The 115,343-nt window shown below is 57.9% G+C and carries 79 protein-coding genes and 6 pseudogenes (2 of these 85 running past the window's edge); 48 read left to right on the top strand and 37 right to left on the bottom strand.

The window, feature by feature from the left end:
* From ACP7CZ_RS02590 to ACP7CZ_RS02560, 7 genes and pseudogenes are all read right to left on the bottom strand, one after another.
* A protein-coding gene (locus ACP7CZ_RS02590) for an ATP-binding domain-containing protein (RefSeq protein ID WP_153334720.1) crosses the window boundary here: on the bottom strand, nucleotides 1–2,352 show its 5' portion. Its footprint begins 414 nt before the window's first position; the window shows 2,352 of its 2,766 coding nt (coding positions 1–2,352); the start codon lies at nucleotides 2,350–2,352; its stop codon lies off the left edge, out of view.
* A gap of 22 nt (nucleotides 2,353–2,374) precedes the next feature.
* Nucleotides 2,375–6,031 carry a BREX-1 system adenine-specific DNA-methyltransferase PglX gene (gene pglX, locus ACP7CZ_RS02585; RefSeq protein ID WP_153334719.1) on the bottom strand — a complete coding sequence of 1,219 codons (3,657 nt, stop codon included), beginning with the start codon at nucleotides 6,029–6,031 and terminating at the stop codon, nucleotides 2,375–2,377.
* 85 nt (nucleotides 6,032–6,116) lie between these two features.
* Nucleotides 6,117–9,788, bottom strand: a complete 3,672-nt coding sequence (brxC, locus tag ACP7CZ_RS02580) for a BREX system P-loop protein BrxC (protein ID WP_153334718.1) — start codon at nucleotides 9,786–9,788, stop codon at nucleotides 6,117–6,119.
* Between the two features lie 18 nt (nucleotides 9,789–9,806).
* A complete protein-coding gene (locus tag ACP7CZ_RS02575; RefSeq protein ID WP_153334716.1) occupies nucleotides 9,807–10,382 on the bottom strand; it encodes a DUF1788 domain-containing protein in 576 nt (191 codons plus the stop codon).
* A gap of 22 nt (nucleotides 10,383–10,404) precedes the next feature.
* On the bottom strand, nucleotides 10,405–11,016 hold the full coding sequence (locus tag ACP7CZ_RS02570; protein ID WP_153334714.1) for a DUF1819 family protein: 612 nt from the start codon (nucleotides 11,014–11,016) through the stop codon (nucleotides 10,405–10,407).
* 2 nt (nucleotides 11,017–11,018) lie between these two features.
* The gene (locus tag ACP7CZ_RS02565; RefSeq protein ID WP_153334712.1) at nucleotides 11,019–11,888 is read right to left on the bottom strand and encodes a helix-turn-helix transcriptional regulator; all 870 of its coding nucleotides are present in this window, start codon (nucleotides 11,886–11,888) and stop codon (nucleotides 11,019–11,021) included.
* Nucleotides 11,889–12,111: 223 nt separating this feature from the next.
* Nucleotides 12,112–12,390 (bottom strand): annotated as a pseudogene (locus tag ACP7CZ_RS02560) (hydrolase or metal-binding protein); the annotation flags it as partial.
* Between the two features lie 631 nt (nucleotides 12,391–13,021).
* On the opposite strand from ACP7CZ_RS02560, the gene ACP7CZ_RS02555 reads away from it, so the two are divergent.
* From ACP7CZ_RS02555 to ACP7CZ_RS02525, 7 genes are all read left to right on the top strand, one after another.
* Entirely contained in the window at nucleotides 13,022–14,248 is a 1,227-nt protein-coding gene (locus ACP7CZ_RS02555; RefSeq protein WP_047303174.1) for a DUF6361 family protein, read from the top strand.
* Nucleotides 14,242–16,032 (top strand): phospholipase D family protein, encoded by a 1,791-nt coding sequence (locus tag ACP7CZ_RS02550; protein ID WP_153334710.1) that lies wholly within the window; start codon nucleotides 14,242–14,244, stop codon nucleotides 16,030–16,032. The genes ACP7CZ_RS02555 and ACP7CZ_RS02550 overlap by 7 nt, the downstream gene beginning before the upstream one ends.
* Nucleotides 16,029–19,226, top strand: coding sequence for a DEAD/DEAH box helicase (locus tag ACP7CZ_RS02545; RefSeq protein WP_178128581.1), 3,198 nt, complete (start codon nucleotides 16,029–16,031; stop codon nucleotides 19,224–19,226). The genes ACP7CZ_RS02550 and ACP7CZ_RS02545 overlap by 4 nt, the downstream gene beginning before the upstream one ends.
* Before the next feature lie 702 nt (nucleotides 19,227–19,928).
* Nucleotides 19,929–23,408 carry an exodeoxyribonuclease V subunit gamma gene (gene recC, locus ACP7CZ_RS02540; protein ID WP_106120188.1) on the top strand — a complete coding sequence of 1,160 codons (3,480 nt, stop codon included), beginning with the start codon at nucleotides 19,929–19,931 and terminating at the stop codon, nucleotides 23,406–23,408.
* Complete coding sequence (recB, locus tag ACP7CZ_RS02535) at nucleotides 23,405–27,100, top strand: exodeoxyribonuclease V subunit beta (protein ID WP_284185321.1); 3,696 nt, start codon at nucleotides 23,405–23,407, stop codon at nucleotides 27,098–27,100. Before recC ends, recB begins: the two co-directional genes overlap by 4 nt.
* Nucleotides 27,097–29,214, top strand: a complete 2,118-nt coding sequence (gene recD / locus ACP7CZ_RS02530; RefSeq protein ID WP_153334704.1) for an exodeoxyribonuclease V subunit alpha — start codon at nucleotides 27,097–27,099, stop codon at nucleotides 29,212–29,214. The genes recB and recD overlap by 4 nt, the downstream gene beginning before the upstream one ends.
* On the top strand, nucleotides 29,211–33,467 hold the full coding sequence (locus ACP7CZ_RS02525) for a sacsin N-terminal ATP-binding-like domain-containing protein (protein ID WP_153334703.1): 4,257 nt from the start codon (nucleotides 29,211–29,213) through the stop codon (nucleotides 33,465–33,467). The genes recD and ACP7CZ_RS02525 overlap by 4 nt, the downstream gene beginning before the upstream one ends.
* A gap of 36 nt (nucleotides 33,468–33,503) precedes the next feature.
* On the opposite strand, the gene ACP7CZ_RS02520 is transcribed toward ACP7CZ_RS02525, so the two are convergent.
* Together ACP7CZ_RS02520 and ACP7CZ_RS02515 are read right to left on the bottom strand one after the other, a co-directional pair.
* Entirely contained in the window at nucleotides 33,504–33,668 is a 165-nt protein-coding gene (locus ACP7CZ_RS02520; protein ID WP_170059734.1) for a hypothetical protein, read from the bottom strand.
* Between the two features lie 71 nt (nucleotides 33,669–33,739).
* Nucleotides 33,740–34,735 (bottom strand): helix-turn-helix transcriptional regulator, encoded by a 996-nt coding sequence (locus tag ACP7CZ_RS02515; RefSeq protein WP_284185322.1) that lies wholly within the window; start codon nucleotides 34,733–34,735, stop codon nucleotides 33,740–33,742.
* Between the two features lie 105 nt (nucleotides 34,736–34,840).
* Between ACP7CZ_RS02515 and ACP7CZ_RS02510 the strand changes: the two genes are divergently transcribed.
* Nucleotides 34,841–35,275 (top strand): hypothetical protein, encoded by a 435-nt coding sequence (locus ACP7CZ_RS02510; RefSeq protein ID WP_106120184.1) that lies wholly within the window; start codon nucleotides 34,841–34,843, stop codon nucleotides 35,273–35,275.
* Nucleotides 35,276–35,277: 2 nt separating this feature from the next.
* Here the strand turns inward: ACP7CZ_RS02510 and ACP7CZ_RS02505 are convergent, their stop codons facing one another.
* Nucleotides 35,278–35,583: a hypothetical protein gene (locus tag ACP7CZ_RS02505; RefSeq protein ID WP_153334701.1), complete on the bottom strand. Its 306-nt coding sequence runs from the start codon at nucleotides 35,581–35,583 to the stop codon at nucleotides 35,278–35,280.
* An 8-nt stretch (nucleotides 35,584–35,591) separates the two neighbouring features.
* A complete protein-coding gene (locus ACP7CZ_RS02500; protein WP_178128580.1) occupies nucleotides 35,592–36,617 on the bottom strand; it encodes a hypothetical protein in 1,026 nt (341 codons plus the stop codon).
* A 125-nt stretch (nucleotides 36,618–36,742) separates the two neighbouring features.
* Here ACP7CZ_RS02500 and ACP7CZ_RS02495 point away from each other — a divergent pair.
* Nucleotides 36,743–36,982 (top strand): annotated as a pseudogene (locus ACP7CZ_RS02495) (transporter substrate-binding domain-containing protein); the annotation flags it as partial.
* A 210-nt stretch (nucleotides 36,983–37,192) separates the two neighbouring features.
* Nucleotides 37,193–37,870 carry a hypothetical protein gene (locus ACP7CZ_RS02490; protein ID WP_106120183.1) on the top strand — a complete coding sequence of 226 codons (678 nt, stop codon included), beginning with the start codon at nucleotides 37,193–37,195 and terminating at the stop codon, nucleotides 37,868–37,870.
* Nucleotides 37,871–37,953: 83 nt separating this feature from the next.
* Here the strand turns inward: ACP7CZ_RS02490 and ACP7CZ_RS02485 are convergent, their stop codons facing one another.
* Nucleotides 37,954–38,829, bottom strand: coding sequence for a WYL domain-containing protein (locus tag ACP7CZ_RS02485; protein WP_106120182.1), 876 nt, complete (start codon nucleotides 38,827–38,829; stop codon nucleotides 37,954–37,956).
* Between the two features lie 119 nt (nucleotides 38,830–38,948).
* Between ACP7CZ_RS02485 and ACP7CZ_RS02480 the strand changes: the two genes are divergently transcribed.
* The 5 genes and pseudogenes from ACP7CZ_RS02480 to ACP7CZ_RS02460 all read left to right on the top strand — a co-directional run.
* Nucleotides 38,949–39,203 carry a hypothetical protein gene (locus ACP7CZ_RS02480; protein WP_047306885.1) on the top strand — a complete coding sequence of 85 codons (255 nt, stop codon included), beginning with the start codon at nucleotides 38,949–38,951 and terminating at the stop codon, nucleotides 39,201–39,203.
* A gap of 11 nt (nucleotides 39,204–39,214) precedes the next feature.
* Nucleotides 39,215–40,267, top strand: a complete 1,053-nt coding sequence (locus tag ACP7CZ_RS02475; protein ID WP_153334699.1) for an ADP-ribosylglycohydrolase family protein — start codon at nucleotides 39,215–39,217, stop codon at nucleotides 40,265–40,267.
* Nucleotides 40,268–40,766: 499 nt separating this feature from the next.
* Nucleotides 40,767–42,977: a hypothetical protein gene (locus ACP7CZ_RS02470; protein ID WP_426173644.1), complete on the top strand. Its 2,211-nt coding sequence runs from the start codon at nucleotides 40,767–40,769 to the stop codon at nucleotides 42,975–42,977.
* Nucleotides 42,978–43,030: 53 nt separating this feature from the next.
* Nucleotides 43,031–44,683 carry a LeoA/HP0731 family dynamin-like GTPase gene (locus tag ACP7CZ_RS02465; RefSeq protein ID WP_426173642.1) on the top strand — a complete coding sequence of 551 codons (1,653 nt, stop codon included), beginning with the start codon at nucleotides 43,031–43,033 and terminating at the stop codon, nucleotides 44,681–44,683.
* Nucleotides 44,684–44,692: 9 nt separating this feature from the next.
* Nucleotides 44,693–44,936: pseudogene (locus tag ACP7CZ_RS02460) on the top strand (group II intron reverse transcriptase/maturase); the annotation flags it as partial.
* Between the two features lie 249 nt (nucleotides 44,937–45,185).
* Here ACP7CZ_RS02460 and radC read toward each other — a convergent pair.
* The 5 genes from radC to ACP7CZ_RS02435 all read right to left on the bottom strand — a co-directional run bounded on the left by radC (nucleotide 45,186) and on the right by ACP7CZ_RS02435 (nucleotide 49,219).
* Entirely contained in the window at nucleotides 45,186–45,683 is a 498-nt protein-coding gene (radC, locus tag ACP7CZ_RS02455; RefSeq protein WP_153334693.1) for a RadC family protein, read from the bottom strand.
* Nucleotides 45,684–45,730: 47 nt separating this feature from the next.
* On the bottom strand, nucleotides 45,731–46,657 hold the full coding sequence (locus ACP7CZ_RS02450) for a hydrolase or metal-binding protein (RefSeq protein ID WP_153334691.1): 927 nt from the start codon (nucleotides 46,655–46,657) through the stop codon (nucleotides 45,731–45,733).
* Between the two features lie 106 nt (nucleotides 46,658–46,763).
* On the bottom strand, nucleotides 46,764–47,768 hold the full coding sequence (locus ACP7CZ_RS02445) for a YqaJ viral recombinase family protein (protein ID WP_153334689.1): 1,005 nt from the start codon (nucleotides 47,766–47,768) through the stop codon (nucleotides 46,764–46,766).
* A gap of 81 nt (nucleotides 47,769–47,849) precedes the next feature.
* Complete coding sequence (locus ACP7CZ_RS02440; RefSeq protein ID WP_153334687.1) at nucleotides 47,850–48,818, bottom strand: DUF932 domain-containing protein; 969 nt, start codon at nucleotides 48,816–48,818, stop codon at nucleotides 47,850–47,852.
* A 71-nt stretch (nucleotides 48,819–48,889) separates the two neighbouring features.
* Nucleotides 48,890–49,219, bottom strand: a complete 330-nt coding sequence (locus ACP7CZ_RS02435; RefSeq protein WP_153334685.1) for a hypothetical protein — start codon at nucleotides 49,217–49,219, stop codon at nucleotides 48,890–48,892.
* Between the two features lie 376 nt (nucleotides 49,220–49,595).
* Between ACP7CZ_RS02435 and ACP7CZ_RS02430 the strand changes: the two genes are divergently transcribed.
* From ACP7CZ_RS02430 to ACP7CZ_RS02420, 3 genes are all read left to right on the top strand, one after another.
* Entirely contained in the window at nucleotides 49,596–49,862 is a 267-nt protein-coding gene (locus tag ACP7CZ_RS02430) for a helix-turn-helix transcriptional regulator (protein ID WP_256674442.1), read from the top strand.
* A gap of 28 nt (nucleotides 49,863–49,890) precedes the next feature.
* Nucleotides 49,891–51,402 carry a YfjI family protein gene (locus tag ACP7CZ_RS02425; protein ID WP_153334683.1) on the top strand — a complete coding sequence of 504 codons (1,512 nt, stop codon included), beginning with the start codon at nucleotides 49,891–49,893 and terminating at the stop codon, nucleotides 51,400–51,402.
* Nucleotides 51,403–51,671: 269 nt separating this feature from the next.
* Entirely contained in the window at nucleotides 51,672–52,772 is a 1,101-nt protein-coding gene (locus ACP7CZ_RS02420) for a YagK/YfjJ domain-containing protein (RefSeq protein ID WP_153334682.1), read from the top strand.
* Between the two features lie 16 nt (nucleotides 52,773–52,788).
* Here ACP7CZ_RS02420 and ACP7CZ_RS02415 read toward each other — a convergent pair whose 3' ends face one another.
* The 3 genes and pseudogenes from ACP7CZ_RS02415 to ACP7CZ_RS02405 all read right to left on the bottom strand — a co-directional run.
* On the bottom strand, nucleotides 52,789–53,823 hold the full coding sequence (locus tag ACP7CZ_RS02415; protein ID WP_153334679.1) for a hypothetical protein: 1,035 nt from the start codon (nucleotides 53,821–53,823) through the stop codon (nucleotides 52,789–52,791).
* A 60-nt stretch (nucleotides 53,824–53,883) separates the two neighbouring features.
* Nucleotides 53,884–55,215, bottom strand: coding sequence for a site-specific integrase (locus tag ACP7CZ_RS02410; RefSeq protein WP_284185325.1), 1,332 nt, complete (start codon nucleotides 55,213–55,215; stop codon nucleotides 53,884–53,886).
* A 307-nt stretch (nucleotides 55,216–55,522) separates the two neighbouring features.
* A pseudogene (locus ACP7CZ_RS02405) lies at nucleotides 55,523–56,304 on the bottom strand (tyrosine-type recombinase/integrase); the annotation flags it as partial.
* Nucleotides 56,305–57,115: 811 nt separating this feature from the next.
* Here ACP7CZ_RS02405 and ACP7CZ_RS02400 point away from each other — a divergent pair.
* A complete protein-coding gene (locus tag ACP7CZ_RS02400) occupies nucleotides 57,116–59,218 on the top strand; it encodes an acyltransferase family protein (RefSeq protein WP_089042170.1) in 2,103 nt (700 codons plus the stop codon).
* 333 nt (nucleotides 59,219–59,551) lie between these two features.
* Here ACP7CZ_RS02400 and ACP7CZ_RS02395 read toward each other — a convergent pair.
* Nucleotides 59,552–60,451, bottom strand: a pseudogene (locus ACP7CZ_RS02395) (tyrosine-type recombinase/integrase); the annotation flags it as partial.
* 290 nt (nucleotides 60,452–60,741) lie between these two features.
* Between ACP7CZ_RS02395 and ACP7CZ_RS02390 the strand changes: the two are divergent.
* Both ACP7CZ_RS02390 and ACP7CZ_RS02385 read left to right on the top strand, forming a co-directional pair.
* Nucleotides 60,742–62,886, top strand: a complete 2,145-nt coding sequence (locus ACP7CZ_RS02390; protein WP_172415495.1) for an acyltransferase family protein — start codon at nucleotides 60,742–60,744, stop codon at nucleotides 62,884–62,886.
* Nucleotides 62,887–63,633: 747 nt separating this feature from the next.
* Complete coding sequence (locus tag ACP7CZ_RS02385) at nucleotides 63,634–64,032, top strand: VOC family protein (protein WP_072446255.1); 399 nt, start codon at nucleotides 63,634–63,636, stop codon at nucleotides 64,030–64,032.
* Between the two features lie 70 nt (nucleotides 64,033–64,102).
* On the opposite strand, the gene ACP7CZ_RS02380 is transcribed toward ACP7CZ_RS02385, so the two are convergent.
* Entirely contained in the window at nucleotides 64,103–65,434 is a 1,332-nt protein-coding gene (locus ACP7CZ_RS02380) for an LLM class flavin-dependent oxidoreductase (protein WP_294164653.1), read from the bottom strand.
* 1 nt (nucleotide 65,435) lies between these two features.
* Nucleotides 65,436–67,628 carry a TonB-dependent receptor gene (locus tag ACP7CZ_RS02375; RefSeq protein WP_294164655.1) on the bottom strand — a complete coding sequence of 731 codons (2,193 nt, stop codon included), beginning with the start codon at nucleotides 67,626–67,628 and terminating at the stop codon, nucleotides 65,436–65,438.
* 201 nt (nucleotides 67,629–67,829) lie between these two features.
* On the opposite strand from ACP7CZ_RS02375, the gene ACP7CZ_RS02370 reads away from it, so the two are divergent.
* The 18 genes from ACP7CZ_RS02370 (at nucleotide 67,830) to ACP7CZ_RS02285 (ending at nucleotide 86,773) form a co-directional block, all read left to right on the top strand.
* Complete coding sequence (locus ACP7CZ_RS02370; RefSeq protein ID WP_294164657.1) at nucleotides 67,830–68,870, top strand: LacI family DNA-binding transcriptional regulator; 1,041 nt, start codon at nucleotides 67,830–67,832, stop codon at nucleotides 68,868–68,870.
* A gap of 257 nt (nucleotides 68,871–69,127) precedes the next feature.
* Entirely contained in the window at nucleotides 69,128–70,795 is a 1,668-nt protein-coding gene (locus ACP7CZ_RS02365) for a GspE/PulE family protein (RefSeq protein WP_252950993.1), read from the top strand.
* Nucleotides 70,792–71,988 (top strand): type II secretion system inner membrane protein GspF, encoded by a 1,197-nt coding sequence (gene gspF, locus ACP7CZ_RS02360; RefSeq protein WP_181125080.1) that lies wholly within the window; start codon nucleotides 70,792–70,794, stop codon nucleotides 71,986–71,988. The genes ACP7CZ_RS02365 and gspF overlap by 4 nt, the downstream gene beginning before the upstream one ends.
* A 20-nt stretch (nucleotides 71,989–72,008) precedes the next feature.
* Nucleotides 72,009–72,419 carry a type II secretion system major pseudopilin GspG gene (gene gspG / locus ACP7CZ_RS02355; RefSeq protein WP_087715863.1) on the top strand — a complete coding sequence of 137 codons (411 nt, stop codon included), beginning with the start codon at nucleotides 72,009–72,011 and terminating at the stop codon, nucleotides 72,417–72,419.
* 7 nt (nucleotides 72,420–72,426) lie between these two features.
* Nucleotides 72,427–72,852 (top strand): type II secretion system protein, encoded by a 426-nt coding sequence (locus ACP7CZ_RS02350; RefSeq protein WP_236282620.1) that lies wholly within the window; start codon nucleotides 72,427–72,429, stop codon nucleotides 72,850–72,852.
* Entirely contained in the window at nucleotides 72,849–73,181 is a 333-nt protein-coding gene (locus ACP7CZ_RS02345; RefSeq protein ID WP_294164661.1) for a type II secretion system protein, read from the top strand. The genes ACP7CZ_RS02350 and ACP7CZ_RS02345 overlap by 4 nt, the downstream gene beginning before the upstream one ends.
* On the top strand, nucleotides 73,178–73,786 hold the full coding sequence (locus tag ACP7CZ_RS02340; protein WP_034128222.1) for a prepilin-type N-terminal cleavage/methylation domain-containing protein: 609 nt from the start codon (nucleotides 73,178–73,180) through the stop codon (nucleotides 73,784–73,786). The genes ACP7CZ_RS02345 and ACP7CZ_RS02340 overlap by 4 nt, the downstream gene beginning before the upstream one ends.
* Nucleotides 73,783–74,484: a general secretion pathway protein GspK gene (locus ACP7CZ_RS02335; protein ID WP_236282622.1), complete on the top strand. Its 702-nt coding sequence runs from the start codon at nucleotides 73,783–73,785 to the stop codon at nucleotides 74,482–74,484. Before ACP7CZ_RS02340 ends, ACP7CZ_RS02335 begins: the two co-directional genes overlap by 4 nt.
* The gene (locus tag ACP7CZ_RS02330; protein WP_294164667.1) at nucleotides 74,481–75,473 is read left to right on the top strand and encodes a PilN domain-containing protein; all 993 of its coding nucleotides are present in this window, start codon (nucleotides 74,481–74,483) and stop codon (nucleotides 75,471–75,473) included. Before ACP7CZ_RS02335 ends, ACP7CZ_RS02330 begins: the two co-directional genes overlap by 4 nt.
* Nucleotides 75,448–76,050: a type II secretion system protein GspM gene (gspM, locus tag ACP7CZ_RS02325; protein ID WP_032902001.1), complete on the top strand. Its 603-nt coding sequence runs from the start codon at nucleotides 75,448–75,450 to the stop codon at nucleotides 76,048–76,050. The genes ACP7CZ_RS02330 and gspM overlap by 26 nt, the downstream gene beginning before the upstream one ends.
* Nucleotides 76,047–76,547: a general secretion pathway protein GspN gene (locus tag ACP7CZ_RS02320; RefSeq protein WP_054917530.1), complete on the top strand. Its 501-nt coding sequence runs from the start codon at nucleotides 76,047–76,049 to the stop codon at nucleotides 76,545–76,547. The genes gspM and ACP7CZ_RS02320 overlap by 4 nt, the downstream gene beginning before the upstream one ends.
* 5 nt (nucleotides 76,548–76,552) lie before the next feature.
* Nucleotides 76,553–78,679, top strand: coding sequence for a type II secretion system secretin GspD (gspD, locus tag ACP7CZ_RS02315; RefSeq protein ID WP_294362737.1), 2,127 nt, complete (start codon nucleotides 76,553–76,555; stop codon nucleotides 78,677–78,679).
* Nucleotides 78,680–79,652: 973 nt separating this feature from the next.
* Nucleotides 79,653–82,046, top strand: coding sequence for a TonB-dependent receptor plug domain-containing protein (locus ACP7CZ_RS02310; protein WP_197900659.1), 2,394 nt, complete (start codon nucleotides 79,653–79,655; stop codon nucleotides 82,044–82,046).
* Nucleotides 82,047–82,065: 19 nt separating this feature from the next.
* A complete protein-coding gene (locus ACP7CZ_RS02305; RefSeq protein WP_197883705.1) occupies nucleotides 82,066–83,037 on the top strand; it encodes an amino acid ABC transporter permease in 972 nt (323 codons plus the stop codon).
* A complete protein-coding gene (locus ACP7CZ_RS02300) occupies nucleotides 83,030–83,803 on the top strand; it encodes an amino acid ABC transporter ATP-binding protein (RefSeq protein ID WP_057975008.1) in 774 nt (257 codons plus the stop codon). Before ACP7CZ_RS02305 ends, ACP7CZ_RS02300 begins: the two co-directional genes overlap by 8 nt.
* Before the next feature lie 18 nt (nucleotides 83,804–83,821).
* Nucleotides 83,822–84,745 carry an ABC transporter substrate-binding protein gene (locus ACP7CZ_RS02295; RefSeq protein ID WP_054917520.1) on the top strand — a complete coding sequence of 308 codons (924 nt, stop codon included), beginning with the start codon at nucleotides 83,822–83,824 and terminating at the stop codon, nucleotides 84,743–84,745.
* A 10-nt stretch (nucleotides 84,746–84,755) separates the two neighbouring features.
* Nucleotides 84,756–86,339: a flavin monoamine oxidase family protein gene (locus tag ACP7CZ_RS02290; protein ID WP_294164679.1), complete on the top strand. Its 1,584-nt coding sequence runs from the start codon at nucleotides 84,756–84,758 to the stop codon at nucleotides 86,337–86,339.
* An 11-nt stretch (nucleotides 86,340–86,350) separates the two neighbouring features.
* Nucleotides 86,351–86,773 carry a RidA family protein gene (locus ACP7CZ_RS02285; protein ID WP_032896335.1) on the top strand — a complete coding sequence of 141 codons (423 nt, stop codon included), beginning with the start codon at nucleotides 86,351–86,353 and terminating at the stop codon, nucleotides 86,771–86,773.
* Nucleotides 86,774–86,944: 171 nt separating this feature from the next.
* Here ACP7CZ_RS02285 and ACP7CZ_RS02280 read toward each other — a convergent pair whose 3' ends face one another.
* From ACP7CZ_RS02280 to ACP7CZ_RS02235, 10 genes are all read right to left on the bottom strand, one after another.
* Entirely contained in the window at nucleotides 86,945–87,781 is an 837-nt protein-coding gene (locus ACP7CZ_RS02280) for a 5'-nucleotidase, lipoprotein e(P4) family (RefSeq protein WP_294164685.1), read from the bottom strand.
* A 59-nt stretch (nucleotides 87,782–87,840) separates the two neighbouring features.
* Entirely contained in the window at nucleotides 87,841–90,351 is a 2,511-nt protein-coding gene (locus ACP7CZ_RS02275; RefSeq protein ID WP_054898359.1) for a fimbria/pilus outer membrane usher protein, read from the bottom strand.
* An 85-nt stretch (nucleotides 90,352–90,436) separates the two neighbouring features.
* Nucleotides 90,437–91,177: a fimbrial biogenesis chaperone gene (locus tag ACP7CZ_RS02270; RefSeq protein WP_014719105.1), complete on the bottom strand. Its 741-nt coding sequence runs from the start codon at nucleotides 91,175–91,177 to the stop codon at nucleotides 90,437–90,439.
* Nucleotides 91,178–91,252: 75 nt separating this feature from the next.
* Entirely contained in the window at nucleotides 91,253–91,855 is a 603-nt protein-coding gene (locus ACP7CZ_RS02265; protein ID WP_014719104.1) for a fimbrial protein, read from the bottom strand.
* A gap of 198 nt (nucleotides 91,856–92,053) precedes the next feature.
* Complete coding sequence (locus ACP7CZ_RS02260; protein WP_054898360.1) at nucleotides 92,054–92,701, bottom strand: response regulator; 648 nt, start codon at nucleotides 92,699–92,701, stop codon at nucleotides 92,054–92,056.
* 23 nt (nucleotides 92,702–92,724) lie between these two features.
* Entirely contained in the window at nucleotides 92,725–95,898 is a 3,174-nt protein-coding gene (locus ACP7CZ_RS02255) for a hybrid sensor histidine kinase/response regulator (RefSeq protein WP_198790598.1), read from the bottom strand.
* A gap of 70 nt (nucleotides 95,899–95,968) precedes the next feature.
* Nucleotides 95,969–97,162, bottom strand: coding sequence for an EAL domain-containing response regulator (locus ACP7CZ_RS02250; RefSeq protein WP_003192443.1), 1,194 nt, complete (start codon nucleotides 97,160–97,162; stop codon nucleotides 95,969–95,971).
* Nucleotides 97,149–99,947, bottom strand: a complete 2,799-nt coding sequence (locus tag ACP7CZ_RS02245) for an ATP-binding protein (protein WP_054898362.1) — start codon at nucleotides 99,945–99,947, stop codon at nucleotides 97,149–97,151. Before ACP7CZ_RS02245 ends, ACP7CZ_RS02250 begins: the two co-directional genes overlap by 14 nt.
* 57 nt (nucleotides 99,948–100,004) lie before the next feature.
* Nucleotides 100,005–100,988, bottom strand: coding sequence for a fimbrial protein (locus tag ACP7CZ_RS02240; protein ID WP_054898363.1), 984 nt, complete (start codon nucleotides 100,986–100,988; stop codon nucleotides 100,005–100,007).
* Nucleotides 100,989–101,011: 23 nt separating this feature from the next.
* A complete protein-coding gene (locus ACP7CZ_RS02235) occupies nucleotides 101,012–101,701 on the bottom strand; it encodes a fimbrial biogenesis chaperone (protein WP_014719099.1) in 690 nt (229 codons plus the stop codon).
* Nucleotides 101,702–101,899: 198 nt separating this feature from the next.
* Here ACP7CZ_RS02235 and ACP7CZ_RS02230 point away from each other — a divergent pair, with 198 nt between their 5' ends.
* The gene (locus ACP7CZ_RS02230; RefSeq protein WP_014719098.1) at nucleotides 101,900–102,421 is read left to right on the top strand and encodes a hypothetical protein; all 522 of its coding nucleotides are present in this window, start codon (nucleotides 101,900–101,902) and stop codon (nucleotides 102,419–102,421) included.
* A 15-nt stretch (nucleotides 102,422–102,436) separates the two neighbouring features.
* Here the strand turns inward: ACP7CZ_RS02230 and ACP7CZ_RS02225 are convergent, their stop codons facing one another.
* Both ACP7CZ_RS02225 and ACP7CZ_RS02220 read right to left on the bottom strand, forming a co-directional pair.
* A complete protein-coding gene (locus ACP7CZ_RS02225; RefSeq protein ID WP_054898364.1) occupies nucleotides 102,437–103,642 on the bottom strand; it encodes a DUF1835 domain-containing protein in 1,206 nt (401 codons plus the stop codon).
* A gap of 355 nt (nucleotides 103,643–103,997) precedes the next feature.
* On the bottom strand, nucleotides 103,998–105,074 hold the full coding sequence (locus ACP7CZ_RS02220; RefSeq protein ID WP_054898365.1) for an aldo/keto reductase: 1,077 nt from the start codon (nucleotides 105,072–105,074) through the stop codon (nucleotides 103,998–104,000).
* 215 nt (nucleotides 105,075–105,289) lie between these two features.
* Between ACP7CZ_RS02220 and ACP7CZ_RS02215 the strand changes: the two genes are divergently transcribed.
* The 5 genes from ACP7CZ_RS02215 (at nucleotide 105,290) to ACP7CZ_RS02195 (ending at nucleotide 109,618) form a co-directional block, all read left to right on the top strand.
* Nucleotides 105,290–105,922 (top strand): glutathione S-transferase family protein, encoded by a 633-nt coding sequence (locus ACP7CZ_RS02215; protein ID WP_034128205.1) that lies wholly within the window; start codon nucleotides 105,290–105,292, stop codon nucleotides 105,920–105,922.
* A gap of 171 nt (nucleotides 105,923–106,093) precedes the next feature.
* Nucleotides 106,094–107,014 (top strand): LysR family transcriptional regulator, encoded by a 921-nt coding sequence (locus tag ACP7CZ_RS02210; protein ID WP_057975001.1) that lies wholly within the window; start codon nucleotides 106,094–106,096, stop codon nucleotides 107,012–107,014.
* Nucleotides 107,014–107,898, top strand: a complete 885-nt coding sequence (locus ACP7CZ_RS02205; RefSeq protein ID WP_197900666.1) for a LysR family transcriptional regulator — start codon at nucleotides 107,014–107,016, stop codon at nucleotides 107,896–107,898. Before ACP7CZ_RS02210 ends, ACP7CZ_RS02205 begins: the two co-directional genes overlap by 1 nt.
* 79 nt (nucleotides 107,899–107,977) lie before the next feature.
* Nucleotides 107,978–108,910 carry a pyridoxamine 5'-phosphate oxidase family protein gene (locus ACP7CZ_RS02200; protein WP_089042181.1) on the top strand — a complete coding sequence of 311 codons (933 nt, stop codon included), beginning with the start codon at nucleotides 107,978–107,980 and terminating at the stop codon, nucleotides 108,908–108,910.
* A 303-nt stretch (nucleotides 108,911–109,213) separates the two neighbouring features.
* A complete protein-coding gene (locus ACP7CZ_RS02195; RefSeq protein WP_054897401.1) occupies nucleotides 109,214–109,618 on the top strand; it encodes a RidA family protein in 405 nt (134 codons plus the stop codon).
* 111 nt (nucleotides 109,619–109,729) lie between these two features.
* On the opposite strand, the gene ACP7CZ_RS02190 is transcribed toward ACP7CZ_RS02195, so the two are convergent.
* Nucleotides 109,730–111,217 carry an aldehyde dehydrogenase family protein gene (locus ACP7CZ_RS02190; protein ID WP_294164702.1) on the bottom strand — a complete coding sequence of 496 codons (1,488 nt, stop codon included), beginning with the start codon at nucleotides 111,215–111,217 and terminating at the stop codon, nucleotides 109,730–109,732.
* A 235-nt stretch (nucleotides 111,218–111,452) separates the two neighbouring features.
* Between ACP7CZ_RS02190 and ACP7CZ_RS02185 the strand changes: the two genes are divergently transcribed.
* Complete coding sequence (locus tag ACP7CZ_RS02185; protein WP_034128200.1) at nucleotides 111,453–112,622, top strand: p-hydroxyphenylacetate 3-hydroxylase oxygenase component; 1,170 nt, start codon at nucleotides 111,453–111,455, stop codon at nucleotides 112,620–112,622.
* A gap of 56 nt (nucleotides 112,623–112,678) precedes the next feature.
* Nucleotides 112,679–113,152, top strand: a pseudogene (locus ACP7CZ_RS02180) (flavin reductase family protein); the annotation flags it as partial.
* Nucleotides 113,153–113,184: 32 nt separating this feature from the next.
* Here ACP7CZ_RS02180 and ACP7CZ_RS02175 read toward each other — a convergent pair.
* Entirely contained in the window at nucleotides 113,185–114,507 is a 1,323-nt protein-coding gene (locus tag ACP7CZ_RS02175) for a hypothetical protein (protein ID WP_294164703.1), read from the bottom strand.
* A gap of 217 nt (nucleotides 114,508–114,724) precedes the next feature.
* Here ACP7CZ_RS02175 and ACP7CZ_RS02170 point away from each other — a divergent pair, with 217 nt between their 5' ends.
* Nucleotides 114,725–115,343 carry the start of an APC family permease gene (locus tag ACP7CZ_RS02170; protein ID WP_054897404.1) on the top strand. It continues 881 nt past the right edge of the window, so 619 of the gene's 1,500 nt are visible here — the first part of the coding sequence; its start codon is at nucleotides 114,725–114,727; its stop codon lies off the right edge, out of view.

The following is a 115,343-nucleotide window of genomic DNA, read 5'->3' as shown; positions in this document are numbered from 1 at the left end:
CTGTCGCCAGTCGCTAAGGCTCCAGTCTGAATCGGCAAGTCGTTCGCTTAGCTCAAGAAACAGCGGGCGCAATGCCATTTCGCTGAAACCTGACGGCATAACCATCGAGGCTTCCTGTTCTGTAGGCTGACGAGATGAGTCATAAAACAGACCGTGCTTGAGCGGGAAGGTACCAATTCCGAAGTCATGGGCGCGGCTCACGACTGCATTACTCAGGGGGCTGAGAAAGGGCATCTGTCGGACAGTGAAGGTCTCGTCAGCACCAACGGAGGCGGTATACAGCCAGCGGAAATAGTCCGAGTTATTGGGCTTTTCACTGGAGGCGCTGCGTGAGGCATTAACCCAGACACTCGGCCAGTGACGTCCCTGAGCGCGATGAACGGTTAATGCGTGGGCTGGACGGATCAGCGCGGCAGACGAATATCCTTGTGTTTGCAAAATCTGATACTCAAACCTGTCGTACTCCGCCCTTGCTGGCTTGTAAAGGGGATCACTCTTTTCCGGTAGTTGTTTCTTACGCAGCTCAAGCACTGGTTTGGCAAGCTGCCTAGCCAATACTTGAAGCGCGAGATACTGGTCGCCAGTTATGTCAGGTCGTTCAGCTTCAAAGTAATCGACAAAATAACGGAACTCCACCTCTCCAAAGCTTGGAATTCGGCATCTGGCGCGCTGGAAATGAAGGCTGATTTTCTCTTCGCGCCCACGAAGTTGAATCAGGTAGGTTTCCATTGTGTCTTCAACAAAGTCTACAAGACCGATTTCGCCGGAGCTGACCCAGCGAATCGTACTTTGACTGAATGCATCAGGCTCGGACGCCAAGATCGGCGTACGGTTGTGAAAGTCAATCCGGTCACCCGCCGCTAATTTGGTCGGACTGAGATGCCCCAGAATCTTTGTTTTCACTGCGCCATTGACCTTGGCGGCTTGTTCGTGAGTGCCACAAACCAGGATGGATTCAGCGCGGACATTGGATATGTCCGGCACCCAGCTCCTTGAATTGACGTTTTCAAGAATATCAAGACGCTTGCCTGACAGGCGTGGCAGCTTATTGAAGCGGTCTTTGTCTAAGCTATTCACGAGATGCGCCTGCAGCTTGCTCAGCGCGTCTTTTCCGTCATCTAGAATCTGTTCGGTCAACAGGTAGCTGACAACACTGAGCCCTAACTGCTCCAGCATGTTGCCGTTGATCAGGGAACGCTGCAGTGATCCTCTAGACATCTGATAGGGATCGCCGATAACCACAAAAGGCGCTTTTTGCTTTGCAATAACCGAGAGAAAGTCATGAATCAGTCGACCTGAGCCATAACGCCGCTCCCCCACATCAAACTCTTCGTCACTCAGCAAATGGGCATCCACCAATACAGGGATTTTTCCATGTAAAAGGTGATCCTCTCTTATCTCGTGAATCCCTACTTTGCGACCGTCTTTGATCTCAAAACGATTGGGTTGCTGGCTGTACAGCCAAGTATAGATAGAGACGGGCTGAGCTAAAGGGTGTTGATAGGTCGAAGAAATCCGTGCACTTGGGGTCAATAGAAGCAATTCGATACCGGCTTCTTCCAAGGCGCCTACTATGTGCTGAAAGATGAAGCGTTTGCCAGTTGAGGCCATGCCGGCGAGACGAAATACGCCACTGTTAGATTTCAGCCAGGTCGAAAACTCGCCTAGTGCCTGACTCTGCTGCTGAGTCAATCTGCTTTCGTCAGGTCCTGAAGCCGCCTGGCCACTCAATTGCCTAAGCTTGGGGGCGCCTGCCGGTACAAAAGGATCAATACCAAGCTGAGCAGTGAGGCGTTCCACGTTTTCGCGCGAGAGAAAGATCTCCCTGCTGACAATGGCGTCCAAATCGCGAACGATCCGTCCCATATCGCTTATATGGAACCAAGGCTTTATCGAACCGGGTAAGTGGCGATGATCGAATTCAATCGGCCCCTGAAAGGCTACCAGAGCTGCGACATGCCGCCAGTTGCAGGCCGCATTAAGGTCAGTAAAATTGCGACCCAAAAAATCAAGCATGACTCCTTTGTTGATACGCAACTGGCGCAGCGGGTTGACGCTGGCGCCGCCCTTTACTTGGACATTGCTACCTGCTTCCTCATCCTCAATCAGCCAAGGGCCCTCTTCAGAAAACTGTAATTTTCCTCGGAACTCCTTAAAGTCGAGGATGATCACCGCATTTGACTTGATCACCATGGCATCCAGTTCACGGCTGCCCACATAGAAATTGCCCAGCAGGTACCAGTCCTGACCAGAAGCCGAACAATGTGCGTCGAGTAAATCAAACAGCTCGTTGAAGGCCCGATTCTCGTGCGTATGCTCGAAGGGTCTGCCTCGGAATGCTTTCAGTGCCATCGGTAATGCTCCATGCGGATGGTCAGTCGCCCTTGTCGCCCGTTACAGCCTTAACCTCAGCTAACAAATCTCCAAACTTGCCGTAGTTCACCTTCACACCCTCATCCAGATCCAGGCTAATTCGCTGGTCGGCGTGGTGGCGAAGTTTTTCGTCGAAGGTGGCGAGTTCGGCTTGTTGGTTGTGCAGGATGGTAAGTTGTTTTTCCAGCGCCTTTTTCTCGGCGGTGCTGGTACTGGCTTCGATGTCCTGCTCAAGCTTGGTGGCGTAAGTGTTGAGCTTGGCGGTCAGCGGGATGACGTATTCGGTCCGCATGCGTGCCAGGGTGCCTTCGTTATAGCGGTGCAGGTAGACCAGGCACTCGAAGGCTTTGTGCTTGCCGGAACTGAACAACCAGTAGATGGGGCGTTTTTTGTACGTCTTTAGATGGTCCTTGAAGAACTGGGAGCTAAGGTAGCGACGGATGGTGTCCAGCGCCGACTCACCGCGCTTTGGCTTGATAGCGTACAGGCACAGGCTTTCTGCTACGAAGTCGAGGTTTGCCTGCAGATGCTCCTTGCCCCAGACGGTGTGGACAAAATCACGGAAGCGGTTTGTGGCGTCGTCGGCGAACCATTCCTGATCGGTTAGCGGCAGAATGCCGTCGCTGTCTGCGAGGTAGGTTTTGTAAGCGCCTTCGGCGACCAGTTCGGCAAAGCCTTGGTTGCCAGAATGGGCGTAGACCAAGCCTTCACGGTCAAGGGAGTAGCGCCCCACCATGCAGCCGATGGCGTAGCTAATTAGCTCCGCAAAGGTATCGGACTGAAGTCGTGCTTCAAGCTCTTTACCATCGAGATCCTCTCCATATCGATAATGAGGATTGCAATTCAAAGTAATCTCACTGATAGGAACAGATACTTCGGCTTCATCTTCTGTGCCATACACTTTCATGAAGATGTTATTGTTGGTCTCTTCGAGATATTTTGTTTCAATAACTAGATCATTCCAGCGTACTCGCACTGCGCGATACGCTTCGTTTAGATTGCTTTTGAGGTTTGACTGAGAAAGTAAAGTTGGGGTGCAGAAATCCCAAGATATCTCAAAAGAATTCCAATCCAAGATTGAAATATTAACCAATTGTTTAACTACGTCGTCAGATTCTGTGCGATCTGGCTTTATGTAGGGTAACTTCTCAATGTCGCCGCTGATTATGCTTAGTGTTGGTGAAAGTATTTTTGTATAAGTTTGAACAAGGCTTGAGTTCATGTAGCCTAGGCAGCTATGGAAATTAACCTCGGCCGGAAATCCTTTCAGTCCGACTGAACTGAAAACAAAGCCGAAGTCATCAAGCCTGACGCTTATCTTAGATGAAGAGATTTTTGACCAAGTCAACCCTCTTTTAAAATAAAGGTCTCGAGATGGAAGGTGATTTCCAATATTAAGGAGGTTTTCGTATGCGCCACTTCCTAGTTTTATGATCTTTTCGTTATTGCCGTACCAGCGCCTAAATTCCCCTCCTTTATCAAGCGGAAAGTAGATAAAGTCAGACTGCAATGCAGCTTCAAGTGTTTTCAGTTTGAACCCAATATCGCTTTTATTTACTTCAAACCAATACCTTACATAAGTCTCATCATCTCCAGTAGATGTTCCCTGTTTAGGCATCAGAACATCTTTGAGCGAAGGGTTTTCAGAGAATACCTTACGGGTCTTATCACTTGCCCAGTATGCAATCGGCCCGCCTGGAATTTTATTAAAATCATCCTGCTGCGTGCTATCAAACCGATTTTTACGTTCCAGCAGAGCTTGCTGTTTCGAGTCTTCATTGCCTTCAATCAAACGAAAGAAAACAGGCTGAAAGTTCGCTACATGCTGCGCACCAATTACCCAGGCAGTCGTTTGCACCACTTCGCCCGAGATCTGTCCAAAGGCCCGTGCACCGAGGTGGGCCATGGTGATAAATGTCTTGGACTCTAACAGCCAAATGCGCAGTTTTTCGTAGCTGGACAGGAACATCCATGACTGCATATTGACCTGCGCGTTGAAGCCATGTGGCTTCAACAGGCTGAAGGCATGCTCCATGAAAATGGCGAACATATCCGACTTACTGTTGGGGTAGGTCTTGCCAGCGAAGGCCTTGAGATCGGCATTCATGCCCTTGCTACCCATATACGGTGGATTCGCCACCACCGCATCGAACCGCTGCGCCAATACCCAAGCCTGTTGAACATAGGGAATCAGCTGCTGCGCCGCGGGCTTTTGCATCAAATCGCCATCTTTCGCCAGCTGCCGCAGTTGCTCCAGTAGCTCGCCCAGCGGTTCGGAATCTGCCGCGGGCACGTCGATCAGAGACCCGAAGGTCTTGGCTTGGGTGAAGCGACTCAGGGTTGTTTTCATCAGCCGGAAGCGGCTATCGGCTTGGGCAGCGCTGAGGTCGCTCTGTTCGTGTTCGAACAGGCTCTGTGACTGGCCATGCTGCCAGTCGCTGCTCAGATTGAGGGCCTGCCACAGGGCGGTTACGTCGAGGTAACGGCTTTCCTGCAGGGGTAGCACGTTGAGTTTCACCTCGCGACCGAAGATGCGCCGATCATCCTCGCGAGCCAGCATCATCAGAGCAAAGCCGGCGAGCTGGCCAGCACGGTCGTCGATGTCCAGGCCGAACAGGTTGTGTTCGAGGATAAGCTGCGGAATGTCGCGGCTGCGGTGACCGCGCTCGGTGTAGATCTCTTTCAGCACCTTGTAGGCCTCGACCAGGATATGGCCGGAGCCACAGGCGGGGTCGAGAACCTTGATTGTCAGCGGGTCGATGCTGTCCGGGGTTATGGCGGTCAGATGGTCCTTCACTTCGGGCGTCTGCTCAGCCGGATCAATATAGTAGGGCATTTTTTCTTTCAGTTGCGAGTCCGGGTAGGTCTGCAGCCACTGACGGCCCACGGAGTTTTGCACCAAGTACTGGACGATCCAGTTGGGGGTGAACAACTGGGTGGCGGCAGGAATGTCCTCGCTCTTCACCACCTTGCCGATTACCTGATCCTTCTTCTCGGAGATGTAGAACTGGTAGAGCCAGCCGATGATCTCCACGTCCTGCCAGTCTTCCTCGGGAATGGCCTTGACCAGTTCGCGGATCAGCGAGTCGGTCTTGGTCAGGTTGTCCGGCAGGAGTAGCTCCAGGGCGTCGTCTACCGCCTCGAACAGGAAGGGCATGGCCTGGTGCATGGCATGGCACTGGGCCAGTAACAGCTCGCGGTACAGTTCTTCGTCCTTGGTGCCGTCCAGCTTCAGCTCGGCAATTCGCTGCTTGTCCAGGCCTTCCAGTTCGATATCCAGGCAGTCGTCGAGAATCTGAAAACTACCCGGTTGATCCGGGTGGCTGAGCACGCGACGACCGTGATCGAGGTAGCCCTTGAGCTCCATGTAGCGGATGGCGCAGATGCGGTTGAACCAACTGTAGGCGGCCTGTTCCATGGCCTGGGTAAAGCCTATCTGTTCGACCTTTTTCACCAGCGCGGCACGGGGTCGAATTATGCTTGCCGGGAACGGACGATCACCGATAAGCGCCAGATCGCCTTTTTGCTCCAGCGGTTCGATGCCCATGCTGGGGATGCTGGATTCGCGGATGCCAAAGAGCGCTGCGCGCTTGGTCATTGCGGCAATGAAGGCGGTGCGTGCCTTGGGGGCGTAGCGTTTGATGTTGTTGGTGTTCATATGGGCTTTCCCTAATCTTCTTGAGCTGACATTGACGCTTTACTGCGGCCTGGAAGTGGTCTCATTTCCTACTGGTTGCGCTGGGTCAGCGAATACGAACGCGTTTGTTTTGCTTGACCGCACTTTCCAGCTCAACTTTGAGGGCGTCGATAAAGCGGTCGATATCGCTCTGGCTTTCTAGATACAAGCCGTTCCCTAGTTTGTTGAACACACTGGTCGCTGCCAGCTCGACCACCGGTTTGGGCGGCGCTACAGGTTTGGAGGTTGGCACCAGGGCCGGCGCTCGGTCTTCCTTGACGCCGTTAGCTGTGTTGGCTGCCTGTGCGGCCTTGGCCTGCGCTTCCTGAACCTTCTGCAGGCGTTCAACCTCGGCCTGAATGGCGCGCTCCAGATCGAACACGCCGTCGTTCAAGCGCTCGTCAGCGGTCTGGGTTTGCAGCATGTAGATGTTGGCGATGCTGGTTTCGGTCTCTAGGTCCGCCTTGACCAGTTGCAAGGGACGCAGTAAGCGGTTACTCAGCTCAGCGGTTTCGATACCGCTTTTGGCAATCTCGGACTGTAATTGGGCGATTTTCTCGTCGACACGGGCCAGGGCATGTTGACGCTTTTCAGCCAAGATGGCGGCGTTAATGGTTTCTACTGTTTCAACCAGTGTGGCGACCTGGTGCAGCTGACCGTAGGGCGTGGTGTTCTGCTCAATGGCTTTCAGCTCGGCCAGCGCTTTGCGGGCTTTCTCGTCTTTATCCAGCGCTGGTTTGTTCTTGTCGAAACGACGCAATGCCAGCTGCAGTTGCTGCCAGGTATGCAACTGGTTGGTGAAGAACTCGTGTAGATCCCGGTAGTCCTCTTCCAGATCCAGCAAGTCATCCTTGTTGTCGACCACGGCCTTGAAAAAGTCGACGCTATCAGTGTTGCGCAGCAGGCGCTGCAGGCTGAACAAGGCCTGTTCTATGGACTCTTTGCCAGGGAAGCGCCCGGCGCTAACCGTTGTTTTGTATTTTTCCAGGTTGGTGCGCCAGCTGCCGAAGTGCACGCAGTAATATTCAAACAACTCCTTCTCGCCTGCTGGGCCAAGGGCGTTGAACAGCTCCTGGGTCAGATTACGTGCTTGCTTGAGCAGTCCTTCGTCGGTCTGGCGCTTCTTTTGCACCGAGACTTCACGGCGCTTACGGCTGTTGGTGAGGTACTCGAAGGCGTCCGGCAGCGGCATGCTGGGGCCCGCGGCGTGGAACGAAATACGGCTGGAGGCGGCCAGGCGACCGAGGACCAGCAGGATCTCTCCGTCCGGCCAGCCATAGGGGCGCTTACTGAAACGCTCGATGATGTCTGCGACCAGCAAGCGTTCGTTGCCGGAGGCGCGCAGCGAGATGAATTGTTCAACTTCCTTGATGGCCTGCGGATTGCCTTCATCACCCTCAAGGGTCAGGCCGAGTTGGCCGATGTCGTTAGTGTGCAGAATGGCGTGGAGTTCACGCTCGGGCTCCTGCTGTAATACTCGCAAGTAGCCTAATTTGGTGAAGGTGTTTTCAAGGAGGTACTGGCACGCCTCGTCGAACTTGCTAACAATATTGTTGCTTTTGAGCTTCAGGTGCTGTCCTTGTGCATAGACCTCTGCGCGCTCGGCCAGCTCTTCAAGTAGCAAGCGTAGGCGCTTTTTACGCTCTTGGTTTTCGCGACCGCGTTCGGCGAGGATCTTGCTCAGCTCAGGCTGGCTGCCGTCGTCGTTGAGGCGGATGAACTTGTTGGTCTTCAGCCAAGTGCGCAGCTCGGTGAAGAAATCCTTGCTATCGGGTAATTTGAACAGTGCCATGCCGGCAGGAGCTTCGTTGCTTTTATTGATGCAGCCGGCTTCGCCATAGAGGGTGTAGTCGAGATCCAGTGGCGAGATCACTTCGGTACGGAGGTCGTGCTCGTAACGGCCTTCCAGGCTGTGGCCGTCGAGGTAGCGACCGATGCTGTAGTCGGTCTTGTTGACGCTGTAGCGGAACTTGTTCTTGTCCTTGAGCAGGTCTTTGTAGATCAGGTCCGACAGTGCCTTGTTCTCTTCTGAACCGGCGATCTCTGTGGCCTTGATCTTGCGGGTGATGTCGCGTTCCTCGTTTGTGAGGAAGACAAATTCGTCACCGTTACGGGTGATCAGGCTTTCCTTTTCAAGGCGCTGGAGGGTTTCTTCGATGCGGCGACGTAGCGCTAGTTTGTCTTCGTCGACCTGTTCAATGGAGAGTGTGACGAGGTTGTCGAGGGTGCCCTTGATCAAGTCGACATAGCGGATCATGAACAGGGTGCGCAGGATCTGTACGTCCAAGGCGTCGAGGACGCTGCTTTCGCCCGCTTGGTCGATGGTGCGCTTGACGGCTGTATCGAGGAAGCCTTCGACGGCGCGGTAGAAGCTGTACATGGGAATCAGCGCGCCGAGCGGTTTCTCCGCAATGGCCATGGCTGCCATCTGGAAGGCATCGAGCATGGAACGCTCGCCGTAGGCCAGGTGCGCTCCGGTGGCACCGACCTTGCGGATTTCCTCGAAGACCTTTTGCACCAGCTGGAAGTGGTAGGGCGCAAAGGGGTAGTTGCTGATGAAGCTTTCCGGACCATCGAAGTTCTTCAGGGTCGGGCCGGAGCGGTCGAAGGTGATCTGGTTGCGCAGGATGTCGCCTTTCTGTTCCCAGAGGGCGCGCAGCTCGGCTTCAGCTTCCGGTGTTTTACGCAGCAGACGCTTCTGGATGACCTCGTCAGTGTTGGAACTGGACAGCGAAAGTCGGGTTTTGAAGCGCCCGGCAATTTTCGAGAAATCGTTGGCCTTGGAGGCGGATAGCTCACCCAGCACCGCATCCATATCGGCCTGAGAGGTGACGATGATCCAAGCGCGGCCTTTGCAGATGGTGCCTAGGTTTTCGGTGATGGTCTGCAGGGTCAGCATCAGCTTGGTGTCGCTGCCGATGAACTGGCCGACTTCGTCCACCAGGAATAGCACGCGGTGTTTGGCTGGCTGAGTGTCGAGGTACTCCCGCACCCAGTTGCAGAAGTTTTCGACCGAGACGCTGAACGTTTGTTCGGAGTCTTCGAACCATTTGTGCGCGGCCTCAGCAGATAAGTCGAGGGCTGCGGCTACCGCTTGCTCAATGTCATCCTGGTAGAACTGATAGCCATCACGCTCCTCAGTCCAGTCCATCCCGGTGGAATCATTAAAGGCTTGCTTGAATCGCTCGTAGACGCCGCGCTGGGCCAGATGACGCTCCATGTGGGCGATGTGAGGATGGTCGCCACTGAAACCTTGATGTTCGTTGAACACCCGTAGGAAGACATTGAGGATCGGGTTGCCAGCATCGTTGGAGCTGGCTTTGCTGTCGATGTTAAACAAAATGACATCGGCACTGTTGGCAGCGGCCTTGTCGATGTCGGCACGGATGGTGGCATCACGCAGTTTGCTCGCATCAAAGAACGAAACAGCCTTGCGGGCGTTGCCCTGGTCGTCGCGCGCTTCGATGTTGGCCAGCAGGTATGACAAGGTCTTGAGGAAGTGCGACTTACCCGAGCCGAAGAAACCGCTGATCCATACGCCCACGCGGTTGGCGATGGAGGGATCGTTCAAGTCAGTACTGTAGGACTCGAAGAAGCTGCGGAAGTGTTTTTCCAGCTCGTTGGTGACAACGTACTCATCCAGCTCTTGGTGCACGGTTGCGTCGTCGGACTGATCCGCCTTAACCACGCCGTTGATCGGGCGATCGAGTTCCTTGAAGAAAATATCTTTAATGCTCATGGCAATCGTCCTTATTGATCAGGGAACCAGCTTGAAGGCGCGGTAGTAGTTGTTGCTGGGAATGCGGTCGAACAAGGCGAGAGACTGCCCTGAGTAGTGACCGGGGTAAAAAAGAACCAGAGGCTTGTGGCCAAGCAACGCGTGAAGCTTGTTGAGAAGGTTGTGGGCGCGAAGAACCGGCCAAACTGAGCCGACACCACTGATTAGCACCACGTCGTGTTGATCGGCGTCGCTATGCTCCATCAGGAAGGGCGCGAATTTGTCCATATGCAGCGGTCCGGACAGAGCCTTGAGCAGCGCGAGGTCACCTTTGGTTTGCTGCATCTTAATGGCTTTTTCAGTGAAGCTGCGTTGATCCAGATACTCGCGCATAGCCTGCAGCAGATTGATATGAGCCACTTTGAGCTGACTGTGCTTCTTGGCAAGGAAGCCCTGCAGAAAACTGAGGTATTCGCGCACCTGCAGCTCATCCTCGGGGGCGTAGTCGAAGATCCAGAAACCGAGCTCATTGCCCAATCCTTGGCTCTTCAAGAACTCTTCGGTGAGGATCTTATCTGGGATCTGGTTTAGCCGATCCTGCAGTTGCTGATTCATGCGAACACTCCTTATTCCACGCCTACTGTCCGGTGGCATTGGATACTTCCAAACAGGCTTTTATGCGATAGCGGTAGCTGTCATCCAGCAATACGCGGACCTCTGACCGAATCATCAGTTTTTGTAGTTTCATGTTGCGGGTGCTTTTCAACAGGCCGACCTCGGCCAGCATGCGATAGACGACCTGCGCCATCTTTTTACGGCTGGACTCCGTCCAGGTGGTGATGGTCGAATCTCGATGGTTGCGTTCATCCAGAAACTCATTCCAGTGGTAGGGTTCGAGCACGCCGGCGCGGGTGACGAAAGCGTCTTTGAGGACGGTCTCGATGAATTCGACGAGGAGCAGGTTGCGTTCCAAGGCCGAGCAGAAAACCACTTGGGTGGCGAGTTCATCATCTCCATCTCGAATTGCCCTCCAGAAAGGGGCATCCAGTCGCTCCAGTCGCTTGCGGATGGCGTGAGCCACACGCTTGGCCGAGGCTGGTGCGCGTTTCTGCAGCCGGTTCTGTTGCTGTATGGCCTCATGCCATTGCTCAGGGCTGGCGTCCTGCAACAGCAGGTCTGCAACGATGCGTGATTCACGCACCTGCAACGAGCCGCCGATTAAGTCAGAGCCGTAATGGAAGCTATGCATGCCTATTCCCCATCACTGCTAAAAAGGAAGGGAGTTAGCTTGGCGCGATCAGCTGGAAGCAATTGCAATGGATGCTCGCGTACTCGCTCGGCTTCCTCTGCGGTGATGGCCGCCTGATAGCGTTGAAGGGTGTAGTGGGCAAGTGCTGTGCTAACAGTCAGCTGTAGGCGTCCTTCTGGCATGCCGAAATCGCGTTCTACTAAAGACTTTTGGGCATCACTGAGTAGCTCATTAGGGATCAGTGTCAGGTTGACTTGATCGTGCCAGCTACTGTCTGTACTTGATAATGGGGCGTGAGCGTCGCACGATTTTGGCGTGCGACAGATACGTGAGAGCAAAAAGTCGCGGAAGGCTTGGCGCTTATGGCACCAAGCGCGAACGTGCCAGCGAAAACCGGTATAAACGAGCGTGTGAGGTGAAATCACGCGTTCATGAATTTGCGGGTTGGACATGGAGGCGTAGAGTATTTTCAGGCTGCCGGCATTGCGGCAGGCTCTGATTAACTCGCGAACCACTTCAGGGCGGGCTGCACGGTCTGGAAGTTGGACAGTAGTGACGCTGGGGTGGGCTTCCAAAATTTCAGACACGGGCTGATCAGATTGATCGCCGATGAGTGCCATGTACTCATTGATGTGCCCAGCGCTCAGTACGGGCTGAAAGCCAGCCGTCGGGACATAGCCTTTAACTGCAGGGCTGTGAATTAGCGAGCCTGGATTGAATTCGCTGTTATAGCGATTGATGTCGGAAGAAGCTTGCTGGCGGCTGATGCCAAACCATGTCATCAACTGAGTGGTGACCAGGCGACCCTCCCAATAGCTGATTAGCTCTATCGCGCGTAGCCTGAGGAGGGCTTCGTGTTTGGGGAGCGGCATTGGCATTCCTGAATGTGAGCTGGTCCAGATGATGCCTGATACGAGGCGCTAGTGTAAATTTATTTACTGTAAAGTTTTTTGCGTTTTGATTGATTTCGCGTGGATTGCTGATAGCGTCGGCGTCCGATGCGTGAAAATAGCGTCGATCGATTTTTAACGGTCGAAACTCGTAGGCTCTATTTACAAGTTCACTTGGCCGGGCCGCATTGCCAGTAGCTTGAACAGAAATAAAGCGCACAACACTCATGGATGCTGCTGTGGTGTGGATGCTGTTGAAGCCTGTATTGCGAAGGGCGAAACTGCCCAGTGGGTCACAGTCGCCGATTACCACATTCAGTCCCCCGTAGGGTTTGCAGGTATTGCCTTTGGCCAGCGAAGGGTAGGGGAGTGACTTGATGCCTTCCTCGCACTGGTGTTTGCAAGTTTCGCTATTGCCCACGTAGAGCGGTCGTCCCGTTGCATGTTCAGACAGGCTGTACTCAGCACGGAGGTACAGGTCCGGCCCCGCCCAGCTGTGGATCAGCTATACAACCATGGCTCCAGTTCAGTCAGATTTTTCACGATGATCTGCTGAGCTACTTGGGGACTCCATTTTTTTAAGGTCGATCTGATAAATGCTGCAATACATATTTCACCTGCGCCCTGCGGGTCGGAATCAGCACTTGGCCGTTCCGGGCGATCAATAGCTAATTATCCTTTCGCCCACTGACCAAAGATTATCGAATCAATTCACGCAATAGCTAGACTGACGCGGCGGGTGAGGCGGGTATGAACAACCATTTAAGCGTCTGGGTACAAATGTCTGCTTTGTGCGGGCCAGAACTACGTACTTTGCTGCGGTTGAGCGAATGCGGAAGAGGCACAGCGGCTACTCCTGATACTGAAGAGACACGATCATGGGCTATGGGGGGCGCAATGTATCGCGGTCTTCATCAGGATCGAAGCAGCAGCGTATTTTCCAGGAACAGGCTATCACCGGAAGGGAGGTCAGATCGCTCGCGACTCATTCTGTCCTAGCCAGGAGTCACTCTTTTATTTATTGAATGATCGGTGCTAATGGCTAATTGCTATGCACTAGAGCCTGCTGCATGCTGGCGCAGGATTTTTAGCAAGGATGTCGTCAGTGGGACGCCATGGGAAAGGTCATCGGTATGCTGAATAAAAGTGAAATGGGTTGGGTGGATTTTTCATCCGAGGACAGGGATCGGGTCAGGGATGTGATCAAGCAGCTTTCGGAGCCTGGAACCCTTGATGAACTCGGAATCGGTGCCTTGCGCGATGGTTTTGCCGACCTTATGTTTCCTGGATTTTCGACCATTCAAACCCGCGCTAAATACCTAATAACCATTCCACGGATCATTCGCGATTATCTGGCGCTCAAGCCAGCGCAACAACGCAGGCAGTCACTGCAGCAGTATCTTGAACAACAGGAAAATCAGCTTGCCAGGGCTCTGACCCTGCAACACCAGAATGAGGGTGTGACCGGCATCATCGGCTCAACGATGAAGGAAGGCGAGTCGGTTGCGCGATTGCCATCGTCTGTTTATTGGGTGGCATTACGTACTTGGGGCATCATCAATACCCAAGCTTCGCTTAATCAATTCTTGAGGTCAGTCAAACCGCCCGAAAGCAGCTTGGGAAGCAGCCTACCAGATGAGGGCGACGATGCCGATGGCGTCTCGACTGATAGCAGGGTTCACCTTGACCGATACGATCCGCAATGGATCGAGGATGTTCACATCACCTTGACCGAGTCCGAGGCGGTGTTTCTCAGCGAAAAACTTCAAAACGGTCCGATCAATAGTCTGCCATCGCAGTTTGAGCTCAGCGGCCTGTTGAAAGAGGTTTTAGATGAGGATCTGGCGGGCTTCGCTCAACTTGCCGGGTGGGTAGCGGCAAAGTCCGATTTGGCTCAGAGCACCCGCGACACGGTAAAGATGGCTCATGCATTTAGTGAGCTGATCTACGGTGCCCATCTTCGCTTCAACATTCTGGTTGCGAGGAATAATCAGCGCGAGGATTTGCTCGATCAGTACGAGTCGCACTGGCTCGACTGGCGTAAGGTTCGTCAGGCTGGACCTGAACAGGTTATGCAATGGCTGGCAGCCACTAACATCACGCTGCAAGGCCGGGTGGGGGCATTCTTGATGGAATGGAGCGAGCGCATTGCCAACAACGCATCGGTAGTCGTGCTTGATGCTCTGGTCGAAAAACAGGCTTTGGGAAACAAAAAAGAGCGATCAATTCTGAAAAAGCGTTTGCCTGATAACTACCGTTGGATCGGCATGAGCCGTCTTGATTTCCGGTGGTCTCAAGTGCGCACCATCCTGGGCGATATTCAGGAGGGTTTGCCATGTTAAATCCGAGCGTCGATCGTCTTGACTACGGCGAAAAACTGCAGGCCCCAGAAGGGTTTCAGCTGAGCTACGCGGTGGCAACCAGTTACTCACTGGAGCTCGATACCTTGCTGTGCCTACCCCTGGCACTGTCCTTGAACGGCACGCTGGAGGGAAATCCGCATGGCGGCAAGCTGGCTGCGCTTGAGGGCATCCGCCAACTTAAAGGTCGACTGAAAGTCTTTTTTCAGCAAGGCAATATCAAGGTTCCCAGTACGTTTACCCCACTGTTTACGCTCCTCGAACCATGTTTGGTGCCTATGGTTCCAAGCGGCGGCTTCAGCTCCTTCCACCCCAAGATATGGCTGCTGCGGTTCACCAATGACACCCGGCAGGTGCGCTACCGGCTACTGGTGCTGTCTCGTAATCTGACGTTTGACCGCAGTTGGGATCTGGCGGTCGCGCTTGAGGGGGAGGTGGCCAAGGAAAGCAGTCGGGAGAATGAAGGTCTGTTGGAGCTTTTGCAGGAGCTCGCACCTTTCGCTAGGCATAAAGACAAAGCGTTGGATTTCGCCCCGGCCTTCTCTCTATTCAAGAAAGAACTGCCTCGTGTCGTTTGGCAAAAACCCAATGGTTTTCGAGAGCTAAAAACCTTGTTGGGTAAGGCACAGCAAGTTCCGCTGGACTTGGGTAGCTCCACGAACACTGTGCTGGTGATATCGCCTTTTCTGCATGCGGAGGCACTCGACATGCTCAAAGAGCGTGGCGAGCGCCATTGGTTATTCAGTCGTGCTGAAGAGTTGGAACGACTTGGGGCTGAGAAACTGGCGGGTTGGGAGTGTTTTGCCCTTAACCAGCGGGTTGTCAATGGCGAAGATCACTTGGATAACGGTAAAACGCAAAACCTGCATGCAAAGCTGGTTTTGGTCCAGAACGGCGCTACCAGTCACTGGCACGTGGGCTCCGCCAATGCTACCAAGGCAGCGCTTGGTGGTCTCAGGCAAGCACCGCCTCGTAACACTGAATTCATGTTGCGCCTTTCAAGCTCGGGTATCGCCCAGTCGGCCGAACAATTGAAATTGGAGTTGATCGGTAGCGAGGAAAATCCGACGGGAGTTTTCATTCCTCACTCGTTCCAGAATGAAGAGCAGCAAGCGCAGAGCTCGGACGAGGAGGGGCTGCGCAAACTTTTGCACACCTTGATTAAGGACGATTGGAGTGTCAGGGCAAAGGTCAATGCCGACTTCACCTACAGGTGTGAAGTTCACTGTTCAGCGCCGCTCCTTGCAGGCTCCGAATCGGTCCAGGTGCGGTTTCTGGACGTGACTGGCTACCAGGACCTGAAGGCGACGTTGGTGTGGGATCGACTCAGCCTCTTGCAGGTCAGTGCCTTTCTGGTCGTGAAAGTGCGTGTTGGCGACAAGGTTATCGAGCGGGTAATCAAAGCCTCACTCATCATTGACGGTGGCGACGGTCGAGAGCAGAAAATTGTCAGCGATTTGATCGACAGTCCGCATAAGCTGTTGGCGTACATACGAATGGTGCTGCAGCCTGATCATGAAAAAACTGAATGGTTCGCCCGCGACCCTGGCGTTTCAGCACTAGATGGCTCTGACGAATTGTTGAGCCATCTGATGTGTGGGCCCATCTACGAGTCGCTACTGCTGTGTGCAGCCCGGCAGCCCGAAAGGCTGCAGCGAATAGAGGCGGTACTCAGTCATCTGCGATCTGTGGAAGGTCGTATACCCGATGACTTCAACCGGTTATGGGACAACTACAAAGCATTTCTAGGGACGGAAAAAGCGTGAATACAAGCATAACGACGCATGAGCGCGCATGCCTGGAGTTGAGGTCCACGCTCAATGGGCTCAAGGATTTCCAGCAGGCTACGGTGCAACGGATAACTTCTTTATTCAATGACCCCAGCCATAGTCACCGGATTTTAGTGGCCGATGAGGTGGGACTGGGTAAAACCATCGTTGCCAAGGGAGTCATCGCATCTTTGTTACTGGATTGGCATGAGCCCTGGCCGTTTCGCGTCACGTACATCTGTTCCAACCTAGCGTTGGCGACTGAAAACCGCTCAAAACTTGCGGTTTTCAAAGACCCGAGCATGGCGAAACTGGTGCGCGAGCCCTCTTTCTCGAGGCTGGCAGAAGTTGCGTTGCTTCCTCAACCGGATCTTGGTGACGGAGCCTTGCTGGAAGTTTGTACGCTCACGCCCAGTACTTCTTTTTCGATGACTTACGGCGCGGGCAACAAACGCGAACGATTGGTTATTTTTGCAGCCCTCCTTCAACATGAAGATATCGCCCCACTGCAGGGCAAATTGTCTGATCTGTTTCGCGATCGGGTGCAGGACGTCGAGGGTTGGGAGTACGGGCTTCAGGAAATTCAGGGCCGCGGACTTAATACAAAGATCATCGAGGACTTTCATCACAAGCTAATGGAAGTTGCTCCGGGTGAGGCCCGGTCAAACATGGAGGTGCTGACGAAGGTCGCCCAGACTGGCGTAAATCGAGACAGCCCCGAAGAACACAACCTGTTGCGTCGGCTACGCGTGCTTTTTGCTGGATCTTGCGCGGCACACCTGCAGGCGGACTTGTTCATCCTCGACGAGTTTCAGCGGTTTGAAAGTTTGCTCGACCAGTCTGAGGGCAACGAGCACTCGATGATTGCCCAGCAGGTGTTCCGCAAGAACCGCCGCAGCAAGATCATCTTACTCTCGGCGACACCGTTCAAGGCTCTGAGCACCATCCCCGATGACGAAAACGACGACGGACACCTTGCCAAGCTGGAGCAAATACTGAGTTTTCTGAACCTGACCCCGCTCACGGCCTATGAACCTGTGCGCAAAATGCTGAAGTCGGAATTGCAGCGCCTGCGTCAGACCGGTGTGAAAGTTGATGATCTGGATGAGCGCCCTCGCCAGCAGGTTGAAAGCCTACTGCGCCCGCTTATTGTCCGTACCGAACGAAGCCAGATAGCCGTCGACGTAAACCGCCTGATCGATGCGCCCCCTTTCGACTGCAGCGCTGAAGTGCGTACCGAGGACATCAACGCTTACATAGAGCTGGATCGACTGGGGAGATTGCTTGAGAAGGACCGCAACATGAGTTTCTCTCGGCAGATGATGGATTTCTACAAGTCAGCCGCATGGCCGCTGTCGTTTAGCACAGGCTACAAACTGCAAGATGTATTGCAGAGCAAGTTCGAGAGTGATCCCGAAGTGCGCAAGTGGGTAAAACGCAGCAAGAGCTTTTGGCTGCCTCGGGATCAGGTCAACGACTATAAGTTGAATGTCGCACGGGATGCTCCCAATCCTCGGGTGCGGTCGTTGACTACTCATTTGTTTGGTGACGGTAAGAAAAGTGGACCGGAAATGCTGCTGTGGGTACCACCCAGCATGCCCCACTATCCGCTGGCAGGTGTCTTTGTCGGCCACGAAGCATTCAGCAAGACGCTGTTATTTTCTGCCTGGGCCATGGTCCCGCGGATGCTCAGTGGTTTGTTGAGTTATGAGTCCGAGAGGCGGGTGTTAGGTCGACGCCAGCCTGAGGCTGATTATTTTCCGCGCAAGACAAGGAGTAAGGCGCGAGATGACTCCGCCAGCCATCATGATCTGAATCGTCTGATCCGGCTGGAGGCTGGCGATCTTGCGTACTGGTCGCTGGTTTATCCGAGCAAAGCGTTGATCGATGTCCCGCTGAAGCGAAGTGATGCATCGCTCAAAGATTTGCTTGCCGAGAGAATCAAACACTTTGCCGGATTGCTCAAACCGCTTGCGGCGGGGCATAGCGGAAGTCGCAATCAGAATCACTGGTATGTGCTGGGACCAATGTTGCTCGACCGCATGCACAACGACAATTGGTACGAGGACTGGATCGCGAGTATCAGCGACGGATCTGATTTTCACGAAAACGCTCTAGGGCGAGTGGACGATATCTCTCAGCGGCTGGACAGCATTAAAGAGCTCGGTGAAATGCCTGCCGATTTGCCAGAGTATCTCGCCTGGTTGTCTGTTGGTTCACCCGCTATATGTGCTTATCGCGCACTGTCTCTGACCTATAGCGAAGATGATCCAACGGTGAATTCCGGGCATGCCAGCTCCATCGCTTTGGCGTTCGTCAGCTTGTTCAATGGGGTCAGCGGTAGCGCCGTCATCAAGCGCATCAGCAAACGACAGCACTGGCGAGGCATTGTCAAATACTGCGCTGAAGGGGGGCTGCAAGCGATGCTGGAGGAGTATTTCTACATGCTCTCCTCATCGAGCGGTGTCGATGACGCGGTGAAAGCCATCGATAATTCGCTGCGCACCAAGCCGTCCAGCGTGAAAGTCTGGAAAGCCGGTCCGATCGATGACAGCACTCACTTGCGTTGTCACTATGCAGTGCAACTCGGTACGCAGAAGGCCAGTGATGAAGCAGGTCAGGAACGGGTCGTCAGTATCCGTGAGAGCTTCAACTCGCCGTTTCGTCCGTTTGTTCTCGCCTCGACATCGATTGGTCAAGAAGGACTAGATTTCCATTGGTATTGTAGTGATGTCGTGCATTGGAACCTGCCAAGTAATCCCATCGACCTGGAACAGCGTGAAGGACGAGTGAATCGCTACCAATCATTGGTCGTGAGACGGCGGGTGGTCCAGGCGCTCTCCAGAGAGATCGACTCCTCCCAGCGCTGGGCAGTACTCTTTGAGACCGCTGCAAAAATGCCCTGGAAAACCGACCTAGTACCTTACTGGCACTATCCCGAAGGCGATGCTCAGATTCGTCGTCTGGTTCCAGTCATGGCGATGAGTCAGGAGCAACAACGCTATCCGCAGATGCTGAAAATCTTATCTCTGTATCGCCTGGCATTCGGCCAGCCTGGTCAGAGTGAGCTGCTTGAGCATCTCAAGACCCTCAACCTGTGCACCGACGATCTGGAGAAGCTGAAGCGGCGGCTCATGATTCAGCTGGCCCCTATTCTTTATCAAGATGAAAGTCAGGACGCTCCGGCATAACATTTGGCGGGGTTGTGGTGGCCTTCATTTGATCACGACCGACAGTGGTCAACCGTCAACAAAACGCACACAACAATGGATCTCCGCCCGCCGTATGCTGCTTTTTTCCCTGTCTGCACGAGGAACCTGCTGCAAAACTTGACCTGTATATCCGCCCAATATTCCCCTGTAGTGTTTAACGACATATCGTCTGCGTGTTCGGAATTTTGGCCCCGATCGCTGGAGCCTAAATCAAGGAGGATTTGATGTTTTCTATGTCATGCAGATCATCGCCAGGCGGGCGAAAGGGGGTATGGAGTTCAGTGATCATGCCGTTCAGCGCTGTACCCAGCGGGGAGTTCGTGCGCTTCAGGATGAGTGGTTTCGCAAATTTGGTGTGCGAATCTGGAAGTACGGCGCCGAGATTTAACTGTTTGATCTTGTTGGACTTGATGGCCTGCTACAAAGCGTGTGCAGACAGGACCGACAACTCGCCGAAAAATCCCGCAACAGTTATGCGGTTGTGAGTGCCGATCGTGTCATTACGGTCGGTCATCGAAACACCTCTTTTTGGCTCGAAAAACCGGTCTGCGCTCAGCAGCTGCGCTTGGCCTGGTTCCGATTTTGAAGGCGTTCAGGGCGAATCTGGCCCTAGTGTACTAACAGCTTTTCCGATGCCGGCACCCAGGTGTTGGCGACAGTCTAAGAATGTGGGAGTGGTTTATGCAGGACGCTGACGAGTTGAAGCCAGGCTTCATGATTATCCACAGCAATCGTCTTGATGATTTGCGAGCCTTGGCTGTGAATTGGATGCAGCGTTATCCGCTGGCACCACTGGAAAACGAAGTTGTGCTGGTCCATAGCAATGGTATTTCTCAGTGGCTCAAGCTGGCCCTGGCCGATGACCCTCAAGCAGGCGGTTGCGGCATTGCAGCTGCGCTGGATGTGCAGTTGCCGGCACGTTTTCTGTGGCAAGCCTATCGATCAGTGCTGGGTAAGGACTCAACACCTGAAACCTCGCCACTGGACAAGACTCCCCTGAGCTGGCGGCTGATGCGCTTGCTGCCGCAGCTGATGAGCAAGCCTAATTTCCAGAGCCTGCAGCGGTTTCTGGAGCAGGACGACGATCTGCGCAAGCGTCATCAGTTAGCCGAGCGTCTGGCCGATTTGTTCGATCAGTACCAGGTGTACCGTGCGGACTGGCTGGAAGACTGGGCTGAAGTCCGCGACCAGCTCAAGCAGATTAATGGCATACCCAACCCGCTGGATGCCGATAATCTCTGGCAGGCTGACCTGTGGCGCGAGCTGTTGCTGGATGTCGGCGAAGGCGCGCTTGAGCGCAGCCGAGCAGGTGTCCATAAGCGCTTTGTTACCCGCTTGCAGTCGGTGGAGCAGGCTCCGCAGGGCCTGCCGCGGCGGATCGTGGTGTTTGGTATTTCGTCGATGCCGGCTCAGGTGCTCGAAGCTCTGGCGATGCTCTCGCGTTTCAGTCAGGTACTGCTCTGCGTGCATAACCCCTGTCGTCACCACTGGATCGATATTGTCGCCGACAAGGATCTGCTGCTGCACAGCTACAAACGTCAGCAGCATAAGGTCGTTAGCCCGGCACTGGGCGCGGATTCGCTGCATCAAAATGGTCAGCCGTTGCTGGCCGCCTGGGGCAAGCAGGGTCGCGACTATATCAATCTTCTCGACAGCTACGATGCCCCCTCCAGCTACCGGCATCTGTTTGACGACGTGAACGGCGGACGAATCGACCTGTTCAGCGAAGAGGAGGCACCGACGCTGCTATCGCAGTTGCAGGACGACATTCTGGAACTGCGCCCACTGGCTGAAACTCGCGAACACTGGGCGCCGGTACTGTCGGACAAGGATCGCTCGGTACGTTTCCATGTGGCGCACAGCCCCCAGCGAGAAGTGGAAATCCTCCATGACCAGCTGCTGGCCCGTTTCAGTGCAGACTCGGGGCTCAGCCCGCGTGATGTGATTGTCATGGTCCCGGACATCAATGCGTATGCGCCGCACATCGAGGCAGTCTTCGGGCAAGTGCCTTACCACGACCCGCGTTACATCCCGTTTACTCTCGCCGACCAAGGGCAGCGTGGTCGCGAGCCGCTGTTAATCGCGCTGGAGCACTTGCTCAAGCTGCCGCAGAGCCGTTTTGCGGTAAGCGATATTCTTGACCTGCTTGATGTACCCGCGCTTCGTGCCCGCTTTGGCGTCACCGAGGCCGATCTGCCTACGCTGCATCGCTGGATTGAAGGATCCGGTATCCGCTGGGGACTCGATGGGGCGCAGCGTGAAAGCCTGGACATGCCAGCCGGGCTTGAACAAAACACCTGGCGCTTCGGCTTGCGCCGCATGCTGCTGGGATATGCCGCGGGCAAAGGCCCGGCGCTGGACGGCATCGAGCCTTACGACGAAGTCTCCGGCCTCGAAGCCGCGCTGGCAGGCCCGTTGCTGACCCTGCTCGATCACATGGAAATCGCCCGTCTGGACTTGCAGCAACCCACAGTGCCGAAGGTTTGGGTTGAGCGTTTACAGTCGCTGCTCAAGGTGTTTTTCCGGCCCGTTGGCGAGGCCGATGAATTGCTCGTCAACCAACTGCTGAAGATTCTCGATGACTGGCTGAAAACCTGCAACCAGGCTGAGTTTGATGAGGCGGTGCCGCTGAGTGTTGTCCACGAAACCTGGCTTGGCGGCATAGATCAGGGCGGCCTGTCGCAACGCTTCCTGGCGGGCGCGGTGAATTTTTGTACCTTGATGCCGATGCGTGCGATCCCCTTCAAGGTGGTGTGCTTGCTTGGCATGAATGATGGCGACTACCCTCGCCAGCAGTCCCACGTCGACTTCGACCTGATGCGTCATGACTACCGTCCCGGTGACCGTTCCCGCCGTGAGGATGACCGCTACCTGCTGCTTGAGGCGCTACTGTCGGCCAGGGATCAGCTGTATGTCAGTTGGGTGGGGCGCAATATCCGCGACAACAGTGAGCGGGTGCCATCGGTTTTGATCGGGCAACTGCGCGATCACCTGTCGACCGGTTGGCGACTGAGCGGTAGCGAGGAGAATCCGAAGGCACTGATTGACGCTCTGACCCTGGAACACCCGCTGCAGCCCTTTAGCCCTTCGTACTTTGCGAATTTGTCGGGGCCGGACGGTCTGTTCACCTATTCCCATGAGTGGCGCAACGTCCATACGGTTGCCGAGGCAGTGCAGGCGCCGATCGAGCTGACACCGCTCCAGCAAGACACGCCTTTGAACCTGCGCCAACTGGCGGGTTTTCTGCGCGATCCGGTGGCTGCGTTCTTTCAACAGCGCCTCAAGGTACATTTCGACAGTGATGAAATGGTCAGCCGCGATGAGGAGCCTTTTGAGCTGGACGCGCTGGAGAATTGGCAGCATCAGGAAACCTTGAGCCAATCACTCAAACGCTGGGTCGAGGAGTCCTATCAGCCTGAGCATATGGACGCCCAGCTGGAACAGCATGTGCAGCGTTTGCAACGGGAGGGCAAATTGCCCTTGGCGGCATTCGGCTCACTGAGTGCGGCCAAGCTTGCTGGACCGCTTCCTGATCTGATGGCGCGTTACCACGCGGCCATTCAGGAATGGAGCGAGGTAGAGCCAGGCCAGATCGAGCTCAGGTGCGAGCCGACGGATTCGACGCCAGGCTTCGTCGACTGGCTGGGCGGGCTGCGCCGTAACGCCGGGAAGGACTTGGCCTACGTGCAACTGGTCAGCAATAAACTGCTCACCGACGACGGTTTTCGTTGGCATAACCTTGTCCGTCTCTGGGTACGGCACATTGCTTTGCAGCTGGGTACCGAGCCGTGCACGACGATTTTGGTTTGTCTCAACGGCAATGTGCTGTTCCCGCCATTGAGCAAGGCCACTGCGCGAGACCATCTGCAGCACTTGCTGCAATACTGGGTCGAGGGCATGTGCGAACCGCTGCCGGTTGGCTGCAAGACTGCTTTCGCCTGGTTGTCGGGCAGTGGGGGCGCGGCTCTGGACCAGGCCAGGGAAACATTCGAGGGCGGCTATATGGTGACCGGAGAGGTCGCCAGTTCGGCCGCCTTGCGCCGCGCTTATCCCGACTTTGATGCATTGTCTGGTGATGGACGATTTACGTTGTTGGCCGAACAACTGTATGGCCCTCTGTTTAACCATCTTTCATCTGCTGGCGCAGGGAGCGACCTATGAATCCCGTGAATCTGGAGTCTCTGAATTTTCCGTTACACGGCAGCCGTCTGATCGAGGCTAGCGCCGGGACCGGCAAGACATTCACTATTGCGTTGCTGTATGTGCGGCTGGTGCTTGGGCACGGCGGCGCGAATGCATTCAAAGAGCCGCTCAATCCTCCGCAGATTCTGGTCGTGACTTTTACCGACGCCGCCACTCAGGAATTGCGGGATCGTATCCGCCTGCGTTTGAGTGAAGCCGCGCATTGTTTCGCCGAGCCCCTCGGTAGTCACGATTCGTTATTGGAGCAACTACGCGCTGATTATCCGGCTGAGCAGTGGCCCAATTGCGCCCGTCGCCTACAACTGGCCGGCGAGTGGATGGATGAGGCGGCGGTCTCGACCATCCATGGCTGGTGTTATCGGATGTTGCGTGAGCATGCCTTCGACAGCGGCAGCCTGTTCACCCAGACGCTGGAAACCGATCAGAGCGAATTGCTGGCCGAGGTGGTGAGGGATTACTGGCGGCGGCATTTTTATGGGCTATCGCTGGATCAGGCTGAGGTGATCGCCGACTATTTCAGCGGGCCTCAAGAGTTGGGTCAGCTGCTCTCGTCCTTGCTGGCGCGACGTACTGCGAGCTTCATGCATGGCGGCGCAGTATTGCCTGCCCCCGGAACCCTGGCGGCCTTGCTCAAGGCGCCTGCTGACTGGAAGGTCAGCCTCTCTGCATTGGAGCAGCTCGCACGAACGGCATGGCGCGATGACCGGCAGCAGATTGAACAATTGCTGCACGGCATGCGCAGCAAGCTGCATGGCAATACCTATCGGGGCGTCAAGGATGATCAGGTATTTGCCGGGTGGCTTGAGGCCTTGGCGAACTGGAGCCAGGGCCAGACCGCACCTGGCAATCTGAGCAAGTTTGGTCAGGAGCGTTTCAAGCTCACCGGTGGCGCACAGGCCCCATCGCATCCAGCGTTCGCAGCCATCGACGCCTTGGCGGACCATCAAGCAAGCAAGCAGGACATTCGGGCCCAGTTGCTACTTCATGCGCTGGCTGAAATCAGCGAGCGTTTCGATACCGAAAAACTGCGCCGCGCCGAAATCGGCTTCGATGATCTGCTCAATCGGCTCGATGCGGCGCTGCAGAGGCAGTCGGGTGAGCGACTGGCAAAAACTGTTCGTGAGCAGTATCCGGTTGCCTTGATCGATGAATTTCAAGACACCGACCCTGTGCAGTACCGGATTTTCGAGAGCATCTACCGCATCGCCGACAACTCGCCGGACAGCGGCCTGTTCATGATCGGTGACCCCAAGCAGGCGATCTATGCCTTCCGTGGCGCGGATATCTACACCTACCTGAGCGCCCGTGAAGCCACCAGTGGACGGCATTACACCCTGGGTAAAAACTTCCGCTCCACCGAAGCCATGGTCACGGCCGCCAACCGCTGTTTCGAGTTTGCCGAAGGACATCCGCGAGCGGCCTTTCGGTTTGCCCGGGAAGGCTTTGCCAACCCAGTGCCGTTTTCCGCCGTGCTTGCCAAGGGTCGCGAGGCGCGTCTGGAAATAGGCGGTGGGGCCACTGCCGCGATGACGTTGTGGATACTACCCGGCGCTGACGGCATGATCAGCACCGGGGCGTACCGGCGAGGCATGGCAGAAGCAGCGGCTTCGGCTATTCAATCCTGGCTGGTGCCGGGTGGTGCCCAGCAAGCAGGTCTGCGGCAGGCCGATGGCAGCTTCGTTGCCCTGAGACCGGCCGACATCGCGATTCTGGTGCGCAATCGAACCGAAGCCGAGGCCATCCGCAAGTCGCTGTCCCAGCGCAAGCTGGCCAGCGTCTATCTGTCTGATCGCGACTCGGTGTTTGACAGTCCAGAAGCCCAGGACCTGCTTTATCTGCTGCGTGCCTGCGCTGAGCCTTCAGTGGATCGGCTGCTCAGGGCGGCGCTGGCGACGCGCAGCATTGGCTTAAGCTGGCTGACGCTGGAGCAGCTCAACCATGACGAACTTTACTGGGAGCAACAGGTTTTACGCTTCCGGGATTACCGTCATCTCTGGCAGCAGCAAGGTGTGCTTCCGATGCTGCGCAAACTGATGGCAGACTTTCAGATACCCGCGCGTTTGTTGCTGCAGACCGACGGCGAACGCAGCCTGACCAACTTGCTGCATCTGGCCGAATGGCTGCAGCGTAGCGCCACTGAGCTGGACGGCGAAAATGCATTGATTCGTCACTTGGCCGAGCAGCTGCAAGCTGCCAGTGAAGAAGAAATACTGCGTCTGGAAAGCGATGCCGATCTGATTAAAGTCATCACCGTCCACAAATCCAAGGGGCTGGAGTATCCACTGGTTCTGCTGCCATTCATTTGCAACGCGACTGAACTCAATGGTCGCAGCAAGTCGCCGCCGATGTTCCATGGCGACGATGACGGCGAGTTGTGCATCGAATTGGGCAAGTCCGAGGCAGCCAGGGTGGCGTATGAAAAAGCCAACGACGAGCGTCTGGGCGAGGAAATGCGTCTGCTCTATGTGGCATTGACCCGTGCCCGTTACGCCACCTGGCTGGGTATCGCAGCAGTGGGTCGCTCCAATGGCAAGGCGACCGATCTGGATAAAGGCGGCCTGGGTTATCTGCTGGCTGGCGGTGACAAGATTGTTGCCGGGCAACTTGAGTCGCTTTTGTCCGACCTGCGCGGGGACTGCGAACACATCGTCTGTGAACCAGCACCCGAGGCCACAGATGATTGTTATACACCACCACTAAAAGCCGAGCTCAGCCAGGCATTGATCCCCCTGCATAAGCCCGCCTCAAACTGGTGGATCGCCAGCTACTCGGCACTGTCCATCGCCGACGGCAACCAATTGATGGGCGCCGAAGCCGGTCAACGGCTTGAGCCTGCCACGGCCCTGGAGGCGAACCTCACCGAGGAAGGCCTTGCTGTGGATGAAATAGTCGCGACGCTTTCTGCGGGTCCGGGCATTCACGGTTTTCCCCGTGGCGCAGGCCCCGGTACTTTCCTGCATGGGTTGTTCGAGTGGGCGGGTAACGAAGGCTTCGCGAAAGCTCAGGCCATGCCCGAGTCGATCGACAGCACAGTTGGCCGCCGTTGCAACCTGCGAAGCTGGGAAACCTGGATCGAACCACTGGCGGCTTGGCTCAAATCCTATCTGAGTACACCGCTGCGTTTTGACGGCAGCTCGGTCAGCCTGAGTGGCTTGAGCACCTATCAGGTGGAGATGGAGTTCTGGTTTTCCAGTCAGTCGGTAAATGTCCAGCAGCTCGACAAATTGGTGCGCCAATATACCTTGAATGGCGAACCGCGACCGGTACTCAATCCCGGCCAGCTGAACGGTATGTTCAAAGGCTTTATCGACCTGACGTTCGAACATCAGGGGCGCTACTACGTGGCCGACTACAAGTCCAACTGGCTGGGCCGCAATGACGACAGTTATGACGCTGCAGCGATGGCCGAAACCATGCTCAGCAAGCGCTACGACCTGCAGTTCTGCCTCTATCTGCTGGCCCTGCATCGGCAATTGAAGTTGCGCCTACGTGACTATGACTACGACCGGCACATGGGCGGTGCTGTGTATCTATTCGTGCGCGGGCACCATTCCGCCAGCCAGGGTGTGCATTTCGAAAGACCGCCTCGCCAACTCATCGAACAAATGGACAGACTTTTCATGGGCCAGCACACGGAGGTGGCAGTATGATCCTGACACTCAAACAACTCAGTGACAGTCAGCGCAGCAGCGACGCACCTGCGATTGCCCTGTCTCAGGCTTCTAGCCAGGATTTGCTGCAGCAGTTGGAGCTTTGGGTGACCCGCGGTTGGCTGCGCGCCCTGGATCGTTCAATGGCCGCGTTCGTCCTGGAGCAGGACCCCCAAGCGCCGCCAAGTGTCCTGTTGGCGATTGCGATGACCAGCCATCAATTGGGCCGAGGGCATTCCTGTCTCGATCTGACGGCAACCCTCAGCGCGCCGGACTTCGTCCTTTCGCTGCCGCCTGAAGGCGATGAGGGCGGACAGCTACCATCGCAGTGGTTGCACTGCGTGGATGCGGTCACCTGGCGTCAGGCGTTGGCTGCCAGTGGTCTGGTCGAGGATCGCGACACCCTACGACGTTACCCGGAGCGCCCCTTGGTGCTCGCCGGGCAACGCTTGTACCTGCGACGCTTTTGGAACTACGAGCAGAAAATTGCCAAAGCGCTCAGCGCTCGACTGACTCAGCCGTCGATCACCCCCGATCATTTGTCCAAACGGCTCGATGAATTGTTTCCAGAATCGGCCAAGGACGGTGGTCAGCGGATCACCGATTGGCAAAAGCTGGCCTGTGCGTTGGCTGCTCGTGGGCATTTCAGCGTGATCACCGGCGGGCCTGGCACCGGCAAGACCACGTCGGTGGTGCGCCTGCTGGGGCTGCTGCAGACCCCGGCCGTCGAGGCTGGCAAACCCTTGCGCATTCGCTTGGCCGCGCCGACTGGCAAAGCGGCTGCACGCTTGTCGGAGTCCATCGGCAAGGCGGTCAGCGAACTGCAAGTGACGGACGACGTTCGCCAGGCCATCCCCACCGATGTTTCGACGCTGCATCGCTTGCTGGGCAGTCGTCCCGACTCGCGCAACTTTATCCACCATCAGGACAATCTTCTCGCGCTGGATGTGTTGGTGGTCGATGAAGCATCGATGATCGATCTGGAAATGATGGCCTGCCTGCTCGATGCCTTGCCGCTGCAGGCACGCTTGATCATGCTCGGCGACAAGGACCAGTTGGCCTCTGTCGATGCTGGCGCCGTGCTGGGTGACCTGTGTCGCGACGCCGAGGCTGGGCGTTACTCTGCGGCGACCAGCGCCTGGCTCACTGAACACACCCACGAAGCAGTTGAAGCGACGGGCCTGCAACTTGGCGAGGGCCTGGGCGACCCGTTGGCGCAGCAGACAGTGATGCTGCGTTACTCGCGACGTTTCGATGCCAACAGAGGCATCGGACGCCTGGCAAAGCTGGTAAACGAAAAGAATGCTGGCGAGGCTCGACAACTGCTCGAACATCCGCCGGAACAACTGTTCAGCTTGAAACTGCGAGGCGAACAAGACAGCAAACTTACCCGTCTGATTATCGATGGTCATCCCGAGGCTGACGGCAAGCCCCCGGGTTATCGCTATTACCTGGAGCAACTGCAACAGCTGCGGCCGGCAACTGGCACTGTCTGGAACAGCGATGGCTGGGTGCAATGGGCGAGAAATGTTCTCAAAGCCTTCGATGAGTTCCGGCTGCTTTGCGCCTTGCGCCGTGGCCCTTGGGGCGTAGAAGGATTGAACCTGCGCGTGGCCGGCGAGCTGAAACATCGCAAACTGATCGACACCGACCATGGCTGGTACGAAGGCCGACCAGTGCTGGTCACCCGCAATGACTACAGCCTGGGATTGATGAATGGCGACATCGGCATAGCGCTCTACCTTCCTGTGCCCGATGACAGTCAACCCGGACGCATGAGCCTGCGGGTGGCGTTCCCCCGCAATGACGGCACTGGCGATGTACGCTTTGTCTTGCCCAGCCGGCTGGTTGAAGTCGAAACGGTCTACGCCATGACCGTGCATAAATCCCAGGGCTCGGAATTCAACCACACCGCGTTGCTGCTCCCTGATGCGCTAAACCCGGTGCTGACCAAGGAGCTGCTCTACACCGGCATTACCCGCGCGAAAAACTGGTTCAGCCTGATTGAGGCCGGCCCTGGGGTGTTTGAGGGCGCGGTGAGCCGCAATGTACAGCGTTTGAGTGGGCTGGCATTGCAGTTAAAGGCTGAGTTGTCCAAAGAGGCTCAACGATGATCGGTATCAAGGGATTACCCCGCAACCTTGCACAGGTGCGGGCCCTGTTGCACGCGCATCTCGAAGAACATCGGCACCTGCCGGAAAGTACTCGGCTGCGGGACCTGGGCTCGGAAAAAGCGGTGGTGCAGGATTATTCGGGACGGGTTGTCTTCGAGCTGCTGCAAAACGCCCTTGATCGCGCTACTGGCCATATTTTGCTTCGCTGGGATCGACAACGACAGATTCTCGAAGTCGCCAACGATGGACGCGCGATCACGACCCAGAGCGTGGACGGGCGTCGCTCCGATATTCAGGCGTTGCTGAGTATGCATTCGAGCAGCAAATCAGCTGGCGAAAGCATTGGCAATAAAGGTGTCGGCTTTCGTTCGGTATTTGGTGCCGGCAGTCAGGTCGAGGTCTGGAGTCGTGCTGAAGATGGCCATTGGTGGGGCATGCATCTGCAACATCCGGCGCGCTTCGCGGTGGCCGTTGACGGCTGGATCAGCCAGGACGCGGCCAGCTTTTACGCGCCGCTGATGCTCTCGGCCCAGCCAGAACTCGATTCAGAGCATGTCACACTGATTCGCTTGCAGGACATCAGAAAACCTGAGGTCGTTGCCAGCATTGAGGCATCCATGGCGGAGTTGAGCCGTGGACCGCTGGCCTTCCTGCAGGAGCGCTCCGCACTTGGCTTGCGCATTACCTTGAGTGTCGCAGGGGAGCAGGACGTCACCCATGTTATCGACGCCAAGAATTACCTGGCGATGGCGCAGCGGCACATGGCATTCCCCGTCGAAGTGCGTGCCAGTACCGGGTTGGATCTGGACGTCGCTGATGTGCGGGTGATTGCGTCCAATGACCCGAGCAACTCGCGCTACTGGTCCTATTTGCCCACCGAACAGCCTGCCGGGTTTGGCGTTCAGATTCACGGCGACTTCTACTTAAGCAATTCGCGCCGTCACCTGACGCTGCGAAAACTGGAAGGCACCGGGCAAGCGACTGACCCGGCTGGGTGGAATGCGACTTTGGTGCGTCTGGCCGCTGAGTGCATCGTTGAGCTCTGGCAAACGCCGGACGTTTGCCTGGCTGAAACATTCTGGGAATACGCCACGCCGCGTGCCTGTACTTGCCCGCACCTGAAACGCGAAGTCGCCACACTGTTCTGGCAGGCGCGCGGAGCGGTATTTGAAAGCATGGTGAAGAAGAGTTTTTCGACTGGCCGGACATGGCCTCTGGTGCGCTACCGACAGCTGTTCGAGGCGCTTGAAGCCTGGGCGGATTACGCTTATCGCAACCTGAAGCTCGGTTATCTTTCATCGCACCGTGAATATCTGCTAGCGCGGATTCAGGCCAGTGGCGCCAAGGTCCTGCCGATTGTCAGCGAGGGGTTGGAGGAGAATGCGCCTGTCCTGCGCGCGCAGCCGCTGGTTCAAATTGCCAGGGGGCAGCATCGTGGTGCCGAAGGCGACCGCATCTACTACCGCCGCTCAGGGCTTGAAAATCAAACCGAGCTGGCTCAAGTGATCATGCGTCAGAAGTCCTTTATCACGACCTTCACGCCTGCCTTGGATATGTCACTCGCGCAACAAGGACTGATCAACTTTGATCGACCAGAAATACTCGCGCAACTGCGTCCTGGGGACAACGAAGACGATCATGTCGAGCTGGTCTGCGCCGCGCTGGCCTTGGCCGGTCATGAGGGCACTGGCGGCGTTGGCTCGTTTTTGCGTCGGGCGAAGGAGCGTGGTGTCGGCGCGGCCTGGCGTTTTGTTAGCAAGGAAACTGCCGCCAGTGCTGGTGCAAGCCTGGCCAGCCTGATGGTGAAAGGGATGGATGGCCATTGGCATGCCGCACAGACGTGTGCACGAGTCAAAGGACCGTGGCCGCAACTGGATGAGCTCTGGCTGGCTGAAGTTGTGGACGGTATTGTGCCGTCGCCCACCATCGATGATCTGTGTCTGCTATTGGGGATTGGCCCTATTCCATTGTCCGACCCTGAAACGATCGCATTGCCCGATGAGTTGCCGGTCGAAACGATGACCGAGCTTGTTGCGCGCTGGCCATTGCTTTCCGGCTTTCTCGCCCGAGAGGAAGGCCGGCATCTGTTGGCTGCCCTGGAGCGGTGCCGCTGGCTGCACAGCGGCGGCACGGTGATTATCCGTGACGGGCTGCATGGCCAGGGTCCCTATGCGCCATTGGACATCTGGCGCCAGCGGAGCAGTGGGGGGTTCAGAACCTTGTTGTTGCCGCGTTTGGAAGTAGAACGAGGCAATGACGCGACCTGGTACGCCCAGCTTGGGATTGCCAATGCACTGGAGACCAATGGCGCCGAGCGGGTGCGCCGCGCTTTTGAGCGCCTGCGGCACATTGATCCGCGCACATTGGACTCGGCGGCGCTGCGTGATTTGCGCGAGCTGTATCGCAGTCTGATGGATTTGACCCTCAAGCACGAAAGCCTGACACCGCCCTTGCTCTATCGAGTCGTCGGCGAAGCGGGGCGCCAACAAGGACTGGCGTGGGGCAGCGCAGGGGACCGCATCTGGCACGATAGTGGGGAAAATCCCACCGCATTGCTCTCGTTCAACGACATCAAATTGTGGGTGGTCAGAAAACTGAGCAAAGAGAACGCCTGCCGCTACGGTTTGGAGCATTTCGAACCGAAAACCGCAAAAATCAGCTGCCACGGTGACAGTAATGATCCGCTGGCGGTGAAGCTGCGTAGCCAGTTGCATTTGGCTATGCCGGATCTGATGGCCGCTGCCAGCGCGGCGCACAACGATTTCAATGCCAGCAAGGCGTTGGAGGTTTTCGCCAGATTGATCATCCGCCACTATGACGATGTCTGGATCGAATGGTCGTTTGACGGCAAGCTCGGCTGCCTGGGCAAAGACTCGGTAGGTGATGTCTTTGAACACGTCACGCAGCAGGGGGCGCATGAGCTCTGGTTCGATGGGCCGGATGTGCCCTTGGTCGAATGCGCGCATCCCTTGAGCCAACTGCTGACAGAAAAGCGGGCATTCGGTGCGTTGTTCAAGGATGGGCTGCATGCGTGGAGCAATGCTGCGGATTCTGTCGGTGAAGACGGGCGAGTGTCGGGAGCCGTTCAGCGCTTTCGTCGTGAGTATGGAATTTCCGATCAGGAGGTAGCGGAGTTCCGGTTGCGTATTGACGCCCTTGTGTTGACTGCCGAAGAGCGGTTGCTGTGGGTGGCGTCGGTTCGTGAAGTACTGCAAAGCTTCGCGTCGGGCCTGAGCTGCGAGCCATTTCCAGGTATGGTGATCAGACCGGAGATTTTTTTGAATGCCCGGAATGTCGCAGAAGATGAGGTGACAGAGGCATTGGCCGGGATCAGCAAGCTTCGTCCGCTTGTCGACTTCGCAGGCACGCATGCATCGGCGTTGGCGCTGGCCGACACCTTGCCTGCTCTGGCAGCTGCGATTGAAGCGACTCCTCGTGAACGCTGGATTGAAGCGTTGCTGGAAGGGTTGCAGAAGGAAGTCAGGGTTGAGCATGCCGACGAGAGCGCACAGCTGAAAATGATGGATTTCGATCCCCAGGTAATCTTGCATCGTCGGTTGGATATTGAGCCGCAAGACCAGGCGCCCTCAACGGATGCTCTGGCATTTGCGAGCGGGAAGTTGGTCCTAAGTGCGCTGCCCGAAGCTCTTGATAAGTTGGGCTTAAAATCGTTCAGTGCAACGCGCGTCAGTATGATTGCCCGCGATGCTCCTCAGGATGAGGATCATTTCATTCGTGATGCCCGACGCAAGGCGACAGGTGGGTTACGGGCCGAGGAGGCCGTTCTGGACCATTGCGTACCTGAAGCCATGCGTTGGCTCAAAGAGGACCCGGAAGGCTTTCACCAGGCATTGGCCGCGCCTCTGGCGTTTCTTGGGGATGAAGGTCAGCGGCGCTCGACACTGATAACCCGCGAAGAGCAAATGCGCAGCTTGCTTCACGTCGCAGAATACGTCGGTAACGCCGGATTCGATGTGCTGGTTCCACGTGACAGGCGCTTTCTGCAGGTCGAGGTCAAACGAGTCGCTCAATTGAAGAGCGGCAGGTTCTTCGTGTCTGACAACGAAAGACGGCGCGCGCTGGAATATCGCCAGCGAGAACTCGGTTGGCGACTTTGGCTGGTCTCAAGTGATGGAAAATCACGGGATGTCACCGAGGTGATGGATACCTTTGACAAGCACAGCGACGCGTTGCAAACACTCGCGAACGATGGATTACGTCCAAGTGAATGGATGTTTGTGCTCAAGGAATGACACTGAGCCAGCCCACGACCCCGTGTGTTGGTTTTCTCAACGCACCCGCACCGGACTGTTGGGACATTTATAGCCGGGGTATTGGGCTTCAGCCGTCACCTTAGCCATAGCCGAGGTGATGGCTTGCACTGTGATGGTGAAATTGGCCGCTGGACCTGCGTTAGGCGTGACACGTTGCATGAAGGCTTTGTAGGTTTTCATCGTCAAGACTCCTTGGATTTGGTAGGAGAAGAGTCTTTACGCAACGTGCGACACGCCATGTCGTATTCTAATTATTTCAAATAAAGTGCCGCCATTTTTTGTGCTGTGGCTGCCATTTTCTCGCGCAGGATAGACGGTTCGACCACTTCAAGATTGTCACCTTGGCTGAGAAGCCAAAGCTCTAGGCCTTGGCTTAGGTGGGTGCTGCCTACCATCGTACGGCAGCCATTTTCATCGAGCAGTTGTTGATCTTCTGTGAGTGGGTTTTCCGCTAGTCGCTCGTACATCTCTTGGCTTAAAAGCAGACGTAGCGGTACCGGCTCATCCGACGCAAGGCTGATCAGGCTACGCTGTGTGCTAACCGAGTTGATATCGTAGTTTTCAGGGGCCGCTATTGTTTCTGGAATTGTTGTGACTGAAATGAACCGATGTAGTGGCAAGGCCACTGGCCGGGTGTCTTTTTGATTCGCAAATACGCAGGAGAGGTAAATGTTGGAATCTTGATAGGACAATCCAAGCGGTAGAAGACGATAGGACTTAGCTTCGCGTGCGCCGCGCTTGAGGTATTGAGCTTCAACAGCGTAGTCATCAAGCAGCGCCTTTTGAAGGGTTTCGAGCACCTGAGGGTCTACTTTGCCCGGCCTTAAAGTGATGAAGCGGGTATTGCTGATGACTTTCTTAGACCAGTCCTGAGACGGCCGGGCTTCACGCATCAAAGACCGGGCATATTCATGCAGTGCCGAAAGATAGGTGACTTGGGCCGCCATACCAAACCGACTGGCGTGGTCCATGATCATCACTAGGCTCATCGCATCGGTCGGTAGCAGGCTTAGGCGAGAAAGTGATCTGTCTGCCCACCAGATCCTGGCTTTGGCTTTAGGTGATTTAGGTTTGCTTTTTACATGAGGGAAGCGTTTTTCCAACTCGCGTAGATGGCGTTGTAGGGTGCGTAGGTCGACAGATATTCCTTGATTTTCGAGGCGTTCATGGATGGTTTTTGTGTCGATGGCGCTTTCCATGCGAGGTAGCAAACCTAGCAGCACTTCCTGACGAAAGAGTTGTTCCACTGCGATATCCCTGACTTTCAATTATTTGGATTGCTATGCGATACAGGTTGTCGCGCCTGTCTGGAGATTGGTCGGGCCAATAAGTTCGCCGATCAGGACATGAGCATGACCAAAGACGCCCAGGTGTTCAACCTATTGGAGGGCATATTGCCCATGGTCAATAGCATCCGGTTTTTCGAGCCGGACGACGTGCTGGCCCTTATGCCGGCATCGGTATTCCTTCTCTACGAATTTTGGAGATCAGCCAAGCCAACGATTTTTGCCTGGCGACTTACTATCAAATCAAGGCCGCCAATCCGCTTCGCGGCATGGTCGAACCTGGCAGGTTACGAGTCCACTATGAATCTCTGCGTGGTGATGCGATGGCTCAATGGCAGTCGAGTACTGTTTGAGCCTGCTCTGGCCCGACGGCTTTTCAAGTTAGCCTTCGTTCTTGGTTCCGGAGAGGCGACAACTATCCTGACACCGGGGGAGACTGTCGGCTCAGATGCCCGCCCGACAATTATCACCGAGAAGATGTTCGTTTGGCCCATGGACTAATGTCAGCTAATCGTATCCTCATCCATCGTACGCAGAATGACCGGCGCGATGTCGGGCTGCCCGTCGACGTTCGTAGCTAACAGGTCTGCGTTCAGCGCCCATAGTTTGGTGCTGTGATTTACAATGAGTACCCCAAGACTTTCGAGAATCGCCGCCAGCTTGCTGGTGTCGGGGATGTTGCCACGTCCGTTTGTAGCGTGGTGGTATGCGGTTCCGATCCCTTCGGCGCTATCACCATTGCGTACGTTATCGGCCTTGTTGGCTAACGGGAAAGGCTGGATGCCGAACGTTTTCTGGAGGTTGCCCAAGGTTTTGTTTACGACCCCGATAGGGAAGTATGGACCTCCTTCAACGCTGAAACCTTCATCGGTGAGCTTGTAACGGAAGGGCTTGCGGCGAGTGGGTGTGCAGCAATCGATCCATGAGAGACCTGCTCGAGCTGTTGAGTTGATCCTTGGTCTTCCTCTGGGTAATTCCAAAGATCATACCCGATCATAAATAAAGCGGCCTCCAGGCGGCGGAGTGGATCAACGTTAGTTCCGTCACTGGCCAGGAATGCGCTCGCAGCAGCGTTTGGATGGGCAACTACACTGCTGAGAATCCAGCTTGCTTTCATGTTCCATTCCGCATAGTGGGAACCAGCTTTCAGGCGGGGGAAACGAAGCTTTCCTTCGGATGGGTTTCGGGATTTCACGAAATGCTTACCGGTTTCCTTCGCTGGTGCCCATGGGAAAGTCAAGGTTTCCGGCACAGTCTTCAGTTGTCGAGCTTTGCAGTACATCACTACGCCCCAGCCAAGCGCTGCTGCGACACGGCTGTCATAAATGACAAAGTCCTTGCAGACCAGCGAGTAGACCTTGGTCATGCCTGCGTTGAATCGGAGGTCTTTGGCCTGAAGGATGGGGACGTCGGTTACGCCAGCGTCGATGGCGTCACGGGTGGCTGATAGGGTAGCTGCCAGGCCGCGCACGTTCATATGGAGCCAGGTAACGTTATTGCTCTGTACACCGCCCCATATCATCACGTCGATAGCAGCTTGGCAGCACGCTCCATCGTTGACCGCTGGGGCGAGTGCCAACGCCTTCTGTAGGTCGGCCTTTAGTGCGCTGAGAGCTACATCGTTGCTCACTGCGGTTTTACCCGCCGGAACCTGCAGGCGCTTGATTGCAGGATGTTGCCATTGGTATACCGAGTAAGCGTCGGCAAGGCTGTCGCAATACCACAAGGTCTTACTCTGTCGATTCAGGTACTGATGACGAATCGTGGCGTTGTCCAGGTTGCCGCTGAGCCACTCGATGAAATCTTTTACGGTCGGATTAGTAAGGTAGTCATTGCGCGTCATGAGAGGCCCCCGTGATCGGTTTTTTGCGGTGAGGTTCCATTATCGCCAAGCTTGCGACAATTCCTGTCGTGACACTTTTCCTATGAGTGAAAAGGCGCTGACCGTGCGATTGCTCCGGTTATTCGCTGAGCTGCCTGAGTTTGGCCCGACTCTATGCAAAGGATTGGACTGTCATTCGCTTCGGTGTCGATCCCCGTTTCGCGCCGTTCGAGTCAAAGGCTCCCGCCGGTAATCTAGTGGGGCTCGACATCGATATCGGCAGCGCCATCGGTGCCCAGCTCAAGGTCAAATGCGTATCGATGGAAAGTCCCAGGGGCAGCGTCATCCCGGGGCTGAAAGCGAGGAAGTTCGACGGCATTCTTTCGTAGATGAGTGTGACGGAAAGGCTTGATGTGATTCTAGAGCGTGGACCGGCTGCGATATCCGGAACCTAAAGCGAGTTCAAGCAAGCATCCTCCCCCATTCATCCAATGCAGCAAACTCAAGATGCATGACTTCGTGTCGATACGTCTCTCATCGGTAACGCCCTTGGCGCAACTGGCGCTGCCCTCTGTTGACCCTTAAAGGAACAACCTATGTCGTTAAACCGGACCCAGATAGAGGCCCTGCAGCACTCCATCCATACCTATAGCTTCCCTTTGGACTACTACGATCACGCATTGCCGAAACAGCAGAACCCTCAGGTAGCGAGCAGTATTCAGCAACTGGAGTCGATCATTCAGACCCAACTGCGGTCGACGGTGCCTACCGATATCGAGCAAGGCCTGGGCAACATCATTTATTGGGGAAACGCGACGGCCGGCTACAGAGATAGCCGATTCGCAAAATTTAACTCACTGATTGGCTCGTTTGCTCCTTACGCCTCGTTCAATGGCCTGGTTAGCACAGGTACCCCCTCGTTGGCTGCGCTCAAGCGACTCGGGTTTCCCAGCTACTCAAATATCTCTTTCGTGTCCAAGATTCTGATGTTCCTGAACCCGCAGGAGTATTGCGTGCTGGATTTGCAAATCAGTAAGCTGAAGAAACAGACGCGGCCAATAAGTAGGGCTTTGGATCGACTGACCCTATATCCGACAAGCATTCCAATTACCCAAGCCAACGAGCAGGTGTACGATCTGTGGCGCTCTGAGTGCCGTTGCATCAGTTCGACTTACTACGGTGGGAGATACCGGGTGGCAGATGTGGAGCGTGGGTTTTTCCAGCTAATCAAGAACGACCTCGCCCAGGCCCACTCGATTTATGACGACTTCTGACGCGTTCGGTCCCTGAGTATTGCGCTGCAATGCGCAAGTTCAGGGAACGCGCTGCCTGGAATGGAGGTGTATGCCTGACTCCCTCAGTCATACAACCAGGGTTTCAACTCCTTCAGGTTCCCCACCACTATCTGTTGCGCCTCCGGCTTTGGGTCTAGATTCTTGGGATCGATCTGATACCGCTGCAACACATACTTCACTAACGCTTGGCGACTGGGAATCTCTAACTGCCCATCCATCATACCGAAATCAGTCTGGATGATCGCCTTCTGCGCCGGCGTCAGGCGTTCGTCGGGCTTGATGATCACCGCCACCTCGGTGTTCCAGACATCATCTCCATCGATGCCATTTTCGGTTTCATCATCCCGGACGTCGGGCACACCGCGTAGTCGACTCAGAACAAAATCGCGGTATTCACGGTTTTTTTCACAGTAGGCGCGAACGTGCCAGCGCATGCCGGTGTACACCAGGGTGTGCGGCGCGATCGTGCGGCCCTCGGGGTCTGGGCTGTTCAGCGAAACGTAGTCAATGTCCAGGCGCAGGTGGTCGCGGCAAGCCTTGAGCAACGGCCGAAGGATCTCCGCCTTGATCGAGCGATCCGGCACTTCCAGCACCTTGGTGTGGGCATAAGCGAGGGCCAGGCCCTCAACGTGCGGCGCGCGCGCATTGTTTTGATACAGCAGGTGCAAATAGGCGCTGGCACTGTCGTCAATGAACAGCGGCTTGAACGCCTTGCTGGGCACATAGCCCTTTATTTTTTTGTCATATGTAAGGTTTTTAGACGCATGCTCGTTGATGTAGGTGTTGATGTCTTTGGATGCCTGCTGTCGGCTGATGCCGAAGCTCTGCATCAAGTGCCCCGTGGTCAGGCGGCCTTCCCACCAGGCAACCGTTTCTATCAAACGATAGCGAAGTGCCAGGTCCCAGCGGACTTGTTCGATGGACTGCTTGCGTTTCATAACCTCTCCATGTGCGCGAATACTTTACCTGTATAAGTCTACATTCTAGACCTGTCGCTAATCACTACATATCGTGTATTTGTCTTCGAGATGAATCGAACTCACGGAAGGAAGTGGACATGAGTATGTCGGAAGCGGTTTCGACAGGTGCTTTGCTGATGATGGGGGCAATCCTGCTGGTGCTTCTGCTGCAGTGCCTGAGGTTGCGTGAACTCTGGAAAATGGCTCTTGATTGTCAAAAGAACGTGCGCTGGGCACGGATCTGGGAGGTGGAGAACCGGGAGCTGCGCTCGGCGCTGCGAGCTGAGAAAGCGCACATCGAGCAGTTGCAAAGAAAGCTGGTGATTTTGCAAGAATTGATACCGGCAGTGTGAGGGGGAAGGACATGAACAGACTTGAACGGATCAAAGGCTGTCTGCTGGGCGGTGCCGTCGGCGATGCGTTGGGCGCCCCGGTGGAGTTCCTCGAATGGCCTGCAATCGAAGCTAAATTCGGTCCACAAGGTATCGTTGATTTTGCCCCTGCTTTCGGTATCACCGGCGCCATCACCGACGACACGCAGATGATGCTTTTCACCGCAGAAGGCTTGCTGCGGGCTTATGTTCGCGGCAGTTCGCGAGGGATTTGCCACGTTCCGAGCATTATCCATCATGCGTTGCTGCGCTGGCTGATGACCCAGGATTGCCCTACGATGATGCCTGTCAGCCGGGACGGGTGGTTGATCGAGCAACTGGCACTCTGGTCTCGCCGCGCTCCAGGCACTACCTGCATCAGTGCACTCAAGGCCAGTCCACGGCTGGGCGCTGTTGCCGAGAACAACAGCAAAGGTTGTGGCGCCTTGATGCGCGTTGCGCCCTGTGCATTCTTTGCTAATGCCTTTGACTACGCTGCCCAGTCAGGGCGCCTGACTCACGGGCACCCTACGGGTTACCTGGCGGCCGGGCTGTTTGCCGATATTCTCCAGCGCATTGTCGATCGGCAAGACAGCCTGGAGCACGCAGTCACTCAAAGCTTGGTCAATTACGGGCAAAAGCCCGGTATGGAAGAAACACGTAGTCTCATCGAGCGCGTGCTGTTCTTCTTTTACGAGGGCTACCAACCCACCCCGCAACGCATAGGCGAACTCGGCGGCGGTTGGGTCGCCGAAGAGGCGTTGGCTATTGGGTTGTGGTGCGCCCTGGCCGCGCGCTCGTTCGAGGAGGGCGTGATCACGGCAGTGAATCACAGTGGCGACAGCGACAGCACTGGGCTGATCACCGGGCACCTGCTGGGTGTTCAGTATGGTGCTGCGGCGATTCCTGCTCGGTGGTACGGACAATTGGAGTTGCGCGAGGTGATCGTGCAGGTCGCCGAGGATATTGAGCGCGTTCCTCGTGAGTATTCTGGGTATGGCGGAGAGTTTGATCAGCAGATCGAACGGACGTATCCCGGCAGGTGAGGGCGCTGATGGCGTTGAGTACGGATAAATTTTTAGGAGAGCAGCGATGCCAATTAAACCGAGGCCATTTACGTTTGTGTGTGTTGAGTGTGGTTGGAAGAAAACGGTGGCTCCGCAGAGTGATGCGTTGGGGCCGGGGGAATGGTTTGATAAGTGCCCCAAGTGCGGAAACGGGGAGTTGAAGCAGGAGGTGGCGGGGTGGGTGAGTCGGACCTTGGCGGAATTTTTTACGCGGCGGCTGTGAGCGCTAGTACGGTCATTGAAAATGGCGCCCCATCGAACATCGTACGACGACATCGCTGGGGCTCCATGTGGAGTATTTGCAACGGAAGCTCGAAATCCTTCAGACATTGCCGCTTGCAGTCTGAACGTTATGGCATGTGGCCCGATCCTTTGTACGGGGTGGCAAAAAGCCAGTTTCGGAAGTAGGATCCACGCATCTTGGAGACACGGCCGCTGGCGATTTCTCTCTTATCAAAACCTGTAAATGGATTTTCCAATGAGTATCGACCTTGAGTCGCCAATGAACATCTACGCGGATGTCTCGCGCGAGGTGGAGCGCATTCTGAATACATTGGGCGGCGTTTCCGATGACCGAGAGGTCTCGGAGCTGCAGTCCTCTATTCGGGAGCTGCTCACAGGCGTTCAGAAAGACCTGGATAAGCGTATCAACGAGCTGAAAAGTCATTCGGAGTGGGATACGTTCACCATCGCCTTCTATGGTGAAACCAACGCCGGTAAGTCGACCATTATTGAGACCTTGCGAATCCTGCTCGGGGAAAGGACCAAGGTCGACGAGCAGCAGGTATTCAAGGCATTGCAAAGCGAGCACAGGCTGACCCAGGAAAACCTGGATAATGCCCGTGATGTCATCGCCAAGGGCGTACAGCTCATCAGCGACCTGCAGGCGCAGCTGACAACGCTGCTGAGGCAATTCGATCAACGCGAAGCGGCCCTGAAGGGCGAGCTGCAGCGCTTGCAGGACCTGGTGGTCGAGAAGCAACAGTCGGCCTCGCTCTGGCAGAAACTGATGAACCTGTTCCGCACACTACCGGAAGAAAAGGCCAGTGCCGACACCGCCCGCCAGGTGCAGGTGTTCGAAGCCGAGAAGGCCATGGTGACCGCCGACCTTACGCGTCAGCAGCAAGAGGCTCAGGCCCGCAAGGACGAAGCGGTTCAGGCCCAGGAGCGCCTGGAGGCCACCCTCAATTGCCTCGATCGTCTCGAACCTCTTGCCGATGGCGGCATCATCGGCAACGGGCGCTCGGACTTTACCCTCGCCACCCAGCTGTATCACTTCGAATCCGGCAAGCAGAAGTTTGCATTGCTCGACGTCCCCGGTATCGAAGGCGATGAAGGCAAGGTGAATGAGGAGGTCTGGGCAGCGGTGCAGAAAGCCCACGCCGTCTTCTATGTGACCTCCAAGGCCGCTGCACCGCAAAAGGGCGATGAAGGTAAAAAAGGGACTCTGGAAAAGATCCAGGAGCACCTGGGATCGCAGACCGAGGTCTGGTCGATCTACAACAAGCGTGTTACCCATCCGATGCACCTGTCCAAGGACACCCTGATCGGCGAGGACGAACAGGGAAGTCTGAACGTGCTGGATGAAAAAATGCGCGAGCAGTTGGGGGATCACTACCAGCGCAGCTTGCCGTTGAGCGCACACCCGGCGTTTCTCGGTATCGCTGACTGCCTGGTGCCAGGTTCTTCCCATGCTAAAAGTCGGGAGAAGTTCCTCGGCCAGTTCAGTAGGGAAGCGCTGTTGGCGAAATCCAACATGCTGTATTTCCATGAACTGTTGACCGGTGATTTCGTCAGGGATTACAGGAACAAGATCCGTCGCTCGAACTTCAACAAGGCCAATCTGCTGGTCAAGCATGCCGCCGAACAGTTCGCCTCCCTTCAACGGGGTCGCCTTAAGCCCTTGCGCGAAAAGCTCAAGCAGGATGCTGGAGATGCCTGTACCCAGTTGGACATCTGCCTGAGCGGTCTGAAAAGCCGGCTAGACAATCAGGTCGAGCTGGCGATCGACAGCTTCACCAGCTCGGTGCGCGAGGAGGTTTATGACCAGATCGACAATGACATCGGCAATGACGAGTTCAAGCGAGTGTTCGAGCAGGCGTTGGAAACGGCGCAGGAGCGGATCAAGCACGAGTTACCGGAGCGCTTGAAAAACGAATTTAAAAGGTTCGCCGACGACATTGCCGAAGTGATCGAACGCTTCCAAGAGTTCGTTCAGGAGTTGATGAACGCTTACGGGAAGATCGGAATAGCTGGGCTCGACAACAAGATCGACCTGAAGATCAACATCGACAATGGCATCAAGGTGCAGAATCTGCTGGGCGCACTGGTTGGTGGCGCGCTCATGTTCTGGAACCCCGCAGGATGGTTCGTTCTGGCTACTGGCGCGGCGGCTTTGTTACTCGGTATCGGCAAGGCCCTATACGGATTCTTCAACAGCGACTACAAGAAGTCACAGCAGCGCAAGGCCGTCGATGACAACCTGTATACCATCGCTGACGATATTCGCGACTCCATCCGGGCCAATCTGACTCAGGCTTATCCCGAGCTGGAAACTAGGGTCGAATCGATCCAGGCAGTGCTGGCCGAGCCTGCCCGACAGGTAGCCAGCATCAACGACGCGGTGGTCAAGTCCGTCGTCGAACTGAGCAAACTCTCCAACACTATTGCAGCGGCAGGTATCAAGTAATGGAACAGACATTAGGTGCATTCAAGGCGCAGCAATCGCAGGCGCTGGACGTATTGCAGAAACTTGAAGCCTTCCTGCAGCAGGGCGAGGACGCTGGCGTTGAGATTGACCCCAACCTCAAGTCCAAGTTGCAGACCGCCATACGCGATGTAGCGGACGACAAACTGAAGATCGCCTTGGTCGGCGGATTCTCCGAAGGCAAGACCTCCATCGCTGCAGCCTGGATGGAACGGCTGGATCGTTCGAGCATGAACATCAGTCAGCAGGAGTCATCCAACGAAGTCAAAGTCTATGACGTGAATTCTGACTTCTTGCTGATCGATACCCCCGGACTATTCGGCTTCAAGGAGCAGTTCAACGCGCAAACCCATGCGATCGAGAAGTACAAGGACACCACGCGCAAGTACGTCAGCGAAGCTCACCTGTTGCTGTACGTCATGAACTCGACCAACCCCATCAAGGAAAGTCACAAGGACGACCTGGCCTGGTTGTTCCGGGATCTGAACCTCCTTGCGCGCACGGTCTTCGTACTGAGTCGCTTTGACGAAGTGGCTGATGTAGAGGACGAGGACGAGTACCAAGGCAGCCTAGCCATCAAGCGCGACAATGTCATCGGCCGTCTGCACGACCTGATCGGGCTGACGCCAGAGGAGGCCGGCGCGCTGGCGATCGTTGCGGTCGCGGCCAACCCGTTCGACATGGGGACCGAGTACTGGTTGTCGAATCCCGAGAAATTCAGGACCCTGTCACATATTGGCACCCTGCAGCAGGCGACGTCGGTAAAAATCGACACCAATGGCGGTGTGGCGGCAGTGGTTGAGGAAACTCGGAAGACCATCATTCGCGATGTGCTGACCAAACAACTGCCGGTTGCCATCGAGAACGACATCAGGATTGGCGAAGAAGTCGACAAGCTCGAGACGGTGAACGTTCGTCTGCAGAAGCAGCTGATTTCCTCCCAAGGGCAGATCATGGACGCGCGCGGCAACCTGCGTGATTTTGTTACCCGATACTTTTCCGGCCTGATACTGCAGGCTAAAGGCTTGAGCCAGAACACCTTCACCGACTTCTTCGAGCGGGAGATCGGCAGCGAGGGCGTTGTATTAAATGCTCGACTGCAAAGCGAATTCGAACGCCAGCTCCGTTCCGCCACGTTGCAGCTCGACAAGATGAAGGTGGGCTTCGAAGCCGAGGTCAACCACTTCAACGATTCGGTTAGGAACCTAGGCAAGCAGGGGCTCGATTACGCACTCAAGAGCAAGCTGATCAACAACGGCACGGTGCTGGCGACCCGCGACGGCATCGTGGCCGTCGCCAAGACGGTTGGACTGGACTTGGGCAAGATGCTCAAATTCAAGCCCTGGGGTGCCGTCAACCTAGCCAAAAACATCAACGGCGCACTGGCTGTCTTCGGACTGGCGCTGGAAGCCTGGGACTCCTGGGAGCAGAGCCAGCGGGAGAAAGCGTTCCGTGAAGCCATCGCCAGCATGGTGGAGAACTTCGAGCAGCAACGCTCTGAACTGCTAGGCCTGATCAATGGTCCGGATTTTTCCGAACGCTTCTTTGCCGATTTCGTATCGCTTCAAACCAGCGTCCAGGAAGTCAAACAGAGTGTCGAGGAGCGGCGCCAGAAACGTCAGGAGTTTCATGCCTGGCGTGAGCGAGGTGAAGTGATCGACGCCGAGTTCACCGTACTGACCCACTGAGCCCCCCCAATAAGCAAACGGATTGTGAATCGGTCGGTTATCCGGCTGATTCGCACCTATTTGAATGCAGGGACGATGATCAATGGCGTGATCGAGGGAGGCCCGCTGCAAGGCCGCCTCCTGTCGCCGTTAATGGCGAATGTGCTGCTGGACGAAGTGGATCGAGAGCTTGAACGAAGAGGGCCACTGCTTTGTGCGCTACGACGATGACGCGAACGTTTATGTTCAGGCGGGGCAGCAGGTGATGGCCTTGGAGTAGGAGCGGCGTCGGTGCATGGTCGACCCGCTTAATAAGGCTAAAAATGGTGCCTACTTCAATTTAATCAAATTAAGGGACGCCATCGCCCTAAGCGCAAGGATCAGGAGGTGTGTTGCCGGACGGTTAAGGTGATCCGGTATGCCGGCAGCGTTATCACACCAGGACAAAAAATAAAAAACTTCCCGTCTGGAAGGTTTGCCCCTGGGGATGCCAGGGACAAGATTTCCGTATGGGTGGGGTTGGTTATAGGTAACCCCGTTCAGCCAGCGATACGCAGCCTTCACAGCCCACCACCACATGATCCAATATCCGGGTGCCGACCATGTTCAGAGCGTTCTTGAGGGTGGTGGTCAGGGTACGATCGGCTTGGCTGGGTTCCGGGTCGCCGGAGGGATGATTGTGAACCATAATTACGGCTGCGGCGTTGTGCTCTAGGGCGATCTTGACCACTTCCCGTGGGTACACGCTGGCGCCATCCAATGTGCCTCTGAATAGCTCCCTGAAGCCTATTACCCGGTGCTTTGTGTCGAGCAGTAGCAAAGCAAAGACTTCGTACTCGTGGTACTGCAGCAGTGTTTGCAGGTGGCTGAAGACCTGCTTGGGCTCAGTCAGTGCCCGGCCTTTAGATAGACGACTCATTGCCAGTTGTTGAGCCATCTGCAGGATGTCGGCCTCGGTGACCGGTGATTCCATGACATAGGTGCCGGTCGTCTCACCTGCTTTGAGCTTGTGATATTTCATGGGGATTCTCTTGAATTGGAAGACATTGGGTCAGGTTGGACGTGTGATCAGTGGGCGCGCGCAGAGTGGTCACTGCCGCTTTGGAGGGATTTGGATTCCAGCTTTTGTACCAGTGAGGTTTTGGCAGGGGCCGCTGGTTTGGGGGCTGCTTCTGCCTTGCTGGTCTGATCTTCAACTGCGGGGAAGAACTCCTCGACGATGGCCCCGGTGTCCTCATCGCTGTCTTCAAAGGCTCCGTTGCTAAAGCCCTGTCGTGCCGCTTGATCCAAGGCGCTCTGGTCAAATCCCGCTGCTTGTCGGGTTTCCTCCAGTTGTTTGGCTGCCAGTAAGGCGTCTTCTAGGCTTAGCCCGTTGCGTACTGTGATATCCACGTAGAAGATCGGCGTGCCATGGCTCTGACGGGTGGATTTACCGCGTAGACGTAACTCCAGCGACAGGCAGGCCAGGCGATTGCCGGAGATGGCTTGCAGATAATGTAGGCGTGCCGCCAGGGTACGGATGCTGTTGTAGCCCGTGGTACGGAGGACAAAGCTGCCCAACGGGTCGTCATCGCCAATCACCACGTTCAGCCGGCCGTAAGGCTTGCAGGCATTGCCTTGAGCCAATGAACAGCCATCCGGTGACGGGCAGGGCAACGACTGGATGCCGTCCTTGGTCAAACGCTTGCAGGTCTCGCCATTGCCGACGCACAGTGGTCGTCCTGTAGTGCGGTCGAACAGGCTGTAGTCAGCCCGAAAGTTGAGGTCGGGCTCGTTGAACAGCAGCCGGATCGGAATGTTGCGCAGCTTGCCGTCCTGGCCATTGCGTAGTTCTTCGTTAAGGGGATGCAGTAACCAGCCGTCGCGGCTCTGTACTTGGGAGGTGAGGGTGAACTGATCGTCTTTCTCCGGTAGACGCTTGCCGTTCTTTTCGACGACCTTGCCGATGGAAATGCGGCCCAAAATCGGGGGGGTGATGGCTAAACCTTTGAGCATGGGAGTTCTCCTGTATCTGAAATAAAAACGCCACCGAGACCGCGCAAACGGCCAGGGTGGCGTTGGAGAGAAAGGGCATGGGAATAAGGGAAGAGCGAAGGAACGTTCAGGCCAGCAGAAAACGCCGACTGCCGGTTTTGGTGGTCGAGTAGCGCACTTGCAAATAGGGCTTTTCTTTCAGTAGACGGGGGATATCCAGGGCCACGCTGTCTTTGGCTTTCTTCCAAGTGATGCTGCCGGTTGCGAAGGTCGCCCGACTGGCATCACCCATGGCCTGTTGCAACGTTTGCTTGAGCTGAGCTTCCTGCTTCTCCTGCAGAGCAATCGATTCGCGCACGTTCTGCAGTTCGGTAAATGTCGTACAGAGCAGCGTATCCTGGCTAAAGTCCAGGCTTTGCCCATTGTCCTGTGGATACAGACAGCGCAACGCTTGCTCCGCCGAGGCAGAACCGTCTGCTGGCGGCGGGGTATCACTGACGACGTAATCCCAGAACAGCCGCTCCAGGTCGATCAGCCGAGCAATCAGTGACTCGTCGCGTTCGATGCGATGGATTTCCAGGTGCTGGCCACCGAGCAGTACCGCCACATCAGCGGCCTGCTTGCCGGTGACGGCGAGCTGGTGCATGACTTGCAACTGCACATACTCGGGCACACCCTCCTTCCAGAGGCGTGCGCCGTTTATGCCGGCGGTTTTGCATTCGAGAATCTGCACTTCTGACGCGCCGATTACCTCACGGTCGATATTGGCCAGCATCCAGTTCAACTGCGGAGCCGGGTGTTGCAGCACGGCATTGATCCGTCGCACCCGGTGACCGCTACGTCTGGTGTAATGCGCCGCCACGATAGGCTCCAAAATGTTGCCCCAGTAAGCCGGGCTTTCCTCGTCTTGCGGATCGAGCTTGGGCAGTGAAGTGTCACGCCCGGTTTTCTCCATCCACAGTTCCAGCTGGGACTTGTACGGGTTAAGCCCGACGGCAGCGGCCGCATCCGAGCTGCCGATACCTAGCTTGCGCACGGCCAGCCAGTCCTCACGCGGCAGTTGTTTGGTGCCCACCAGGCGCAACGCCGGACGGGGTTTGCTGCTGGGTTGTTGCAGAGTTTGCGTGCCCATGATGTTTTCCTGTGCGGCATAAAAAACGCCCGGCCAGCAGAAGCTAACCAGGCGCTTTAATCGTTGAGTAAGTAAGTGGAGCTAGGCGGCGAGTTCCAATGCGGCCTGCAGGGCGCGTTGTTTGATGACAGCACCTTGGCCAAACCAGGCCGAGTCCATTCGGTATTCAGTACTTCGGGCGCGCCGCTCGTGATCAACGTACTCGGTTACCGCGTTGAGCAAACCCCACGCAGTTCCTTGGGCCGACTCCAGCGTGGCGCCGCGACCTTGGCCTTCGTACAGGCTTTGAACCTTGCGCAGTGCGCGCTCGTTCGGCAGGACTTCGGGCAGTTTGCTATTGGGGGTTACGTCACACAGCACGTTCATGAAAAAGCCCATCGCTTCATGCCACTGCACCTTGCGTTCAGCCAGTGCCCGCATTTGGTACATGAAGGCGTCCCATTGCGAGACGGCGATGCCCAACTGCTTTTTCACTGCCTGCGGATCGAAGCGGGTGTTATGCGGCACCTTGATCGCGCGGGTGGTGCCATCCAGGGCGATGGTCAGCGTGTTATTGCAGACCACGCGCACGGTGGTCGGGGTGGCTGTGGTGGCCAGCGTCCCGTCACAGGACGTCGCCAATAACAGATAGCCGTTGACCTGGTCGTTGCCCTTCAACGCCGTGCCTTGCCCAGTACGGGCCAGGGCCCAGAACTTGCGACCACCTTTGAGCACTCCGGCGGTTTCGAGCTCGTAGCCAGAGACCTCCGTCAGATCCCGGTAAAACTCCAGCACTTCACCGGGCTGCACCACCTGGTAGCGGTTGGAGACCACCGACAACGGGGCCTTGGTGTCGGAGCGATACAGCACCTTCTGTTCCGGGAAAGAGTGAATCGAGCCCAAGAGGCCGATGCTCTCGGATTTGAAATGAACGGGGCTGTCCTGGATCTTCCAGTCCATGCCCGCTTCACGCTGCCAGACTTCGAGCGGTTGTTTCGGGGAGAGGCGACTGCCCAGGCCATGCCAGGGAGTCGCGCCGACGTAAGCCATTTGTTCAACGAGATGAGCCATCGAAATGATTCCTTGCGAATGAATGGGAAAGAGCATCGTTTCATCAACAAACGACGCCTGCTCACAACGGCTTAACGGTTGACGCTGAAGCTGTAACCGCACGCCAGGCACTGGTAGTTGTGAAGGATTTTTTCATCGATCTGCTCACCCAGCGTGGCTCCGGCTATCCCGCCAGCAACGCCCCCAAATAGTCCACCAAGCAGAGCCCCGGCGATACTGCCAATGGCGATCCCGACCGGCCCACCGACCACGCCCAGTATGGCACCGGCCTCCGCACCTGTTAGTGCTCCAGCGGCCCCACTGGCCGCACCGCCCGCTGCACCAATCAAACTACCTGCTTGCTTACCCACATTTTTAGTAACCACTCGTCCTGAATTGCAGCTCGGGCATGGGGTGTACATAAATGATTCCTCTCTGTTTGCTGAGTCCACGTATCACGCAGAAATGCTGAATGACGCGCTCATCGTTGAGCGTTCACCTGGGTGATATAGGTCTGAGATTTTTTTGAATGAGGCTTGCCAAAACAACACCCCCGCGAGGGACGTTGTGGGCGGTATCTGGACGTGAGGTTTGGCGTTATGGGCTGCTATTTTTGCTATTAATAGCTGGAATAGTACTGGCTAAGAGGGAGAGGCATTCTGTTTTGAAGGAGGGGCAGAGTTGCTGTCAAAGTGGTGGGCTCCAAAAGCGTAACGTTAGCAAGCGTTACGCTCACGTTCTTTGATATTTGAGTTGCTGCTTATAGGATTGCCTCGTCCAGTCCTAAAGGGTGCAGTGATGTTTAAAGAAAAATCAGAAGCATTGGTTATGCTTCGCTTGAGAGATGTTTTAAAACGCACAGGTTTTTCTAGGTCAACTATTTATAACAAGCTTAACGTGGCCTCTGATCATTATGATGCTAAATTCCCAAAGCAGATACGTGTTGGGAAAACATCTGTGCGGTGGATTGAAAGCGAAATAAATTCGTGGATGGAAGAGTATGTAAAGCTGTCTAGGCAGAGTCATGGCTCGATGGCGGAAATTATATCTGCAATGGTTGTTTGATATTGGTTGTTTGTATTTATGGTGATCTATGTATTTCAATTTTCTTAGACAACAAAATTCAAAAAAATCTAATTTAGGAGATAACTTATATCCGAGTTTGTCGCAATTTCCCTTGTTGGATGCTGCAATAAATGAGGCTCAAGCTAATATTCAGGCCCCGCGGGGATTGATTCAAAATGCGGCACTAACTGCGATCTCTGTTGTCTTGCAGGGCATTGTAGATGTTCGTAAACCCAATGGTCAGGTCGCTCCGACCTCGCTGATGCTTCTTGCTATTGCTGACTCGGGTGAAAGGAAGTCAACGGTTGAGAATGTTTTTTTGAAGCCGATTAGAGCCTTTCAGGCTAAGCAGTGCGAGGAGGTGAGGGAGAGCCAGTTGGTGTGGAAAATTAAGTATGATACCTGGATGGTTCGACGTAACGGAGTATTAAAAGCGATTGCGAAAAAAGCATCAAAAGGTCTTCCTGCTGACGAGGAGGAGAAGGTTCTATTAGCTTTAGAGAAAGAAGCTCCAGTTAAGCCAAAAGAATTTAAGGTCTTGTATGAGGACTCAACTTCTGAAGCTTTGTTTTATGGGATGTACGAAAATTTATCTACGGCTGGTTTGATTTCAAGTGAAGGTGGAGGTGTTTTAGAAGGGCGTGCCTTTAATGACCTTTCAAAGCAAAATGCGATTTGGAGTGGTGACTCAATCACGATTGATCGTAAGACGGCGGAAAGCTTTGAACTTGTTGGCGCACGGCTGACAGTCTCGCTTATGGTGCAAGAGAGCGTATTTTCGAAGTACATGGCTCATAAAGGCGGAGAGTCTAGGGGGTCTGGTTTGTGGGCGCGTTTTCTAATCTGTCGTCCGGCTTCAACACAGGGAACTAGGTATATAGGCTCTCAGGCACCGGCCTGGCATCATCAAACACAATTTGCTTCGCGATTGGAGCACTTTCTTGAGGCGGGTCTTGTTTGTTTTAGGGAGAATAAAAAAGAAAAACAAGTGATCAGATTCGACTCCGAAGCTGCTCGGCTTTGGGTGGAGGTTGCGAATGATATTGAGTCAAGAATATGTGCGGGTGGAATACTCGACGGGCTAGGTGATCATGGCTCAAAGTTGGTTGAGGTGATTTCTAGGTTGGCTGCATTGCTTCATTGTTTTGAAGGGTTTAAGGGGAATATTTCGATGTCAACCTTGCAGGCGGCGATTGACCTTGCTAAATGGTACTCCGATGAATTTATAAAATTGTTTGGGCAGAACTCTAAAGAGAAGGATGAAGAGCAGGAGTTAAATTGCTGGCTGGATAGTTTTCGTACGACGGGTAAGCGGTTTATTAAGAAAAATTATATTTTGCAGTACGGGCCTGGGAAATTTAGAAAGAAATCTATTCTTGAGCATGTTCTTTTGCGCTTGGTGAATCATGGTGCTATTCAGTTTTTTAACCATCCTGGTAACAAAGCTGTTTATATCGACCTCTGTCCTTGGCAAGGTGGTGTGCAGATGATGCTGGGCTCCTCTCAGGGTACTAACTTTTTTAGTGCTCCTGGTATTTAGTGTTTGGTGTTTGACGGGTTGCTTGAGTTTGTTTGTCTTGGTTTGTCAGGAAGTGTGTGCAAGGCGGACACTGCTTGATTATGGATTACTATTTAATTAGGTAGCTATTGAATGGTTGGATTAAGTGGCTTATTCAATTTAATTAGATTAATTATTTACTATTGAGTTAATTGATAGTGCAATAGTTTGCGGTTGTGATGATCAACTGATCATTTGTCAGCAGCATGGCTCCCCAAAGCCATGCTGCTGTTTTTTTGAGGAAGCAGTGAGTGATAAGTGAAGTTGATTGGATCGATAATGGAGGTGTGTTAGATCTAATGATAGAGGAAGTCGGAGGGCTTCCTGTGTTAAGGGTAGAGGAAAGCTTGGTGTTGGAGTTGCGTTCTATTGAGAAACTAATGTACGAGCTTGCTGGTAGTAAGGGCTTTTTGTTCTCTTCTTGTACTCATCAACGCGATGGGGTGAAGGTTAAGACTGAGAGGCTTGCTCGCTTTTTTGTTGACAAGCTGAAGAGGGGAGTGAGGGTGTTTGAACGGTGCTTCCCTTCTCATGAGGTTAACCCTTATGTGGAAGTGTTTTTCAGATGTGCTGATCGAGTCGATGATCTTCATTCGCTCAGAGTCTGGCGGACTTTACGCGATGGAGCCGCTGAGGCTTTTATAGGTCGAATGAATGATCTCGTAGAGTTTGTGCGGCTGGAGCTGTCCAGTGATGCTTTTAAAGCTATTTTGAAACGATTCCGTAAAGCGTCCTTTAAGCGAATTAATAGCTTGGAAGGTTATATAGACGCTCTTTTTGCCCAGCACTCTAGGATGCTTGTTGTACGTGTTGATTTGTCTTATCAGTCGGGCTTTGTAAGTGGTCGTGAGGGTTTTTATGGTGATGTTAAAAAGGTCAAAGCACATTGGGCAAAAATGCAGAAAGACCTTCACAAAGGTATTCCAGTTGATGGGTTGTTAGGGTTTGCTTGTAAGCTGGAGTATGGTCAGCTAAAGGGGTTCCATTTTCATTTGTTGCTTTTTTATAACGGAACAAATCATCGCCAGGATGGAGTTTTGGCTAGAATGGTTGGTGAGCATTGGCGAGACTCAATTACGGCAGGAGCGGGGCGCTATTTCAATTGCAATGCAGTCAAGGAGAAATATAAATATCTTGGAATAGGTATGATTAGTTTTAATCAACCGGATAGGGTAAGCGCTTTGAAAAATAGGGTGGCCTCCTACCTGACCAAGGTGGATTATTGGATACGGCTATCCCCTGAAAGTGGCAGATCATTTTTCCGAGGAAATATGCCTAAGTTGAAGTCTGTGAAGAGAGGACGCCCCAGAGCCCCTGGGCCTGATCAGGCGGCTCCTCAGATGGCCATCTAGGCATGTCTCATGGCCTTTAGTTTCTGGGCTTTAGGCTGATGATGGTAGCTGCTGCGGCAGCCAGCTTTGCCGTGAACCCCCAGTCTGAGCTTTTTAGAGCTTCTATCATGACTGTTCTTTTAGCTGGAGCTTTTTGAATTGTTTTTTGACTCTCTTGCCAGAAGTGTTTTGCCGCTTCATTGATAAGAATTAGTGCGGTGGATGCATGTTCTGGATATTTAGTTAAGGCTTCGCCAACTGGCATATTTGTTGACTTTGTTTTGCGGTAGTGCTTGTCGGGTAATATTGCGAAGGCGGATTGTTCGAACACGTCTTTTCCAGTAGAGTTGTATTTTTTCTCTAGGTGTTTTTTTATTTTATCGATAAGCTCTTTTCGCTCCTTCTGTGAGTCGATATTTGCCTCGGAGATAAATTCATCTGAGGCTTTGTTTAACTCGAAAAGGTTGTCTGATTCCCATTCTTGGCGCTCGATATTTTTCTGTTCTTTGTCGGTGTCTGCTATTGTTTCAAGGATTCTATTTGAGTCCTCTGTCCTTATGAGTATGTCAGTCGTTCTAATTGTTATTTCTTTCATCTGGTTGATTTCGGTTTTTGAGGTGATAAAGAAATCTGCGTCTATTATGAGGGCTGGAAATGGTTGTAGGATTTCCTTCAATTGCTCATGTGCTGAAGCTTGTGTAAGGCCTTTTATGCTTTCGTGGTAAAAAGCATGATTAAAGTTGCATTTTTTGAGCTCGTCATAATTTACTATTTCCTCCCAGTCGGTGGCGCTTATGGAAAAAAACTTTATGTCTAAATCTACTTTTGAGTGATAATCGTGATCTGCGCCAAAAGGCGTACCTTTATGCTGATTTGATAGGCTTTGTGCTGTTCTGGGCTCATTGTAATTTAGGACGATGGCCGAGCCGGATACATGAATTGCAACCGTTTTTGGGCAGCGGCATAGAAGGGGGATCTGCAGCTTTTCAATTCTGTCTTTGAATTCACTTTCGGAGATGTTGTGCTCCTCAATAAATTCAGCTGCTGATATAACAAACCCTTTATTTTTCATTTTTAATCGTGTCCTTGTTTAGCGGTGCTAGTCATTTCTCAGGGCTGTTGGAGTGGCTCTCTATATCAGGCTGGATAAATGCTTGCCGAGAACTTCCCAAGCCTCCGCCATTTCTTTAGCATAGCTATGACGCTGATAAATGCGTTTTACCTTATTTTCCTCTGTGTGGTTGAGGCAACGTTCAGCCACTTCAGGAAGCACGCCAATAGCAGTCATAATCGTCGCACCTGTACGCCGCAGGTCGTGAGGTGTCCACTTCCCGCCTGGTAGCAACAGTGCTTGGGCTTTGGCGCTACGTCGGCTCATGGAGCCTTGTTCCGGAAGGCGCTGGCGATCTCCCAGCTGCTTGGTTACCGTTTTAGGGCATACATGGTCAGTTATGTAGGTGTTCGGGTAGCACCAAGGTGACAGGCTATTAATCTGCTTTACGCGCTTGAAGTGGCTAATGGCAAAGTCTGAAAGGATGATGCTGTGCGGTTTGCCGTTTTTACTATTCTCGGACGGAATCAGCCAAGTGCTTTGCTCTAGATCGATATGCTCCCATCGGGCGCTCAGGAGCTCACCAATTCGACAGCAGGTCGATAGGGCAATCCAGATTGCAGCTTCGGTGGTGACTAGCAGTCCTGCATCAGGGGCTTTCTTAGCAAGCAGCTTGATTTCGTCATCACTCAGTACTCGGTCGCGTTCAGTGTCTTTGCCGCCTATCTTAGCTTTGCGGATACTGGCACTGGGATCGTGCTCAATAAGGTCGCGGTCTACGGCAAAGCGGAACATTTGACGCATAAGCGAAAAAACCATCTTGGCCATACGGTTTACACCGCGAGCGAGGAGGGCATCTGTCACCTCGGTGATATGACCCTTTTTCACATCAGCGACAGCCAAGTCGCCCAAGAAGGGCAGAACGTCCTTTTCAAACATCCGACGAGCCTCTGCACCCTTGTCCTTGCGGTTGATGAGATCAACCCTAGCCCAGTGCTCGAATAGGTCGGTAACAGTCTTGCGTCCCGCCTGGCGAGCTTGCTCGGCTTCGGCTTCTGCTTTCTCGGCGGTTAGTCGTGCCAATTCACCATCTCGGGCTGCGATACGGGCAGCTTCCTCGGCATCCAGATGTTCTCGTAAGTTTCGAGTTCCACTTTGGTAGAGGCGTGACCACTCTCCTGCTTTAGTTCTTGCTTCCTTAAGGGTAAGTCCATCAGTGCCAGTGGCGTCATATGCACCTATAGGCAGAAACACCCTTCCACCGCTGGTGTCGGTATACCTGAAGTAAAACAGGCGCTCGCCATCTGGGCGAAGACGTGCCATGAATCGGCCGCAGCCGCGAGGAGCATCCTCGATCAGCCAGGTAGGTTTGGCTGGTTTTGCGTTCATTTGTTTGTCGGTGATCGTCGCCACTTTCGCTTCCCCAGAAAGGCCAGGCTCCAGATGGTCACCGTTGGGTCACCGTTTCTTGCTGGCTTTGGTAGAATGCTATCGGAAGCGGTTGGACTGTGTAAACTGTATTTGCCTAGTAAATACAGTGCTTTAGGCCTTGTTCATGGGTTTTTTTAGACTGGATTGGATTGTGGTTTACCTTTATGGGGTGCTAGGGGTCGAGTGTTCGAATCACTCCGTCCCGACCATATTTTTCAATGACTTTAGGCCAATGTTCACAGCATTGGCCTTTTTCATGTGCGTGACATTTGCGTGACTTGTCGTTTTTTCACGCCTGCTCCCTCTTCAAAATTGTCAGGACCGGTCCGCGAGAATCGATTGCTGATCCCATGTTCGCAGCTCCTATCAAATGCCCGCGCTCAGCGCCTGAGTAGTGACTGGTGATGCTGCCGTTCTTGTGCCCCAGAAGGGCCTTGCGGTCTTCCTCGGTTACGCTGCACGCAGTCGGCGGCCAAACGTGTACTTAAGGTCATGAATCCTGATGGATGCATAACCAGAGTGAGCGGGGCGAAGGTTTTCCTCCTGCCAGAGTTTCGCCGCTCTCACCCGCGCTTTCTTCCAGGCCGAGTCATTCATCCGGTGCATCGCGGTTCTGTTGTATGGGAAAACCCATACCTTACTGATGCCGCGCTGCTTCTCGATGATCGACCTGGGCATACTGTTTAGCACCACCAGTCGCTCGTCGCCGTTCTTCACGCCGGATTGCTCATACCGGCCGCCAAAATCGGCTGGTATCAGAAATACGCTGGTGCCCAGTTCGGGTAACGAAATCTCCCAATCCCACCTTAGCTTGCAAACCTCCTGTTCCCGCGTGCCGGTGTTCACCTTGAACAGCGCCATCGTTTGCAGGTGAACCGGCAACTCTCCAGACAGCAGCGATTGCTCCGGCCCCGACATTGGGTACGGCTTGCGGCTCGACTTCTTCTCTTCCAGTTTCGTGAGCATCGGCACGCTATCCAGCCACGGCCTACGCTCATCGTCTCGCCATTTCCTGGCACACAACGACAAAACCCGTACTACACGTTCGATCAAGATATTCACCGTTCTGTTGTGGTGTCGCCCAAGAATTACAACGCCGCCCAGGCCGCGAAGATTATCTGCACTGGCCGCACCAGGCTGTTGCAGTTCAGGCGGCAGAAGCGTTACCTGTGAAGAGCACCGGCCCGATGTCGACTGGGCCTATCTGCGCAATTCAGGCCAAGAGCCAGATCTTTAATCCCGATTAAAAGAAGCCCTGATTGAGGGCGCATATCTTCGCCCCTGAGCTGAACGTTCTGCCACGACAACCACGAAGAGGTTTCCCGAAATGGAACAGGTACACCGCGCAATACATCAGGCAGTTCTGGAGGCGGGGCCAAAGCAACTGGCTTACCTGATGGGTAACCAACGGTGTTCTCCCCACGCTGAGCGCATCAGGTGGAACGCTGTCAGTCGAACTACGACGGCTGTTAGCTCAGATTTACAATCTGGTCAGGTGTATCGAATCAACGCGAAAGGCACGCTGACCGTGGCTGTTGGAAGTCTGATGCAGCTGGATATAATCGGGGGGAGGAGGTTCAGGGCTTGTACCTGAATACGGTCACGACAGAGATTCGCCCAGTGTTCTATCGCGCCTCCCAGGGGATACGTGGTTACGCGGCCAGATACGCAAGCACCACTCGAGATCGTGCTTTATGTAACTGTTGCCTGACGCGCACAGGAGTTAAGCCTTCGCCCAGATCTTGGGGCGAAGGTTGCGGCAGGCCAACCGCCAGCAGTACCATGCGCGGCTAGATTGGCCGGGCCAGGTCATCGGAACCTCACTTCGCTTCATGTTTCATTGAGCTGTTGCGAATCATCTCCAGAATGGAACTGCGCTGTAATGAATGTTAAGACGCCGCTACTCAAGGATGTCAGAGAGTCGTCAGTGGTTGGAAATACAAAAGCTCATGACCATTTGAAGTATCGTCCCGATATTGATGGGTTGAGGGCGATAGCAATTTTATCAGTTGTTATCTTTCATGCATTTCCATCCATTGTTCCCGGTGGATTTGCAGGAGTTGACGTGTTCTTCGTTATCTCCGGTTTTCTAATTTCAAGCATTATTTTTAAGAGTTTGGGTCGGGGTCACTTTAGCTTTGTAGATTTTTATTCTCGTAGGGCTAAACGAATATTTCCTGCGCTAGTGGCTGTCCTTTTGATCACGTATGTGTTTGGCTGGTTTGCGTTGCTTCCTGATGAATTCAAACAGTTGGGACGGCACATAGCGGCCGGCACCATATTTTTGCAGAACTTTAATTTGCTTGGTGAGTCTGGCTATTTTGATACGTCCTCAGAGCTAAAACCGTTAATGCATCTTTGGTCGCTAGCGATTGAAGAGCAGTTTTATCTTGTTTATCCACTAATTATTTGGGCAGCCTGGAGAACTGGTGTAAGCATAAAGCTTACGGTTGCTGCTTTGTGTCTTATATCTTTCGGTCTGAATGTTTATGGTGTTGCTTCAGATCCTGTGGGGACTTTCTTTTCTCCTCAAACAAGATTTTGGGAGCTGTTAGCAGGGGGCGTCCTAGCCTATTTTTACTATTCTCGTTCGAAAGCAGTTGAAAGGAACGATGCTCCAATAGTTTTTGGTGAAACGCTTAATAGTGCAATTTCTATACTCGGCCTTGGGCTAATCGTTGCCGCGGTAGCATTCCTAAAAAGCGGTGACATCTTCCCTGGCTGGTGGGCTCTGTCGCCCGTAATTGGCACCGCGATGCTGATCTTTTCGGGTCCCAACGCATTGGTGAACCGAACCCTTCTGAGCAATCGATTCATGCTCTTCATTGGCGTGATCAGTTACCCGCTGTACCTCTGGCATTGGCCGATTCTTTCGTTCGCCAGAATTATGGAATCCGCTGTCCCATCCTGGGAAATACAGGTTGCCGGTGTTCTGTTGAGCGTTCTGCTTGCTTGGCTCACTTATCGTTTTATCGAAAGCCCGATTCGATTTGGTGCACAAACTGCACTGAAACCAACGCTGCTTTGGGGTGTGATGCTGTGTTTGGGCGGCGTTGGATACGCCACATTTGCGCGCGATGGCCTGCCTTTTCGCGTTCAAGAACTTGCCAGCAATAACAGCCAATTCAACTGGGGCGATCTGGCGAACGAAACTTGCCGAAAGGCCTACCCCGCGTTCTGGCCCATTGATCATTGCTCAATGACTCGGGAGGGTGACCCATCGGCTATGTTGATTGGCGACTCCCACAGTGACCATATTCGCCTCGGGCTGTCCGAAGCCATGGCAAAGGAAAATAAAAACCTTCTAAACATCGGAGTTTCCGGATGCACGTCGTTCTATAACGTCACATCTCACCCGAGAGGCGTCCGTGATTGGTGCTCGACCTACATCAACAAGGCAATCGAGTTGGCAGTCAATACGGAGTCTGTAAAAACAGTTGTGTTGTCGTCCCGGGGCCCCATGTACCTGACCGGTAACGGTTACCATGAGGGAGATGATCTAATCCATCACGATAGAGTCCTGGAGCTAGTCGGCCATCCGGAGGTGACAGATTACGCAGCAGTCTTTGAGGCCGGTATGAGAAACACCTTCACGATGCTCGCCAAAGCGGGCAAGCAGGTGGTGTTCGTATTGGATATTCCTGAGCTTGGCTTCTCTCCGATGTCGTGCGTTGATAGTCGTCCATTACGTTTGACCAACAAGGTTAAGAGCCCGTGCGCTATATCTCGGGCAGAAGTGGACTCTCGAAACAAAGAATACAAAGAAGTAGTTGCCAGGGTCATGAAAGACTTTCCGGCAGTGACGCTGTTTGATACGCAGGCGAAGCTGTGCGACGCCGAATGGTGCTGGGCCATGATCGACGGCCAGATGATGTACCGTGATGACGATCACCTGTCTGCGAAGGGTTCTGAATTTATGGCGAAGGATCTGATGCCGATTATCAATAGGGCACTGGCGGATCCTGAGAGCCAGGCGCAAAGATAACGACCAAGTTGCGTTGCTGATGTTAAGCCCGCCGCGTGCGGGCTTTTTCTCTCGTGTTTGAATTTTGTGTTAGGTCTGCAGGACGCCGGAGGGAGCCTAAATAGGCTCAGTGACTTTACAAGAGACTTCGTGAGTTACGGTTCCGCACTCTTAGGCATCGTTGCAGCGAGCGCCAGGCGCGAAGCCTTGTGTTTAGCGGCCTGTAGAGGTGTCCGCGTACACGGGGTGTTAGGGGGCGGGTGTTCGAATCACTCCGTCCCGACCATATTTTTCAATGACTTAGCCGAACTCGAACCTGTTCGGCTTTTTCATACGTAGGCACTTTGCGGGGGATCATCTCGATTTCCTCCTCAAAACGGTCAGCACTGGCTCGCGAGAGTCAGTTGCCAACACTTTGTTCGCAGCCTCAATCAGATGCTGCAACACCGGGGTGGAATAGTGGCTCGTAATACTGCCGTTCTTATGCCCCAATAACGCTTTGCGATCTACCTCTGTCACGCTTGCTGCACGTGGTCTTCTGCCAAAGGTGTGTTTCAGGTCGTGAATCCTGATCAATCTGAACCGCGGGTGTGTCGGCGCCTTGTAGGCCGTCTCCGACTTTCCGCTATGCGCGCACCCTGGCTTTCTTCAAGACCGAGTCATTCATGCGATGCATTACCGTTGGCCCGAACTGATCTGCCTTCCCGTAGGGGAACACCAGGTCTTTGTGCAGACCGCGCTGATTGTCGATGATCGACATGGCCACCTTGTTCAGGATCACCAGGCGTTCATCGTCATTCTTCACCCCGGCTTTCTCACTTCGCCCGCCGAACCCGGCAGGTATCAGAAACACGCTGGTGCTCAACGCCGGTACCCGTATTTCCCAATCCCACCGCAATTTGCAGACTTCCTGTTTCCGGCATCCAATGTCCACCTTAGAGAGGGCCATCCTCAACAGGTGGTCCGGCAGCTCGGCGAACAGCATTGACTGGTCATCCAATGACAGCGGGTAAGGTTTCCTGCTGGATTTCTCTTCTTCCATCATCGATATCACTGGCACGCTTTCCAGCCATAGCCGCTTTCTGTATCCCGCCCTTGCGGTGGTACGGATTCAAAAATCCGACGACTCCTTGTAGGGCGATATTCGCCGTCTTGTTCGATACGCCTGGTTTGACCTTTCCTTGCGCCGTCCTTGGTTGGCTTCTGCTGGCCACGCACAAACGGCGTCAGGGTACTGTCATCGATGAGCGTGATGTACGGGGCCCAATGTTTTCGAGTTAATGGAATAGGCGCGCTTTCTCTGGCGGCAGTTAGGCTGATGCAGCTGGATACTCGACGTTCAGGGCTCGTACCTGAACACGGTCACGACAGAAATTCGAACGGTATTTTATCGCGCTTCCCGGGGCTAAGTGTTGATGCGTCCTTATTAAGCAAGCACCGCTGGCGATCTTGCTTTATGTGGCTGTTGCCTGACACTCCAGCACTGTTGGCCTTAGCCTCTAACACTGGGCGAAGGTTGCGGCGGGCTATCCGCCAGCAGTACCATGCGCGACCAGATTGGCCAGTTGAGGCCAACGAACATTGAGCTTCGCTTCACACTTGTAGCGAAGGTCTGCCAATGGAATTGCACTGTAATGAATGTGAAGGCTCCGCTACTCAAGGATGCAAGAGGGTCGTCAGTGAGTGGCAACACGAAAGCTCATGACCATTTGAAGTACCGTCCGGATATTGATGGTCTCCGGGCTTTTGCAATACTTTCAGTTGTTCTATATCACGCATTCCCATCTTTCATGCGTGGTGGTTTTATTGGCGTTGATATTTTCTTTGTTATTTCTGGATATTTGATATCCAGCATTATTTTCAAAGGGTTAGATTCAAGAGCGTTTAGTTTTCTGGACTTTTACCAGCGCCGCGTAAAGCGAATTTTCCCCGCGCTTATTCTTGTCTTGGTGTCTTGCTACGCGGTTGGCTGGTTCACGCTGATGGCTGGCGAATTCAAGATGTTGGGTAAGCATGTCGCGGGCGGTATCGGGTTTATTCAAAACCTTGTCCTTTACCGCGAGGCCGGATACTTCGACACATCGTCAGTGCTTAAGCCATTGCTCCATTTGTGGTCGCTGGGAGTCGAGGAACAGTTCTATATCTTGTTCCCCATTGCAGCCTGGGTCATGTGGCGCTGGCGCTCTGCGGTCCTGCCTGTAATCGTCTTGCTCGCGGTCATTTCCCTGGGCGCCGATGTGCATAAGCTGGGGACGAACCCGTCAGCAGCCTTCTATATGCCGCAGTATCGGTTCTGGGAGATTTTGTGCGGCAGCATCATTGCCTACATCACGGTGTTCCGCCCCTCTACTGCCGACAAGATCCAGGGCTCTGCGCAAGTTCGAAATCTGGTATCGATTGCCGGGGCAGTGCTGCTGATCGCATCAGTTGTGGTCGTGGACAAGTACAAGGCTTTTCCTGGGTTTTGGGCATTGCTGCCGGTATCAGGTTCTGCGCTGATGATCATGGCCGGACCGAACGCCTGGCTGAACAGGAAGGTGATGGCGAGCCGCCCGATGGTGTGGATTGGCCTGATCAGCTACCCGCTTTATCTGTGGCATTGGCCGGTAATCACTTACATCCGCATTCTTGGCGCCGAGGAACTGAGCATAATCAGCGGCGTACTTGCTGTGGTCGCCAGTACGTTGCTGGCCTACGGCACCTATAAGTATGTGGAAGTACCTTTCAGAATCGCCAAGCTGCGGGTTCCAAAAACAGGGTTATTGCTGGCGCTGGGCCTGACTGTTGCTGCCGTTGGTGCTGTGACGTTTGTCAAAAATGGTCTCATGAATCGTCCTGGGCTATCAGCCGGCCTCAAGGACCGCGAAAGCTACGCGCAGTATTTCGAAAACTCTCTGCCGGCTTGGGCCTACTTCACTAACCAGGGGATTATCGAGGGCTATCGGTTCGGCTGTGACTTCTTTGACATCGAGCGTTACCGTGCCGGCGGCTTCACAATGGAGCCGCGCAAGCAGATCAGCACCGAATGCTATGTGCCGACCACTGACACAAAGGTCATGCTTTGGGGAGACTCCCACGCCCAGCAATACTATTACGGCCTGAGCAAGACGCTCCCGCCCTCCGTATCCATATTGCAGGTGGCAAGCTCTGGCTGTGAGGCGAACTTGCCGGGGACCGCTACAGGGGGCTTGAAGTACTGCGACCGCTCCAATGAGTTCGCCTTTGAGGTGATGGCAAAGGAAAAGCCACAGGTACTTGTAATTGCCCAACTTGAACAGCATGACACAAAGAATAATTTGATCGACCTTACAGCAAGGGCCAAGGCGCTTGGGGTCAAAAATGTAATTGTGGTTGGTCCAGTGCCGCGCTATGACCAGTTCCTGAATCAGTTGGTTGTGCGCAAGTTTTGGAACAACACGCCGCGCCGGACTAAAGAAAATCTGCTGCCTGCATCCTTCGACACCGACAGGGCGCTGGCCTCCAAGTACGCTGGTGGTGCTGGTGGGTTTGAATATCTGTCGGCGCTGGGGGCGTTTTGCAATGCAGATGGTTGCATGACTTACCTTGGCGATGATCGGAAAACAGGATTGGTGACGTTTGACTACGGTCACCTGTCGCCGCCAGCCTCTCTCTATTTTGCCAAGACCGCACTGGCACCGCTGATCATGAAGGAGCTGTCTGCGGAATAGCCTCGTCAACATCAAATGAGCCCGCCGCGTGCGGGCTTTTTCTTGCGAGATTGAGTTTGGTATTCGTTCGGCAGGACGCCGGGGCGCAGGGACTTTCTGTCAGAAAGCCTGTAGGGAGTTTTGCGGGGATTCGTGAATCTTTGTCCGGCATCGTTAGGCGTCGATTGCAGTGGGCGCCCACGTAAGGTGTTGGTATTAAAGGCTTTTCAGGACTCCCGCCAGCATGGGTTGCTAGGAGGCAAGTGTTCGAATCACTCCGTCAAGACGATTATTCATGATTAAAATCAGTTAGTTAAGTCGATCGGCTAGATCGGCTTTTTTGTGCCTGCGCTAAACCCGCGCAAAACGATTCGGTGATTTCGCTGGAAGCTCTCAATGATGCCGCCATGGCGGTCATGAGGCTCAGCCTAAGCAGGCTCTTAGTGATCCCTGATGTTCGATAATCTGAGACTGTCGTCTCCTACCGCCGATCATCCGCTAAGCGAAAGTAATCCACGCTCAGCTTTGTGAATGAGATGAGATCCGACTGCCTTATCTTAGCGGACGTCCGAGAATCGAACGCCATGGTTCGGCCGAAACCTTTATATGAGTTCCTTCAGGATTCAGCAATGACAATGGGCTCGGACCTTATCTGGGGAGTGTCGCCAGGCCGGGTATCTGTCTTTCAGCCGCCAATGGTGACTGTGTAACCTTCTGCCTGAAAGGCAAGATAGAATCCCTCGCATCAAAAACAAAGGAGGGTCGCGGATGTTCAGTCACATCACTGTTGGAACAAATGATCTTGATCAGGCTGCCGCTTTTTACGACGCTGTACTGATCCCGCTGGGGCTGTGTCGCCGCACCGTAACTCCTGATGGTGGACCGACGTCGGCATGCTGGGTCAAGCCAGATAGCGCTCTTCCTCGCTTTTATGTGTACAGCCCTTATGATCGCAACGAAGCCAGGGCAGGGAATGGCAGCATGGTCGCTTTCTCGGCTCCCTCTCCAGATGCGGTAGACGTTGCCTATACCGCCGGGCTTCATGCGGGCGGATCGGATGAGGGAATGCCCGGCTTACGTCCGCAGTATGGTGAAGGTTACTACGGCGCATACTTGCGTGATCCAGATGGCAATAAGGTACATGTTGTTCATCGTGGAGATTTGTAAGTTCGGCACATTCTGGCTTGTACGGGGTGTTTGCGGCAGTGCCGTTCTGGCTGCCGTCTTACCTGCGGCTTCATGATCGCGTCTTCTTGAAACGGCTGACCGGGCGCACCAAACCCAGGTTTTCGCGCAGTGTGGTGCCGGTGTATTCGCGCCGAAACAAACCGCGCCGCTGTAACTCGGGAACCACCCAGCGGGCAAAATCCTCCAGCCCGCCCGGCAGGTGCGGTACCAGAATATTGAAGCCATCCGCCGCACCTTCTTCGAACCAGCGCTGCAGTTCATCGGCGATCTGCAGCGGCGTGCCGATCAAGCTGTAATGACCGCGTCCACCGGCAATGCGTCGGCCCAGTTGCGCCAGCGTCAGTTGTTCGCGTTGGGCCAGTTCACTCAGCAGTTGCTGACGGCTGCGCTGTCCGCTGTCGGTCAAGGGTAGCTGCGGCAGCGGCCCATCCAGCGGGTAGCCGGACAGGTCGAAATTACCCAGCATGCGCCCCAGCAACGCCACCCCCACCTTGGGTTCGACCAGCGCCTGGAACGCTTCGAATTTGGCCTGGGCCAAGGCTTCGGTTTGCCCCACCACCACAAACACGCCCGGCATGATTTTCAGCGAATCGGCCTCGCGCCCGTATTGGCCCAGGCGAGCTTTGAGGTCGCTGTAGAAGGCCTGCGCGTCGGCCAGTGAGGTCTGCGCGGTAAACACCACTTCGGCGGTCTGCGCGGCCAGTTCACGGCCGGTTTCCGAGGAGCCAGCCTGCACGATCACTGGCTGGCCCTGGGGCGAGCGCGCCACGTTCAGGGGGCCTTTGACCTGGAAGTGTTCGCCCACATGGTCCAGCACATGGCGTTTACTTGGCTCGTAATAGCGCCCGCTGGCCTTGTCGCGCACGAAGGCGTCTTCGTCCCAGCTGTCCCACAGCCCCGTCACCACCTGATGAAATTCCCGTGCGCGGCTGTAGCGTTCGGCGTGACCCAGGTGCTCGTCACGACCAAAATTCAGCGCCTCGGCCGCGTTATCCGACGTCACCAGGTTCCACCCTGCGCGGCCGCCGGAGAGGTGATCCAGCGAGGCGAATTTGCGCGCTACATGGTACGGCTCGTTGTAGCTGGTGGTGGCGGTGGCGATCAAGCCGATATGCTCGGTCACGGCACTGAGGGCCGAAAGCAGGGTGAGCGGCTCGAAATGATCCGAACGCGCCATCTGGCTCGCGACCTCACCGGTGGCGGCGGCGATGCTGTCGGCCAGGAACAGTGCGTCGAACTTCGCCGCTTCCGCCACCCGTGCCAAATGCTTGTAGTGGGCGAAGTCCAGGCCAGCATTCGCCGGTACGTCGGGGTGGCGCCAGGCGGCCACGTGGTGCCCGGTAGCCATCAGGAAGGCGCCGAGTTTGAGTTGACGGCTCATGCTAGAAATCCTTGCGCAGTTGCACGCCGAAGTAACGCTCATCGTCACGAGGCACGGCGCGGTAGATGTAGTTGCCGCCGCTGGCTAGCAGCGGTGAGTAGGATTTGTCGGCGAGGTTCTTCGCCAACAGCGCCACGCGCCAGCCATTGGTGTAGTCGGCCAGGGCCACGCTGGCGTTCCAGATGCCGTAGGCGCCTTGTTTGGTGTCCAGGTTCTGGCTGATGTCGTATTGCACTTCGCTCTGCCAGCTGTAGTCAGTGCCCAGTTCGATATCCAGGCCGTTATCCAGAGGGATGCTGTAGTCGGCGCGCACGTAGCTTTTCCAGTCCGGGCTGAACGGCAGTGGCTTGCCATTGACGTTGCAGGTCGCCGCCGCGCCTGGCGGGCACGCGAACTGATCGATGCGCGCCCGGGTATAGGCCAGGGCGCCGGAGAGCTTGAGTTGCTGGGTGGCTTGCAACGCGTAATCGAGCTCGACGCCTTCGGTGCTGACGCTGCCAGCGTTGATCAGGCGTGTCACGACTTGGCCGGCGACGGTGTCGAAAAAGTTGGCCTGGTAGTTGTCGTAGTCACTGTGGAACACCGCCAGGTTGGTGGTCAGGCGGTTGTTCCAGGCAGTGGCCTTGATTCCGGCTTCCCAGGTATTGGAAGTCTCCGGCTTGAGCGCGTCAGTGTCGCGCGGCTGCATGTTGAAGAACACGTTATAGGCCGGGCCTTTGTAGCCGCGCGAGTAAGTGAGGTAGCTGGTCACGGTGTCGCTGATGTCGTACTGCACGCCCAGCCGCCCGGACCAACCGTCCTCGTCTACCGAACCAGAACTCGATGTCGCCGGTTGAATGCCGCTGACGGTAGTGGCAGAGGTGGACACGCGGCGATGGCCGTACTTCAAGTCGTCATGGGTGTAACGCAAACCGGCGATGCCGCGAAAGCGCGAGGTGAAGTTGAGCGTGGTCTCGCCGAACGCCGCGTAGCTGTCGCTGGTGGTGCTGTAGTCGGCAATGCCTCGATCGACTCGCGTCGTGGTGGTGAGGGTGCGCTGATAGGTCTCTTCATCCTTGCCATGCATGTAGAACAGGCCGCCTACGTACTCAAGGAACTCACCTTTGGGCGAGGCCAGGCGCAGCTCTTGGGAGTACTGGTCGAACGCCAGGTCGCCTTTGTCGGCGGTGCCGGGGAACACGGCGGTGACCGTGCCGAGACGGTCGCCATCCTGATATTGAATGTTGTCCCAGCCGCGCCAGGCGGTGATCGAGGTGAGGGTGTAGTCGCCCAGGTTCCAGTCCAACTGTGCCGACAGGCCCTTGTTGGTGTCTTGCACATGGCTGCGGGTATCGGTGTTGATATCGCGGTTGTCGCTTGAGGCGCGCACCGGCCTCAAGGCATTGCTGAACGCCGGGTTCAGGGACTTGCTGACCACACCATTGGGCGCGTCATCGTGGGACTGCATGTAATCGGCGATCAGGGTCAGCTTCACGTCGTCGTTGGGCGTGAACTCCAGCTTGCCGCGAACGCCCTTGTGGTTGTAGCCATTGACCTCCTGACCGTTATGGCGGTTGTCGACGTTGCCGTCGTAGCTGCCGAACAAGGTGCTGATCGAGCCTTTGAGTACCTCCGGTACCAGGCTGCCGCCGATGCCGAAGCGCGTGCGGCTTTCATTGCCGCTGTAGAACGACTGATCGATAAACCCGTGGGTCTGGGCCGTCGGCGCCTTGCTGGTGATATTCAGCACGCCGGCCGAGGCGTTCTTGCCGAACAGCGTGCCTTGCGGGCCGCGCAGTACTTCGATGCGCTCAAGGTCCAGCAGGTCGAGGGTGGCCTGGCCGGGGCGTGCATAGACCACGCCATCGATCACCGTGGCCACAGTGGGCTCCACTCCAGGCGAGGTAGAAATGGTGCCCACGCCGCGCACGAACAATGAGGTGTCCTTGTTCGAAGCACCGGTGCGAAAGTTCAGCGATGGCACCTGCTGCGCGATGCTCGCCACTTCGTTGCGATTGTCACGCTCCAGTTGCTCGCCCTCAAGCACCGAGACGGCCACCGGGACTTTTTGCAGCGATTCTTCGCGGCGGGTAGCGGTGACTGTCACGGATTGGAGCGTGGGTTCCTGCTCATCAGCTGCAACAGCGCCGCAGACGGGCAAGGCGCTGAGGCCGGCCAGAAGCAACAAATGGGTGTGCCGTGGAAAGTTATGCATGCTGTGCCCGCTCGAAAAAATACCCTGGTCCGCTGCGGTTCTGCGACCGTCAGCGCCTGTGAACATGTCTTGGGCATTCGCTCGAGCGAGTAGCAGACAGCGCGCTTTGTTAGCGCTAACATCGGCATTATTGAAGCGGGCCGTTTAGAGCGTCAAATACTAAAAAATTAGTTTTATATTCCTTTTTTATAGGGCTATTTCGTGAGCGAACATCCACCGCGCAAACGCCGGGGCGCCGGACGCGTCACCCTGAACACCGTGGCACGCCAGGCCGGGGTGTCGGCCATTACCGTGTCGCGTTACTTCAACCAACCTGAACAGGTCTCGCCCGAGCGCCGCGAGCGTATCGCCGAGGTGGTGGCGCAATTGGGGTATGTGCCCAATCTGGTGGCCGGTGGCTTGGCCTCTGCGCGAGGCAAAATCGTCGCGATGGTGATTCCGAATATCTCGGGGCCGATTTTTGCCAATACGCTGCAGGGCTTCAGCGACACCCTCAGTCGTCACGGCTACCAACTGTTGCTGGCCTCCAGCTATTTCAGCATCGAACAGGAGGAAAGTGCGGTGCGTGCCTTTCTCGGCTGGTCGCCGGCAGCGCTGGTGCTGACCAGCCGCTTTCACAGCCCTGGCACCGAGAAGATGATCATCGAGGCAGATATACCGATCGTCGAAACCTGGGACTACGTGCCAGAACGCGCGCCGTTGCAAGTGGGTTTTTCTCATTATGAAGTGGGCGTCACCGCCGCTCGCTACTTGCATGGCAAAGGCTATCGGCGCATCGCCTTCGTACAAAACAGTGCAGTGGGCGACTTCAGCGCATTGGAGCGGCGCGATGGGTTTACCGCGACCCTCTCCGAGTTGGGTGTGCAGCCGTGGGTCTTTGTGCCGGACGCCGACCGTGCGCCCTTCGAAGCTGGCAAGCAGGCCATGGACGCGCTGATGGGGCAGACGATCACGCCCGACGCGATTTTCTTCGCCAACGATAACCTCGCCGCCGGTGGTTTGCTGGCCGGTCAACGCGCCGGGCTGAGCATTCCCCAGGACTGCGCCGTATTGGGATTTGGCGACTACCCGTTTGCCCATATGTTGCTGCCCAGCCTCAGCACCCTCCAGCCACCCGCGTTGGAGATTGGTGTACTCGCTGCCACACGCGTCCTGCAAAGTCTGGGCGTATTAGCCACCGATGAGGAAGTTGAGCGCTTGAATCTTTTGCACTGTCAGTTAATTGAAAGAGAGAGCACCTGAATGACCCGCCGTTATGGCTAATTGCAACTAGTGGCTATTGGCTGCTAACGCTCTAAATCAGTGCATTTGGCAATGTTTTGTATTTAATTACCCCCTTATCCGGAACTAGGGCTATAACTTCCAGTCGATACACCCGGCTAACGCCTGCCTGGGCTATGGCGAACTAATGGCATTGTTCGGTAGTTCTAAATAGCCATACTTTTCGCAACGTTAGATATTCCTCAATGATGTCGTCAGCGCCCATCGATGCTTGCAAGATGCAGATCCCGCATACCGACCAGGTGTGCGCGTGGCTGATGCAGCACGCCGGGCTCAAAATCGCTGATCTGGAACGCGCCCAGCGTTTATCCACTGAGCCTGGCGACCTGCTCGGTTTACTCACGCGCCTGGGCCTGGTGTCCGAGGTCGAACTGGCTCGCGCCTGGGCCGATTTGCTGGATGCGCCACTGCTGCTGGCCGACGCGGCGCCACCGTTGCTCGACCCGCTTCCCGTGCTTACCGAGCGCTTTATGCGTCATTACCAGGTCGTGCCCATGGGGTGGCATCAGGGCGGGTTGCGTGTAATGGCCGCCAACCCGGCGCAGTGGTATCCGTTCCAGGCCCTGGCGTATGCCTGTGAGGTGCCGGTCTGGCTGGCCGTCGGTTCGCGTAATGAAGTCGACACGCTGATCGAGCGCTATTACGGCCAGGGCCGTTCCGCCATGGGCAGCCTGATCGAAAACCTCGATGAGCAGGGCGGCGTGCTGGAAGACATCGAACACCTCAAGGACATGGCCTCCGAAGCGCCAGTGATTCGCCTGGTCAATCTGATCCTGCAGCGCGCCGTGGAACAGCGCGCCTCGGATATCCATATCGAACCCTTCGAAAACCAACTCAAGGTGCGCTACCGCATCGATGGCGTGCTGCACGACGCCGAAGCACCGCCTGCCAGTTCGTCGGCGGCGGTGATCTCGCGGGTGAAGATCATGGCGCGCCTGGACATCGCCGAACGACGCCTGCCCCAGGACGGGCGCATCATGCTGCGCATCCAGGGCAAAGCGTTGGACCTGCGGGTGTCCACGGTGCCCACCAGCTTTGGCGAGTCGGTGGTGATGCGCCTGTTGGACCGGCAAACCGTGCAATTCGATTTCCCCAGCCTGGGCTTTGATGGCCCGCGCCTTGCGGCCTTCCAGGATCTATTGGCGCGGCCCCACGGCATCCTGTTGGTCACCGGGCCCACAGGCTCGGGCAAAACCACCACGCTCTATACCGCGCTGTCGCAACTCAACACGGCTGAACGCAAGATCATCACGGTGGAAGACCCGGTGGAATACCAGCTTGAAGGGATCAACCAGATCCAGGTCAAGCCCGCCATCGGCCTGGACTTTGCCGGAGCGCTGCGCGCCATCGTGCGCCAGGACCCGGACGTGATCATGATCGGCGAAATCCGCGATCTGGAAACCTGTCGTATCGCCGTACAGTCCTCCCTCACGGGTCACTTGGTGCTCTCAACCCTGCACACCAACAGCGCCGCTGCGAGCATCACGCGCTTGCTGGACATGGGCGTGGAGAGCTACCTGATTGCCTCCACGGTCAGCGGTATTCTCGCCCAGCGCCTGGTGCGACGCCTGGACCCTGCCACGCGCGTGGCCTTCCAGGCCCCAGCGGAATTGATCAAGGAGCACGGCCTGGATCGCCTGACCGAGCAGCGTCCGATCCTGCTTTACCGCGGTGACTATCACGGCCGCAGTGCCCTCACTGAGTTGTTGGTAATGAACGACGAGTTGCGTGGCCTGCTGATGGTCCACGCCGACGCCGCCAGCCTCGAACACGCCGCCCGCCGCGCCGGTTTGCGCACCTTGTATGAAGACGGTTTGCGCCAGGCCCTGGCCGGTGTCACCTCCCTGGAAGAAGTGTTGCGTGTCACCCGTGGAGATGACGTGTGAGCCTGTTCAAGTTCCGTGCCCTGGACAGCCAGGGCGTGGCCCAGAACGGCACGTTGCAGGCCATTGACCAGGCGGCTGCTGTCGCCGTCTTGCATCAGCGCGGGTGGTTGCTGCTGCACATCGAAACGGCCAGCAGCCCCTTGTTGCGCCAGGCACGCGGGCAGTTGAAGGGCGCCGCGCTGGTGAGTTTCACCCAGCAGTTGGCCACGTTATTGGGCGCCGGCCAGCCCCTCGAACGCGCTTTAAACCTGTTGCTCAAGCAAGCCCGCCATCCTCAGGTGCGGGCCTTGATCGAGCGTATCCGCGACCAGGTCAAGGCCGGCAAACCGTTGTCGGCGGCGCTGCAGGAGGAGGGCGACACGTTTTCCCCGCTGTACCTGAGCATGGTGCGCGCCGGTGAAGCCGGCGGGGCGCTGGAAGGCACCCTGCGCCAGCTCAGCGACTACCTGGAGCGCAGCCAGTTGCTGCGCGGCGAGGTGATCAATGCGCTGATCTACCCGGCGTTCCTGGTGGTGGGTGTACTGGGTTCCCTGGCGCTGTTGCTGGCCTATGTGGTGCCGCAATTCGTGCCGATTTTTCAGGACCTTGGCGTACCGATTCCACTGATCACCCAGGTGATCCTGGCGCTCGGCGAGTTCCTCGGCGCCTATGGCCTGGTGGTGCTGGCCGGGTTGTCGATCAGTGGATGGATCCTGGCGGCGCGCCTGCGCGACCCCCTGCGCCGTGAGCGTTACGACCGTCATCTGCTGGGCATCCGCGTGATCGGCCCGCTGTTACAACGGGTGCAAGCCGCCCGCCTGACGCGCACCCTCGGCACGTTGCTCAGCAATGGCGTGGCGCTGCTGCCCGCGCTGGTGATTGCCCGGCAAGTCTGCAGCAACCGTGCGCTCCAGGCGCAAGTGGCGCTGGCAGCGCAACGGGTCAAGGGTGGCGGCACCCTGGCCGATGCGTTCGGCCGCCAGCCGCTGCTACCGGAGCTGGCGCTGCATATGATTGAAGTCGGTGAACAGGCCGGCGAACTGGACAGCATGCTGCTCAAGGTCGCCGACATCTTCGACGTCGAGGCCAAGCGCGCCATCGAACGCTTGCTCGCGGCACTGGTGCCGACCCTGACCGTGGTCATGGCGGTGCTGGTGGCGGTGATCATGCTGGCGATCATGCTGCCGCTGATGAGCCTCACCAGCCATATATGAACTTTCAAGGAGCAGAACCGATGAAAACCCGACACCGCCAAGGCGGCTTCACCCTTTTGGAAATGCTGGCGGTGATCGTGCTGCTTGGCATTGTCGCGACCATTGTGGTGCGCCAGGTCGGTGGCAATGTGGACAAGGGCAAGTACGGCGCGGGCAAGGCGCAATTGGCCAGTTTGAGTATGAAGATCGACAGCTACGCCCTGGACGTGGGAGCGCCGCCCAACAACCTGCAACAGCTGCTCGACAAACCGGCCAGTGCTTCCAACTGGTCCGGCCCCTACGCCAAGCCTTCGGAGTTGAAAGACCCGTTCGGCCATGGGTTCGGCTATCGCTTCCCCGGTGAGCACGGTGCCTTCGACCTGATCTTCTACGGCCAGGATGGCCAACCCGGCGGCGAGGGCTACAGTGCCGACCTGGGCAACTGGGAATAACCCGCCCGTGGCCCAGCGAGGCTTTACCCTGCTGGAGATGCTGGTGGTCATCCTATTGATCGGCATTGCGGCGGGGTTGTTGGGGCTGGGTGTACGGCAAGGGCTGCAGGTGGCCAAGGAGCGCCGGGTGGTCGCGCAGATGGTCGAGGCACTGCGCGCCACGCGGGCGAGCGCCATCGTCAGCGGCCAGGTGGCGCGCACTCAATTCGACCTCCAGGGCCGCACGTTCCAGGCGCCAGGGCGTGCGTCACAACAGTGGCCGGCGCAGGTGCAGGTGACCTTGCACAGTGCCGAGCAGGCAGGGTCCGCCGTGGTGTTCTATCCCGACGGCAGTTCTACCGGCGGTAACCTGCTGCTGGCCAACGGCAGCCGGCGTTGGCGCATCGACATAGGTTGGCTCACCGGCAGTGTGCAGTCCAAGGCGCTGCCATGAAGCACCAGGCCGGTTTCACCCTGCTGGAAATGCTCGCCGCCCTGACGTTGATGGCGGTGTGCAGCAGCGTGTTGCTGGTTGCCTTCGGCCAGAGCGCGCGCGCCTTGTCCCAGGTGGCCCGCAGCGACCGCCTCAGCCATGCCGCGCTCACGGTGCTGGACCAGGAAGCCGCCGGCCCGTTGACGGAGGGAACCCGCCAAGGCGAACTCGAGGGTATCCATTGGCAATTGACCAGTACCAGCCAACAGCCGCACCTGTTTCGTCTCGACCTTAACGTGCGTGAAGGCGCGCATCAGGCGCACTTCAGCACCTTGAAGGCGCGCCTGTGAAGCGCCGGGAGCAGGGCTTCACGTTGCTGGAAGTGCTCGTGGTGCTCAGCTTGCTGTCGGTGTTGTTGCTGCTGGTGAGCGCAGCGTTGCTGGGGGCCAATCGGGCGGTGGCCAAGGCCCAGGCCTACACCGTCAGCCTGGATGAAATGCGCGCCGCCCAACAGTTTTTGCGCACCTCGATCAGCGAGGCGCTGCCGCTAAAGCTCACTGACGATGACAGCCAGGCAGAAGGTTTTTTTATCGGCACGCCTGAACGTCTGCAGTTTGTGGCGACCTTGCCCGGTGTATTGGGCGGGGGTATCCAGCGCTTTACCCTGCAACGGGTGGGGCAGGATCTGCAGGTGGCTTTTTCGCAGAGTGCCTCCCACGCCAACGCGCAGCGCGATGAGCCGCAGGTGCTTTTGCATGACGTCGAGGCGCTGCAGTTCAGCTATCGCGGTGTCTCGCCACTGGGCCAGCCCACCGACTGGTTGAGCCCGTGGCCCTGGCCCCGGCGCCTGCCCACAGCGGTGCGCATCGACGCCTCCGTCGACGGGCCGGTGCCATGGGTCGCCCAGGTGGTTGCGCTGCGCCTGAACCTGTCCAGCGCGAGCAGCGAAGAATGAAGTGCCAACGCGGTGCGGCCCTGTTGCTGGTGTTGTGGGTGCTGGCCTTGCTCAGCGTATTGCTGGGTGGCCTGGCCGGGTGGGTGCAACTGCAAAGTCGCCAGGCGCTGTGGCTGCGCCAGCACACTCAGACACTGTTGGCCGCCCAGGCCGGTATCGCACAGGTCATGGCGCAAGGGCAGTGGGTGGCGGACGGGCGTTCTATTGCGCTGACCTTCGACGACGCCCGCTTGCAGGTCAGTGTGCGCAGTGAGCGCGGCAAGCTGTACTTGGTCAACGCCGCCCCCCAGGACCTCACGCGCCTGGCCCTGGCCTGCGGCGCAACACCGGTTCAGGCCCAGCAGTTGGCCAAGGCCCTTGAGACTCGCCGCGATCAGGGCCTGGCGCCGTTTCGGGTGCTGGAGGAGGTACGTCAACTTCCCGGCATGACCCCGGCGCTCTACAGCCAACTACTGCCGCACATCACCTTGTGGAGCGACCTCGACCGGCCCGCTCCGGCATTCGCCAGCCCCCTGATGCGCAAGGCGTTGAACCTGCCACGCCAGGACGCCGAGGGCGTCGACCCCGGCCAGGTCGTGGAGATCGACAGCCGCGCCGAGCGCCCCGGCGGCTATCAGGCACGCCTGCGACTGACCCTTTTACTAAGCCCTGCGGAGGACAGCGCACAGCCCTATCGGGTAGTGCGGTGGCAAGAATGATTCAACTCGAACCGATTGCCCGCTATTGGCGCGGCAGCCTGCTGCAACAAGGCTGGCGCTTGTGGCTCACGGAGTTACGCGGCTGTGTGCCGAAGTGGCTGGCGTTCCAGGAACCGCCCGAGCACGTTCATCACTGGCCGCTGACGACACCGGTGGTCCCAGGCAATACGCGCCAGGTGCTGATGCTTGCCCCCGACGCCGTGTTGCAGCAAAGCGTGCAGCTGCTTCTGGCTGCCGCGCGCAACCTCGTGGAGGTGGTTGGCTATGAACTGGACCGCTACACCCCGTTCAATGCCGAGCAGCTCTACTTCGTCGCCCGCCAGGAGCGGCGCACACCCAGCCACCTGGAGGTGAGGGTGGTGGCGATCCTGCGCGAGCGCCTTGACCAGGTCCTCACTGACTGCGCCAGCCTCGGCCTGTACCCACACCGCGTGGATGTGGCGGGCCTGGGTATCGACCTGCTGCCCGCGCCGTTACGCCCGCGTTCGCGGCCTGCCGGCAAGCAATTGCAGCGCAGCCTGCCGTGGTTGTGCGGCGCGTTGCTGATCGCGGCGATGCTGTTGTGGCTCAACGACCGCCAGCGGGTACTCGACAGCATGCACGCCACTGTCCAACAGCAAAAAGCCGAGGTCGCCCAGGTGCACGCCCTGCGCCAGCAACTGCTCAACACCCGTGGCGCGGCGCAGTACCTCAGCCAGCGTAAACGGGCGCAACCGCCCCTGGCCGCGCTGCTGAATGACTTGACCAGTTGCCTGCCCGCCGACACCTGGCTCGACCAATTGGACGTCAAGGACGGCGAGGTGAGTTTCTCCGGCCAGAGCGCCAAGGCCAGTGGCCTGATCAGCCGCATCAAAGGCTGCCAGCGCTTGGACAACGCGCAGTTCGAAGGGGTGATCCAACCCGACGCACGCAGCGGCAAGGACCAGTTTGCCTTGCGTGCCCACTTACGCCAGGAGGCCGCCGATGCGCCGACCCCTCACACGCCGTGAACGCCGCGGCGCCGCCTTGTTGACCCTGGCGTTGGTGCTCGGCGCGGCCTATTGGCTGTTGATCGACAGCTGGTTCGCCGGGCCGCTGCGGGCCATGGGTGAACAGGCCGAACAGTTGCGTGAACAGCAGCAGCGCTATGCCAGCGTCATACGCCAGGGCGATGCCTTGCGCGAACAGCTGGCGCAAGCACAGCAAGACCCGGCCAGCAGCGCCAGCCTGTTGCCGGGGGACGACCCGGACGTGGTCGCCGCCGACCTGATGCAGCGTCTTGCCGACCTGATCAACAGCCACGCCAACCTCGGCGGCGGCTGCAACCTCACCCAGCGCAAGCCGATCACGCCTGAACAAAACGACAGCGAGCCCTATCGTCAGGTCAAGGTCAGCCTCACGCTCAATTGCGCCATCGAACCGCTGACCGCGATCCTGCATGGGCTGGAATATCAGCCGCCTTTTCTGTTCGTCGATGAGCTGCATATTCGTCGCGACAAACAGGCGCCAGCCAGTGGCGGGGCGGGCAAGCTGGCGGTGCAACTGCTGGTGCGCGGCTACCTGCAACCGGCGCGGGTGGCACCATGATTGGCCCCTTGCGTCCTCTTGAATGGGGCTGGCTCGGCGTGGCCGGGCTCTTGGGGCTGTTGATGGCGATGATCCTCAGCAGCATCGGCGACGCCCCCCGGTGGTTACCCGATGCGCCGGTGCACGCGCCACCATCGTTCCAGGTGCAGGCCGCTCCCACGCCAGCGTTGCAAGACCTTGCCGGTACCTGGCAAACGCCGCTGTTCAGCCCGGATCGCCGCCCGGACCGGGAGGTGGGTAAAACCCAGGTGGCGAGCCTGGCCAACCTGACCCTCAGCGGCATCATGATCACCGGCAACCTGCAAATGGCCATGCTCAAGCAAACCGGCGGCCCCACGCTCACGGTGCGCTTGGGCCAGGCGTTGCCCAACGGCTGGCGCCTGGAACACCTGACCCCGCAATACGCCCGTTTTGCCCTCAACGGGCGCACCCAGACCCTGAGCCTCTACGGTAAGCGGTTACCCCTGAACTCACATCCCCGCGAGTCTCTCCCTTGATCGATATGCGCACTTCGCTGTTTTGCCTGGCTACCGCCGTCTCCCTGGGCGGCTGTGGATCTTTGCCCGACACCCTCGACCCGGACGACGACCTGCTGCACGAGGCCCTGCAGGGCACCGGCGCACAACGCTCGCCGCTTCAGGCGCCTGTGGCCGAAACCGCTCCACCTGTCACCCAGGCTCCGCCGCAGCGCCAGCTCATTCGTGGCAATCAAGCGTTCGTGCGCCAGCCCGCGGCACCCGTAAACGTGCCGGAGCAGGGCGGCGACATCGTGTTCAACTTCGCCGATCAGCCCATCGAGGCCGTGATCAACAGCGTGATGGGCGACCTGCTGCACGAGAACTACAGCATCGCCGAGGGCGTGAAGGGCACTGTCAGCTTCTCCACCTCCAAGCCCGTGGACAAACAGCAAGCGCTGTCGATTCTCGAAACCCTGCTGTCCTGGACCGACAACGCCATGATCAAACAGGGCAACCGCTATGTGATCCTGCCGGCCAACCAGGCCGTGGCGGGCAAGCTGGTGCCGCAGATGCGCGTGGCGCAACCGGCCAGCGGCCTCTCGGCACGTCTGTTTTCACTGCGCTATATCTCGGCCACCGAGATGCAGAAACTGCTCAAACCCTTCGCTCGTGAAAACGCTTTTTTGTTGGTGGACCCGGCGCGCAATGTCCTGAGCCTGGCCGGCACGCCCGACGAACTGGCCAACTACCAGGACACCATCGACACCTTCGACGTGGACTGGCTCAAGGGCATGTCGGTGGCGGTGTTCGGCCTGCAACGCGCCTCGGTGGCCGAGCTGATGCCCGAGCTGCAAGCCATGTTCGGCGCGGACAGTGGCACACCCCTGGCCGGCATGCTGCGGTTCTTGCCGGTCGAGCGCACCAACTCGGTGGTGGCGATTTCTTCCCAGCCCCAGTACCTCAGCGAAGTGGGCGACTGGATCCGCACCATCGACGAGGGCGGCGGTAACGAGCCGCAGATGTATGTGTACGACGTGCGCAATATGAAGGCCGCCGATCTGGCCAAGTACCTGCGGCAGATCTACGGCAATGGTGCGATCAAGGATAACGCCCCGGCGAAAGTAGCGCCGGGGTTGCGTACCACCACCTTGTCCTCATCCACCAGTGCCGGTTTGCAGGCGAGCGCCCCGGTGCCCGCAGCCGAAGAACCTGAATCCGAGCCTGCCGAAAACACCCAGGCATCGCCCACCAGCGACCTCGAGGCGGGCACGCGCATCACCGCGCAAAAAAGCAGCAACCAACTGCTGGTGCGCACCCGCCCGGCGCAATGGAAAGAGATCGAAGCGGCGATCAAACGCCTCGACAACCCACCGCTGCAAGTGCAGATCGAGACCCGCATTCTGGAGGTCAAGCTCACCGGCGAACTGGACCTGGGGGTGCAGTGGTACCTGGGCCGCCTGGCCGGTAATTCCACCAGCACTACGGTGGCCAACGCCTCCGGCAGCCAAGGTGCCCTGGGCGGTGGCGGGGCAGGGCTGGGGGCGGCGGACTCGTTGTTCTACTCCTTCGTCAGTTCCAACCTGCAAGTGGCCCTGCACGCCCTGGAGACCAACGGCCGCACCCAGGTGCTGTCGGCGCCATCCCTGGTGGTGATGAACAACCAGCCGGCGCAGATCCAGGTGGGGGACAACATTCCCATCAGTCAGACCACCGTCAATACCGGGGACGCCGACACCACCTTGAGCAGTGTGGAATATGTGCAGACGGGGGTGATTCTGGATGTGGTGCCGCGCATCAATCCGGGTGGGCTGGTGTACATGGATATCCAGCAACAGGTCAGTGATGCCCAGAACCCGACGGGGAACAGTGAGACGCCGGTGAACCCGCGTATCTCCACGCGCTCGGTGTCCACCCAGGTGGCGGTGCAGAGTGGCCAGACGGTGCTGCTCGGCGGGTTGATCAAGCAAGACAACGCTGAGAGCGTCAGTGCCGTGCCTTACCTGGGGAAGATTCCGGGGTTGCGCTGGTTGTTTGGCAATACCAGCAAGTCCAAGGACCGCACGGAGCTGATTGTGCTGATTACGCCGAGGGTGATTACCAGCAGCAGCCAGGCGCGGCAGGTGACGGATGATTATCGCCAGCAGATGCAGCTGTTGCGCCCTGCTCAATGATCCTGGCTGCACCGAGTACCCATGTGGGAGGGGGCTCGCTCCCGATGGTGGCTTGACACTCCGCAATCAAAAATGTGGGAGCTGGCTTGCCTGCGATAACGGCCTACCAGCCGACACCTATCTACCTGACACTCCGCAATCAAACTGTGGGAGCGGGCTTGCTCGCGAAGGCGGCCTAACAGGCGACGCAGTTATACCGGGTACATATCCATTCCTGCGGTAACGGCCACTTAGGGTTCCGCCCTGACGGCGTCTCACTTTTGAAAAGCGCAAAAGTAAGCAAAACGCTCTTGCCCCACCACTCGGCACCTCGCTTTGGCTCGGTGTGCCCGTAATCCGCCAGTGATTTGTGGGGCCGCCGCCACGCGCCATCCATGGCGCGGGGCGGCTAAACCGGCATCCCTGCCGGTTTACCCCCCAAATCCCTGTCGAATTCCGGCCAGCGTGGTTTGACGGGGCGCTTAAGATCAAAAGCAGATCAAGATCAAGAGCGGCTCGCTTCGCATCGTGGTTACCGTCCGTAGTTACCGTTGCGATGGGGCGTGTCAGTAAATGCATTTTGACTGGCCCACAGTCATCAGGAGCACGCCCCCTCCCACACTTTGAGCGTTCTGCGCGCTCAGATTAAAAATCATTTTTATGAATAATTGTTTTTATAAATAATGAAAGTACAGAATATTAGCTTATGCCCAAATAGCATTATATTTTTAAAATCCATTCCGTTATGTTTGATCCCAACAGCCTACCCCTGACCTCGGATGGTACCCAGCGTGATTCAGATTCTGCGCGCCTGATCGGGTAATCATCCCGCCGCAGCAGAGTCGTTGGACGGGAGCTCAACGTATGTTGCCACTGCAAACCCCTCGCTTGCCCCACACCTAGCCCAAGCCGCATCGCCCCTTTGACTACCGGCCACGTCGCGCCAGGCGCATGCCTGCCCGACTTTGCGATTTGGAAAAAGCTGGGAATGGATATGAAGCAAATTCTGCAACCTACTGCTGCCCTGACCCTGTCGCTGTTCGCCGCAGCAGCCCAGGCCCAGGATGACAGCACCTTGTCGACGGTCGTCGTGACCGGCAACCGTGGCGCCGAGCAGCGCACGGTCACCAGCAGCCCGGTGCCGATTGACGTGGTCAGCGCCCGGCAATTGCAAAACACCGGCAAGCCCGGGTTGATGGAGGCGTTGAGCGCGGTGATCCCTTCGCTGACCCTGCCGGAAAAAACCGGTTGGGACGCCAGCGGCATTGCCCGGGCACCGAACCTGCGGGGTTTGAGCGCCGCCGAAGTGTTGGTGCTGGTCAACGGCAAGCGCCGCCACACCAGTGCCACCTTGAATATCAACGGCATCAACACCGGCGCGGCGCCGGCTGACCTGGACCTGATCCCCATCAGCGCCATCGACCATGTCGAAGTGCTGCGCGATGGTGCGGCTGCCCAATACGGGTCTGACGCCATTGCCGGGGTGATCAACGTGATCCTCAAGGCCGACACCCGCGGTACCTCGGTGACCCACGCGGGCCTTGGCTACGACGGCAAGAAACAGACCGTGCAGCAAAGCCTCAACAAGGGCTTCGAAATCGGCAACGGCGGCATCGTGCAACTGGCCCTGGATGCACGCAGCCAGAACGATGACAACAAGGCCAGCGCCAACGGCTACAGCTATGAGCAAGCCTATGGCCTGGCGGGCAAGTCCACCTATGGCGGCTACGGTACGCCCAAGACCAACCTGCTGACCCTGGGCTACAACGCCGAGTTGCCGATCGACGACAGCCTCAGCCTCTACTCCTTTGCCACCTACTCGCGACGCAAGGCCGAGCAGGGGCAGAACTTCCGTCTGCCGACCATCACCAACACCATCACCACCGGGCCTAACGGTTACCCGGCCGGGTACACCCCGACCTGGTACATCGACGAGGACGACTTCCAGGCGGCGTTTGGTGGCAAGGGTACTGTGGGCGAGTGGGACTGGGACTTGTCTACCACCTATGGGCGCAACGAAGCGGAGCAGGGCACCACCCACAACCAGAACCCTTCCCTGGGCGAAGCCACGCCGAACAGCTTCACCTCCGGTACCTGGATTTCCACCGAGCTGACCACCAACCTGGACTTCAAGCGTGGCTTCGACATCGGACTGCAAAAGCCCTTGGACCTGTCCTATGGCTTCGAGCATCGGCGCGACACTTACGAGGTGCAAGCCGGCGATTACGCGTCTTATGCCAATGGCGGTTACTGCGTGGCGCCGGGTAACTGTGCGTCGTCCGGGGCACAGGTCACCAACGGTATTTCACCGGACGAAGAAAGCAGCGCGTCACGCAACAGCCTGGCCGGTTACGTGGATGTGGGTTTCAACCCCATGCCGGACTGGTACGTTGGCACGGCGGTGCGTTATGAGCATTACAACGAGGGCGTGGGCGCCACCCGCAGCGGCAAGCTGACCACCCGCTACGACTTCACCCCGCAGTTCGCGGTGCGTGCCACCGTGAGCAATGGCTTTCGTGCGCCGTCCCTGGCCAACAGTCTGTTCAGTGCGCGCTCCACCACCTATGGCGTCGTCGATGGGGTGTATCAGTCGATCAACTATGGCGTGCTCCCCGTGGGCTCGGCGGCGGCCCAGGCGCTAGGCGCTCAGGCGTTGAAGCCCGAGCGCTCCACCAACTTCAGCCTTGGTTTCACGCTCACGCCCACCGACCGCCTGAGCTTCACCGCCGATGCCTACGTGATCAACCTGCGTGACCGCATCACCCTTACCGGCACCTTGCTGGGCCCGGAAGTCACCCAGGTGTTGCAGAACAACGGCATCAACTCCACCTCCGGCGGCCAGTACTTTATCAACGGCGCCGACACCCGCACCAAAGGTCTGGACCTGGTCAGCAGCTACAACCAGGACCTGGGCGCGTTCGGCGCGCTGAAGTGGACCGCCGCGTTCAACTGGAACCAGACCCAAATCCTCAACTACAAGGAATCCACCCACATTCTTGGTACCTCCTACGACCTGATGGACCGCCAGGCGCGCAACCTGATCACCGGCGTGCAACCCAACACCAAGCTGATCCTGGGCGGTGACTGGAGTATCGAACGCTTCAACCTCAACCTGGCCCTGACCCGCTACGGCTCGTACAAGGAAGTGAACTCATCGGCCAATCGTGACCTGGACCGGGTCTACAACGCCCGCTGGATCACCGACCTCGACCTGGGCTACAGCCTCACCAAAGACCTGAACATCGCCATCGGCGCCAAGAACCTGTTCGACCTCTATCCCAAGAAACAAGGGGTGCCGAGCAGCACCATGGTTGCCAGCTACGGCACCTATTCGCCCTACGGTTTTACCGGTGGGTATTACTACACCCGGCTGACTTACGCCTTCTGAGGCCTGCGAGGAAAAGAACATGCCCATTGTCGCCAAACCCTATGACCTGCTGGATGAAGTCAGCGCCCAACCGCTGCGCCAGCGCCGTGCCGCCACGCCGATCAAGTCATTGCGCGTGGTGCCGGCCCGGCACCCCTGGCGCTGGGCCGGGTCGATTTTTGCCGCGCTGGTATTACTCGCCATCGTGCACTCCCTGGCTACGAACCCGCGCTGGGAATGGGGGGTGTTCGGCCAGTGGTTCTTTTCGCCCTCGGTGCTGCGCGGGTTGGGCCAGACGTTGCTGCTGACGCTGTTGAGCACAGTGTTCAGCATCCTGCTGGGTACCGCGCTGGCCCTGGCGCGGCTGTCGGGTTCGCCGTTGCTGGCGGCGTTGGCCTGGGGCTATATCTGGTTTTTCCGGTCGATGCCGGCGCTGCTGGTGCTGATCATCCTCTACAACTTTGCCTACCTGTACGACCACATCGTGCTAGGCGTGCCGTTCACCGACCTGGTGTTCGCCGAGTGGTCGACGGTGGATGTGCTCAGCCAATTTACCGTGGCCGTCCTGGGCTTGAGCCTGATGCAGGCGGCCTACGCGGCGGAGATCATTCGCGGTGGGCTGATTGGCGTGGATGCCGGCCAGCATGAGGCGGCGGCGGCCTTGGGGCTGCCGGCCTCTCGACGCATCTTCCGGATCATCCTGCCCCAGGCGCTGCGCTCGATCTTGCCGTCGGGGTTCAACGAAATCATCGGCCTGGTCAAGGGCACCTCGATTGTCTACGTGCTGGCCTTGCCCGAGCTGTTCTATACCGTGCAGGTCATCTACAACCGCACCCAGGCGGTGATCCCGTTGCTGATCGTCGCCACGGTCTGGTACCTGATCATCACCACCGTGCTCACCAGCGCCCAGTACTACGTCGAGCGCCACTTCGCCCGGGGCACCGCGCGGGTGCTGCCACCCACGCCGTTGCAGCGCGTGCGCCGCTGGTTCAAGGAGAAGGCCCATGCCTGAAGCACGCGCCGGGCGCATTCAGATCCAGGGCGTGGGCAAGCGCTTTGGCAACCAGCAGGTACTCGATCATATCGACCTGAGCATTGACCCTGGCAAGGTCACGGTGATCCTCGGGCCGTCCGGCTCGGGCAAGTCCACCTTGCTGCGCACCATCAACCATTTGGAGAAGATCGACAGCGGGCATATCACCATCGACGGTGAGTACGTCGGATATCGGCGCAAAGGCGACCTGCTTTTTGAACTCACCGAACGCGAGATTCTCAAGCGCCGTATCGACGTGGGCTTCGTGTTCCAGAACTTCAACCTGTTTCCCCACCTCACCGCCTGGGAAAACATCGCCGAAGCGCCCCTGGCGCACAAGCGCTGGAGCCGGCTGCAGGCCCGTGACAAGGCCGATGAATTACTCGCCAAGGTCGGCCTGGCGGACAAGGCCGACGCCTACCCGCGCCAGCTCTCCGGCGGCCAACAGCAACGCGTCGCCATCGCCCGGGCCTTGGCGCTCGACCCCAAAGTGCTGCTGTTCGACGAGCCCACCTCGGCCCTCGACCCGGAACTGGTGGGTGAAGTGCTGGACGTGATCAAGGGCCTGACCCAACTGGGCGTGACCCTGGTGATCGTCACCCATGAGATCGGCTTTGCCCGCGAAGTGGCCGACCACGTGGTGTTCCTCTGCGACGGCCAACTGATCGAAGAAGGCCCGCCCGAACAGATCCTGCGCCAACCCCGACATCCCCGCACCCAGGCCTTTCTCGGCAAAGTGCTTTAGTTCAAGGAGTGACTGCCCATGTTTATCACCACTGCCCGTGTCGTCCTGTTGGCAATTGCCGGGGCCGCTGCCCACAGCGCATTTGCCGTGCAACAGGTCGACCTCAGCCCCGATCGCCCGCGCATCCATGCGCCACGCAATGAAGCGGCCATCGCGCAGATCCCGCCGGGCTTCAAGTTCGCCCAGCCGGGCAAGTTCACCGTGGCCGTGTCAGGTGTAGCCGGGCCACCGCTGGCGCTGCTGGCCAGTGACGACAAGACCACCATCGGCAGCGAGGCGGACACCGCCCAATTGGTAGCCGACAGCCTTGGCCTGCAACTCAACGTCGTGCAGACAAGTTGGGAAGACTGGCCCCTGGGCGTCAGCTCGGGCAAATACGACGCGGTGATCAGCAACGTCACCGTGACCGAGGCGCGCAAAAAGCGTTTCGACTTCGCCACCTACCGCCAGGATGTGCTCGGGTTTTACGTCAAGAGCACCAGCAAGATCAGTGAGATCAAGCAGGCGGCGGATATTGCCGGGCTGAAGATCATCGTCGGCTCCGGCACCAACCAGGAAAAAGTCCTGCTGGCGTGGAACGAGGCCAATGAGAAAGCCGGCCTCAAACCTGCGTTGTTGCAGTACTTCGACGACCAGGCCGCCGCACAACTGGCGGTGCAGTCTGGGCGCAGCGACGCACTGTTCGGGCCGAACTCGGTGTATGCCTATTCGGCAGCGATCACCGGCGGCATCAAGCGTGTCGGCACCGTCAATGGTGGCTGGCCGTTGCAGGCGGATATCGCGGTGACCACGCGCAAGGACAACGGCCTGGTGCAGCCGATCCACACGGCACTGCAGGGTGCGATTGCCGGCGGCCAGTACGAGCAGGTGCTGCAACGTTGGGGCCTGGATGTCGAGCGCGTCGATAAGTCGCTGATCAACCCACCGGGCCTGCCGGACTAGGAGCATCGACATGGGACTGACACGACGTGAAGCGCTATCGAGTATTGCCGCAGTCGGCGGTGAGAAGGCGGTCAAGGACGCATTGGCGGTGTTGGGCCTGGGCCCATCGTCACACCGCCGACCGCAACCGCTGAAACTCAAGGACGACCTGGGGCAGGGCACTCGGGTTCTGGTGCTGGGCGCCGGAATTGCCGGGCTGGTCACTGCGCTGGAGTTGACGCGCGCCGGCTTCAGTGTGCAGGTGCTGGAGGCCCGCGAGCGCGTGGGTGGCCGCACCTGGACCCTGCGTAACGGCGACCGCGTGGACTATAAGGACGGTCGCTCGCAGACGGTGGGGTTTGACCCAGGCCAGTATTTCAACGCCGGGCCGGCGCGCATCCCCAGCCAGCACCGCACGATCCTCGACTATTGCAGTGAGCTTGGCGTGCCGTTGGAAGTGCTGGTCAACAGCAGCCATGGCGCCCAGGTGCGGCCGGACCTCAGCCAAGCGGCGTTCAGTGTCGGCCAGGCGCTCAACGATACCCGCGGGCATCTGTCGGGGTTGCTGGCCAAGGCGGTGCAACGCGACGCTCTCGATGATGTATTAAGTGGCGAAGAGCGCACACGTCTGCTCGGTTTTTTGCAGGTGTACGGTGACCTGTCCCAAGAGCTGGCTTTTGAAGGCACCCTGCGCTCCGGGCACCTTGAATCTGCCGCCCACCCTGGCGCCTTGCCCGACCGCCGCAGGCCGTTGACGTTAGAGCGGTTGCTGCACCCGGAACTCTGGGGGGCTTTACTGCACACCGAGTTCCCGGAATTTTCGGCCACCATGTTCCAGCCAGTGGGCGGCATGGACCGTATCACCGAGGCCTTCTACCGACGCGTGCAGGAGCAGGTGCAACTGGGCGCCCAGGTGCGGCAGATCCGCCAGCTGGAGGACGGCGTGGCGGTGACTTACCACGACCAGCACAGTGGCCGTGAACAGGTGGTGCGTGCCGACTTTCTGGTCTCCACCTTGCCGCTGCCCCTGCTGGCCAAGCTCGATACGGACTTCAGCGCGCCGGTCAAGGCGGCCCTGCTCAGCACCCGCAGCGACCAGGCGACCAAGGTGGCCTGGCAATCCCCGCGCTTTTGGGAGACCGACTACCGTACCTACGGCGGCTTGTCGTGGATCGAGCACCCGGCGCGCCTGCTGTGGTACCCCAGCAACGACCTCAACACCCGCGAAGGCGTGCTGGTGGCCGGTTACGTGACCGGCGAGGGCGCCGACGTGTTTGGCGGCCAGCCCCTCGATCAGCAGTACGCCGCTTCCCGGCAAGCCGTGGAGCTGTTGCATTCAGGTTACTCCAGGCACTTGCGCAGTCCTCTGGCAGTGTCCTGGGAGCAGATCCCCTACAGCGAAGGCCCGTGGTTGCAACGTGAACACTTCCCCGCCGAGGCCCACGCCCTGCTTGAACAGCCCCATGGCCGGGTGTACTTCGCCGGCGACGGCCTGGTGCAGAGCGGCGTGGGTATATGGCAGGAATCGGCAGCCAACTCGGCGCGCCATGTGGTCGCGCAACTGGCCGAGCGCATCACCCAACAACACCAACTCGCGGCGTTGGCCGCATCCTGAGGAGCCTCACCATGAGCGACAGCATCCAACGCACCAGCGTCGGCGAGTTCCCCATCTCGCAAACCGTCACCGTGCCGGCCTCGGCCAGCCTGGTGTTTGTCAGCGGCACGCTGCCGGACCCCGCCGACCCGAAGGTGCCTGGGGTATATGGCGACACCGAAGTGCAGAGCGTTTCAGTGTTCAACAAACTGCGCCAGATCCTGCGCCAACACGACCTGGACCTGGGCGACATCGTGCAGTTACGGGTGTTTCTGGTCGGCGCCGAAGAGACCGATGGCAAGCTGGATTTTGCCGGGTTGCAGCGCGGCTATACCCAGTTCTTTGGCACGCCCGAACAGCCAAACAAACCGGCGCGCACCGCGTTGCAAGTAGTGGCGTTGCCGTTGCCGGGGGCGTTGGTGGAGGTGGAGGCGATTGCGGCCAGGGCGGTGTGATCACACCCGTCACTGTGTGGATCGTTCCCACGCTCTGCGTGGGAATGCCGCCCCGGACGCTCCGCGTCCCATCGCCTCGCAAGCGCCACGCACTGCACAAGGTGACGCGGAGCGTCACAGAATGTATTCCCATGCAGATCGTGGGAACGATCATCATGGCAGAGGTTCCACCTACTCCTGCAACAGCAATGCCTGCTGCTTGAGCCTGCGTTTCTGCGCAAACGGCAAGCTCTCATCATCCCCATACGGCGCGCTATACCAGTTGCCGTAGCTCGGGTTGGGCAGCAGGAACCAACGCTGGCCTAGCCAATTCACATAGGGTTCGACGGCCTTGCGTTGTGCATTCAGGGTGTTGTGTTCGGCTTGCACAAAGTCTCCCAGCGAGTCACCTGCCATCAACAGCACGCGGACATGGTTGGCGACCCACTGGCGACGACAGTTCTTGCCATAACCCGCGCTTTCGCAGTGGCCGGTGGGGGTGCTGGCCGCCAGGATCTGTTCGTCGCTCTCAATCGGAAAGCCGCGCAAACGCAGGTTTTTGGCGGTGGTCGCGACCTGGCTGTGTTCGCGGTTGGTGAGGTAGTACACCTTGACACCTTTTTGTCTGGCCGCTTGCAGGAACGCCACGGAACCTGGCAGCGCCTGGGCCTTGGCCTGCTCGACCCAGGTATTCCAGCGATCGTAGGAATAGACCTGATTGTTGATGATGTCGCGAGCGTTGAGCGGCACGTTGTCCAGCAGGGTCTCGTCGATATCCACGATCACCGCCGGCGGCAAACCGGTCAGCTTGCGGGCAGGCAAAGGCAGGGCGTCCCAGCTGGGGTCGGCCAGTGCTACATCGAGTTGGCGGGTGGCGTTGGCGAAGAGCTGGCGGTAGATCAGCTCGTGTTCGATGGACGTCTGGGTCCAGAGCACTGCATCGAGTTGGTCGTTGGCAGGGGGTGTTTGCTGGCAGCCTGCCAGAGCGGTGGTCAACAGGCAGACACTGGCGAATAACAAGTTACGCATGAGCAAGTCTCGCAGAGGGTAGGCGCGTGGTCAGCACAGTAGCGCAATTACCCGCACAATCAAGGCGTGCACACCAGTGACTGGCGCTCATAGTTCAGCGCCTTGTTCTGCGGTGGTAACGCATAGGTGGCACGACAATGCTGCTCACCCCACTTGATGATCAGCGTGCCCTGATCCTCTTCCACCAGTGCCAAGGCATTGCCATTCGGATCGGCAATCGCCAACTGCTTGCCATTGGCGTCTTCCAGTGAGGCACCAAACGACAGCGGTTGATGCTGGGCATCAAACAACTCAAACAATACGCGACGCCCGCTAGTGCCACTGTAATGCGCCACCACGATGGCGCCACGGCGCGGCACCAGTTGCTGGGTGGCGTTGGTGATTTCCACGTCGCCTCCCAGATCGCGGGTGTCCAGGCTGATCCAGTTGACCCGGTAGGGTTGCGCAGTGGGCACCACGGCATAGCCGTTGTACCCGGTCTCCACCCCGCTGTAGCTGCTGATCTTGGCACCAGAGACGCCTGGTACTTCGGCCAGGGCGAAGGTCTCGCTGACCGTCTGCCCCAGGTTGACGCCACCCGCATGAGCCACCACCGAGCCTGCGAGGTTGAAGTTCTGTGAGTTGTAGCCCTGGCCCTGGCTGTAACCGAGGCTGACATCTGCCACGGCGGTGCGACTGTTGACGTTCACCGAGCCTGAGTCGCCGCTGGTGTCACTGTGGCCGGCCTGCACCGAATAGAAAGTGTCGCTGGTATCGGCCACGTAGCCATTGATGCCCGCTTGGGTGGTGGTATCGCCACGTTGGTGGCTGGTGGTGACAAACGCCCGTGGCGCGCGGGCCTGGCTGCCCAGCGGGAAAGACACCGACAGGTTCACCTGCGTGTCGCTGCTCGGCTCGCCCCAGGTGACGATCTGCTTGGTGCGCGTCACGCCAAGGTTGTAGCTCAGGTCGCCCCAGTTGCCGGTGTAGCCCGCGGAAAAGCTCTGGGAGCCGCCCCGATTCCAGTAGCGTTGGTCGCTGGCGTTCACATACAGGCTGCCGAATTCGCTGTTGCGTCCGATGCTCTGGTTGATGGTCAGGTCGGTGCGGGTTTTCGAGTGGCCGGTGCGTACGCGCAGGTCTTCGCTGCTGTCTTCCACATGGTCGGTGAGGGTGCGATAGCCCTCGGTGGAGTAGCGATAGGCGGCCAGGGTGAAGTTGGTATCGGTGCCGGCAAAGGTCTTGGCGTACAAGGCGCGTACGCTGCTGCCCTGGGAGGTTCGCCCCTGGGCCTTGCTGGACGAATGGGTGGTATCCAGGGAGAACGCACCGAACGAGGTGTTCCGCCCGGCACCGATCGACAGCGCGCTGTAGTCCTCACTGGCTTGCACACCGACAATCCCACTGAGGTTGCTGGTCAAGCCGTAGGCCAGCGTACCGCTGAGAAAGCGCGGGGAGGCCAGGCCATCGGCATTGCTTTTGAACGTGCCCGCCGAGACGCTGTATTTCACCTGGCCTTCGCGCACCATGATCGGCAGGCTGGAGAACGCCTGCATCGTCACCCGGCGCGTGCCGTCGGCTTCAATCACGGTGATTTGCAGGTCACCGTTGGAGCCGCTGGGGTAGATATCGTTGATCTCGAACGGGCCTGGCGCGACGTTGGCGGTGTAGAGGATGTAGTCGTTCTGGCGGATTTCCACCGTCGCGTTGGTCTGCGCCACCCCACGGATTACGGGGGCATAGCCGCGCTCGCTGTCGGCGCGCATGCCATCATCAGAGGCGAGCTTGACCCCGCGATAGCGCACGCTGTCGAACAGGTCAGTGTCGGAGAAAATCTCACCGGCGCTGAACTGGCCCTTGATCGCGGTGACGTCATGCTGCAAGTAAGTGCGGTTGCTGGTGAAGGTGTTCGAGCGATCGGTGCCGCCGCTCAGGTTCGACTCGTTGCGCAGGCGCCAGGCCCCCAGGTTGATGCCGTTGCGCAGGCCCAGGTTATTGGCAATGCGGGTTTTATAGTCGCCGGCGGTGCGGCTGCTGTTGAGCTGGTAGTTGATGAAAGCGGCGGGCACACCGTCGTCCCACAACTGTGGGTCGACATACCCGCGCAAGCCACGCTGCATCGCCACCTGCGGGATACTTGCGAGCAGGCGCAGACGGCTGCTGTCGTAGCGCACGCTGGCGTCTTCGATCATGTCGGCAAGGGCGTAGCAGTCCTGCGGCTGCTGCGGGTCAAGTTTGCCCTCGGCCTGCAAACGGTGCAGGTCGATACCCAGTTGCTTGAGCAGGTCGAGGGTCAGGCAGGCTTCTACACGACCGTTTTTCGGGTTGCGCTTGAAATCGATATCGCGTCGGCCCACCAGCATTTCGTTGCTGTACAGGTCGACGCGGTAATTGCCCGGCAGCACGCTGTTGGCCGAGAGCAATTGCTGCAAGTCCACCGGCGACTGCGAGCCTTGCAGGAAGGTGGTGTTGAAGGTTTGCGCAGCGTCATCGGCCATGGTCAGACTGGGCAAGCTGGCAGCAATCGCCAGCGACAGCGTCTTCAACTTCAATACGCCACGTGCGGGCCTGTTGCTGGAAAGAAAAGACATGCGAAGACCTATGACATCCCTGATTGACGGACAGTCGGGCACGCAAACACGCACGCGAAGTGAGCTTGTGAGTTAGCGAAAGTGCTTAGGGGTTAAGTCGCGATTCAGTCGCATACGCCGGTAGCGCAGTGCCGCTAGACAGTGGCGCGCTGTAGTGATTCTGCGCGCCGTAATCATTGATGCTGGAAAACGACAACCGCACCGGCCCGCTGGCAACTGGAGCACTGAGCGCAAACTGTTTTTGTTCGCCGGGCGCAATCATGGTGGAGTCGCTGGCCACTACCGCCTGCACTTTGATGTCGGCCATGGACACGTGGTACAGCGTCGGGTTTTTCACCTGCAACAGGGTTTGGCTGCCGTGTTTGGCCAGCGTCCATTCAAGCTGTGCAGGGGCTTGCAGCGCGCTGCCGGTAAGACCGGCAGGGCGGTAAAAAATCTTGATGCGTTGGCGGATGGCCAACTGCAAGGTGTTCTCGGATTCGCTGGCTTGGGGGATTTCCTGCACATTGAGCCACACCACCGACTCGCGGTCCGTGGGCATGCCGGTGCCCTCATACAGAATGCGCAGCAGTTGTTGTTCCTTGGCGAATACCCGGGCCAGTGGCGGGGTGACGGCAAACGGTGCACGGCTGGCGCTGGCGTCGTTCATGTCGACCCAGGATTGAATCAATACATCCTGGTTACCGTTACGCACGGTGATGTTGGCTTCCTTGTGGTCACCGTCAAACACGATACGGGTGGCATTCAATGAAATGCTGGCGGCGGCCTGGGTAGCCATGAGCAAGCCCAGCAGCCCCAGACATGCGGCGATAGAACGAGGCGGCATGAGGGTTATCCGGTGTAATCAGAAGACAATGGCGAGGCCGCAAGGCCTCGCGCGTTCGGTGCCCGGTGCGCCGAATTATTCGTATTGCAGGATGAACGGCAGGGTGGCGTCACCGCGACCGGCGGTCGACGAACCCGCCGCTGCGGTAGTGACGTAGGCGGCCGCGAAGCTCAGGGTGGCGTCGCCGCCTTCAGTACCGGCACCGTGCATGGTGCTTTCAATGCGTGCGGTGCTTGGCGAGCTGAGGTCAATCAGACTGCCCTTGCTGTCCAGCAGGGCAATACCGACGTTTTGTGCAGTGGCCGAACCCGGGTTCAGGGCCAGTACTTTTTTGCCGGTGACCAGGCCGGAACCGCCGTTGTTGGCGTCAAAGATCATGGCGACCTTGGTGCCCTGGTTGCAGTTGACGTTCAGGTTGAAGTCTTTGGCGGTCACACGACCTGCGGTTGGGTTTTCCGCGGTGCCCATGTCCTTGATCGAAACGTTGCCCATGTCCACCGAAATGGTGCGGTCGGAGTTGGCGCCGTCCACCGAGCACGCGTCGTTGTTGATCACGCCGGTGAAGGTGATTTTGCCGCTGCCGCCCAGGGTTGGCGCTGCTGCTTCACCTTCGGCGAATGCACTGCCGGAGGCCGCGATAATAGCCGAGGCGATAACAGCCAGGGAAAACTTCTTCATGATGATGTCCGTAAGGTTTAGTTGGAAAAAAGTGCTGTTGTTGAACTGCGAGCAAAGAGTAGGCGACGAGGCGGTAGGAGCGAATAAGACGATTCTTATAAGCGCTGGGGCGGGCAGGTTATTTGCACGGTTGCAGCAGTGAAGAGCCAGAAAACAAAGGGCGAAGCCATTGTCCAGAAATGGCTTGCAAGTTATGCGTTAGTTGAAGATGTTACGTTCCAGGCAATAAGCAAGAAGGTCCTGGTCGCTGCTCACTTCAAGTTTGCGCATGGCCGATACTTTTTGTGCGCTGATGGTCTTTGAACTTCGGTTCTGGCGGCGCGCAATGTCACTCACGCTCATGCCGGAAATAAACAGGCGCAGGATCTCGAACTCTTTGGGTGACAAACTTGTAAAGCGCTCGTCAATTGCCGTGAGGGTCTCTATCACCGAGGTCTTTGGCGGCTCCAGGCTGCGATAGTCGCTGTCTTGGGCGATCGCCTTGAGTGCCAGTTGAATCTCGGTATGCAACTGGCTTTTCTGGATGATGCCGACCACGCCCAGCTCTTGCAGGCGGGTGAGAATCAGGTGATTGGAGATCATGGTCAGGATGAGGATCTGTACCTGCGGGAAGTGCCGTTTGAGGTACTCCACCAGCTTCAGGCCATCGCCATAAGGCGAGTCGCCCGGCATGTTGTAGTCGGTAATCACGATGTCAGCGCCTTGATGCTGCAACAGCTCGATCAGGCCGGCCGAACACACGGCCTCGCCGACGACTTGAAAGCGCATGTCACGCTCTACCAGTTCGCGAACGCCAAGCAACACGATCGGGTGATCGTCCGCGATTACCACGTTGAATTTTTTCATAAAGGGCCGTCCGTAGTGCCAGTTCAAGTGAGTGAAGAGTGCCCGAGCTGGAGAGTCTCCAGAACGGCCGACAGACGCTGCATCACAGTCTTCACCTTGAGCTCAAGCGTTGTGTCGAGGCTGCCGCGGTTAAGTGCGCTTTCCAGTTCGATGCAGGCCTGGGCCAGGCTGAGCGCCTGCACTGCGCCCAGAGCGCCGGCGATCGAGTGCAGCAATTGGCCGAGGCCATGAGCATCACGCTGGACCAGGGCCGCGCCGATGCGCTGCATATCCTGCTGCACGCTGCTGATGAACAGCGGGCGCATCTTGTCCGACAGTTGCACGCGATCGTCGAATACTTGGGCGTCAGGCTCAACCGGCGACTTGACTTTGCACAGTTTGATCAACTGATCGCGCAGGGTTTGCAGGCTCAAGGGCTTGACGATCCAGGCGTTCATGCCCACTGCCAGGCAACGTACGCCTTCCTCGCGCATTGCATTGGCGGTCACGCCGATAATCGGCAAGTGTGGATCATGCTCACGCAAGGTTCTGGCCAGCTCATAGCCATTCATCAACGGCATGTTCACGTCGGTCAGCACCAGGTCGAAGGCCTTCGGTTGCCATAACTGCAACGCCTGTTCACCGTTGGCGGCCAGGCTCACCGAGCAACCGAGCGCCTCCAGCTGTTCCTTGATAATCGCCTGGTTGACCGGGTTGTCCTCGGCCACCAGGATGCGCAGCTCTAGCCGCCCGGCGCTTTGTGGCCGGGTCGCTGTGGGTTGCTCGTGCCTGCCGTGCTGCGCCAGTGATACGGTGGCGGCGATGGTGCGTATGTCGTGCATATCCACCACCCAGCCTTGGGCTGTGTGCAGCGGCGGGCTGTGTGCACCGGGCAGGCAGAGCACACGTTGGCCGGGCCATGGCTTAGGGGGATCGCCGGGTAACAGTTCTACCAGTACCGCGTGGTGACTGTCTTTGTCCTGGGTGGTCGCGGCCAGGGCGGCGGTGATTCCCAAGCGGTTGAGCCAGTCACTCATTGCCTGCGCCAGTTCGCGTACCGGTGCCTGCACATACACCGGCGTCGAGCTGGGCTCGATCAGCGGCAGGTTGGTCAGTGCACCACAACACAGTGGCAAGCGCATTTTCAGGGTAAAGCTGCTGCCCAGCCCGGGCTCGCTGACCACGCGGATTTCGCCGTCCATCATCTGCGCCAGCCACCGGCAAATCGGCAGGCCAAGCCCGGTGCCGCCTTCGCTGGCGGTGTCCGGTGCCTGGTAGAACAGATCGAAGAGCTTGGCCTGCTGCGCCTCGGCAATGCCAACGCCGGAATCGGTGACTTGCCATTCCAGGTCGACATTATTGGCGTCGCTGCCCACCACCCTGGCACGAATCACCACGCACCCAAAGTCGGTGAACTTGATGGCGTTGCTCACCAGGTTATTGAGGACCTGGCGGATGCGCATCGGATCGCCCATCAGGCAGTTCGGCAACTGCGGGTCGATGCAACTGTAAAGCTGCAACCCCTTGCGCCGGGCGAAGGCGGCGTAGGTGTGCAAGGTATCTTCGAGCATGTCCAGCGGGCAGAAATCCACGGCTTCTATCGCCATTTGCCCAGACTCGATCTTCGAGACATCCAACACATCACTGATCAGTTGGAACAGTGTGGCGGACGAACGCTGGATGGTGTGCAGGTACGTTTTCTGGTGCGGGTCGAGGTCGGTCAGTCCGAGCAATTCGAGGGTGCCGAGCACGCCATAAAGCGGCGTGCGGATCTCATGGCTCATGGTTGCCAGGAACAGCGTCTTGGCCTCGCTGGCCGCATCGGCGGCATGACGTGCCTCTTCCAGGGCCTGGGCGTCTTCGATGTGCCGGGTGATATCGTTGAATGCATACAGGCGTACGTCTTGAGCCTGATAGCGGGTCGACACAAAGCCGATCTGCAGGTGCCGGCCTTCGATCTCCAAGTGCGTCTCACCGCTCTCGGCGCCATCGTGCTTACCGGCCATTGCCTCCACCAGGCGTGAGGTGCCCGGCCATTGCTGGGCGCGCTGGTTCTCGATCAATACCCTGCCATCGCTGCGTCGCACAACGCATAACCCAGTGGGTGCGGTGTCGATTATCACGCGGCTGAACGCCACGCTTTCGGCGATGCGTTCGTGGGCCAGTTGTGCTGGGGTGATCACCTGGCGTCGATACCATCGGCTGCCAGCCCAACCCAGTGTAATCAGGCTGAACAGCACCAACGCCATGGTGCTCAACGGCCACAATGCGGAGTGAAAGAAGTGCGAGTAGTTCAGGCCATAGACCGCGCTCCAGGGCTGGTCGCCGGCCTCGGTGACCTTGAATTCAAAGCCGTCGGCCGTGAAATGCACACCATCGCTGAGCTGCGCCTGGTTGGCTGGCCCAATCAACCGGTTACCGTCAGGGCCAATCAGGGTAAAGCGATCAAACGCCGAGTGATTCAGCGCGCGCTGTACATCGTCGACCTGCGACACGTCGAGCAGGGTGCCGATCACGGCCTGGCCCTGGGCGTCGAGTGGCAGGCCGATGTAGGCCAGCAAATATTCGGGTTCGGGGCCGGCCTGCCAATACACCCGATTCTGCTCCAGTGGCTGCGGCGCCTGTGCAAGGATTTGCTGTACGGCGTTGACCCGGGCCACCGGGTTGTCGGTATCCTCGGGGCTTTCCCGGTGCTGATAGCCCACGGACGGAATGGTGATGGCGTAGTCGGCCTGGCGATTGAGCAGGAAGGTTTGCGGCGCTTCGTACGGCGAGGAGGACCAGAAGGCGCTGTAGTAGCTGGTCAAGTGCGCACCCAGGGCAAAAATCGGCGGCCTCGCGGCGGTGCTGATCTGCTGTTCATCGAACTTGACGCTGAAGGGCACCGAAAACGAATACTTCTGGCCCTCGTACAGCGTGCGACGGTTGTCGACCATGCGGCTTTTGAGGCTGACCTGCACGTTGGTGGCGTGCAGCAGTTCGGCCTGGATGCCGGGGTGTGTCAGGCTCTTGAGGTAGGTTTGCTGTTCTGCGAGGTTTTCCATCAGCCGCGCAAAGTGAAAGCGCATCGCGCTGTAGCGAATTTCGACGCCCCGGTGCAGAGACCAGTAATTGGTCAGCATCAGCAGCAACGCGATTCCCATCAACACCATCAAGCCTTTGTTCAGGCGCAATGAGCTGCGGGTAAAGGCTTCGAGAATCGCGTTATTGTGCTTCATCAGGGGTTTCCGCAGGCGCAGGATAAATCGGCACTGGATGGAGCTTACTCCTTATGATCGTGGCCGCCAGCTAGTGAGATGTCGCAGGGCCATCATTGTTCAGTAGCTGCTGAAATTGGTCCGAAGACACTGCGTGAGAGATCAGGAACCCCTGCACCTGATTGCAGTCGATTTTGCGCAGCAGCGCCAATTGCTGCGGGGTCTCCACGCCCTCGGCAACCACCGTCAGACCCAACTTGCGGCCCAGCGCGATAATGCTCGCCAATGCCTGGGCGATGCCTTCGTTGTCGTGGCTGCCCTGCACCAGCGCCTGGTCGATCTTCAGTTCGGTAAATGGCGTGGACACCAGATTGAGGTAGGAGCTGTAGCCCTTGCCGAAATCATCCTGGGACAAACCGAACCCCTTGATCCGCAATCGGCAGGCGCCGGCGTAGAAATTGCTGATGTCCTGCGGCACCGAACATTCCATCAACTCGAAGCAGATCATTCCCGGGATACCATCGTGGTGCAGCACGAACTCCAGCAAACGGTCTGCCAGGTCATGGCTGTTGAGCAAGTGGGTCGGCAGGTTGATCGACACTGGAATTTCATAGCCGCGCTGGCGCCAGTGTTCCTGGGCGTGGATCGCTTGCTTGAGCACCAGCCACAACAGCCGCTCCTCCAGTTCGAACGCCTTGATTGCCGGCAGGAACGCGGCAGGCAGCATCACGCCTTGTTCGGGGTGCATCCAGCGCACCAGGGCTTCGGCAGCGACGATACGGCCGTTGGCCAGGGATTTTTTCGGCTGGAACCAGGCCTGGAACTGGCCGCTGCTCATGGCCTGCACCAGCGTGTGACGGTCGATGTCCATGTGCTCGGGCAGTTCGGGGGTAGGCGTGCGCACCCTGTTCCTGAGTTGGTTGACCAGGGTGCGCAAGGCCTCGGCGTTCACGGGCTTGGAAATCAGGCCAAGCACTTCCACATCGAGGTTTTTCGCCACCAGGCTGGCCGCCATCAGCATGCGCCTCGACGCCGCACTCATGATTGCCAGCGCCGGCTTGCAGCGCAGGCTGGCCAGGCACTGGATAAACTGCACGCCGTCCATGCCGGGCATCAGCAGGTCGGTCAGTACCAGGTCGAAGTCCCGCTGGCGCAGGCGCTCCAGCGCTTCTTTGCCATCCTCGGCGGTTTCGAGCAGGAAGTCTCCCAACTCGCTGAGCAAGTTCTGCAGGTAGATATGCTGCAGGGGATGGTCCTCGACAATCAGAATACTAAGGGGCTTCATGGGTGATCCGTGCATAAGGCGCCAGGGAGTTGAATAGAGCCCGCAACGCAAAGGGTTTGACCAGGCAATGGTTCATGCCGGCGGCCAGGCACAGGTCGGCCTCGCCGCGCATGGCGTTGGCGGTGGCCCCGATAATCGGCAACGTGCAGCCCTGGCGCCGCAGTTCACGCGCCAGTTCATAGCCGTTGATATGGGGCATGTTCACATCCGTCAACACCACGTCGAAGTTGCCGGCGGTGTGGAGCTGCAACGCTTGCTGACCGTCGGCCGCCAGCTCCACGGTGCAGCCGAGTTCTTCCAGTTGATCACGCAAAATCAGCTGGTTGATGATGTTGTCCTCGGCCACCAGCAGGTGCAGGTTGAGTTTGTTCAGATCCCGCCGGTGCGTTTGCTCATCGGCACGGGCCACCCATAGCCCTTGCGCCTGGCTCACGGCCTGATGAATAGCCCCCAGGTGGTTGAGGTTGACGTGCCAGGCGCCGGCGTCGGCTTCTACGCCGGGGCAGGCGTTGCTGCTCACGTGAATCACCGGCCCGGGCCACTCGGGCACCAGCAACGGGTCGACACTGCCGGGGTGCACTTGCAACAGCAGATGTGTGTCCGCCAGCGTCGGCAAGCCGGCCTGGGCCCTCGCACCCCAACGGCGCAACCAGCCGGCGACGGCGTTTGCCAGTTCCGGGATCGGCGAGGCCACGTAAATGGTCTCGGCCAGCAACGGTGTCATCGGTGGAACAGATGCTTCTTCCAACGGCAGGATCAGGCTGAAACTGCTGCCCAGGCCGAGTTCGCTGACCATGCGGATATTGCCGTTCATCAACTCCGTCAGACGCTGGCAGATAGGCAGGCCCAGGCCGGTGCCGGCGACCACATTGGTATTGCCCTCACTCTGGTAAAACGGCTCGAAGATCATCGCCTGGTCTTCCTGGGCGATACCTTTGCCGGTGTCCGAGACTTGCCACAACAGACTGGAGCGTTCTCCGTCGCGGCCCAGCACCTTGACCCGCAGCACCACGCGCCCATAGTCGGTAAATTTCACCGCGTTGTTGAGCAGGTTATTGAGAATCTGGCGGATGCGCGTTACGTCGCCGATCAGACGTTCCGGCAGCTTGGGATCAAAGCAGGCATACAACTGCAGGCCCTTGGCGTGGGCCGCTGCGGCGTAGCCCTGGATGATTTCATGCACAAGGTCCAGCGCAGAGAACTCGCCCATCTCCAGTGCCAACTGCCCGGCCTCGATCTTCGATACGTCCAGCACATCGCAGATCAGTTGCAGCAAGGTCGACGATGAGCCTTCGATCGCCTGCAAGTAGTCCTTTTGTTGTGCATCCAGTTGCGTGCGCGCCAGTAGTTCCAGGGTGCCGAGCACGCCATACAGCGGTGTACGGATTTCATGGCTCATGGTCGCCAGGAACAGGGTTTTTGCCGCGTTGGCTGCGTCCGCCGATTGCCGCGCCTCTTCCAGCGCCGCCTCGACCTGCTTGCGCGCACTGATGTCACTGAAGGCGCAAAACAGCACGTCTTCGCCTTTGTAGCGGGTGGGTGCACTGCTCAGGTACAGGTGACGGCCATCGATGGTTTCAAAGTAGTCACTGCGCTCGGAAGGTCCGTTGGCAAAGGCTTGCTCGATCCAGCCGGCGCGCAGCGCCTCGCGCTCCGGCCCGTTACCCAGCCATTGCTGGGCCAGGGCGTTTTCCAGTACCACCTGGCCGTCGGTGCGGCGCAGCACGCAGAGGGCCACAGGAGCGGTCTGGATCACATCGCGGCCGAAGGCTTCGCTTTCGATCAGCGCCTGGATGCGATGGATCGACGGAATGATAAAACGCTGGTCGACGCGGCGCATCACCAGCCCGATCAGCGTCAGGCTGAACAGGCAGAGCAACAACGAACCGAGCAGCTGTTTCCACAGGCCAGTGACCACTGCACGCAGGTCGATGGAGTACATCAACTGCCACTCAGAGGACTTCAGGTGTTTGCGAATCACCAGGTGGTCGGGTAGCCAGCCGTTGCCGACAAAACCGAAAAAACTGTCTTCGCCGGGCCTCAGCTGTTGCTGGCTCAACTGTGTATCGGTGCTGTTGGTGAACACCAGCATGCCCTGGGAATTGAGCATCATGAACTCGCCGGCGCTCTGGTCGCTGAGTGTCGAGGAGACTTCACGGCTATCCATCTCCAGGCCGAGCCAGCCGGAGTCGGGGTCGCGTTCGTCCAGGCGGATGAAGATGTACAGGTGCGAGTGCTGTTCAGTCCTGTCGCTCAGCCAAAGTTCGTTAAGTGTGGCCGGGTCGGTGTGCTGCAGGGCCTTGAGGCGGTTGAGCATGCATTTGGAAATCGGCAATACCTGCGCGGTGGCGTCGTAAAGGCGCATCACTTGCGGGTTGGGGCCGGCGTTGACATAGAGTAGGTTCAGCTGTTTGGCCTTCAGGTAGTCGCGCATGCGTGCGGTCAGCCAGATGCTCCACTGGTTGCCCGATGTGTCGCCCAATTCCAGGTGCTGTTCTTCGGCCGAGGATGGATAGACCCTGGACTGCTTGCGCACTGCCGACAGGCTCAGGCTTTCGAGCAGGGCTTGGCGGTTGGTGAAAAAGGTATGGGCTTCGGCAATGGCGCTGCTCATGTAGCCGCGGCGCTGGGAGATGTCGTTGTTGAAGGTCGACAGCAAAAAGGTATAGACCCCGCTGAGGATGCCTACCAGCAGCACGCTCGCAAAAATACGAAGCAGCCTTCTGGCTGCTTCGGGTCGGGAGAGGACGGGGTTGATCTGGAGCAGATAACTTTTCAATCGCATCGGCGGACTTTACGTCTGGGCCTTTGCCGGTGGCATAAGACGATCCTTAAAAATCACCTACTTGTAGTACATATCCACCACCACGGCAGCATCGAACGCTCCTGGAATCGGTAGGGTGCGCCACTTGAGGTCGGCCCGGAATTCATCGTGGCTCTGGCCCAGGCCCATCAGTTCCTGCAGCGTGAACCAGTTATTGAAGGGCAGTTGCTGCTGGCTCTCGGCGCGAGATAGCGAGATGCCGACTGAGCTGTTGTTGTCCGGCACCAGCAGGCCATTGTTCACACTGCCGCCGCCCGGCGTGGTGGCGAAGCGTGCGCTGACGGTATAGGGCGTGTCGCAACCCTTGCGCAGGTTCAGGCTGAAGTTTGCGCTGCTGGCGACTTCACCGATCGAGGCTTTGCGCGAAGGTGTGGGGAAGTTGACCACGCTGGGGCTGATGGTCAGTTCGGGAGTGCAAGGCACGAAGCGGATATCGTTCATGCCAGTGACCACATAATTGAAGTTGCTGTTGGGGCGTGAGTTGAGCCCGCGCACGCCGTCCAGTTGGAACACGCGGTAAGAGGTCAGCGTGCTGGCCTGGCCGCTCGGTGGCGTGGGGTCGTACTTCTCGATGAACACGCTGAAATTGAGGGTGAAGCGCGCCTTGTCCCAGCCCACGCAGTTGGACAAATTGCAGCCTCGGTCGGAGAAAAAACCGGTACCGACCTTGCCGGTACTTTGGGTAATCGGTTGGTTGTTGTAGCGAATGCCCACGCGAATCCCGGTGCCGATACTCACGCTGGCGGGGTTGACGTAGAAATACACTTCCTCACGGCCGTGGAGGTAGTCGTCCTTGCAGATGACATTGGTCGAGCGCGGGCCTGATTCCCAAATGATAGTGCCGTTAGGTGCGTCGGCGGCGACCGCCAGCGCCGTACCCAGCGCTTCCTGGGTGATGATCGAGTTGGTGCCGTCCTCGCGGCAGGCCAGTGCGTGGCTGGTGGCGGGCAAGACCGCGCAGGCCAACACCAGAAGCGGTAAACAGCGTTTGGTCAGTGACATCGGTTCAAATACCCCGTGATTTATCAGTTGAGCGCCGTGCTATGACGGGCTTGCAAACCGATATCGGTGATTTCGGTGAAGTGGAGAGTGGTGCCCTTGGGTACAGCGTCGAGCGCGGTCAGGGTTTTGCGTTCATGAGGCTTGAGCAGCAGGTAATCGCTGAGTGTCTGGCTGTCGGTTCGCAGGTTGACCAGCGATAGGTGGAAGGCGCTGGGGTTGTTGGCCGTCACCGTGCGCCCGTCGCTGCTCCATACCAACTGCTGCACCGCCTCGGCCGAGCCGCCCAGGAGTGCGGGAGGGCGATAGAACAGCTTGAGCCGCTGGCGGATCGCGAATTGCACGCTGTTGGGGTCTTCGACCTTGAGCGGGATTTCCATGATATTGAGCCAGAACAGCGATTCACGATCGCTGGGCAAGCCCTCACCGGCATACAGTATGCGCAGCTTGTGATGCTCCCCGGCGCCCAGTTGTACCAATGGCTCGGTGGCGGCAAAGGGCACGGTACGGTCGGCTGATTCGTCCTCGCCGGTGATCCAGGTTTGCACCACCACTTCCCGCGAGGCCTGGTTGACCACACTGATACCGGCGGCCTTGTCCTGGCCGAAATAGATCAGGCGGGTGCCTTCGATCTTCAGCGCCGCATTGGCAGGCGGGGGTGCAAGCACCAGCAGCCCGCAGGCCAGTAGCACCACTCTGAGTAGAAACATGAACACGGCAATTCCATGGTCGGGTGAGGGAACGCAGACCATGGTAGGTAGCGAGTGGCACGAAGGCTTTGAGGCGATTCTTAAAAGTACGGTGTGCCCCTGATTGCCGTTTCAGAATCGCCTTAAAGTCAGGGTTCACCCCTGACGGTTACTTTGCTCAGCGTTGAATGATCGACGCGGATGCCCAACTGTCAGGTTTACCCTATGTCCAATAAAGCGTTACGCCTTCTGATTGCCGATGCAGAGCTTTTGCAACGGATCAAGATCGAGAAAATGCTCAACCAGCTGGGCTATCACCGCATCGCCCCGTTGAGTTCGTTCGACGAGTTGCAGGCACTGACACGCTCGGGCGTTGTGGCGTTTGACCTGCTGATCATCAACACTGCGCTGGTGCACTCACGGCAGGTCAACCTGCTCAAGTACTGCCATGACAACCCGTTGATCCGCCACACGCTGATCTATGACGGGCAATGTGCGCAGCGCTCTGTAGTGTCGGTCTCGGTTAGCCAGACCCTGCACCTGTCATTGTCACAGTCGCCCGACTTCACCTCCCTACGACGCTGCATGGAAATTGTCGATCCGGCACACAGTTCTCCGATCGCTGAGTGGCCCATGCTGCACGCCGTGGACGGCCGAGCGTCCCAGCCTTCGATTAGCCCGCGGGCGGTCTATCAAGGCGACCCGACGGTGGTGGCATGTGCCGTGGGGTTGTTTCCCAAGCGCTGATCGTATCGTGCAGCATCAGTCACGCCAGACGGGCAGATCATCTTGGTCCAGTGCCCAATGAGGTTGCCGTGGCCGCAGGCACACACCACCGACCCAGCGCTCATGGCTGGCGTGGTCCAGCCAGCAGGCATTGCCGTCCAGTACCTGCTGCGCCAGTGGCGTCAGCGCCAATACGCGGCGCGGCCACTCCATGTTCGTTTCGGTCTCGATCAGCAGCGGCGCCGTCCCATCAATCAATGGGCGCAGCAGCGCGTGAAACATCATATCGCCCAGGAAAGGCAGTGGCTCGCGCTTGGCCATCAACTCGGCAAACACCCGACCGAAAGGCACAGGCCCGACCTCAGTAATATATTTCAAGGACAAACGTTCAGTCAGTGACAACCCGTCCTCGAGACCCGGCAACTCCTGTAACTGACGCCGTAACGCCGGCGCCAGAAAGGGCAGGGCAGGGTGATTGCCATGGGCCAGTTCCGCGAGCTTGAGCGGTGAGCTGTCGCAGTAAGCCGACCAGGCCCGTTTGGCCAACTGCACTGCGTCGTCGTCGATCAAGCGCCGCTGCGGCCAGAGCCAGGCCAGCACATCGGGGGCCAATTGGCCTATGCCGATAAATCGCTCGACGCCGGGAATTCGGTCTGCCTCAATCAGCTCCAGCTTGCGCGGCGCCTGCTCAAGGCCAGCCAGGGCGCGGACCAGGAACAATTGATCGTAGGCGTCCGCCTCGCACCACAGCACACTGTGATCGGCGTTGTTCAAGGCTTGTAGTTGGTTGTATTCATCGTTGATGCGATGCGCAACTTCAGTGGAGTCAAGGGCAAAGGCCTGACTGATAAAGGTACTGCGCATCGCTCGGAACGCTTCGCTGGGTAGTTCACGCACTGGCCCCATGCACAACGGGTCAGTGAGCATCCGGAACTGTCCCTTGAACCCGGCCACTTGCAGGCTGTGGGCAATATCATTACCACACCGCCAATGAGTGGTGCGGGATTCATCGCTGGCATCGAAACCAGGGTGGCGGGCGGCAAAGTCGAGGGCGTCGACGTGGGCCTTGAGCTTGGGCCAACTGGCGAAGCCCAGCTGTTTGGCTACCTGCCATTGAGCCTGGGACAAGGTTGCGCTGGGGTCTAGGCTTTTCAGCTGCGACAACAGTTCCTTGGCGCGCTTGCGCTGCTGCTCAAGGTTGAGGCGGCCATGGGTAGTGGAGGCTAAAGGGCGTTGCGACATACGAGCTCCTTGCACAAACCTTTTCCGCTTCAAGGTTGGGAGTCGTAGAAATGAGGTGGAGCTGGGATGTCTTGGGCGCAGCCCTTTCCGCGGAAGGTGGCGTAGAGAGCGCCAGACGGGAAATATAGGCAGCATTGCCGTTCGGTGCAACCCTGAAAATGTGGGCATTGCCCCAGTGCCACTCAGTCAAGCGCAGTCCCTGTGTGGCAGCGGGCTTGCTCGCGAAAGCGGTAGGTCAGTCGCTGCATCTGTTACTGCACCACCGCTTTCGCAGGCAAGCCAGCTCCCACATTGGATCTTCGTTGCTTTGAGCATTGCGTTCGCTTAATTCATCGGCATTGGAGCGGGTGCTGTTTTACTTGTCCTGGCGCGCATCCAGGGTTTTTTGATGCTCGGCCAGGAAGGGTTGCTCCGCTGGATCAAAACGATCAATCCCGGCAGTGAAGCGGTGCCAGTAAGGGTACAACGGCTGACGGCGAGTGACGGCTTCGATGCGCGCCGACTGCTCTTCGGTGAGTTTCAGCTCGGTGGCCGCCAGGTTATCGCGCAGGTGTGCTTCCGTACGGGCGCCGATAATCAGCGAGGTGATCCCCGGGCGATCCTTGAGCCAGGCCAGGCAGGTGCGGGCGACCGAGACGCCGTGTTCATCACCGACGGCGGCGAGGGTCTCGATAATGTCCAGCGCACGTTCCTGGTCGTGGACGTAGGGTTCCGGCCAACCGCTGCCCTGGCGGGTATTGGCGGGCGGCTTGTGCCCGCGTCGGGTCGTGCCGGTCAGCAAGCCTTCGCCCATCGGGCCCCACACCAAAGTGCCAACCTGCTGGTCCAGGGCCAACGGTAGCAACTCGTACTCGGCCTCGCGGGATTCCGGGGTGTAGTAGATCTGCTGGGTAATCGGCTTGAGCATGCCGTGCAGTTCAGCCTTGCCCAGGGTTTTCATCATCTGCCAGGCGGTGAAGTTGCTGGTGCCGAAGTAGCGGATCTTGCCCGAGCCGACCAACAGGCGCAGGGCTTCCAGGGTCTCTTCGATTGGCGTCATGCCGTCCCAGTTGTGCAGTTGGTACAAGTCAATGTGGTCGGTGCCCAGGCGCTTGAGGCTGGCTTCGCAGGCGCGGATCAAGTGGTAGCGCGACGAGCCGGAGTTGTTGGGGTTGTCGTCTACCGGGCTGCGGCCCTTGGTGGCCAGCAGAATGTCGTTGCGCTTGTCGCCCAGCGCCTTGCCCACCACTTCTTCGGCCAGGCCGTGGGAATAGAGGTCGGCGGTGTCGACCATGTTCACCCCGGCGTCGAACGCCATATCGAACATGCGCTTGGCCAGGGGCACGTCTACCGCACCGCATTTTTCAAACTCTGCGCGACCGCCAAAGGGCACGGTGCCCAGGATGATTTCCGATACCAGCAGGCCGGAATGACCCAGTTGTCGGTACTGCATGTTGCCTCCTACTTAACGTTGCACGTGAAGGTGTGAACGATGGGGACGGCGATAGTTTGAATTTTTTCATGAAAACCTCGCGCCAAGCTTGGCTATGACGTCAATGAAGATTGTTTCGCTGGATGAAATGCTGGATTGTGAATCCTGGTCATTCCGCCAGACATGGCAGTGTTAGAACATCCCTGGCGTCGATACCCACTCATTTGGAGCCTGTCATGACCCAGCCTGCGATCAAACTCTATGGTTTCCCCCTGTCCGGCCATTCCCACCGGGTCGAACTTATGTTGTCCCTGCTGGGGCTGGCGAGTGAATTTATCCTGGTGGACCTCAAGCAAGGTGCGCATAAAACGCCTGAGTTCCTCACCACCCTGAACAGCTTTGGCCAGGTGCCGGTGATTGATGACGGCGGCACGGTACTGGCCGACTCCAATGCGATCCTGATTTATCTGGCCAGCACCTATGGCCGCGGCGAATGGCTGCCGAGCGACCCTGTCGGGCAAGCCCGGGTGCAGCGTTGGCTCTCGGCCGCCGCCGGCCCACTCCATGCCGGGCCTGCCACGGCGCGCTTGGCCACGGTGTTTGGCGCCGAGGTGGACACTGTCAGTGCAATCAACCGTGCCCATGCCTTGCTGAGCGTGATGGAACAGCAACTGAACCAGAGCCGTTTCCTCGCCAGTGAGCAGCCCAGCATTGCCGATATCGCTTTCTACACCTACGTGGCCCATGCGCCGGAAGGCAATGTGTCCCTGGCCGACTACCCTGAGGTACGCGCCTGGCTCGCCAGCATCGAAGCACTGCCGGGTTTTGTCGGCATGCCGCGCACGGCTGTCGGTTTGCAATCGAGTTGAAGCCCAACACCTGTGGCGAGGGAGCTTGCTCCCGCTGGGCTGCGCAGCAGCCCCAACAAGGCTGCCGTATTTATTCAGCCAAACCGCGCTGGCAGCTTTCAGGGCCGCTGCGCGCCCCAGCGGGAGCAAGCTCCCTCGCCACAGGGGGACACATAATCAGAAGGCGTAAAGATGGATCGATTTCATGAAATGCAGGTGTTCCTGGCCGTGGCCGAGGAGGAGGGCTTCGCTGCTGCCGCCCGGCGCCTGAACACGTCGCCGCCCAGCGTGACCCGCGCCATTGCCGCCATGGAACAACGCATCGGCACGCAGTTGCTGGCGCGCACCACCCGCAGCCTGCACTTGACCGAAGCCGGCCAGCGTTATCTGGACGATTGCCGACGCATCCTTGCCGAGCTGGACGAAGCCGAGGAAGCGGCGGCGGGCAGCTACTCCATCCCGGGCGGCCAGTTGACGGTGACCGCACCGGTACTGTTTGGCGAGCTGTATGTGGCGCCGGTACTGGGGGATTATCTGGACCGTTTTCCGTTGGTGAGTATCAACGCCTTGCTGGTCGATAGGGTGGTCAATATGACCGACGAAGGTGTTGACGTGGCGGTGCGTATCGGCCACCTGCAGCAATCCGGGCAGCAAGCGATCAAGGTCGGCGAAGTACGCCGGGTGGTGTGCGCATCGCCGGCTTATCTTGACCAACACGGGCGCCCCCAGCGCCCCGAGCAGTTGCGTGAGGCCAAGCTCGTCACCTCATCGTCCAGCCAACTGGTCAGTGAGTGGACATTCGTTGACGCCGGCCAGCCGCTGAAGGTACCCATCGAGCCACGCCTGGTTGTCACCGCCAACAATGCCGCGATCAACCTGGCCCGCCTGGGGTGGGGCATGACGCGGGTGCTGTCTTATCAAGTCGCGGCAGCGGTGGCGGCGGGGGAACTGGAACTGGTACTGGAGGATTTCGAACCGGCGCCGCTGCCGATCCACGTGGTGTTCCAGCAAAACGGCCGAGTACCGGCCAAGGTCAATACGTTTGTGGATTTCCTCAGCCATCGCCTCGGGCAGGACCCGGCCCTGAACGCCGCGACCAAGCAGCGTGCCTGATGGAGCGTTATCGCGATATGCAGCTGTTTGCCGCGCTGGCCGGGCAACCCAGCCTGGCGTCGGCGGCACGTCATGCGCAGGTTTCCGGGCCGACGCTGGTACGTGCAGTTGCGCGCCTGGAGGCACGCCTGCGCGTGGTGTTGCTGCAACGTAGTACACGCGGTGTCAACCTGACCGATGCAGGCCAGGCTTACCTTGCCGACTGCGTGCGCCTGCTGGCAGCGGTGGACGCGGCCGAGGCCTCGGCCAACGGTTTGCATGTGCAGGCCCAGGGCGACCTGCGGATATTTCTGCCGTTACTGTTCAGCCGCTATGTCATGGCGCCGCTGTTGGCCGGTTATGCGGATCGCTACCCAGCGGTGCGTGTCATCGCGCATTACCACGACTATTTCCCTAACCTGCACGTAGAAGGGCTGGACGTGGCGGTGCTGGTCGGCGAATTGCCCAACTCGTCACTCATTGCGCGGCAAGTCGGGCAGGTGGGCACTGTCCTTTGCGCCAGCCCCGCTTACTTGGCGACCCGGGGCGAACCCCGGCATCCGGCTGAACTCAAGCAGCATCATCTGATTGCCAGCGCCGACCCGGTGCACTGGGATTTCCCGCATTACACCCTCAAGGCTCGCGCCCGGCTGCGTTGCGCCACTGTCCAAGGCGCGATCAATGCAGCGGTGCAGGGGGCGGGCGTGATTCGAGCCTTGAGTTACCCACTGCACGAACACCTGGCGAGCGGCCAGTTGCAGCGCCTGTTGCCTACCTTCGAGTTGCCGCCGCAGCCGGTGCATGTGGTCTACCGCGAAGGCCGTCATGCGTCGATGCGCGTGCGCAGCTTTGTCGACTACTGCGTCACCGCGTTGCGCGAGCATCCGGCGTTTCAGTTGGCGTAATAGTGGATTGCCCTGGGTGGGCATTCTCTCCATTACGGCCTGGGCGCAGCATGCTCGTATCTAACCGGAGGTGAGCGCCATGCACTCGATTGAAGCAACCCCTTGGCATGTCGGCGAACGACACATGCAGGAAAGTGCCGGCGTCTCTGAACGCATGGCCATGATCGGGCCCAAGGTCATTCGTGATCATTTGCCTGAGCAGCACCGCGATTTTTATCCGCTGCTGCCGTACTTGATCGCGGGTGTGGTGGACGAACAAGGCATCCCCTGGGCAACGATGCTGGAAGGCGCTCCAGGGTTTGCGCATTCACCGGACCCACACACGCTGCAGATCGACAGCCTGCCCGCCAAAAGCGATCCCGCCTGGGCTGGGATAGCGGATGGCGCGGCGATCGGCCTGCTGGGCATCGACCTCAACACCCGCCGCCGCAATCGCATGAATGGCCGGATCGGATCGCTTGAGGATGAGGGCTTTGCGGTGGACGTAGTGCACACCTTCGGCAATTGCCCCAAATACATCCAACTGCGGCCCGTCGCTGGCATTGCACGCAAACCCGGCAACCTGGCCGAGCGCAGCCGCCGCCTGGACGATGCGGCTCAAGCGCTGATCCGCCAAGCCGACACCTTCTTCGTCGCCAGCTACGTCGACCAGCACGGCGAACGCTCGGTGGACGTTTCCCATCGCGGCGGCAACACGGGGTTTGTGCGGGTGGAAGGCAACGTACTGACCATCCCGGATTTTGCCGGCAACCTGTTCTTCAACACCCTCGGCAACCTGCACGCCAACCCGGTGGCGGGGTTGTTGTTTGTTGATTTTGAGACCGGTGACGTGCTGCAAGTGGCCGGGCGTACTTCGTTGATCCTGAGCGGGCCGCAAGTGGCTGAGTTCGAAGGCGCGCAGCGCCTGTGGACGGTAACGGTGGAACATGTGGTCCGCCGCCCGGCAGCATTGGCGTTGCGGTGGCAATTCGCGGAGTTTTCGCCGCACAGCCTGGCGATGGGTACTTGGTAGCCTGGCGCACTCTCCCAGGCGCAGCCTATCCAGTGTGGGAGCTGTCGAGCCCCAGCGAGGCTGCGATGGCGGCGGCACGGTCAACATATTCATTGCCTGACCCACCGCTATCGCGGCCTCGCTAAAGCTCGACGGCTCCCACAGGGGAATGTCATTGTCCGCTGGGTTTGCGCGTTTTCATCAGGCCCCCGGGCATTCCCGGTTCAGCGCTTCCCCCATGAAATGTTGCTGGATGTTGAACCGTCAGCGTGGGCAGAGTCTCTAGGTTAGCCTTGTCTTCCTACTGACAAACAAGGATTGGTCATGCAACGAAAGGTCATTAATCCCACGACGGTATTCAACTCCCTGCAATACGGTTTCAGCCAGGCCATGGAAGTGCCAGAGGGTCGGCGGATCATGCTGTCCGGGCAGGTGGGGGTTGATGCTCAAGAGCGTACGGTGGGCCCAGGTATTGCCGAGCAGACGGCCACGGCGTTGGACAATGTCGAAAAGGTGCTGACCGAGGTGGGGGGCGACCTGTCTCATGTGATCATGCTGCGGCTGTATATCGTCGAATCTGCCCGGGATCAGCAGGAGCCGATTGTCGAGGCGCTGCGCCAGCGCTTCGCGCACAACCCGCCGCCGTCTTCGTGGATTATCGTCAGTGGGTTGTCGTTGCCTGAGTGGTTGATCGAGGTTGAGGCGGAGGCGGTGGTTCCGTTCAGTTAGAACTTTTGCAGGAGCGAGCTTGCTTGCGAAAAAACCATAGCCGCCGCATGTATTCAGGATGCACGCGTTATCGTTGACGTTTTTCGCGAGCAGGCTCGCTCCTACAGCCATTCAATACCGAATCATCACCGATTTAAGCTCGGTGTAATCCTCAATAAACGCACCACCAAACTCCCGCCCTAACCCCGAAGACCGGCTACCACCAAACGGTACTGCCGGGTCGAGCAAGGTGTGCATGTTCACCCACAGAGTCCCCGCCTTGATGGCCGGGATCATGCGCAGGGCCTTGCCCAGGTCATTGGTCCACAGGCTGGCGCTCAAGCCGAAGGGGCCGTGGTTCATCATGGCGAGCAGTTCGTCTTCATCGTCGTAGGGCAGGAAGGTGGCGATGGGGCCGAAGGTTTCTTCGTTGAGCAGGGTGTCGTGCAGGTGGTTGGCCAGGATCACGGTGGGTTCGACGTAGCAGCCGGGGCGGTCGATGAGGTGGCCGCCGTGGATGATCGTGTTGTTTTCGGTGCGGGCCTGGTTGAAGTAGCCGAGCAGTTTCTGTTGGTGTTGCTGGTGGGTCACCGGGCCGAATTCGGTGTGTTCATCCAGGGGCGAGCCGATGGTCAGGCGGCTGAGACGCGCCTTGAGTTTTTCCAGCACGGCGTCGATTTGCGAGCGGTGCACGAAGAAACGTTCGGCCGCTGCGCAGATTTGCCCCGAGTGCAGGAAACCCGCTTCGATAATGCCATCCACCGCTTTGTCTACATCCATGTCGCGCAGGAAGCCGGCGGCGTTCTTGCCACCCAGTTCCAGGGTCGCGCGGGTCAGCCCGGCGCCCATGGCACTGCGGCCTACTGCAATACCGGTGGGTACTGAGCCGGTGAAGGACACCTTGTGCGTGCCGGGGTGTTCCACCAGCCCCTTGCCGACATGGCCGCCGCCGGTCAGCACGTTGAGCACCCCCGCCGGCAAGCCGGCGTCGATGGCCAGTTCGGCGATGCGCAACAGGGTCAGCGGCGTGAATTCGCTGGGCTTGATGATGATGCTGCAGCCGGTCACCAGCGCCGAGGCCAGCTTCCAGATGGCGATCATGGTCGAGAAATTCCACGGCACAATGCCTACCACCACGCCCACCGGTTCGCGCAAGGTGAAGGCGGTGTAACGCTCGCCATTGAACGAAGGCAGGGAGGGCGTGAGGGTCTGGCCGCTGAGCTTGGTGGCCCAGCCTGCGTAGTAGCGCAGGAAGTGCGCGGCCTGGTCGACCTCAAAGGCACGGGAAATCTGGATGATCTTGCCTGACTGGCAGGTTTCGATCTGCGCGAGTTCTTCGCGGTGCTGTTCCAGCAGGTCGGCCAATTTAAGCAGCACGTTGCCGCGGATGGCGGGCGCAGCCTGGGACCACAGCTGAAAACCACGGTTGGCAGAAGCGACCGCAGCGTCGATATCCGCCAGGTCAGCATCGGCCACTTCGGCGATCACCCGGCCGTTGGCAGGGTTGATTACGTTCAGGGTTTGATCGGCGTGGCTGTGCACGCTGATACCGTCGATAAACAGCCCATGGCGGCGACGCAAAAAGGCTTCCACTTGAGGCAGCAACGGGATATCGCTCATGGCAGGTTCCTGGCAGTTCACAAAGAAACCCCGAGGTTAACCAACGCACTGATAAGCGGCTTGACTGTGCCTGCCAGCTTTTATGCCTGTGCCTGCCGTGCTTGTGAAAAGTACAAGCTTGCCTGCCGAACGTGCATTTCCCGCCTGCACGACCCGTTTGATACTGGCCCTGCATCCCGCGCCGTTCCACGATTCGGAGCGCCTGCCGGACTTCCAATAATAAGCAGGGCCGTCCATGAAAAAGCCAAACCCGCTCCTCGAAGACCTCAAGCCTCTTCTGCCTGCCATTGCCGCGAACGCCAGCCGTGCCGAACAGCTGCGCCAGGTGCCGGATGAGAATATCGCGCTGCTCAAAAGCATCGGCCTGCACCGCGCCTTCCAGCCCAAGGCATTCGGTGGCCTGGAACTGTCGCTGCCCGAATTCGCCGACTGCATCGCCTTGCTCGCCGGCAGTTGCGCCAGCACCGCCTGGGCCATGAGTTTGTTGTGTACCCATAGCCATCAACTGGCGCTGTTCTCGGCGCAGTTGCAGGAGGAGATCTGGGGCGCCAACCCGGATGCCACGGCCAGCAGCAGTATTGCGCCGTTCGGCCGGGTGACCGAGGGCGAGGGCGGCGTGTACTTCAGTGGCGAGATGGGCTGGAGCAGCGGTTGTGATCATGGCGAGTGGGCGATTGTCGGCTGCCGTCGCCAGAATACCGAAGGGACCCAGGATTACTGCTTTGCCGTGCTGCCGCGCAGTGACTATCAGATCCGCGATGACTGGTTCGCGGCCGGTATGAAAGGCAGCGGCACCAAGACCCTGATCATCGACAACGCCTGGGTGCCTGAGCACCGGATCCAGAAGGCCAAGGACATGATGGAAGGCAAGTCCGCAGGCTTTGGTCTCTACCCAGACAGCCAGATTTTCTACGCGCCGTACCGGCCGTATTTCGCCAGTGGTTTTTCCACCGTCAGCCTCGGCGTGGCCGAGCGCATGCTGGAGGTGTTCCGCGAAAAAACCAAAAACCGTGTGCGCGCCTATACCGGTGCCGCCGTCGGCGCAGCGACCCCGGCGCTGATGCGCCTGGCCGAGTCCACCCACCAGGTGGCCGCTGCTCGGGCGTTTTTGGAGAAAACCTGGCAAGACCACGCCGAACACAGCGCCGCCCACCGCTACCCAGCGCGAGAAACCCTGGCGTTCTGGCGCACCAACCAGGCCTACGCCACCAAGATGTGCATCGAAGCGGTAGACCGGCTGTTCGCCGCCGCCGGTGGCAATGCCTGGTTCGAACACAACGAAATGCAGCGCCTGTTCCGCGATGCCCACATGACCGGCGCGCATGCCTACACCGACTATGACGTGTGCGCGCAGATCCTTGGCCGTGAGCTGATGGGCCTGGAACCCGACCCGAGCATGGTGTAGCTGCGTTTTCCCTACAACAATCAGGGCGGCCCATAGAGGCCACCCGGGAGTCTTGCATGTCCGACGTATTCGACCCACGAGCCTTTCGTCGTGCCTTGGGCAATTTTGCCACTGGCGTGACCGTGGTCACCGCCGCCACCGCCTCCGGGCGCAAGGTGGGCGTGACGGCCAACAGTTTCAACTCGGTATCCCTCGACCCGCCGCTGGTGCTGTGGAGCATTGACAAGCGCTCCAACAGCCATGCCGTGTTCGAGGAGGCCAGCCACTTTGCCGTGAATGTCTTGGCGGCGGACCAGGTGCACCTGTCGAACAATTTTGCCCGCCCCCGTGAAGACCGCTTCGCCCTGATCGATTACGAGCCGGGGGAGGGTGGCTCGCCGGTATTCGCCGATTGCTCGGCGCGTTTTCACTGCGAGAAATACCAGCAGGTGGACGGCGGCGACCATTGGATCATGATCGGCAAGGTGGTGGCCTTCGATGATTTTGGCCGTGCGCCGCTGCTCTATCATCAGGGCGCCTATGCCGAGGTCCGGGCGCTGCCTCCCTGCGCGCCCGAAGCAGTTTAGAACGGCACGGCGACCACCAGTTGGCTGTAGACATTGGTGCCGTTGCCGCCGACCTGATTGCCCCCGGTATCGGCTGATTTATCGGGTTTGTACAGGCCCAGCAGCGGCGTGATGATCAGGTGCTCGTTGACGGCCCATTCGGCATACAGGTCCAGTTCGCGGCCATCCAGGTTCAATTGGCCGTGGGTACTGACGGTGTTGTAGTCGAAGAACAGCGCCCCCAGTGTGACGTTCTCCAGTGGTTTGACCTTGAGCGCCACGTGCTGCACGGCGGTATTACTGTTGAAGGGGCCGGAATAGTTGCCCGCCACTTCGCCCTGCACCCAGGTGCCGTAGCCACGGTTGAAGCCTGAGAACATGCCGTCCCAGTTCTTCGAATAACGGGCGTAGCGGTAGGTCAGGTCCGGGGACCACGGCAGGTTGGCGAAGGTGTAGCCGGCTTCGGCGTAACCGGCATTTTCCTGGCCATCGCGACGGCTTTGGCGCGCCAGTTCGAAGGCGAAGTGCGCGTTGTCGATACCGGCATTGCCGGTGCCGCGCAGGCTGTAGAGGTTCATGCCTTTGCGCTGGCGCTGCAGGTCGGTGGCGAAGCGCTCATCCACATCGATGCCGTGAATATAGGTCAGCCCCAGGGTGCCCGGCGCGGCACTGTATTCCAGGGTGCCGGCGGCCATTTCAGTGAGGGCCTGGGCACGGTTGTCGGACTTGATCCACATCAGGCTGCCGTGCACACCGTCCTTGCCGCCCAGGCGAATCACCGCCGTCTTATCGAAGGCATGGCGTGCGGCGATGTAGTAGGCGCCGCCGCGATTGAACTCGCCGTCGCCGACGCCATTGCCCAGGTTGGGGCCGTCGTCGTTAAGGATAAAACCGTCGCCGAGCATGATGATCTGGCGACCGAACGACAGGTCCAGGCCGTCCTTGCCCAGCGCCGGTAACAACTCGCCAGACCGCCAGCCGGCGAAGGCTTCGTCAAACTTGGTGGTGCGCTCGGTGCCGTTGGTCAACCCGGCCGCATCGCCGTCGCCCCAGGTACCGGAACTCACCAGGTTGGCCGTGCCATACACACCGCCCAGGTTGCCCAGGCGCTGTTCGACGCTCAGACCGTACTTGATGAACGCCTCACGCCAAGTGGCGCCGCCGCTGCGCCCATCGTAGTTCTTCGGGCTGTTGAACATACCGTACACGGCGAGGAAGTTGCCGGTGACCTGGGTGTCGGCGTCCGCATACAACTCGATGGCCTGCGCCTGGCCCACCAACAGTGCCACGCCCAGGCCGACCGTCTGGCGCAGGCAGCGGTTTTTCAGTGTGTGCTCCATTGTTATTGCCCCCATCTTGGTTAAGAGTGAGGGCGCATTAGGGCGAGCGGTGTGAGGCCAAGTCTTTTCCCTGCGTGCCAGGCAATTGACTCTGCCCGCCAGGCAGCAGGCCTTGGCAGGCAGCAACAAAACCGGCGGCAGACAGGGGCAAGACGATCAACGGGAGTGGGGCGCAGAGTGCCGACACATTAAAAAAAACCGCTTCGAGGACCCCTCCATGTCGATCAACGACCGACTCACCGCACACCTCAACCGGGGCACGGTAGGTTTTCCCACTGCGTTGGCCAGCACCATCGGCCTGATCATGGCCAGCCCGGTGATTCTCACCGCCACCATGGGTTTTGGCATCGGTGGCAGCGCGTTTGCCCTGGCGATGCTGATCGCCGTGGTGATGATGCTGGCCCAGGCGACAACCTTTGCCGAGGCCGCCTCGATGCTGCCCACCACCGGTTCGGTGTACGACTACATCAACTGCGGCATGGGCCGGTTCTTTGCGATCACCGGGACCTTGTCGGCCTACCTGATCGTGCATGTGTTCGCCGGCACCGCCGAAACCATCCTCGCCGGCGTCATGGCCCTGGTGAACTTCGAACACCTCAACACCCTGGCAGAGTCGGCCGGCGGCTCGTGGTTGCTGGGCGTCGGTTTCGTACTGGTGTTCGGCGTGCTGAACGCCTTTGGCGTCAGCGCATTTGGCCGCGCCGAGATCATCCTGACCTTCGGCATGTGGACCACCCTGATGGTGTTCGGCGTACTGGGCCTGATCGCCGCGCCAGCGGTGCAATTGGAGGGCTGGTTCGGTGAGTCGCTGGTAGGCACCGACCTGGTCACCGTGC

The sequence above is a fragment of the Pseudomonas sp. DWP2-2 genome (assembly GCF_049897065.1).
Lineage (GTDB): Bacteria > Pseudomonadota > Gammaproteobacteria > Pseudomonadales > Pseudomonadaceae > Aquipseudomonas > Aquipseudomonas paracarnis.
Note: the sequence above shows the minus strand (reverse complement) of the source record. Positions and strands in the feature narration are given on the sequence as shown.

Coding starts and splice junctions, on each gene's coding strand:
- ACP7CZ_RS02375 (WP_294164655.1), bottom strand. CDS start 67,628: ATGCATAACTTTCCACGGCACACCCATTTGTTGCTTCTGGCCGGCCTC.
- ACP7CZ_RS02575 (WP_153334716.1), bottom strand. CDS start 10,382: ATGAATCAGCAACTGCAGGATCGGCTAAACCAGATCCCAGATAAGATC.
- ACP7CZ_RS02440 (WP_153334687.1), bottom strand. CDS start 48,818: ATGGCTCATCTCGTTGAACAAATGGCTTACGTCGGCGCGACTCCCTGG.
- ACP7CZ_RS02425 (WP_153334683.1), top strand. CDS start 49,891: ATGTATTTCAATTTTCTTAGACAACAAAATTCAAAAAAATCTAATTTA.
- ACP7CZ_RS02480 (WP_047306885.1), top strand. CDS start 38,949: ATGAGTATGTCGGAAGCGGTTTCGACAGGTGCTTTGCTGATGATGGGG.
- ACP7CZ_RS02565 (WP_153334712.1), bottom strand. CDS start 11,888: ATGCCGCTCCCCAAACACGAAGCCCTCCTCAGGCTACGCGCGATAGAG.
- ACP7CZ_RS02500 (WP_178128580.1), bottom strand. CDS start 36,617: ATGACGCGCAATGACTACCTTACTAATCCGACCGTAAAAGATTTCATC.
- ACP7CZ_RS02550 (WP_153334710.1), top strand. CDS start 14,242: ATGTTAAATCCGAGCGTCGATCGTCTTGACTACGGCGAAAAACTGCAG.
- ACP7CZ_RS02310 (WP_197900659.1), top strand. CDS start 79,653: ATGAAGCAAATTCTGCAACCTACTGCTGCCCTGACCCTGTCGCTGTTC.
- ACP7CZ_RS02245 (WP_054898362.1), bottom strand. CDS start 99,947: ATGCGATTGAAAAGTTATCTGCTCCAGATCAACCCCGTCCTCTCCCGA.
- ACP7CZ_RS02380 (WP_294164653.1), bottom strand. CDS start 65,434: ATGAGCCGTCAACTCAAACTCGGCGCCTTCCTGATGGCTACCGGGCAC.
- ACP7CZ_RS02435 (WP_153334685.1), bottom strand. CDS start 49,219: ATGTACACCCCATGCCCGAGCTGCAATTCAGGACGAGTGGTTACTAAA.
- radC (WP_153334693.1), bottom strand. CDS start 45,683: ATGAAATATCACAAGCTCAAAGCAGGTGAGACGACCGGCACCTATGTC.
- ACP7CZ_RS02385 (WP_072446255.1), top strand. CDS start 63,634: ATGTTCAGTCACATCACTGTTGGAACAAATGATCTTGATCAGGCTGCC.
- ACP7CZ_RS02270 (WP_014719105.1), bottom strand. CDS start 91,177: ATGCCGCCTCGTTCTATCGCCGCATGTCTGGGGCTGCTGGGCTTGCTC.
- ACP7CZ_RS02485 (WP_106120182.1), bottom strand. CDS start 38,829: ATGAAACGCAAGCAGTCCATCGAACAAGTCCGCTGGGACCTGGCACTT.
- gspM (WP_032902001.1), top strand. CDS start 75,448: ATGCGCCGACCCCTCACACGCCGTGAACGCCGCGGCGCCGCCTTGTTG.
- ACP7CZ_RS02210 (WP_057975001.1), top strand. CDS start 106,094: ATGGATCGATTTCATGAAATGCAGGTGTTCCTGGCCGTGGCCGAGGAG.
- gspG (WP_087715863.1), top strand. CDS start 72,009: ATGAAAACCCGACACCGCCAAGGCGGCTTCACCCTTTTGGAAATGCTG.
- ACP7CZ_RS02295 (WP_054917520.1), top strand. CDS start 83,822: ATGTTTATCACCACTGCCCGTGTCGTCCTGTTGGCAATTGCCGGGGCC.
- ACP7CZ_RS02305 (WP_197883705.1), top strand. CDS start 82,066: ATGCCCATTGTCGCCAAACCCTATGACCTGCTGGATGAAGTCAGCGCC.
- ACP7CZ_RS02230 (WP_014719098.1), top strand. CDS start 101,900: ATGTCCAATAAAGCGTTACGCCTTCTGATTGCCGATGCAGAGCTTTTG.
- ACP7CZ_RS02450 (WP_153334691.1), bottom strand. CDS start 46,657: ATGCTCAAAGGTTTAGCCATCACCCCCCCGATTTTGGGCCGCATTTCC.
- ACP7CZ_RS02185 (WP_034128200.1), top strand. CDS start 111,453: ATGAAAAAGCCAAACCCGCTCCTCGAAGACCTCAAGCCTCTTCTGCCT.
- ACP7CZ_RS02275 (WP_054898359.1), bottom strand. CDS start 90,351: ATGTCTTTTCTTTCCAGCAACAGGCCCGCACGTGGCGTATTGAAGTTG.
- ACP7CZ_RS02470 (WP_426173644.1), top strand. CDS start 40,767: ATGAGTATCGACCTTGAGTCGCCAATGAACATCTACGCGGATGTCTCG.
- ACP7CZ_RS02200 (WP_089042181.1), top strand. CDS start 107,978: ATGCACTCGATTGAAGCAACCCCTTGGCATGTCGGCGAACGACACATG.
- ACP7CZ_RS02215 (WP_034128205.1), top strand. CDS start 105,290: ATGACCCAGCCTGCGATCAAACTCTATGGTTTCCCCCTGTCCGGCCAT.
- ACP7CZ_RS02205 (WP_197900666.1), top strand. CDS start 107,014: ATGGAGCGTTATCGCGATATGCAGCTGTTTGCCGCGCTGGCCGGGCAA.
- recD (WP_153334704.1), top strand. CDS start 27,097: ATGATCCTGACACTCAAACAACTCAGTGACAGTCAGCGCAGCAGCGAC.
- recC (WP_106120188.1), top strand. CDS start 19,929: ATGCAGGACGCTGACGAGTTGAAGCCAGGCTTCATGATTATCCACAGC.
- ACP7CZ_RS02400 (WP_089042170.1), top strand. CDS start 57,116: ATGAATGTTAAGACGCCGCTACTCAAGGATGTCAGAGAGTCGTCAGTG.
- ACP7CZ_RS02225 (WP_054898364.1), bottom strand. CDS start 103,642: ATGTCGCAACGCCCTTTAGCCTCCACTACCCATGGCCGCCTCAACCTT.
- ACP7CZ_RS02570 (WP_153334714.1), bottom strand. CDS start 11,016: ATGCATAGCTTCCATTACGGCTCTGACTTAATCGGCGGCTCGTTGCAG.
- ACP7CZ_RS02390 (WP_172415495.1), top strand. CDS start 60,742: ATGCGCGACCAGATTGGCCAGTTGAGGCCAACGAACATTGAGCTTCGC.
- ACP7CZ_RS02335 (WP_236282622.1), top strand. CDS start 73,783: ATGAAGTGCCAACGCGGTGCGGCCCTGTTGCTGGTGTTGTGGGTGCTG.
- recB (WP_284185321.1), top strand. CDS start 23,405: ATGAATCCCGTGAATCTGGAGTCTCTGAATTTTCCGTTACACGGCAGC.
- ACP7CZ_RS02415 (WP_153334679.1), bottom strand. CDS start 53,823: ATGAAAAATAAAGGGTTTGTTATATCAGCAGCTGAATTTATTGAGGAG.
- ACP7CZ_RS02525 (WP_153334703.1), top strand. CDS start 29,211: ATGATCGGTATCAAGGGATTACCCCGCAACCTTGCACAGGTGCGGGCC.
- ACP7CZ_RS02320 (WP_054917530.1), top strand. CDS start 76,047: ATGATTGGCCCCTTGCGTCCTCTTGAATGGGGCTGGCTCGGCGTGGCC.
- ACP7CZ_RS02555 (WP_047303174.1), top strand. CDS start 13,022: ATGGGAAAGGTCATCGGTATGCTGAATAAAAGTGAAATGGGTTGGGTG.
- ACP7CZ_RS02260 (WP_054898360.1), bottom strand. CDS start 92,701: ATGAAAAAATTCAACGTGGTAATCGCGGACGATCACCCGATCGTGTTG.
- ACP7CZ_RS02510 (WP_106120184.1), top strand. CDS start 34,841: ATGACCAAAGACGCCCAGGTGTTCAACCTATTGGAGGGCATATTGCCC.
- ACP7CZ_RS02430 (WP_256674442.1), top strand. CDS start 49,596: ATGTTTAAAGAAAAATCAGAAGCATTGGTTATGCTTCGCTTGAGAGAT.
- ACP7CZ_RS02220 (WP_054898365.1), bottom strand. CDS start 105,074: ATGCAGTACCGACAACTGGGTCATTCCGGCCTGCTGGTATCGGAAATC.
- ACP7CZ_RS02240 (WP_054898363.1), bottom strand. CDS start 100,988: ATGTCACTGACCAAACGCTGTTTACCGCTTCTGGTGTTGGCCTGCGCG.
- ACP7CZ_RS02345 (WP_294164661.1), top strand. CDS start 72,849: ATGAAGCACCAGGCCGGTTTCACCCTGCTGGAAATGCTCGCCGCCCTG.
- ACP7CZ_RS02490 (WP_106120183.1), top strand. CDS start 37,193: ATGTCGTTAAACCGGACCCAGATAGAGGCCCTGCAGCACTCCATCCAT.
- ACP7CZ_RS02265 (WP_014719104.1), bottom strand. CDS start 91,855: ATGAAGAAGTTTTCCCTGGCTGTTATCGCCTCGGCTATTATCGCGGCC.
- ACP7CZ_RS02300 (WP_057975008.1), top strand. CDS start 83,030: ATGCCTGAAGCACGCGCCGGGCGCATTCAGATCCAGGGCGTGGGCAAG.
- ACP7CZ_RS02520 (WP_170059734.1), bottom strand. CDS start 33,668: ATGAAAACCTACAAAGCCTTCATGCAACGTGTCACGCCTAACGCAGGT.
- ACP7CZ_RS02280 (WP_294164685.1), bottom strand. CDS start 87,781: ATGCGTAACTTGTTATTCGCCAGTGTCTGCCTGTTGACCACCGCTCTG.
- ACP7CZ_RS02365 (WP_252950993.1), top strand. CDS start 69,128: ATGCAGATCCCGCATACCGACCAGGTGTGCGCGTGGCTGATGCAGCAC.
- ACP7CZ_RS02175 (WP_294164703.1), bottom strand. CDS start 114,507: ATGGAGCACACACTGAAAAACCGCTGCCTGCGCCAGACGGTCGGCCTG.
- ACP7CZ_RS02255 (WP_198790598.1), bottom strand. CDS start 95,898: ATGAAGCACAATAACGCGATTCTCGAAGCCTTTACCCGCAGCTCATTG.
- ACP7CZ_RS02250 (WP_003192443.1), bottom strand. CDS start 97,162: ATGAAGCCCCTTAGTATTCTGATTGTCGAGGACCATCCCCTGCAGCAT.
- ACP7CZ_RS02475 (WP_153334699.1), top strand. CDS start 39,215: ATGAACAGACTTGAACGGATCAAAGGCTGTCTGCTGGGCGGTGCCGTC.
- ACP7CZ_RS02445 (WP_153334689.1), bottom strand. CDS start 47,768: ATGGGCACGCAAACTCTGCAACAACCCAGCAGCAAACCCCGTCCGGCG.
- pglX (WP_153334719.1), bottom strand. CDS start 6,031: ATGAACACCAACAACATCAAACGCTACGCCCCCAAGGCACGCACCGCC.
- ACP7CZ_RS02330 (WP_294164667.1), top strand. CDS start 74,481: ATGATTCAACTCGAACCGATTGCCCGCTATTGGCGCGGCAGCCTGCTG.
- brxC (WP_153334718.1), bottom strand. CDS start 9,788: ATGAGCATTAAAGATATTTTCTTCAAGGAACTCGATCGCCCGATCAAC.
- gspD (WP_294362737.1), top strand. CDS start 76,553: ATGCGCACTTCGCTGTTTTGCCTGGCTACCGCCGTCTCCCTGGGCGGC.
- ACP7CZ_RS02190 (WP_294164702.1), bottom strand. CDS start 111,217: ATGAGCGATATCCCGTTGCTGCCTCAAGTGGAAGCCTTTTTGCGTCGC.
- ACP7CZ_RS02290 (WP_294164679.1), top strand. CDS start 84,756: ATGGGACTGACACGACGTGAAGCGCTATCGAGTATTGCCGCAGTCGGC.
- ACP7CZ_RS02285 (WP_032896335.1), top strand. CDS start 86,351: ATGAGCGACAGCATCCAACGCACCAGCGTCGGCGAGTTCCCCATCTCG.
- ACP7CZ_RS02195 (WP_054897401.1), top strand. CDS start 109,214: ATGCAACGAAAGGTCATTAATCCCACGACGGTATTCAACTCCCTGCAA.